Source organism: Microbispora sp. H10830 (assembly GCF_014161375.1).
GTDB classification, from domain to species: domain Bacteria; phylum Actinomycetota; class Actinomycetes; order Streptosporangiales; family Streptosporangiaceae; genus Microbispora; species Microbispora catharanthi.
Window position 1 is genome coordinate 905983 of sequence record NZ_JABBWX010000001.1, and the last position, 113310, is coordinate 1019292.

Annotated in this window: 101 protein-coding genes (2 of these 101 cut by a window edge); 45 read left to right on the top strand and 56 right to left on the bottom strand. The window is 71.9% G+C overall.

The genetic code is table 11. The features are described 5' to 3' along the window. Positions 1-867: the 3' portion of a LysR family transcriptional regulator gene (locus HHX35_RS04220; protein WP_182897631.1), read on the top strand. The gene continues 33 nt to the left of window position 1, outside the view; the window shows 867 of its 900 coding nt (coding positions 34-900); the start codon falls outside the window, past its left edge; the stop codon is at positions 865-867. A gap of 3 nt (positions 868-870) precedes the next feature. On the opposite strand, the gene HHX35_RS04225 is transcribed toward HHX35_RS04220, so the two are convergent. Then, the gene (locus tag HHX35_RS04225; RefSeq protein ID WP_142558388.1) at positions 871-1893 is read right to left on the bottom strand and encodes a hypothetical protein; all 1023 of its coding nucleotides are present in this window, start codon (positions 1891-1893) and stop codon (positions 871-873) included. Positions 1894-1974: 81 nt separating this feature from the next. Next, a complete protein-coding gene (locus tag HHX35_RS04230; RefSeq protein ID WP_182897632.1) occupies positions 1975-2928 on the bottom strand; it encodes a DMT family transporter in 954 nt (317 codons plus the stop codon). On the opposite strand from HHX35_RS04230, the gene HHX35_RS04235 reads away from it, so the two are divergent. The 6 genes from HHX35_RS04235 to HHX35_RS04260 all read left to right on the top strand — a co-directional run bounded on the left by HHX35_RS04235 (position 2927) and on the right by HHX35_RS04260 (position 7874). Then, the gene (locus tag HHX35_RS04235; protein WP_182897633.1) at positions 2927-4342 is read left to right on the top strand and encodes a PLP-dependent aminotransferase family protein; all 1416 of its coding nucleotides are present in this window, start codon (positions 2927-2929) and stop codon (positions 4340-4342) included. The genes HHX35_RS04230 and HHX35_RS04235 overlap by 2 nt on opposite strands. 64 nt (positions 4343-4406) lie before the next feature. After that, positions 4407-5195 (top strand): hypothetical protein, encoded by a 789-nt coding sequence (locus tag HHX35_RS04240; RefSeq protein ID WP_182897634.1) that lies wholly within the window; start codon positions 4407-4409, stop codon positions 5193-5195. A gap of 206 nt (positions 5196-5401) precedes the next feature. Then, a complete protein-coding gene (locus HHX35_RS04245) occupies positions 5402-5947 on the top strand; it encodes a CGNR zinc finger domain-containing protein (protein WP_182897635.1) in 546 nt (181 codons plus the stop codon). A 38-nt stretch (positions 5948-5985) separates the two neighbouring features. Beyond that, positions 5986-6588 carry a GNAT family N-acetyltransferase gene (locus HHX35_RS04250; RefSeq protein WP_030510708.1) on the top strand — a complete coding sequence of 201 codons (603 nt, stop codon included), beginning with the start codon at positions 5986-5988 and terminating at the stop codon, positions 6586-6588. 142 nt (positions 6589-6730) lie between these two features. Next, complete coding sequence (locus tag HHX35_RS04255; RefSeq protein WP_182897636.1) at positions 6731-7603, top strand: 1,4-dihydroxy-2-naphthoate polyprenyltransferase; 873 nt, start codon at positions 6731-6733, stop codon at positions 7601-7603. A gap of 76 nt (positions 7604-7679) precedes the next feature. After that, positions 7680-7874, top strand: coding sequence for a hypothetical protein (locus HHX35_RS04260; RefSeq protein WP_182897637.1), 195 nt, complete (start codon positions 7680-7682; stop codon positions 7872-7874). Here the strand turns inward: HHX35_RS04260 and HHX35_RS04265 are convergent. The 16 genes from HHX35_RS04265 to rimP form a co-directional block, all read right to left on the bottom strand. Next, entirely contained in the window at positions 7855-9069 is a 1215-nt protein-coding gene (locus tag HHX35_RS04265; protein WP_259404701.1) for an FAD-dependent monooxygenase, read from the bottom strand. The genes HHX35_RS04260 and HHX35_RS04265 overlap by 20 nt on opposite strands. 35 nt (positions 9070-9104) lie before the next feature. Next, positions 9105-12005, bottom strand: coding sequence for a BTAD domain-containing putative transcriptional regulator (locus tag HHX35_RS44480; protein WP_182897638.1), 2901 nt, complete (start codon positions 12003-12005; stop codon positions 9105-9107). A gap of 48 nt (positions 12006-12053) precedes the next feature. Then, positions 12054-12833, bottom strand: a complete 780-nt coding sequence (locus HHX35_RS04275) for an SDR family NAD(P)-dependent oxidoreductase (protein WP_182897639.1) — start codon at positions 12831-12833, stop codon at positions 12054-12056. Positions 12834-13029: 196 nt separating this feature from the next. After that, complete coding sequence (dapB, locus tag HHX35_RS04280) at positions 13030-13767, bottom strand: 4-hydroxy-tetrahydrodipicolinate reductase (protein ID WP_182897640.1); 738 nt, start codon at positions 13765-13767, stop codon at positions 13030-13032. A 165-nt stretch (positions 13768-13932) separates the two neighbouring features. Continuing rightward, the gene (locus tag HHX35_RS04285) at positions 13933-15243 is read right to left on the bottom strand and encodes a pitrilysin family protein (RefSeq protein WP_182897641.1); all 1311 of its coding nucleotides are present in this window, start codon (positions 15241-15243) and stop codon (positions 13933-13935) included. Further along, positions 15240-17561: a polyribonucleotide nucleotidyltransferase gene (locus HHX35_RS04290; RefSeq protein WP_182897642.1), complete on the bottom strand. Its 2322-nt coding sequence runs from the start codon at positions 17559-17561 to the stop codon at positions 15240-15242. Before HHX35_RS04290 ends, HHX35_RS04285 begins: the two co-directional genes overlap by 4 nt. Before the next feature lie 281 nt (positions 17562-17842). After that, positions 17843-18112, bottom strand: coding sequence for a 30S ribosomal protein S15 (gene rpsO, locus HHX35_RS04295; protein ID WP_139576065.1), 270 nt, complete (start codon positions 18110-18112; stop codon positions 17843-17845). Between the two features lie 191 nt (positions 18113-18303). Continuing rightward, positions 18304-19248, bottom strand: a complete 945-nt coding sequence (locus tag HHX35_RS04300; RefSeq protein WP_182897643.1) for a bifunctional riboflavin kinase/FAD synthetase — start codon at positions 19246-19248, stop codon at positions 18304-18306. Positions 19249-19370: 122 nt separating this feature from the next. Beyond that, positions 19371-20270 carry a tRNA pseudouridine(55) synthase TruB gene (gene truB, locus HHX35_RS04305; RefSeq protein WP_182897644.1) on the bottom strand — a complete coding sequence of 300 codons (900 nt, stop codon included), beginning with the start codon at positions 20268-20270 and terminating at the stop codon, positions 19371-19373. Continuing rightward, positions 20267-21283 carry a bifunctional oligoribonuclease/PAP phosphatase NrnA gene (locus tag HHX35_RS04310; RefSeq protein WP_182897645.1) on the bottom strand — a complete coding sequence of 339 codons (1017 nt, stop codon included), beginning with the start codon at positions 21281-21283 and terminating at the stop codon, positions 20267-20269. The genes truB and HHX35_RS04310 overlap by 4 nt, the downstream gene beginning before the upstream one ends. Next, positions 21280-21768 carry a 30S ribosome-binding factor RbfA gene (gene rbfA, locus HHX35_RS04315; protein WP_182897646.1) on the bottom strand — a complete coding sequence of 163 codons (489 nt, stop codon included), beginning with the start codon at positions 21766-21768 and terminating at the stop codon, positions 21280-21282. The genes HHX35_RS04310 and rbfA overlap by 4 nt, the downstream gene beginning before the upstream one ends. A 47-nt stretch (positions 21769-21815) precedes the next feature. Next, positions 21816-22115: a DUF503 domain-containing protein gene (locus tag HHX35_RS04320; protein ID WP_139576060.1), complete on the bottom strand. Its 300-nt coding sequence runs from the start codon at positions 22113-22115 to the stop codon at positions 21816-21818. Between the two features lie 68 nt (positions 22116-22183). After that, the gene (infB, locus tag HHX35_RS04325; protein WP_182897647.1) at positions 22184-25267 is read right to left on the bottom strand and encodes a translation initiation factor IF-2; all 3084 of its coding nucleotides are present in this window, start codon (positions 25265-25267) and stop codon (positions 22184-22186) included. Between the two features lie 187 nt (positions 25268-25454). Then, entirely contained in the window at positions 25455-25757 is a 303-nt protein-coding gene (locus HHX35_RS04330) for a YlxR family protein (RefSeq protein WP_182897648.1), read from the bottom strand. Continuing rightward, entirely contained in the window at positions 25741-26730 is a 990-nt protein-coding gene (gene nusA, locus HHX35_RS04335) for a transcription termination factor NusA (protein ID WP_220504923.1), read from the bottom strand. Before nusA ends, HHX35_RS04330 begins: the two co-directional genes overlap by 17 nt. Positions 26731-26752: 22 nt before the next feature. Continuing rightward, positions 26753-27280: a ribosome maturation factor RimP gene (gene rimP / locus HHX35_RS04340; RefSeq protein WP_182897650.1), complete on the bottom strand. Its 528-nt coding sequence runs from the start codon at positions 27278-27280 to the stop codon at positions 26753-26755. A 174-nt stretch (positions 27281-27454) separates the two neighbouring features. Between rimP and HHX35_RS04345 the strand changes: the two genes are divergently transcribed. Together HHX35_RS04345 and HHX35_RS04350 are read left to right on the top strand one after the other, a co-directional pair. Next, the gene (locus HHX35_RS04345) at positions 27455-27979 is read left to right on the top strand and encodes a hypothetical protein (protein ID WP_182897651.1); all 525 of its coding nucleotides are present in this window, start codon (positions 27455-27457) and stop codon (positions 27977-27979) included. Then, positions 27972-28559, top strand: coding sequence for a ferritin-like domain-containing protein (locus tag HHX35_RS04350; protein ID WP_182897652.1), 588 nt, complete (start codon positions 27972-27974; stop codon positions 28557-28559). Before HHX35_RS04345 ends, HHX35_RS04350 begins: the two co-directional genes overlap by 8 nt. A 114-nt stretch (positions 28560-28673) precedes the next feature. Here HHX35_RS04350 and HHX35_RS04355 read toward each other — a convergent pair whose 3' ends face one another. Together HHX35_RS04355 and HHX35_RS04360 are read right to left on the bottom strand one after the other, a co-directional pair. Continuing rightward, complete coding sequence (locus HHX35_RS04355; RefSeq protein ID WP_182897653.1) at positions 28674-30416, bottom strand: proline--tRNA ligase; 1743 nt, start codon at positions 30414-30416, stop codon at positions 28674-28676. Positions 30417-30604: 188 nt separating this feature from the next. After that, positions 30605-31135 (bottom strand): hypothetical protein, encoded by a 531-nt coding sequence (locus HHX35_RS04360; protein WP_182897654.1) that lies wholly within the window; start codon positions 31133-31135, stop codon positions 30605-30607. Positions 31136-31359: 224 nt separating this feature from the next. Between HHX35_RS04360 and HHX35_RS04365 the strand changes: the two genes are divergently transcribed. Next, entirely contained in the window at positions 31360-32682 is a 1323-nt protein-coding gene (locus HHX35_RS04365) for an FAD-dependent oxidoreductase (protein WP_182897655.1), read from the top strand. A 12-nt stretch (positions 32683-32694) separates the two neighbouring features. On the opposite strand, the gene HHX35_RS04370 is transcribed toward HHX35_RS04365, so the two are convergent. Next, positions 32695-33339 (bottom strand): NYN domain-containing protein, encoded by a 645-nt coding sequence (locus tag HHX35_RS04370; RefSeq protein WP_182897656.1) that lies wholly within the window; start codon positions 33337-33339, stop codon positions 32695-32697. 198 nt (positions 33340-33537) lie between these two features. Here HHX35_RS04370 and HHX35_RS04375 point away from each other — a divergent pair, with 198 nt between their 5' ends. Together HHX35_RS04375 and HHX35_RS44485 are read left to right on the top strand one after the other, a co-directional pair. Beyond that, positions 33538-34728, top strand: coding sequence for a DUF6986 family protein (locus HHX35_RS04375; RefSeq protein ID WP_182897657.1), 1191 nt, complete (start codon positions 33538-33540; stop codon positions 34726-34728). Between the two features lie 99 nt (positions 34729-34827). Beyond that, positions 34828-36417: an FAD-dependent oxidoreductase gene (locus HHX35_RS44485; protein ID WP_182897658.1), complete on the top strand. Its 1590-nt coding sequence runs from the start codon at positions 34828-34830 to the stop codon at positions 36415-36417. Between the two features lie 23 nt (positions 36418-36440). Here HHX35_RS44485 and HHX35_RS04385 read toward each other — a convergent pair whose 3' ends face one another. The 3 genes from HHX35_RS04385 to HHX35_RS04395 all read right to left on the bottom strand — a co-directional run bounded on the left by HHX35_RS04385 (position 36441) and on the right by HHX35_RS04395 (position 38795). Beyond that, positions 36441-37121, bottom strand: a complete 681-nt coding sequence (locus HHX35_RS04385; protein ID WP_182897659.1) for a copper homeostasis protein CutC — start codon at positions 37119-37121, stop codon at positions 36441-36443. Between the two features lie 51 nt (positions 37122-37172). Continuing rightward, complete coding sequence (locus HHX35_RS04390) at positions 37173-37826, bottom strand: GNAT family N-acetyltransferase (protein ID WP_182897660.1); 654 nt, start codon at positions 37824-37826, stop codon at positions 37173-37175. A gap of 216 nt (positions 37827-38042) precedes the next feature. After that, positions 38043-38795: a GntR family transcriptional regulator gene (locus HHX35_RS04395; protein WP_139576048.1), complete on the bottom strand. Its 753-nt coding sequence runs from the start codon at positions 38793-38795 to the stop codon at positions 38043-38045. A gap of 532 nt (positions 38796-39327) precedes the next feature. Between HHX35_RS04395 and HHX35_RS04400 the strand changes: the two genes are divergently transcribed. The 3 genes from HHX35_RS04400 to HHX35_RS04410 are packed head-to-tail and all read left to right on the top strand — an operon-like array spanning position 39328 to position 41174. Beyond that, entirely contained in the window at positions 39328-39861 is a 534-nt protein-coding gene (locus HHX35_RS04400; protein WP_182897661.1) for a flavin reductase family protein, read from the top strand. Between the two features lie 40 nt (positions 39862-39901). Further along, positions 39902-40657, top strand: a complete 756-nt coding sequence (locus tag HHX35_RS04405) for an SDR family oxidoreductase (RefSeq protein WP_182897662.1) — start codon at positions 39902-39904, stop codon at positions 40655-40657. Between the two features lie 10 nt (positions 40658-40667). After that, entirely contained in the window at positions 40668-41174 is a 507-nt protein-coding gene (locus HHX35_RS04410) for a TIGR00725 family protein (RefSeq protein ID WP_310738887.1), read from the top strand. Positions 41175-41197: 23 nt separating this feature from the next. Here HHX35_RS04410 and HHX35_RS04415 read toward each other — a convergent pair whose 3' ends face one another. The 3 genes from HHX35_RS04415 to HHX35_RS04425 form a co-directional block, all read right to left on the bottom strand. After that, positions 41198-42022, bottom strand: coding sequence for a RimK family alpha-L-glutamate ligase (locus HHX35_RS04415; protein WP_182897663.1), 825 nt, complete (start codon positions 42020-42022; stop codon positions 41198-41200). A gap of 46 nt (positions 42023-42068) precedes the next feature. Further along, positions 42069-43553 (bottom strand): glycoside hydrolase family 3 protein, encoded by a 1485-nt coding sequence (locus HHX35_RS04420; protein ID WP_182897664.1) that lies wholly within the window; start codon positions 43551-43553, stop codon positions 42069-42071. A 98-nt stretch (positions 43554-43651) separates the two neighbouring features. Then, a complete protein-coding gene (locus tag HHX35_RS04425; protein WP_182897665.1) occupies positions 43652-45028 on the bottom strand; it encodes an alkaline phosphatase in 1377 nt (458 codons plus the stop codon). Between the two features lie 86 nt (positions 45029-45114). Here HHX35_RS04425 and HHX35_RS04430 point away from each other — a divergent pair, with 86 nt between their 5' ends. Together HHX35_RS04430 and HHX35_RS04435 are read left to right on the top strand one after the other, a co-directional pair. Continuing rightward, complete coding sequence (locus tag HHX35_RS04430; protein ID WP_182897666.1) at positions 45115-45795, top strand: TetR/AcrR family transcriptional regulator; 681 nt, start codon at positions 45115-45117, stop codon at positions 45793-45795. After that, the gene (locus HHX35_RS04435) at positions 45792-46472 is read left to right on the top strand and encodes a DNA alkylation repair protein (protein ID WP_139576040.1); all 681 of its coding nucleotides are present in this window, start codon (positions 45792-45794) and stop codon (positions 46470-46472) included. Before HHX35_RS04430 ends, HHX35_RS04435 begins: the two co-directional genes overlap by 4 nt. A 14-nt stretch (positions 46473-46486) precedes the next feature. Here HHX35_RS04435 and HHX35_RS04440 read toward each other — a convergent pair whose 3' ends face one another. From HHX35_RS04440 to HHX35_RS04450, 3 genes are read right to left on the bottom strand one after another with little or no spacing between them, the layout of a single operon-like run. After that, positions 46487-47884 carry an aldehyde dehydrogenase family protein gene (locus HHX35_RS04440; protein WP_139576039.1) on the bottom strand — a complete coding sequence of 466 codons (1398 nt, stop codon included), beginning with the start codon at positions 47882-47884 and terminating at the stop codon, positions 46487-46489. Between the two features lie 10 nt (positions 47885-47894). Next, positions 47895-49286, bottom strand: coding sequence for an FAD-binding oxidoreductase (locus HHX35_RS04445; RefSeq protein ID WP_182897667.1), 1392 nt, complete (start codon positions 49284-49286; stop codon positions 47895-47897). Then, entirely contained in the window at positions 49283-50569 is a 1287-nt protein-coding gene (locus HHX35_RS04450; RefSeq protein WP_182897668.1) for a glycosyltransferase, read from the bottom strand. The genes HHX35_RS04445 and HHX35_RS04450 overlap by 4 nt, the downstream gene beginning before the upstream one ends. 117 nt (positions 50570-50686) lie before the next feature. On the opposite strand from HHX35_RS04450, the gene HHX35_RS04455 reads away from it, so the two are divergent. After that, complete coding sequence (locus tag HHX35_RS04455; RefSeq protein WP_182897669.1) at positions 50687-51304, top strand: TetR/AcrR family transcriptional regulator; 618 nt, start codon at positions 50687-50689, stop codon at positions 51302-51304. Here HHX35_RS04455 and HHX35_RS04460 read toward each other — a convergent pair. Genes HHX35_RS04460 through HHX35_RS04475 form a run of 4 tightly spaced genes read right to left on the bottom strand, consistent with a single transcriptional unit; the run spans position 51282 to position 55069 of the window. After that, a complete protein-coding gene (locus HHX35_RS04460; RefSeq protein ID WP_182897670.1) occupies positions 51282-52346 on the bottom strand; it encodes an ABC transporter ATP-binding protein in 1065 nt (354 codons plus the stop codon). The two genes, HHX35_RS04455 and HHX35_RS04460, sit on opposite strands and share 23 nt — an antisense overlap. Further along, entirely contained in the window at positions 52343-53116 is a 774-nt protein-coding gene (locus tag HHX35_RS04465) for an ABC transporter permease (protein ID WP_182897671.1), read from the bottom strand. Before HHX35_RS04465 ends, HHX35_RS04460 begins: the two co-directional genes overlap by 4 nt. After that, positions 53109-53975, bottom strand: a complete 867-nt coding sequence (locus HHX35_RS04470) for an ABC transporter permease (protein ID WP_259404702.1) — start codon at positions 53973-53975, stop codon at positions 53109-53111. Before HHX35_RS04470 ends, HHX35_RS04465 begins: the two co-directional genes overlap by 8 nt. Further along, the gene (locus HHX35_RS04475) at positions 53972-55069 is read right to left on the bottom strand and encodes a spermidine/putrescine ABC transporter substrate-binding protein (protein ID WP_182897672.1); all 1098 of its coding nucleotides are present in this window, start codon (positions 55067-55069) and stop codon (positions 53972-53974) included. The genes HHX35_RS04470 and HHX35_RS04475 overlap by 4 nt, the downstream gene beginning before the upstream one ends. A 124-nt stretch (positions 55070-55193) precedes the next feature. Between HHX35_RS04475 and HHX35_RS04480 the strand changes: the two genes are divergently transcribed. After that, the gene (locus HHX35_RS04480) at positions 55194-56282 is read left to right on the top strand and encodes an aminoglycoside phosphotransferase (protein ID WP_182897673.1); all 1089 of its coding nucleotides are present in this window, start codon (positions 55194-55196) and stop codon (positions 56280-56282) included. Between the two features lie 22 nt (positions 56283-56304). Further along, positions 56305-57246 (top strand): SIS domain-containing protein, encoded by a 942-nt coding sequence (locus tag HHX35_RS04485; RefSeq protein ID WP_182897674.1) that lies wholly within the window; start codon positions 56305-56307, stop codon positions 57244-57246. Between the two features lie 11 nt (positions 57247-57257). Here HHX35_RS04485 and HHX35_RS04490 read toward each other — a convergent pair whose 3' ends face one another. Together HHX35_RS04490 and HHX35_RS04495 are read right to left on the bottom strand one after the other, a co-directional pair. Beyond that, a complete protein-coding gene (locus HHX35_RS04490; RefSeq protein ID WP_182897675.1) occupies positions 57258-57914 on the bottom strand; it encodes a ThuA domain-containing protein in 657 nt (218 codons plus the stop codon). A gap of 37 nt (positions 57915-57951) precedes the next feature. Continuing rightward, positions 57952-58458, bottom strand: coding sequence for a MarR family winged helix-turn-helix transcriptional regulator (locus HHX35_RS04495; RefSeq protein WP_182897676.1), 507 nt, complete (start codon positions 58456-58458; stop codon positions 57952-57954). Positions 58459-58534: 76 nt separating this feature from the next. Between HHX35_RS04495 and HHX35_RS04500 the strand changes: the two genes are divergently transcribed. From HHX35_RS04500 to HHX35_RS42475, 3 genes are all read left to right on the top strand, one after another. Beyond that, positions 58535-59818: an amidohydrolase family protein gene (locus tag HHX35_RS04500; protein ID WP_220504924.1), complete on the top strand. Its 1284-nt coding sequence runs from the start codon at positions 58535-58537 to the stop codon at positions 59816-59818. Between the two features lie 285 nt (positions 59819-60103). Continuing rightward, a complete protein-coding gene (locus HHX35_RS04505; protein WP_182897678.1) occupies positions 60104-62308 on the top strand; it encodes a serine/threonine-protein kinase in 2205 nt (734 codons plus the stop codon). Positions 62309-62553: 245 nt separating this feature from the next. Then, positions 62554-63888 (top strand): cellulose-binding domain-containing protein, encoded by a 1335-nt coding sequence (locus tag HHX35_RS42475; protein ID WP_310738889.1) that lies wholly within the window; start codon positions 62554-62556, stop codon positions 63886-63888. 19 nt (positions 63889-63907) lie between these two features. Here the strand turns inward: HHX35_RS42475 and HHX35_RS04515 are convergent, their stop codons facing one another. Further along, positions 63908-66157, bottom strand: coding sequence for an MMPL family transporter (locus HHX35_RS04515; RefSeq protein WP_182897679.1), 2250 nt, complete (start codon positions 66155-66157; stop codon positions 63908-63910). A gap of 107 nt (positions 66158-66264) precedes the next feature. Between HHX35_RS04515 and HHX35_RS04520 the strand changes: the two genes are divergently transcribed. From HHX35_RS04520 to HHX35_RS04545, 6 genes are all read left to right on the top strand, one after another. Beyond that, positions 66265-66804: a TetR/AcrR family transcriptional regulator gene (locus HHX35_RS04520; RefSeq protein WP_182897680.1), complete on the top strand. Its 540-nt coding sequence runs from the start codon at positions 66265-66267 to the stop codon at positions 66802-66804. A gap of 118 nt (positions 66805-66922) precedes the next feature. Further along, positions 66923-69529, top strand: coding sequence for an AAA family ATPase (locus HHX35_RS44490; RefSeq protein WP_182897681.1), 2607 nt, complete (start codon positions 66923-66925; stop codon positions 69527-69529). A 389-nt stretch (positions 69530-69918) separates the two neighbouring features. Continuing rightward, positions 69919-72084 (top strand): HNH endonuclease signature motif containing protein, encoded by a 2166-nt coding sequence (locus HHX35_RS04530; protein WP_182897682.1) that lies wholly within the window; start codon positions 69919-69921, stop codon positions 72082-72084. A gap of 273 nt (positions 72085-72357) precedes the next feature. Beyond that, positions 72358-73680: an alkyl sulfatase dimerization domain-containing protein gene (locus HHX35_RS04535; protein ID WP_182897683.1), complete on the top strand. Its 1323-nt coding sequence runs from the start codon at positions 72358-72360 to the stop codon at positions 73678-73680. 81 nt (positions 73681-73761) lie between these two features. Next, a complete protein-coding gene (locus HHX35_RS04540) occupies positions 73762-74598 on the top strand; it encodes a HipA family kinase (RefSeq protein ID WP_182897684.1) in 837 nt (278 codons plus the stop codon). After that, positions 74595-74996, top strand: coding sequence for a DUF3037 domain-containing protein (locus tag HHX35_RS04545; RefSeq protein ID WP_182897685.1), 402 nt, complete (start codon positions 74595-74597; stop codon positions 74994-74996). Before HHX35_RS04540 ends, HHX35_RS04545 begins: the two co-directional genes overlap by 4 nt. Positions 74997-75067: 71 nt before the next feature. Here the strand turns inward: HHX35_RS04545 and HHX35_RS04550 are convergent, their stop codons facing one another. From HHX35_RS04550 to ispG, 3 genes are all read right to left on the bottom strand, one after another. Continuing rightward, positions 75068-75910, bottom strand: coding sequence for a GNAT family N-acetyltransferase (locus tag HHX35_RS04550; RefSeq protein WP_182897803.1), 843 nt, complete (start codon positions 75908-75910; stop codon positions 75068-75070). 56 nt (positions 75911-75966) lie between these two features. Further along, positions 75967-77643 carry an alpha/beta hydrolase gene (locus HHX35_RS04555; RefSeq protein ID WP_182897686.1) on the bottom strand — a complete coding sequence of 559 codons (1677 nt, stop codon included), beginning with the start codon at positions 77641-77643 and terminating at the stop codon, positions 75967-75969. Positions 77644-77767: 124 nt separating this feature from the next. After that, a complete protein-coding gene (gene ispG / locus HHX35_RS04560; RefSeq protein WP_182897687.1) occupies positions 77768-78934 on the bottom strand; it encodes a flavodoxin-dependent (E)-4-hydroxy-3-methylbut-2-enyl-diphosphate synthase in 1167 nt (388 codons plus the stop codon). 336 nt (positions 78935-79270) lie between these two features. On the opposite strand from ispG, the gene HHX35_RS04565 reads away from it, so the two are divergent. Further along, the gene (locus HHX35_RS04565; RefSeq protein WP_310738890.1) at positions 79271-80404 is read left to right on the top strand and encodes a lytic polysaccharide monooxygenase; all 1134 of its coding nucleotides are present in this window, start codon (positions 79271-79273) and stop codon (positions 80402-80404) included. 63 nt (positions 80405-80467) lie between these two features. Here HHX35_RS04565 and dxr read toward each other — a convergent pair whose 3' ends face one another. After that, entirely contained in the window at positions 80468-81655 is a 1188-nt protein-coding gene (gene dxr, locus HHX35_RS04570; RefSeq protein WP_182897688.1) for a 1-deoxy-D-xylulose-5-phosphate reductoisomerase, read from the bottom strand. 253 nt (positions 81656-81908) lie between these two features. Here dxr and HHX35_RS04575 point away from each other — a divergent pair, with 253 nt between their 5' ends. Together HHX35_RS04575 and HHX35_RS04580 are read left to right on the top strand one after the other, a co-directional pair. Continuing rightward, positions 81909-82994, top strand: a complete 1086-nt coding sequence (locus HHX35_RS04575) for a serine protease (RefSeq protein WP_182897689.1) — start codon at positions 81909-81911, stop codon at positions 82992-82994. Between the two features lie 51 nt (positions 82995-83045). Then, positions 83046-84131 carry a serine protease gene (locus HHX35_RS04580; protein ID WP_182897690.1) on the top strand — a complete coding sequence of 362 codons (1086 nt, stop codon included), beginning with the start codon at positions 83046-83048 and terminating at the stop codon, positions 84129-84131. Positions 84132-84168: 37 nt separating this feature from the next. Here the strand turns inward: HHX35_RS04580 and ppk2 are convergent, their stop codons facing one another. Together ppk2 and HHX35_RS04590 are read right to left on the bottom strand one after the other, a co-directional pair. Then, positions 84169-85107 carry a polyphosphate kinase 2 gene (gene ppk2 / locus HHX35_RS04585; protein ID WP_182897691.1) on the bottom strand — a complete coding sequence of 313 codons (939 nt, stop codon included), beginning with the start codon at positions 85105-85107 and terminating at the stop codon, positions 84169-84171. Positions 85108-85200: 93 nt separating this feature from the next. Further along, positions 85201-86166, bottom strand: coding sequence for an aldo/keto reductase (locus HHX35_RS04590; RefSeq protein ID WP_182897692.1), 966 nt, complete (start codon positions 86164-86166; stop codon positions 85201-85203). 93 nt (positions 86167-86259) lie between these two features. Between HHX35_RS04590 and HHX35_RS04595 the strand changes: the two genes are divergently transcribed. After that, complete coding sequence (locus tag HHX35_RS04595) at positions 86260-86826, top strand: TetR/AcrR family transcriptional regulator (RefSeq protein WP_182897693.1); 567 nt, start codon at positions 86260-86262, stop codon at positions 86824-86826. Positions 86827-86862: 36 nt separating this feature from the next. On the opposite strand, the gene HHX35_RS04600 is transcribed toward HHX35_RS04595, so the two are convergent. Further along, positions 86863-87954, bottom strand: a complete 1092-nt coding sequence (locus tag HHX35_RS04600; protein WP_182897694.1) for an ATP-binding protein — start codon at positions 87952-87954, stop codon at positions 86863-86865. Further along, positions 87951-88604: a response regulator transcription factor gene (locus tag HHX35_RS04605; protein WP_182897695.1), complete on the bottom strand. Its 654-nt coding sequence runs from the start codon at positions 88602-88604 to the stop codon at positions 87951-87953. The genes HHX35_RS04600 and HHX35_RS04605 overlap by 4 nt, the downstream gene beginning before the upstream one ends. An 87-nt stretch (positions 88605-88691) precedes the next feature. On the opposite strand from HHX35_RS04605, the gene HHX35_RS04610 reads away from it, so the two are divergent. Further along, positions 88692-90071, top strand: a complete 1380-nt coding sequence (locus HHX35_RS04610; protein ID WP_182897696.1) for a S41 family peptidase — start codon at positions 88692-88694, stop codon at positions 90069-90071. Positions 90072-90139: 68 nt separating this feature from the next. Here HHX35_RS04610 and HHX35_RS04615 read toward each other — a convergent pair whose 3' ends face one another. Beyond that, the gene (locus HHX35_RS04615) at positions 90140-91585 is read right to left on the bottom strand and encodes an aldehyde dehydrogenase family protein (RefSeq protein ID WP_182897697.1); all 1446 of its coding nucleotides are present in this window, start codon (positions 91583-91585) and stop codon (positions 90140-90142) included. Positions 91586-91803: 218 nt separating this feature from the next. Here HHX35_RS04615 and HHX35_RS04620 point away from each other — a divergent pair, with 218 nt between their 5' ends. Next, the gene (locus tag HHX35_RS04620) at positions 91804-92433 is read left to right on the top strand and encodes a TetR/AcrR family transcriptional regulator (protein ID WP_139576008.1); all 630 of its coding nucleotides are present in this window, start codon (positions 91804-91806) and stop codon (positions 92431-92433) included. A 6-nt stretch (positions 92434-92439) separates the two neighbouring features. Here HHX35_RS04620 and HHX35_RS04625 read toward each other — a convergent pair whose 3' ends face one another. Further along, the gene (locus HHX35_RS04625; RefSeq protein WP_182897698.1) at positions 92440-94116 is read right to left on the bottom strand and encodes a PucR family transcriptional regulator; all 1677 of its coding nucleotides are present in this window, start codon (positions 94114-94116) and stop codon (positions 92440-92442) included. Between the two features lie 108 nt (positions 94117-94224). Between HHX35_RS04625 and gabT the strand changes: the two genes are divergently transcribed. The 3 genes from gabT to HHX35_RS04640 all read left to right on the top strand — a co-directional run bounded on the left by gabT (position 94225) and on the right by HHX35_RS04640 (position 97229). Next, on the top strand, positions 94225-95574 hold the full coding sequence (gene gabT / locus HHX35_RS04630; RefSeq protein WP_182897699.1) for a 4-aminobutyrate--2-oxoglutarate transaminase: 1350 nt from the start codon (positions 94225-94227) through the stop codon (positions 95572-95574). A 170-nt stretch (positions 95575-95744) separates the two neighbouring features. Next, positions 95745-95993: a hypothetical protein gene (locus HHX35_RS04635; RefSeq protein WP_139576006.1), complete on the top strand. Its 249-nt coding sequence runs from the start codon at positions 95745-95747 to the stop codon at positions 95991-95993. 141 nt (positions 95994-96134) lie between these two features. Continuing rightward, entirely contained in the window at positions 96135-97229 is a 1095-nt protein-coding gene (locus HHX35_RS04640; protein ID WP_182897700.1) for a hypothetical protein, read from the top strand. A 5-nt stretch (positions 97230-97234) separates the two neighbouring features. Here the strand turns inward: HHX35_RS04640 and HHX35_RS04645 are convergent, their stop codons facing one another. Then, complete coding sequence (locus HHX35_RS04645) at positions 97235-97825, bottom strand: TetR/AcrR family transcriptional regulator (protein WP_182897701.1); 591 nt, start codon at positions 97823-97825, stop codon at positions 97235-97237. A gap of 89 nt (positions 97826-97914) precedes the next feature. Between HHX35_RS04645 and HHX35_RS04650 the strand changes: the two genes are divergently transcribed. Then, entirely contained in the window at positions 97915-98526 is a 612-nt protein-coding gene (locus HHX35_RS04650) for a hypothetical protein (RefSeq protein ID WP_220504926.1), read from the top strand. 66 nt (positions 98527-98592) lie between these two features. On the opposite strand, the gene HHX35_RS04655 is transcribed toward HHX35_RS04650, so the two are convergent. The 4 genes from HHX35_RS04655 to HHX35_RS04670 all read right to left on the bottom strand — a co-directional run bounded on the left by HHX35_RS04655 (position 98593) and on the right by HHX35_RS04670 (position 104178). Continuing rightward, complete coding sequence (locus HHX35_RS04655; protein ID WP_182897702.1) at positions 98593-99792, bottom strand: extracellular solute-binding protein; 1200 nt, start codon at positions 99790-99792, stop codon at positions 98593-98595. 71 nt (positions 99793-99863) lie between these two features. Then, positions 99864-101357, bottom strand: a complete 1494-nt coding sequence (locus HHX35_RS04660; protein WP_182897703.1) for a CoA-acylating methylmalonate-semialdehyde dehydrogenase — start codon at positions 101355-101357, stop codon at positions 99864-99866. Next, the gene (locus HHX35_RS04665) at positions 101344-102639 is read right to left on the bottom strand and encodes an aspartate aminotransferase family protein (protein WP_182897704.1); all 1296 of its coding nucleotides are present in this window, start codon (positions 102637-102639) and stop codon (positions 101344-101346) included. The genes HHX35_RS04660 and HHX35_RS04665 overlap by 14 nt, the downstream gene beginning before the upstream one ends. Positions 102640-102708: 69 nt before the next feature. Next, a complete protein-coding gene (locus tag HHX35_RS04670; RefSeq protein ID WP_182897705.1) occupies positions 102709-104178 on the bottom strand; it encodes an MFS transporter in 1470 nt (489 codons plus the stop codon). 83 nt (positions 104179-104261) lie between these two features. Between HHX35_RS04670 and HHX35_RS04675 the strand changes: the two genes are divergently transcribed. From HHX35_RS04675 to HHX35_RS04690, 4 genes are all read left to right on the top strand, one after another. Then, complete coding sequence (locus HHX35_RS04675) at positions 104262-104972, top strand: TetR/AcrR family transcriptional regulator C-terminal domain-containing protein (RefSeq protein WP_182897706.1); 711 nt, start codon at positions 104262-104264, stop codon at positions 104970-104972. A gap of 74 nt (positions 104973-105046) precedes the next feature. Next, positions 105047-106657: a PucR family transcriptional regulator ligand-binding domain-containing protein gene (locus tag HHX35_RS04680; protein WP_139575997.1), complete on the top strand. Its 1611-nt coding sequence runs from the start codon at positions 105047-105049 to the stop codon at positions 106655-106657. A gap of 406 nt (positions 106658-107063) precedes the next feature. Continuing rightward, positions 107064-107267: a hypothetical protein gene (locus HHX35_RS04685; RefSeq protein ID WP_142566284.1), complete on the top strand. Its 204-nt coding sequence runs from the start codon at positions 107064-107066 to the stop codon at positions 107265-107267. 133 nt (positions 107268-107400) lie between these two features. Beyond that, the gene (locus HHX35_RS04690) at positions 107401-108870 is read left to right on the top strand and encodes a phosphodiester glycosidase family protein (protein ID WP_182897707.1); all 1470 of its coding nucleotides are present in this window, start codon (positions 107401-107403) and stop codon (positions 108868-108870) included. Positions 108871-108888: 18 nt separating this feature from the next. Here the strand turns inward: HHX35_RS04690 and HHX35_RS04695 are convergent, their stop codons facing one another. Next, positions 108889-109779, bottom strand: a complete 891-nt coding sequence (locus tag HHX35_RS04695) for a phenylalanine 4-monooxygenase (protein ID WP_182897708.1) — start codon at positions 109777-109779, stop codon at positions 108889-108891. 131 nt (positions 109780-109910) lie between these two features. Here HHX35_RS04695 and HHX35_RS04700 point away from each other — a divergent pair, with 131 nt between their 5' ends. Continuing rightward, positions 109911-110384 carry an Lrp/AsnC family transcriptional regulator gene (locus HHX35_RS04700; RefSeq protein ID WP_182897709.1) on the top strand — a complete coding sequence of 158 codons (474 nt, stop codon included), beginning with the start codon at positions 109911-109913 and terminating at the stop codon, positions 110382-110384. A gap of 39 nt (positions 110385-110423) precedes the next feature. Here the strand turns inward: HHX35_RS04700 and HHX35_RS04705 are convergent, their stop codons facing one another. The 3 genes from HHX35_RS04705 to HHX35_RS04715 form a co-directional block, all read right to left on the bottom strand. Next, a complete protein-coding gene (locus HHX35_RS04705) occupies positions 110424-111074 on the bottom strand; it encodes an SUMF1/EgtB/PvdO family nonheme iron enzyme (protein WP_182897805.1) in 651 nt (216 codons plus the stop codon). 99 nt (positions 111075-111173) lie between these two features. After that, on the bottom strand, positions 111174-112280 hold the full coding sequence (locus HHX35_RS04710) for a HAMP domain-containing sensor histidine kinase (RefSeq protein ID WP_310738891.1): 1107 nt from the start codon (positions 112278-112280) through the stop codon (positions 111174-111176). Positions 112281-112290: 10 nt separating this feature from the next. Beyond that, entirely contained in the window at positions 112291-112986 is a 696-nt protein-coding gene (locus tag HHX35_RS04715; protein ID WP_182897711.1) for a response regulator transcription factor, read from the bottom strand. 299 nt (positions 112987-113285) lie between these two features. Between HHX35_RS04715 and HHX35_RS04720 the strand changes: the two genes are divergently transcribed. Then, positions 113286-113310 carry the beginning of an ABC transporter ATP-binding protein gene (locus tag HHX35_RS04720; protein ID WP_182897712.1) on the top strand. The gene runs 680 nt beyond the window's last position, so the window shows 25 of its 705 coding nt (coding positions 1-25); the start codon lies at positions 113286-113288; its stop codon lies beyond the right edge, outside the window.

Here is a 113310-nt window from a genome sequence, read left to right on the forward strand (position 1 = left end):
GAGCTCGCCTACCGTGGCACGATCGCGGCCGTGGCCGAGGCGCTGACGTTCACCCCCTCGGCCGTCTCCCAGCAGCTCGCCGCGCTGGAACGCGAGGCGGGGGTCGCACTGCTGGAGCGCACCGGCCGCCGGGTCGTGCTCACCCCCGCCGGCGTGGCGCTGGTGCGGCACGCGGAGGCCGTCCTCGAACGGCTGGAGCAGGCCGCGGCGGAACTCGCCGCGGCCAGGACCGACCCGTCCGGAACCAACCTGGCCGGGACCGTGCGGATCGGCGCCTTTCCCACGGCGACCCGCGCCATCCTCCCCTCGGCCCTGGCGGCGCTCGCCCGCAGCCACCCGGGCCTGGATCCGATGGTGGACGAGGTCGACCCGGCCGAGGTCGCGCCGCGCCTGCGCGCCGGTGAGCTCGATGTCGCCCTGGTCCACGAGTACGACTTCGTCCCGGCCGAGCCCGACCTCGCCCTGGACGCCGTCCCCCTCCTCGACGAACCCATGTACCTGGCCACCGTGCACACCGTGAGCGGGGAGGGGGACGCGGCCACGCTCCTCACCTGCCGGGACGCGCCGTGGATCGCCTCCACCCCCGGCACGCTCTGCCACGCGATGACCGTGCGCGCCTGCCAGGCGGCCGGTTTCTCCCCTCGCGTACGCCACCACATCGACGACTTCGCGACGGTCCTGGCGATGGTCGCCGTCGGGCAGGGCGTGGCGCTCGTGCCGGAGCTGGGCACCGCCGACCCGCCAGAAGGCGTCACGCTGACCGCGCTGTCGATGCGCCGCCGCACCCGTGTCGCCTTCCGCCGGGGCGCCGGCGGTCACCCCGCCGTCGTCGCGCTGATCGCGGCGCTGCGTTCCGCCGTCCGATAGGGGTCAGAACACCGGGATGATGTCCTCCGGGTCGATGACGTCGACATCCACACCGTCGATGTCGAGTTCCGGGATCGCGGGGAACTCGATCCCCCACCGCTCGACGATCGCGCGTACACGGGCCATCGCCAGCCGCCAGTTGTCGGCCTGCTCCTCGTACGACAGCACGCCGAGGCCGCCCTCCCGCGCGTGGTCCATCAGCACGCGGTGGTTGTGCAGGAAGTACGGCGGCAGCTCCCAGAAGCCCTCGGGCGGCTCCCACAGGATCATCGACAGGAACACGAACCCGGCGCGCAGCTGCCGCGTGATCAGGCCGCGTACGTCGTCGGTGAGCCCGGGCCACTCGTTCTCCAGGATCGTCATGCAGATCTGGAGGTGCCGGGACTCGTCCCGGCCGATCTTGTGGAACATGTCCGAGAACAGGGGGTGCTCGGTGCCGGAGGCCATCCCCCGGAACAGCGTCGAGGCCGCCATCTCTCCCATCATGAAGCTCGTGAACAGCACGGCGAGCGAGTACTTGCCCACGGCCGCGTTGTAGCCGTTCCAGTAGCGCCCGCCGTTGTGGTAGAGCCAGCCGATGTTGTTGTGCGCCGCCCGTTCCAGGTCGGTGGAGGGCTGCCAGTCGAGCGGGCCGCCGGGCCACAGCCGCGCGATCGTGCGCTGGCAGCACTCCTCGTGGTTCATCTCGTCACGGGTGATCGAGAAGAAGCACTTGCGTACGGGATCCTCCTCGTGCTTCTCGAACGCCTGGATGGTGGCGCGGGCGAAGACGGCCGGGCCTGAGGCGTCGAAGTTGGCCAGCACGGAGAACCAGTACATGATCCCCAGCCGCTGCTCGGCCGTGAACTCGCCGGGGTCGAGCAGGTTCCACGGCAGGTCGGCGGGGTTCCAGACCATCCGCTTGGACTTCTCGTAGATCGCCGCGAGCTTCTCGGTCTCCACCCGCCACTCCATCGGGTAGATGTTGGGCTGCGGGATCTCGGGCGCCGGCCAGAAACCACCCTCAGGAACCACGACGTCCGACATCGCCTCACCATCCCGCGTGCGTGTGACCCGCCTCACCTTGTAACACTCTCAGCCTCATCCTGCGCCGTGCCGTCACACCAATCAAGTGCCCACACCGCGCCGCCCGCGGCTGGCTTGCGTGACCGCCACGCACACGAGCACGGCCAGGGCCGCCGCGATCGTCGCGACGCCGATCTCCTCGTGCAGCAGCAGCCAGGCCCACACCAGCGTGATCAGCGGCTGGGCGAGCTGGATCTGCCCGGCACGGGCGATCCCGCCCATCGCGAGCCCGGCATACCACGGGATGAACCCGAGGAACATCGACACCAGCCCGACGTACGCGAACCCGGCCAGAGACTCGGCCGAGGGCCCCATGGGCGTGGTGATCGCCAGCACCGCCGTCACGGGCACGGTGAGCGGGGCCGCGAGCACCAGGGCGTACGAGATGACGCGCCAGCCGGGGGTCTCCCGCGCGAGGCGCCCGCCCTCGGTGTAGCCGACGGCGGCCGACAGCAGGGCGAGCACGAGCAGCACGTCGGCCCCGGCGAAGCGGCCGGTCCCCCGGGTCAGCGTGAACACGGTGATCGACAGCGCGCCGGCCGCGCAGGCCACCCAGAACAGGGGTTTCGGCCGCTCCCCCGCCCTCAGCACGGCGAACGCGGCTGTGGCGGCCGGGAGCAGGCCGATGACGACGGCGGAGTGGGCCGTGCTCGCCCCGCCGTCCAGGGCCAGACCGCTGAACAGCGGGAAGCCGAGGACCACGCCCAGCGCGATCAGCACGTACGACCGCAGGTGGGCGCGGGGCGGCAGGAGCGGCGCCCCGGCGGCCTTCAGGCAGATCACCGCGGCGAGCGCCGCGAGCGCGGCGCGCCCGATCGCGACGAGGTACGGATCGAACCCCCGCATCGCGAAAACGGTCGCGGGAAACGACCCCGAGAACGACAGGACGCCCGCGCCCGCCAGGAGGCTGCCCCGCCATGCCAGACGGCGAGGGGCATTCGCGGCGGGGGCGTCCGCTATCGAAAGGAGGTCAATAGCGCTATCGTCAGCTTTCATGCACGACGATAGCAGTATCGTCCGTCTCGCCGCGATACTCCGGGAGGAGACGGAACGGTCGCGGCCGGGCGAACGGCTGCCGTCCAGCAGGGAGATCATGCGCCGCCACGGCGTGGGCCCGGTGACGGTCTCGCGGGCGATCGCGCAGCTCGCGGCGGAGGGCCGGGTCGTCACCCGTCCCGGCGCGGGCGTGTTCGTGGCCCCGGCCCGGCGGCCGGTCGCGGAGGCGCCCGACCTGTCGTGGCAGACCGTGGCCCTGGGCGACCGGGTGGTGGACGACTCGGCGACGGCGAGCCTGCTGGCCCAGCCCCCCGACGGCGTCGTGCCGCTCACGGGCGGCTATCTCAACCCCGAGCTGCGCCCGGTCAAGGCGCTGGCCGCGGCGGCCGCGAGAGCCGTACGCCGGCCGGAGGCGTGGAGCATGCCGCCGCTGAACGGCCTGCCGGAGCTGCGCCGGTGGTTCGCCACGGAGGTCGGCGGCGCGGTGACGCAGAACGACGTGCTCGTGGTGAGCGGCGGGCAGTCGGCGCTCACTCTCGCGTTCCGCGCGCTGGCGGCTCCCGGCTCGCCGATCCTCGTCGAGACCCCCACCTACCCGGGCGCGCTCGCGGCGGCCAAGGCGGCCGGGCTGCGTGCGAGCGCGGTGCCGCTCGACAAGGACGGCGTGCGGCCCGATCTCCTGGCGGAGGCGTTCGCGATGACGGGGGCGCGGGTCTTCTACTGCCAGCCGACGCTGCACAACCCCACCGGGGCGACGCTGACCCGCGAGCGCAGGGAGCAGGTGCTCGCCGTAGCCCGGGCGGCGGGGGCGTTCGTGATCGAGGACGACTACGCGCGATATCTGGCCACAGGACCGGTCCCTCCGCCCATGGTGACCATGGACGCCCACGGCACGGTGGTCCACATCCTGTCGCTGAGCAAGATCACATCGCCCAGTCTGCGGGTGGCGGGCCTGACCGCGCGGGGCCCGGCCGCGCACCGGCTGCGGGCCTGCCAGGTGGTGGAGTCGTTCTTCGTCGCCCGGCCCCTGCAGGAGACGGCCGTGGAGTTCGTGGGCTCCACCGCCTGGCGGCGCCACCTCGGCACCGTCCGGCAGGAGATCGGCGTGCGGCAGGCCACGTTGCTGGCCGGGCTCGCCCGCCACGCGCCGGCCGCCGAGGTGCACCTGGCGCCTCCCGGTGGCCTGCACGTCTGGGTACGGCTGCCGCCCGGCACCGACGAGGCGGAGGTGGTCGAGGCGGCGCAGGCACGGGGCGTGCTGGTGAGCCCGGGGCGCATCTACTACCCCGCCGAGCCCCCGGGACCGCGGCTGCGGCTGACCCACACGGCCGCGACCGGCCTGCCCGAGCTGGAAGAGGGCATCCGCCGCCTCGCCCCGATCCTGTCCCGGGAGCCACATCAGTCCCACTGGTGAACCTTCGCCCCGGCTGAGTCGTCTTTTCTCTGTCGCCCTTCAACCCCCTCACAGAGGAGACACCGTGCGCGTCCGCTCTCTGTTGATCGCGTTATGCGCCGTGCTCGCGTCAGCCGGCCTGCTCGTCTTACCGTTCGCCGCCGAGGCCGCCCCCACCGGGACTTCCTCCGCCTCGGCGGGCTGCTACCACCAGGTCGGGGACCACTGGGAATGCGTCACGCCCGGCGCCTTCTGCCCGGCGGCGGCGCACGGCAGGAACGGAACCTCGGAGGACGGCGACTCCTACCGGTGTGTGCAGGACGGCTCCTACTGGCGGTGGAAGCCGGCCGGCTCCTCCGGCGGCGCGGCACAGGAGCCGACGGCCAAGCCGACCCCGAAGCCGACCCCGAAACCCACGCCGACCGCGAAGCCGGCGGGGTCGAAGTGCTCCCAGAAGTACCTGCCGCTGCCGGACCCGAAGTGCCAGCCGGGGACGCGTGACCCCGCCGTCACCCAGGAGACGATCAAGTCCACGATCTGCACCCCCGGCTACAGCAGAAAGGTCGCGCCTCCGGCGAGCTACGCCGCCGCGCTGCGCGTCACGCAGATCGCCCAGTACGGCTACGCGGACAGGAAGCCGTCGCACTACAAGGAGGACCACCTCATCCCGCTGTCCCTGGGCGGGTCGCCCAAGAGCGCGAAGAACCTGTGGCCCCAGCCGGTTCTGGCGGGCAAGGGCAAGACCCCGGCCGACAAGGACGCGGTCGAGCTCACCCTGTGGAGGGCCGTGTGCCACGGCGAGGTGCCGCTCGCCAAGGCGCAGCAGGCTATCGCCAAGAACTGGCGGACCGCGGTGCGGCGGCTCGGACTCTAGATCCCTGGGTCATCGGCGCCCCCTCCCGCCGGCGCTCCTCCGACAGGCGCTCGCGGCGCTCCTTGTTTCGCGATGCCAGATAGGCCAGGTAGCCGACACGCATGGAATCCTCCCAGGAATAGACCAACACCAGTGAAACGCTTGCGATGGTGTTGGTATTTCGCGACCTCCGACTGTCGTACAGTGGTCACGAGGGGTGATCGATCATGACGGGCCCGGCGGAGCTGCTCCGCGACTTCGTGAACACCTACGACGTCGAGGGAGACGCCGACGAGCTGGCCTCGCCGGCCGAACTGTCCGTCTGGCTGCGCGAACGCGGGCTGATCGGCGACGACGACCGCGCCGCCGACGAGGACCTCGCGGTGGCGACCCAGCTGCGCGAAGGACTGCGGGCCGCGCTGCGCGGCAACCACGACGGAGGTCCGTACGAGGTTCCGGAGGGGCTGGACGCGGCGCTGGCGGGACTGCCGGCCCGCGTGACGCTCTCGGCGGGGACGCCGGCGCTCGAGCCCGTGAGGTCCGGAGTGGCGGGCGGGCTCACGCGGCTCGCGGCGCTGATCCCGGCCGCCCACGCCGACGGCACCTGGCCACGCCTGAAGGTCTGCGCCGAGAGCACCTGTCAATGGGCGTTCATCGACTCCTCGAAAAACCGGTCTCGCTCCTGGTGCTCCATGCGCGTCTGCGGAAACCGCACAAAAACCCGGGCATATCGGGCACGACGCCAGGCGGAAGGTACGCCGAGGCCCTCCTGACCAGTACGGTGTTACAGGCTAAGAAAGGAGCCCGCCGAATGGGTGTTAGAGCTGCCCGCCTCGAGGACGTCGACGCGGTGACCAGCACCCAGATCCGGGCGTGGAAGGCGGTTTATCGCGACTTCCTGCCACCGATCCCGTTGGAGCAGATGACCGGGCCGGCGGCGGAGAAGATGTGGCGCCGCCAGTGGGAGGAGGCGATCCTCTCGCCGCCCACGCCCCGTCACCGTCTGCTCGTCGCCGTCGAGCGGGTGGTGCCCGACACCGACGCGTTCACCGCGCTCGGCCCCGGCGGCATCCTGGCGACCGCGGCGCAGCGTGCCTCCGACCGGGTCGTGGGGCTGGCGTCGCACGGACCCGCCGAGGACCCCGATCTGCACCCGGCCACCACGGCCGAGTTGATGACGTTGCTCGTCGATCCCAACCACATCAGGCGCGGACACGGCAGCAGGCTGCTCAACGCCACCGTCGACCACCTGCGCGAGGACGGCTACAACACGGTTGTCACCTGGGTCTTCGCCGACAACCACCCGATGATCGGCTTCCTTGAGTCGGCCGGCTGGGGCGAGGACGAGGCCGAGCGCGTTCTCGACATGGGCCGCCCGATCAGGATGATCCGCCTCACCACCGACATCAGCTGAGTGACCTCCCTTTCCGCCCGTCCGTACGGCTTCCGCCCCCGGCGGCGTCGCCTCCGCCAACCCCGCTGTCACGACTTGACAGGGGATTGGCCAAACTAGGTACGCCTTCACCGGCTACGCACAGGTAGGAAAAGGGAGTCACGTGGCCACCCCAGCTCAATGGTTAGCGGGCGCACGCCCCCGTACGCTGCCCGCCGCCGTCGTCCCGGTCGCCGTCGGCACCGGCGCCGCCGTCGCGGAGGACGGCGCGATCTGGTGGCGAGCCCTGCTCGCGCTGTTCGTCGCGCTGGCGCTGCAGATCGGGGTCAACTACGCCAACGACTACAGCGACGGCGTGAAAGGCACCGACAAGGACCGCGTGGGGCCCCTGCGGCTGGTCGGCTCGGGCGTCGCGGCCCCGAAGCAGGTGCTCGCCGCCGCCCTCGGCTGCTTCCTCGCCGCCGCGGTCGCCGGGCTCGTCCTGGTGGTCGCCACCCGCGCGTGGTGGCTGCTCCTCGTCGGCCTCGCCTCCATCCTGGCGGCCTGGTTCTACACGGGAGGCTCCCGCCCGTACGGCTACCGCGCGCTCGGGGAGATCTCGGTCTTCGTGTTCTTCGGCGTCGTGGCCGTCGCCGGGACGACGTACGTCCAGGTGGAGCGGCTGACCTGGCTCTCGCTGGCCGCGGCCGTACCCGTGGGGCTGCTCGCCTGCGCGCTCCTCATGGTCAACAACCTCCGCGACATCGTGACCGACGGCCCCTCCGGCAAGCGCACGCTGGCCGTGGTGCTCGGTGACAGCCGCACGCGTCTGGCCTACTCGGCGACCCTGGTGCTGCCCTTCGTGTTCGCGCTCGCCCTGGTGCCGGTGCGGCCCTTCGCCGCGCTGACCGTCCTGGCGCTCCCCCTCGTGGTGGCCCCGATCAGGACGGTCCGCTCGGGGGCGACCGGTCCCGCGCTCATCGCGACGCTCCAGCAGACCGGCCGCCTGCAACTGGTCTTCGGCGCCCTGTTCACCCTTGGCCTGGCCCTGTTCTGACCGCCCCCGCATCTGGCTGGGAATCCGCCCGCGCGACCGCCGGACGCGCAGGGCTTCCTTCTCCGCGGCCGGGGCGATGACAGCCGGGGCGAGGAGCCGCGGCCTGCGGCACGAGTGGGCCGGTGCCGCGCTGTTCCACGTGGCCCGCCGCCGTCTCGTTCCCGGATACGACCGGCCCGCGTACGACCTGCGCTCCTGGCATCCGGCCTTCACCCTGGACGATCTGCTCGGCATGTTCGCCGAGGCAGACGTCACCGTCGAGCTGCGCTGACTTCGGCGTAGTCGCGGAGGGTGATGTTCTCGGCGGTCTTGCGGGCGATCTTGGCGGGCATGTTCCTTCCCGGCAGGTAGGGCATGATCTTGTAGTAGCGGTTGAGGGCCGAGGCCAGGAATCGGCTGCCGGGGACCATGAGCTTGGCCACGCCGTCGCCCATCTTCTGGCAGCCCTCCGCGTACTCGCGCATCTCCCGCTCGTAGGCGGCGAACGCGACGCGGTGGTCGCCGTGCGCGGCGGCCAGTTCGCCCGCCAGGACGTACGCGCCGACCAGGGCGAGGCCGGACCCCATCCCGGACAGGGAGGACGGGCAGTAGGCGGCGTCGCCTACCAGAGCGACCCGCCCTCGGGTCCAGGAGTCCATGCGGACCTGGCCGACCGAGTCGAAGTAGAAGTCCGGCGCGACGCGCATCTCCCGAAGCAGCCGATCGCTCTGCCAGCCGTTGCCGGCGAACTGGTCGGCGAGGACGGCCTGCTGCCGGGCCACGTCGCGGCGGTCCAGGTCCAGGATCGGCGAGCCGAAGTAGAAGACGGCCTTGGCCTCGGTGTTGCGGCGCGCGCTGTACATCGCCACCAGCTTGTTGGCGGTGCGGTAGACGTGGCCGGTGTGGTCGAGACCGAGGTGGTTGGCGGTGGTGAAGATCGCGCAGTAGAGCCCCAGGTGCCTGACATAGTCCTCCTCGGGTCCGAAGGCCAGGCGGCGGGTGATGGAATGCAGGCCGTCGGCGCCGACGACCAGGTCGAACCGGCGCGGCGCGCCACGTTCGAAGGTGACCGTCACCCCGTGGGCGTCCTCGGTGAGCGAGGTGATCGAGTCGCCGAAGACATACTCGGTGTGCTCCTTGGTGGCGTCGTAGAGGATGCGGGCCAGGTCGCCGCGGAGGATCTCGACGTCTCCGGCGAACAGGTCGGCGGGCATCTTGGCCAGCGGCTTGCCGGCGCTGTTGACGTACGACATGGAGCCCATGCCGGTGCGGGCGCGTTCGATGTCGTCCAGGATGCCCATCCGGCGCAGGATCGACAGGTGCGCCTCACCCCGGAAGTCGACGGCGTAGCCGCCGTCGCGCAGCGCGGGGGCACGCTCCACGATGGTGGGGGTGAAGCCGTGGCGGTGGAGCCAGTAGGCGAGGGCGGGGCCGGCGACGGAGGCACCGGAGATCAGCACGCTGCGGTTCGTCATTGCGTTGTCCATGGCAGAGAGCCTGCCGGTGAGGGCTCACCGGAGGCTCACCGCCGGCTCACCGCCTCTGCGAGGGCATCGGAAAGGGCACCGGGAAGTCCCAGCTGGCGCAGCGCGTCCGGGGCCGCGACGCCGCCGGCCGCCACGGCCTCGGCGGCCTCCCGGTAGCGTGTCCCGGCCGTCGGGTGGTCGCCGCGCGCTTCGGCGACGCGGCCGAGCCCGGCGAGCGCGCGCACCCGGTTGCCGAGGCTTCTGATCCAGTGTGGGTCGATCCGCTCCAGAGCCTCGGCGTACCGCCGCTCCGCCTCGTCCAGGGCGCCCTCCCCCAGGGCGATGTCGCCGAGTCCCCGCAGGGCCGCGCCCAGACAGGTGGTGCTGCCCGCGTCGCGGGCCAGATCGGCGGCTCTTGCGTAGTCGGCGCGGGCCCCCTCCGCGTCGCCGGCGGCGACGAGGTAGTCGCCCCGGTTGACCAGCAGGTCGGCGGAGTCCTCCAGGGCGCCGAGCCGGCCGGTCAGGGTGAGGGCCTCGTCGGTCAGCGCGATCGCGCGCGCGTGGTCGCCACGCCCGCCCGCCAGCCCGGCGAGCATGTCCAGAGTCAGTGCGGCGCCCCATCGGTCGCCGAGAACGCGGAACTCCTCGGCGGCCGCGCCGAAGTCACGCTCCGCCGGTGCGACGTCCCTCGCGCCCAGGGCGCCGAAGCCCGACACGAATCGGGCGACCGCCCGCACCCACGGCTCGGGGCTGTCGTGCTGGGCCGACAGGAGGGTGAACGCGGCCTGCGCGTCGCTTTCGCCGACGTTCCGCATCATCCACGGCAGCAGGGCCGCCGGGTAACGGCCCGGCCGGTCGCCCGACCACGCGGCGGCCAGGGCCCTGTCCGCCGCCGCGCGGTGGCGGAGCCATGTCGCGCGGTCGAACGCGCCCAGCAGCACGCACGTCGCGTACTCCTCGCCGAGGCCGTCCGGAGGCGTGTCACCGAGCGCGCCGAGCAGCCCGATCGCGTACGGCGCGACCGCGGCGGACGCGCCCCGGATCCACAGGTAGGCCGAGGCCGCGGCGAGCAGTTCCAGCGCCGTCGCGATCTCCCGGGCCTCGACCGCCCAGCGCACCGCCGCCAGCAGGTTCTCGTGCTCGGCGACGAGGAGCGGCAGCCATTCCAGTTGCTCCGCCCGCCGCAGGTGCGGATCGGCGGTCCGCACCAGCTCCAGGACGTGCCGGGCGTGGGCGCGCAGCGCCGTCTCGCGGTCGCCCGCCTCGTCGAGCCGCTCGGTGCCGTAGGCGCGGATCGTCTCCAGCATCCGGTAACGGCCGCGGGAGACCTCCAGGAGCGACTTGTCGGCGAGCGACTCCAGCGTCTCGGCGTCCGTTCCGCACACCTGCCGCGCCGACTCCGCCGTCGCGCCTCCCGCGAAGACGGTGAACCGCCGGGCGGCTCGCCGCTCGGGTTCGGTCAGCATGTCCCAGCTCCACGCGACCACCGAACGCAGCGTCCGGTGCCGTCCGTCGGCCGGGCGGCTGCCGCGGGACGCGATCGCGAGCCGGTCGTTCAGCCGCCCCTCGAGTTCGCCGAGGTCCAGCGAGCGCAGCCGCGCAGCCGCGAGTTCGACGGCCAGCGGCAGGTCGTCCAGAGCCGCGCAGACTCGCCGTACGCGCCGGGGGTCGGCGGCGAACCCCCGTCGCACGGCGCGGGCCCGGTCGGTGAACAGCCGCACCGCCGCCTCGCCGTCGAGCGGACGCACCTGGTAGAGGTGCTCGCCGATGACTCCCAGCGGTTCACGGCTGGTGGCCAGGACCCGCAGCCGGGGGCAGGCCGCCAGCAGCCGCGCCGCCAGCGCGGCCGCCTCCTCGACCACGTGCTCGCAGTTGTCCAGCACGAGCAGGAGCACCCGGTGGGACAGCGCCGCGATCAGGCGGTCGACCGGCGTCCGCGGGCCGTCCCCCACCTGCAGCCCGCTCTCGCGCAGGCCGAGCGCGCCGAGCACCGCCCGCGCCGGCCCGGCCCCGTCGCCCGGCGTGGCCAGAGCGGCCAGCTCCACGAAGCACACCTCGTCGGCCGCCACCCCGGCCACCTCGGCCGACAGCCGGGTCTTGCCCACGCCGCCGGGGCCGAGCAGCGTCACCAGCCGGGCCACCCGAAGCAGGCCGGCGACCTCGGCCACCTCCTCGTCGCGGCCGACGAAGGAGGTCAGCGGGGCGGGCGGCGCGGCCGGCGACGGCGAAGGATCGACGCTCAGCAACTCGCGGTGTAGCGCGACCAGCTCGGGCGAAGGATCCGCGCCCAGCTCCTCTGCCAGGTGGCGCCTGGTCTCCTCGAACACGACCAGCGCCTCGGCCTGCCCGCCCTCGGCGGACAGCGCGCGCATCAGCAATCCGGCCAGCCGTTCCCTGAGCGGGTGGCGGCCGACCAGCTCGCGCAGCTCCGCGATGGCGGCGCGATGCTCGCCGAGCCGCAGCTCGCCCTCGATCCGGTCTTCCAAGGCCGCCAGCCGCAGCTCCTCCAGCCGCATCGCGGCGGCCTGCGCCGTCTCGCTCTCGGTGAGCTCGGCCAGCGCGGGGCCGCGCCACAGGTCCAGCGCCTCGCGCAGCAGCGTCACCGCCCGTTCCGCCTCGCCGTCGCGCAACGCCGTCCGGCCCTGCCCGGCCAGCCGCTCGAACCGGCAGGCGTCCACGTCGTCGTCCGCGGCCACGACGCGGTATCCCGCGCCGCTCCGCTCGATCGCGGCCGCCGGCCCCAGCGCGGTGCGCAGCCGGGACACCTGCGACTGCAGCGCGTGCGCCGACAGCACGCCGTCGGGATCGATCTCCTCGATCAGCCGGTCGGACGGCACCACCTGACCGGGGCGGATCAGCAGCAGCGCCAGCAGCGCGCGCCGCGCCGGTCCGCCCAGGGGGACCTCGGTCCCGTCGTCGCGCCACACCCGAGTCTCGCCGAGGATTCCGAACCGCATGCCCGTGATTATCCCGCGATATCCCCCGAGGGAAGATCACAGTGGAGATCACGCGGGGACGATGGGCCCCAGGTAGGTCCCGCCCGACACGTCGACGGTCTGCCCGGTCACCCACCGGCCGCGTGGTCCCGCCAGGAACCCGACCACGTCCGCGACGTCCTCCGGCTCACCGAGCCGCCCCAGCGCGACCATCGCCTCCAGCCCCGCCACCACCTCGGGCATCGAGGTGTAGCCGATGGTCATATCGGTCCAGACCGCGCCGGGCGCGACCGTGTTCACGGTGATGCCGCGCCTGCCCAGCTCGTTGGCCAGCGTCGGGGCCATCGACTCCAGCGCCGCCTTGCTGATGGTGTAACCGATCTGAATGGTGACCGCGAACCGGCTGGCCGTCGAGCCCATGTTGATGATCCGGCCGCCGTCGTTCAGCAGCGGCAGCGCCCGCTGAATCACGAAGAACGGGGTGCTCACATTGATCGCCAGCAGCCTGCCGAACTCCTCCTCGGTGACCTGCGCGATAGGGCTGGTGGAAGCGATGCCCGCGTTGTTGACCAGGATGTCCAGGCCGTTCACGCCGTGTTCCGCCAGCCCGGCGGTCAGCCCTTCGAACAGCCTGTCCACCGCGCCGTCCTCACCGAACCGGGCCTGTACGGCGAACGCCCGGCCACCCGCGTCCAGGATCCGCGCCACGGTCTCCTTGGCCGCGCCCTCGTTGCCGCCGTAGTGGACGCAGACCAGAGCCCCCTCGTCGGCCAGCCGCAACGCGACCGCGCGCCCGATCCCCCGCGATCCACCCGTCACCAGCGCCGTCTTGCCGCTCAGCTCGCCCATCGTCGTGTTCCCTCTCTGAGGCCGGTCCCCGGTGGATCCGGCGATGGCTCAACACTGACGAGGACCGCTCACCGTTCCCTCACCGCCGGCTCACCGGGCCGCCGTCGACCGGCGCCGAGCCGGTCGTCCGCGGAACGACGAGAGGCCGCCCGGCCCTGTCCGGAACGACGTCCAGGCCGGGCGGCGGGCGCGACCACTACAGGTCGAGAAGGCGCTCCAGGCCCACGGTGAGGCCGTCGAGCCCCTGCACGCGGCGTACGCCCAGCAGGACGCCCGGCGTGAACGACGCCCGGTTCATCGTGTCGTGCCGGATCGTGAGGGTCTCCCCCTCGCCGCCCAGGATGACCTCCTGGTGGGCGATCAGCCCGGCGAGCCGTACGGCGTGCACGTGGACGCCGTCGACGTCCGCGCCCCTGGCGCCGTCGAGCGCGGTGGTGGTCGCGTCGGGAGAGGGGCCGAGACCCGCCTCGTGCCGCGCCCGCGCCACCAGTTCCGCCGTACGGCGAGCGGTGCCTGAGGGGGCGTCGGCCTTGTGCGGGTGGTGCAGTTCGACGATCTCGACCGACTCGAAGTGCTTGGCCGCCTGCGCGGCGAAGTGCATCATCAGCACGGCCGCGATGCCGAAGTTGGGGGCGATGAGCGAGTTCGTGCCGGGGTTGGCGGCCAGCCAGCCCCGCACGGTCTCCAGCCGTCCGGCGTCGAAACCGGTCGTGCCCACGACCGTGTGGATGCCGTGGGAGACGCACCACTCGAGGTTGCCCATGACGATGTCGGGGTGGGTGAAGTCCACCACCACCTCGGCCCCGGTCAGCGCGTCGAGCGGATCGCCCTTGTCGACCTCCGCCACGAGCTCCAGGTCATCGGCCGCCGCGACGGCCTTGCACACTTCCACACCCACGCGCCCGCGGGCGCCCAGAACACCGACCTTAATCACGCGCCCAAGGCTATACGTGACGGTGGGAGGCGGGACGGCGAGGAGCGGACCGACGCGCCCGAGTCCCGTGCGGCGGGAGGCGCCGCCTCAGGCGGGAGCCGTAGGGGAGGAACGACGAGGCCGCGCCGGTGCGGAAGAGCACCGGCGCGGCCTCCAACGGCACGGTCAGGCGATGGCGGAGCCGAAGTCCTTGTCGGTGTAGGGACCGATCACCGCGAGTGTCAGCGGCCGGTTGAGGATGTCCTCCGCGACCGCGGCGATCTCCTCGGGGGTGACCGCCTCGATCCGCCCGAGCACCTCGTCGACCGTCATGAGCCGCTCGTACACGAGCTCGCTCTTGCCGATCCTGGACATGCGCGAGCCGGTGTCCTCCAGACCGAGCACCAGTCCGCCGCGCATCTGGCCCTTGCCGCGGGCGATCTCCTCGGCGCTGATCCCCTCGGCCACGACCCTGGCCACCTCGTCACGGCAGATCTTCAGCACGTCGTCCACCTTCGAGGGCAGGCAGCCCACGTAGATGCCGAACTGGCCGGTGTCGGCGTACTGCGAGGTGTAGCTGTAGGCGCTGTAGGCGAGGCCGCGCTTCTCCCGGATCTCCTGGAACAGGCGCGACGACATGCCGCCGCCGAGCGCGGCGTTCAGGACGCCGAGGGCGAAGCGCCGGTCGTCGTTGCGGTGGAAGGCGGTCATGCCGAGGACCAGGTTGGCCTGCTCGGTGGGCCGGTCGAGCACCCGGACACCGGTCCTGGCGTCCACGCCGGGGCCACCGATGCGCGGGGACGCGGGCGCGGCGGAGCCGCCCAGGGCCCCCGCCCGCTCGTACGCCGCCGCGACCAGTGCGACCACCTGCTCATGGTCGATGTTGCCCGCAACGGACACGACCGTGCGGGGCGGGACGTAGAACCGCTGGTAGTACTCGCGGATGCGGTCACGGGTGAGCGCGTTGATCGACTCCTCGTTGCCGAGGATCGGGCGGCCGATCGGCGTGTCGCCGTACAGCTCGGCGGAGAACTGCTCGTGCACCACGTCGGAGGGGTCGTCGTCGTGCATGGCGATCTCCTCCAGGATCACGCCGCGCTCCGACTCCACGTCCTCCTCGGTGATCAGCGAGGAGGTCACCACGTCGGCGAGCACGTCGATCGCCAGCGGCAGGTCCTCGTCGAGCACCCGGGCGTAGTAGCAGGTGTACTCTTTGGCGGTGAACGCGTTGATCTCACCGCCGATGCCCTCGACGGACGCCGAGATCTCCATGGCGTCGCGCGTGGGCGTGCCCTTGAAGAGCAGGTGCTCCAGGAAGTGGGTGGCCCCCATGTGCTCGGGGGCCTCGTCGCGCGATCCGATGCCCACCCAGAGGCCGACCGCCACACTGCGCACGGTCGGCATCGTCTCGGTCACGACCCGCAGGCCGCCGGGGAGGACGGTGCGGCGGATGACCCCCGCACCGTCCTTGCCCGGGAACAGTGTCTCGGTCGTCACGAGTTGCGCTCGTCCCGACCGCCACGGGTGCGGCTGCGGCTGCGCCGCGGCGTTCGCGGCTGCTCCTCATCCGCCGACGCGGCGGCGGCCTCCGCCGGAGCGGGCGCGTCCTCGCCGTTCTCGTCCCCGGCGGCCTTCTCGGCGGCCTCCTTCTCGACCACCTCGACCGGGACCAGCGAGAGCTTGCCACGCGAGTCGATCTCGGCGATCTCCACCTGGATCTTCTCGCCGACGTTCATGACGTCCTCGACGTTCTCGATCCGGCGGCCGCCGTGCAGCTTGCGGATCTGCGAGACGTGCAGCAGGCCGTCCTTGCCCGGCAGCAGCGAGACGAACGCGCCGAAGGCGGCGATCTTGACGACCGTGCCCAGGTAACGCTCGCCGACCTCCGGCATGTGCGGGTTCGCGATGCCGTTGATCAGCGTACGGGCGGCCTCGGCGGACGGGCCGTCGGTGGCGCCGATGTAGATCGTGCCGTCGTCCTCGATGGTGATCTCGGCGCCCGTGTCGTCCTGGATCTGGTTGATCATCTTGCCCTTCGGGCCGATGACCTCGCCGATCTTGTCTACCGGGACCTTGATCGTGATGATGCGCGGCGCGGTCGGGTTCATCTCCGCCGGGGAGTCGATCGCCTCCTGCATCACGTCGAGGATCGCCAGCCGGGCGCCCCTCGCCTGCTTCAGCGCGGCGGCCAGCACGCTGGCCGGGATGCCGTCCAGCTTGGTGTCCAGCTGCAGCGCGGTGATGACGTCCTTGGTGCCGGCGACCTTGAAGTCCATGTCGCCCATGGCGTCCTCGGCGCCGAGGATGTCGGTCAGCGTGACGTAGGTGTCACCCTCGCCGATGAGGCCCATCGCGATGCCGGCGACCATCTCCTTGAGCGGGACGCCCGCGTCGAGCAGGGCCATCGTGGAGGCGCAGACCGACCCCATGGAGGTCGAGCCGTTCGATCCGAGCGCCTCCGACACCTGACGGATGGCGTACGGGAACTCCTCGCGCGACGGCAGCACGGGGATCAGCGCCCGCTCGGCCAGCGCGCCGTGGCCGATCTCGCGGCGCTTCGGCGAACCGACGCGGCCCGTCTCGCCCGTGGAGTACGGCGGGAAGTTGTAGTTGTGCATGTAGCGCTTGGTCCGCTCGGGATTGAGCGTGTCGATCATCTGCTCCATGCGCAGCATGTTCAGCGTCGTGATGCCGAGGATCTGCGTCTCGCCCCGCTCGAACAGGGCCGACCCGTGCACCCGCGGCACCACGTGGACCTCGGCGTTGAGCTGCCGGATGTCCTTCGGCCCACGGCCGTCGATGCGGACGCCCTCGCTGATGACGCGCTCGCGCATCAGCTTCTTGGTGAGCGACCGGAACGCGGCGCCGATCTCCTTCTCACGGCCCTCGAAGTCGGGCAGCAGCTTCTCCGCCGCCAGCATCTTGACCCGCTCGATCTCCAGCTCGCGCTCCTGCTTGCCCGCGATCGTCAGCGCCGAGGCGAGCTCGCTCTTCACGGCGGCGGTCACGGCCTCCAGGGCGTCGTCCTGGTAGTCGAGGAAGATCGGATACTCGGCGGTCGGCTTGGCGGCGACCTCGGCCAGCTTCGACTGGGCCTCGCAGAGCACCTTGATGAACGGCTTGGCGGCCTCCAGGCCCTGGGCCACGGCCTCCTCGGTCGGGGCGACCGCGCCATCGGCGACCAGCTTGAGCGTGTCGCGGGTCGACTCGGCCTCGACCATCATGATCGCGACGTCGCCGTCCGCCAGGACGCGCCCGGCGACGACCATGTCGAACGTGGCGCGCTCCAGGTCGGTGTGCGTCGGGAACGCCACCCACTGGCCGTCGATCAGCGCGACACGCACGCCGCCGATCGGGCCGGAGAACGGCAGCCCGGCGAGCTGCGTGGACATGCTCGCGGCGTTGATCGCGATCACGTCGTACAGGTGCTCGGGGTGCAGGGCCATGACCGTCGCGACGATCTGGATCTCGTTGCGCAGGCCCTTCACGAACGACGGGCGCAGCGGCCGGTCGATGAGGCGGCAGGTGAGGATCGCGTCCTCGGACGGCCTGCCCTCCCGGCGGAAGAACGAGCCGGGAATGCGGCCGGCCGCGTACATCCGCTCCTCGACGTCGACCGTCAGCGGGAAGAAGTCCAGGTTCTCCTTGGGATGCTTGGACGCGGTGGTCGCGGACAGGATCATCGTCTCGTCGTCCAGGTACGCGACGGCGCTGCCCGCCGCCTGCCGGGCCAGCCGCCCGGTCTCGAACCTGATCGTGCGCGTGCCGAAGGGACCGTTGTCGATAACGGCCTCTGTGCTGTGGACACCCTCCACGGGGGACCTCCTCTTGGGTCGGTCTCCCGCGTCCTGCGTCGCCGGGCTCCCCGTTCAGGTGCAGTGCCGGTCTTCGATCGAAGCGCCCGGTCCGTCCGCACGGCTGTCGCCGTGCCGACCGGGGGCCACTACCGAGGACCGGCCCTCTCACGCCGCGGGATCGCGCTGCGGCTTGCTTGCGGACGCGGGGCACTTGGTCTCGGCTATTCGGTTGTTGTGCTCAGGCCATTGTGGCCGGTTATGGAAAAGGAGCGGCGAAGAATCGCCGCTCCTTCCTCACCTTATCGGCGAAGGCCCAGCCGCTCAATGAGGGAGCGGTAGCGGGTGATGTCCTTGGCCTGCAGGTACTTCAGCAGCCGGCGACGGCGGCCCACCAGCAGGAGCAGACCACGACGGCTGTGGTGGTCGTGCTTGTGCGTCTTCAGGTGCTCGGTGAGGTCGCTGATCCGCTTGCTCAGAAGCGCGATCTGGACCTCCGGCGACCCGGTGTCACCCTCGGTGGTGCCGTACTCGCTGATGATGGACTTGGTGGTAGCGGCGTCAAGCGACACTGCTTCTCCGTTCTGGTGAAATGGCACGCGCAACGGTTCCCATCCCGCGAACGACCGTGCGTGCCTACAGTCGCCGTGACAGGACAGCCGGGTGGCATACACCACCTGAGCATGGCTGACATACAACCCTACCAGCTCGTCGGACACATCCAGTCACGACGCGCCACGCAGCAGGTTCAGGAGCGGCAGGTTCAGGAGGCGAACTCGCGGGCCCTGGCGACGTCGTCGTGCATCTGCTCGATCAGCGCCTCGATCGAGTCGAACCTGAGCGTGTCGCGCAGCCGCTCGCCGAAGTCCACGGCCACGTGCGCGCCGTACAGGTCCAGGTCGTCGCGGTCCAGCGCGTACGCCTCGACCGTGCGCTCCACCCCGTCGAACGTGGGGTTGGTCCCGATCGAGATCGCGGCCGGCCAGCGCTCCCCCTCGTACGGCGAGGGGCTCTGGGTGCACTGCAGCCATCCCGCGTAGACGCCCTCGGCGGGGATGGCGGTGTACTGCGGCGACTCCACGTTGGCGGTGGGGAAGCCGAGCGCCCGGCCGCGCTGGTGGCCCCGGACCACCACGCCCTCGACCCGGTGCGGGCGGCCCAGCAGGACGGCCGCGCCCGCGACGTCACCCACGGCCAGCCGCTCCCGGATCACCGTGGAGGAGATGGCGTCGCCGTCGCTGACCAGGGGCACGCCCTCGGCCTGGAAGTCGTACTTCTCCCCCAGCGTCCGCAGCGTCTCCAGGTCGCCCGACGCCTTGTGGCCGAAGCGGAAGTTCTCCCCCACCACGACCCCCGCCGCGTGCAGCCGGTCGACCAGAGCCGTCTGGACGAACTCGTCCGGCGACATCCGGGAGAACTCCAGCGTGAACGGCAGCACGCACACCGCGTCCACGCCCAGCGCGAAGAGCAACTCGGCCCGGCGGTCGGTGGTGGTGAGCCGCGGCGGATGACTGCCGGGCCGTACGACCTCGTCGGGGTGCGGGTCGAAGGTGACCGCCACGGCGGGCAGCTCCAGATCGCGGGCCATGTCCACCGCGCGGGCCACCATCCGCTGGTGACCGAGATGCACACCGTCGAACACGCCGATCGTGACGACGGACCTGCCCCAGTCCTGCGGGACCTCGTCCAGCCCGTGCCAGCTCTGCACCTCGACCTCGCTTCGTGTCTGATTGCCTCGCCTTCGGCAAGGCGGCTGAGTTGCCCCGCATCGGAAGCGCAGTAGACAAGACTGCCATGCCCCGCGGGGTGCCGGGGAACCAGCCCCCGGCGTCAGGAGGCGAAGACCACCAGAGGCCTGGCCGTCCCGCCGCGCTCCTCGGCGAGCGCGAGCAGCGCGCCGTCGGGCCCGAAGACGCCGATCGGGCCCGCCCCGAGGCCCGCCGCGCGCAGCCTCCCGCCGTGCGCGACCAGCCGCGCCTCGTCCTCGCCCACGTCCCTGCGGGGGAAGGCCGCCGCCACCGCGTCGGCCATGGGCATGATCACGCACTCGCGGGCGAGGTCCTCGATCGTGCGCGCCGCCTCGATGCCGTACGGCCCGACCCGGGTGCGGCGCAGCCGGGTGAGATGGCCGCCGACGCCGAGCGACGCACCGAGGTCGCGGGCCAGCGCCCGGATGTAGGTGCCACTGGAGCAGGTGATCACGGCGTCCAGGTCCACCGTCTCCGGGGTCCGCCGGATCTCCCCGACCTCGAACGCGTGGATCGTGACCGGCCGGGCGGCCAGCGCCACCTCCTCGCCGGCGCGGGCCCGCTTGTAGGCCCGCTGCCCGTCGACCTTGATGGCGCTCACCTGCGGCGGCACCTGCATGATCTCGCCGGTGAGCGCGGCGACGCCCTTGCGCACCTGCTCGTCGGTGACATGCCCGGCGGGAGCGGCGGCGACCACCTCGCCCTCGGCGTCGTCGGTGTTCGTCGTCACGCCGAGGCGGATCGTCGCCTCGTAGACCTTCTCGGTCAGCGCGAGGTGCCCGAGAAGGCGGGTCGCCTTCTCCACCCCGATCACCAGCACGCCGGTGGCCATCGGGTCGAGCGTGCCCGCGTGGCCGACCTTGCGGGTCCCCGCGATGCTGCGCATCTTGCCCACGACGTCGTGCGACGTCCAGTCGGCGGGCTTGTCCACGATGATCAGCCCGCTCGGCGGCGGGGTCCTTCTGGCTTTGGCCGTGCTCACGACCGGCTCCCTTCCGGAGCGAGGAGGAGACGCAGGGCGGCCATCGTGTCCGCCACGGACAGCGCCGAGGAGAACCCGGCGGCACGCGGGTGACCGCCGCCGCCGAGCGCGGCGCAGGCCCGGGCCACGTCCACCGCGCCCTTCGACCGGGTCGAGACGTTCCAGCCGCCCTCGTCGTCCTCCTTGAGCACGATCGCGACCTCCGCCTCGTCGACCCGGCGCACGACGTCGATCATGCCTTCCACCTCGTCGTACGGCAGGTCCTCCGCGGCGCGGTCGGCGCGGGTCACGTAGGTCCACACCAGCCCCAGGCCGCCTACGGCGTCCGGCTCCAGGGCGGCCCGTCCGAGCGCCGTGCCGAGCACCCGCAGGTACGCGAACGGCGAGCGGTCCCACAGGTCCCTGGCGATCTCCTCCGGGCGCAGCCCCGTGGCCAGCAACCGGCCGGCCATGGCGTGCGCGGCCGGGCTGGTGATGGAGTGCCGGAAGGAGCCGGTGTCGGTCACCAGCCCCGCGTACAGGCAGGTGGCGACCTCCCGGTCGATCGTGAGGCCGAGCCGGTTGATGAGCTCCTCGACGACCATCGTGGTCGAGGCCGCCCCGGGATCCACGAGGTGGACCGTCCCGAAGCGGGTGTTCGACACGTGATGGTCGATCACGAGGAGTTCGCCGGCCTTGCCCGCGTGGGGCGCGAGCAGGCCCAGCCGCTCCATCGTGGAGGCGTCGAAGGTGATCATCAGGTCGGGCTCGGCGGGATAGGCCGAGGGCTCCACCAGCAGGTGCTGCCCGGGCACGAACCGCAGCAGCCGGGGCACGGCGAACACGCGGTCACCGAAGGACGCGACGACCTTCTTGCCCGTACGCGCAAGCGCCAGCCCGAGGCCCAGCATCGAGCCGAGGGCGTCCGCGTCTGGAGACACGTGGCAGGCGAGCGCCGGCGTGTCGGCCGCACGGATCAGTTCGGTCGCGCGCCGCCAGTCCGCCTCGCCGACGGCGCTTTCGTTCGTGGTCACCGGGCGGGGCGCCCCGCCTGGCCGGTGGGCTCGTCCTCGCCCGCCTCCTCGGCCGCCTCGGCGTCGAGGTCCTCCTCGAAGCGGTAGGGGTCGGAGTCCCCGGCGAACTGCGCGCCCTCCGCCTGGCGGGCGATCTCCGCGTCCTTGGCCTTCGCCAGCTCGAACAGGTCGTTCATGTGACGGGCGCTGTCCGGGAGCGGGTCGTGCACGAACGTGAGGCCGGGGGTGTGCCGCAGGCCGGTCTGCCGGCCGACCTCCGACCGGATGATGCCCTTCGCGCTCTCCAGGGCGGCGGCCGTGTCGGCGCGCTCCGCCTCGGAGCCGAAAACCGTGTAGTAGACGGTCGCGTCGCTCAGGTCCGGGGTGACCCTCGCGTCCGTCACCGTCACGAACCCCAGCCGCGGATCCTTGATCCGCCGCTCCAGCATCTCCGCGACCACCTGCTGGATGCGATCGGCCAGCTTCCTGGCACGCGCTGCGTCCATGCTCACGCTCCCTCGTATCTGTACGGCTGACGCGCGGGCCCCGGCGTCTATTCCTCGTGGTCGTTGAAGAGCCGCCGCCGCGCGGACAGCAACTCGATCTCGGGGTGGTAGGCGACCAGGCGTTCGCAGGCGTCCAGCACCTCGTCGCAGTTGGCCGCGGACGCCGATATCACGGCGACGCCGATCTCGGCGCGCCGGTGCAGGTCGAGGTGGCCCGCCTCGGCGACGGCGACGGCGGGGTACTTCCGCTGGATCTCGGCGATGATCGGCCGGACCACCGAGCGCTTCTGCTTCAGCGAACGGACGTCGCCCAGCAGGATGTCAAGAGTAAGAGCACCGATGAACATGCGTTGTCACCACGTCACGGACGACCGGCCGCCGCCCCCGCGCGTGGCGGGGGCGGCGGGACGGCGCGTCAGACGCGCGGCTTCTCCTGCATCTCGAACGTCTCGATGACGTCCTCGAGCTTGATGTCGCTGTAGCCGATACCGATACCGCACTCGAAGCCCTCGCGGACCTCGGTCGCGTCGTCCTTGAAGCGACGCAGCGACGAGACGGTGAGGTTGTCGGCCACCACGACGCCGTCGCGGATGAGCCGGGCCTTGCTGTTGCGGGTGATCACGCCCGAGCGGACGATCGAACCGGCGACGTTGCCGATCCGCGGGACCTTGAAGACCTCGCGGATCTCGGCGGTGCCGGTCCTGACCTCCTCGAACTCCGGCTTGAGCATGCCCTTGAGGGCCGCCTCGATCTCCTCGATCGCCTGGTAGATGACCGAGTAGTACCGGATGTCCACGCCCTCGCGCTCGGCCAGGTCGCGCGCCCGCACCTCGGGACGCACGTTGAAGCCGATGATGACGGCGTTGTCGTCGCCCATCGCCAGGTTGACGTCGTGCTCGGTGATGGCGCCGACCGCGCGGTGGAGCACCCGCAGGCGCACCTCCTCGCCGACGTCGATCTTGAGCAGCGCGTCCTCCAGGGCCTCGACGGAACCGGAGACGTCACCCTTGATGATGAGCTTGAGCTCGTCGACCTGGCCCTTCTCGAGGTCCTTGAACAGCTCCTCGAGGGTGCGCCGGCGGCCGGACTTGGCCATGTCGGCGATCCGCTGCCTGGCCGCCCGCTGCTGGGCGATCTGGCGGGCCATGCGGTCGTCGGTGACGACGATGAAGTTGTCGCCGGCGCGCGGGACGGCCGTCAGACCGAGGACCAGGACCGGACGCGACGGGTCGGCCTCGTCGACCGTCTCGCCGTTGTCGTCCAGCATGGCGCGGACGCGGCCGAACGCCTCACCACAGACGATCGAGTCGCCCACCCGCAGCGTGCCGCGCTGCACGAGCACGGTCGCCACCGGGCCGCGGCCCTTGTCGAGGTGCGCCTCGATCGCGAGGCCCTGGGCGTCCATCTCCGGGTTGGCCCGCAGGTCGAGCTCGGCGTCCGCGGTCAGCAGGATGGCCTCGAGCAGGTTGTCGATGCCGACGCCCTGCTTGGCGGAGATGTCCACGAACAGGGTGGAGCCACCGAACTCCTCGGCCACCAGGCCGTACTCGGTGAGCTGGGCCCGCACCTTGGTCGGGTCCGCGCCCTCCTTGTCGATCTTGTTGACCGCCACCACGACCGGGACGTTCGCCGCCTGGGCGTGGTTCAGCGCCTCGATGGTCTGCGGCTTCACACCGTCGTCGGCCGCGACCACCAGCACCGCGATGTCGGTGGCCTGCGCACCACGGGCACGCATGGCGGTGAACGCCTCGTGACCCGGGGTGTCGATGAAGGTGATCTTCCGCTGCTCGCCCTCGTGCGTCGTCGCCACCTGGTAGGCGCCGATGTGCTGGGTGATGCCGCCGGCCTCGCGGGCCACCACGTTGGTGTGGCGGATCGCGTCGAGCAGCTTCGTCTTACCGTGGTCGACGTGACCCATGACGGTCACGACCGGCGGGCGCGGCGCGAGGTCGCCCTCGTCGCCCTCGTCCTCACCGAACTCGATCTTGAAGGACTCGAGGAGCTCGCGGTCCTCCTCCTCCGGGCTGACGACCTGGACGTTGTAGTCCAGCTCGGCGCCGAGAAGCTGCAGCGTCTCCTCGTTGACCGACTGAGTCGCCGTCACCATCTCGCCGAGGTGCAGCATGATCTGCACGAGCGAGGCGGGGTTGGCGCCGATCCGGTCGGCGAAGTCCGACAGGGAGGCGCCACGCGGGAGGCGGATGATCTGGCCGCCGCCACGCGGAACCTGCACGCCGCCGATCGCCGGGGCCTGCATGTTGTCGAACTCCTGGCGCCTCTGGCGCTTGGACTTGCGGCCACGGGTCGGACGGCCTCCCGGACGCCCGAAGGCGCCCGCCGTGCCGCCACCGCGGCCACGGCCGCCGCCACCGCCCGGACGGCCGGCGAAACCGCCGCCGCCACCGCCAGGACCGCCGCCGGGACCACCGGGACGACCGGCACCCGTGGCACCGGGACGCGGACCGCCGAAGCCCCCACCGGGACGACCGCCGCCGCCGCCCGGACGGCCACCGCCGCCGGGACCACCGGGACGACCGCCGCCACCGCCGGGACGAGGGCCACCGCCGCCCGGCGCGGCCGGACGACCCTGCGGCATCATCATCGGGTTCGGACGCGGACCACCGGGACGCGGACCACCTGCGCCGGGGCCCGGACGCGGACCGCCCATGCCCGGCCCGGGACGCGGACCCGCGGGTCCGGGACGCGGGCCGCCGGCGCCCGGAGCGCCGGAACGCGCGCCCGGCGGACGCGGCATGGCGCCGTCGCGCGCGCCGTCACGACGCGGCTCGCGGGGGGCGCCGTCGCCACGCTCGGGACGGTCCCCGCGGTCGGGACGACCGCCGTCACGGCCGCCGGGCCGCGCGGGGCGCTGACCCATGCCGCTTGCGGTCGAGGAGAACGGGTTGTTGCCCGGACGCGGGCCGCGCGGACCCGGCTTGGGCCCGCCGGGGCGCGGAGCGCCACCGGTGGGCGCGCCGGGACCGGCGGGTGCGCCACCCGGGCGCGGGGCCGGGGCCGGCCTGGGGCCCGGCTTGGGCGCACCGGCGCCGGGGCCACCCGACCTCGGGCCGGCGGCCGCGGGACGCGGGGCCTCCGGGCGAGGCGTCTGCGGACGGGCGGCCTCGGGGCGCGCCGCGTCCGGCTGTGACACCGGCGGGTGAGGCATCGGAACCGGACGCGGAGCGGGCCGCGGACCGGGCTTCGGGCCCGGCTTGGCCACCGCGCCGGTGGACTGGGAAACGGGCGCCTGTGGGGCGCCCCCGTTGGCCTGGCTCTCTGCCGGCCTCGGCGCAGGCTTCGGCTGCGCCGGACGGGCGGGCCTACCCCCGCCCTTGGAGGCGTCACCCTTGAACGCCTCGGTCAGTTTGCGGACGACCGGCGCCTCTATCGTCGAGGACGCCGACCTCACGAACTCGCCCATTTCGGTGAGCTTGGCCATGACGACCTTGCTCTCGACCCCGAACTCCTTGGCGAGCTCGTATACCCGGACCTTCGCCACTGCACTCCCTAACTCGGCCCGGGAGGCTCGCAGTGCCGCCGGACCGTCGCTACCTGAACGTACTCATCGCCGCGTGCTCATCAGGCGCTCATAGCAATCTGACTCCGCCCATCAACTCGGCGTCCTACATGACAATTTCGTTGTGCCCTGGCTCCCGGAGCCGATACCGAGGGCCAGCGGTAACCATTCACCCGGACCGCCCCGGAGTCAACCCCTCCAAGTGAGCCCGCAAGAGCGACGTGTCAAGCGATCCCTGCGCGCGGAACGCGCGTGGGAACGCCCGACGACGCTCGGCGAGCTCCAGACAGCGCGGGGACGGGTGCAACGAGGCACCGCGTCCCGGGAGCCGTCCTCGCGTGTCGGGGACGATCACGCCCTCGACCACGACCAAGCGGAGCAACTCGGACTTTACCGTGCGAACCCGGCAGCCCACACACGTTCTCAGCGGGGCTGCCTGGCAACCATATTCCAGCTTACCTTGCCGACGCATCAGCGGGATCAGCAGGTGCCTGCTCGGTGTCCGGCCGGATGTCGATCCGCCAGCCCGTCAGACGGTTGGCGAGGCGGGCGTTCTGGCCCTCCTTGCCGATCGCCAGGGACAACTGGTAGTCGGGCACGATCACCCGCGCGGTGCGGCTGTCGGCGTCGACCACCTCGACACGGGAAACACGCGCGGGCGACAGGGCATTCCCGACGAACTCGGCCGGATCCTCCGACCAGTCGATGATGTCGATCTTCTCGCCGTGCAACTCCGTCATGACGTTGCGCACGCGCGAGCCCATCGGGCCGATGCAGGCGCCCTTCGCGTTGACGCCGGGCTTGCGCGACCTCACCGCGATCTTGGTGCGATGGCCGGCCTCGCGGGCGATGGCCGCGATCTCCACCGTGCCGTCGGCGATCTCCGGCACCTCCAGCGCGAAGAGCTTCTTCACGAGGTTGGGATGCGTGCGCGAGAGGGTGACCGACGGCCCCTTGGGCCCCTTCTTCACCTGCACCACGTAGCAGCGGATGCGCTCGCCGTGCGCGTACTCCTCGCCCGGGACCTGCTCGTTGTGCGGCAGGATCGCCTCGATCTTGCCGAGGTCGACCAGCACCACCCGCGGGTCCTTGCCCTGCTGGATGACGCCCGCGACCAGCTCGCCCTCGCGGCTGGCGAACTCGCCGAAGTTGACCTCGTCCTCGGCGTCGCGCAACTGCTGAAGGATCACCTGCTTGGCCGTGGTGGCGGCGATCCGGCTGAAGTTGGACGGGGTGTCGTCGTACTCCCGCACGACCTCGCCGTCCTCGTCCAGCTCGGCGGCCCAGATGATCACGTGGCCCGTGTGGCGGTCCAGCTCGGCCCGCGCCTTCTGCGCCGCGCCCTCCGTGCGGAAGTACGCGATCAGCAATGCGTCCTCGATCGCCTTGACGACCAGGTCGAAGGAGATGTCCTTCTCCCGCTCCAGGCTGCGCAGGACGCTCATGTCAATGTCCACAAGGCTCCCCCTAGCCCTCGTCGTCGGCGTCGTCGATGTCTTCGTCGACATCGAGGTCCTCATCAAGTTCGTCGTCGAGCCCGGCGTCGCGCCGGTTGAACTCGACCTGCACCCGGCCGCGCACCAGCTCGCCGTACGCGATGCGGCGCGCGCCGTCCAGCTCCACGCCGGTCTCGTCGGCCTCGGTCACACGGCCCTCCGCGGAGGTGCCGTCACGCAGCTCCGCCTTCACCAGCCGCCCGCGCGCCCGGCGCCAGTGGCGCGGCTCGGTGAGCGGCCTGTCGACTCCGGGAGAGGTGACCTCGAGGACGTACGGGCTGCCGCCGAGGACGTCCACCTCGTCCAGCCGCTTGGAGACGGACTGGCTCACGTCGGCCACGTCGTCCAGGCTCACGCCGCCGTCCCTGTCCACCACGACGCGCACCAGCCGCCGGCGACCCGCCGGTGTGACCGTGACGTCCTCCAGGTCGAATCCCTCGGCGGCGACCACCGGGCCGAGCAGCTCAACCAGGCGGCCGCGTCGAGCGTCGATGCCCATGCCGACCTCCCAATGACCGTGTGGCTGTGACCGTGTGCCTAGCCCGATGTGCCAACAGCCTATCGACACCGGGAGGTGGAAACAGCGCCACACCCGAGCGGCGGTCCGACACGAGCACGATCATCACGGTCACGGGCGATGACCAGTGGGCGGCGCGCCGTACGATGCTGTGTCGTGAGACACAGCGGCGGGCCCCAGGTGACGAGACGCGCGCTGCTGGGCTCCGCCGCCGCGGCCGGTCTGGCCGCGTCCGGTTGTTCCTCGGCCCCGCGCAAACCTGCCGCGCCTGCCCCTCCGGATCCGCAGACCGTGCTGCTCACCTCGTTGATCACGGGCAAGGAGCAACTGGTGTCGCTCTACGGGCGCGCGGTCGCCGCCCTGCCCGCCCGGGCCGCCGCGCTGGAGCCGTTCCGCCAGCGTCACGCGGCTCATCTGCAGGCCCTGCGCGCGCTCCTGCCCGCCGGGAGCGGCGCGGGAACGTTCCCCGCGAGCCCCGCGCCGCCGGCGTCGCCCTCCGCGTCCCCGTCGGAGCGCCCGTCCGCGGTCTCCGTCGGAGCGCTCAGGGACGCCGAGCGGCGCGCGGCGTCGGCGCGACCGGCGCAGATGGCCACGGCCTCCCCCGCGCTCGCCCAGCTCCTGGCGAGCATCGGCGCGTGCGAGGCCGTCCACGTCGTCGCCCTGGGGAGGGTGCGTGACTGAGACCTCGGCCGAGCCCGCCCGAGCGCCGGCCGGGGCACCGGTCGGCGACGCGCTCGGCCGGGCCCTGTCCGCCGAGCACGCCGCCGTGTACGCGTACGGGGTGATCGGCGGGAAGACGAGCGGCGCGCTGCTCAGGCGCGCCACAGCGGGGTTCGACGCCCACCGGGCACGGCGCGACCAGCTCCGCACGCTCATCACCCAGCGGGGCGGCACGCCCGCCGAGCCCGGCCCCACCTACCGCCTGCCCTTCGAGGTGCGCGGACCGGCCGACGCGGTGCGCCTGGCCGTGCTGGTGGAGCAGCGGGTGACCACCGCCTACCTGGAACTCGCCGCCGACCGCGACCCGGCGCTGCGGCGGATCGCCGCGCTGGCCGCGCAGGAGTGCGCGACCCGGGCGTACGGCTGGCAGCCGAAGATCGGCCCCTTCCCGGGTATGGACCGAGGCGGCGCCGACTTCGACGTCGCCGTCCCCACTCCGGGGGCCGAGTCCCCGTCGGCGGCCTCCTCGGAACCGGCGGGGTCCGCCGGCGCACCCGGCCAGGAAACCCAGCCGGAACCGTCCGCGCCGGACGGCCAGTAGGCGGCGCGGGCCACGACCCACGGCCATGAGCGGCTCCTGCGGAAGGAGCGGCTCCCGCGAAAGGCGGCGCCGCCGCCCCCGTGGGGGACGGCGGCGCCCTTGTGTACGCGGCGATCAGGCCCGGCAGGCGGCCAGCACCCGCTCGACGGCCTCGTCCAGCGGGATCTCCTCCTTGGTCCCGGTGACCCGGTCGCGCAGCTCGACCACGCCGTTGGCCAGGCCCCGGCCGACGATCAGCACGGTGGGCAGGCCGAGCAGCTCGGAGTCCTTGAACTTGACGCCGGGCGACACACCGGGACGGTCGTCCACGAGCACCCGCAGCCCCCGTGCCTCGAGGGTCTCGGCGAGCGTGCTGGCGACCTCGATCTGGTTCTCCTTGCCGGTGCCGACGATGTGCACGTCGGCGGGCGCCACCTCCCTGGGCCACACCAGGCCCAGCTCGTCGTGGCGCTGCTCGGCGAGCACGGCCACCGCCCGGGACACGCCGACGCCGTACGAGCCCATGGTGATGCGGATGGGCTTGCCGTCGGGCCCGAGTGCGTCGAGCTGGGCGGCGTCGGCGTACTTGCGGCCGAGCTGGAAGATGTGGCCGATCTCGATGCCCCGGTCGATCGACAGCGGGTGCGCGCAGCGGGGGCAGGAGTCGCCCGCCCGCACCTCGGCGGCCTCGATCGTGCCGTCGGGCTGGAAGTCGCGGCCCACGACCACGTGCGCGGCGTGCTTGCCCGGCTCGTTGGCGCCCGTCACCCAGGCCGAGCCGTCCACCACGCGCGGGTCGACCAGGTAGGTGATCCCCAGGTCCCTGAGCACCTGAGGGCCGATGTAGCCGCGCACCAGGCCGGGGTGGCGGGCGAAGTCCTCGGCCTCGAAGATCTCCGGCACGCCGGGCGAGAGCGCCGCCTCCAGGCGCTTGAAGTCGACCTCGCGGTCGCCGGGCACGCCGATGATCACCGTCTTGATCTCGTCGGAGCCCGGCGTGCGGACCTTGACGACGAGGTTCTTCAGCGTGTCGGCGGCGGTGATGCCGAGGCCGTGGTGCTCGTTGACGTACGAGACGAGCGACTCGATCGTCGGGGTGTCGGGCGTGTCGAGCACCTGCATGGGCGGCTGCGTGGCGGTGACGGCGGGCGGCGCGGGCGTGACGACGGCCTCGGCGTTGGCCGCGTAGCCGCAGTTGTGGCAGGCCACGAAGGTGTCCTCACCGGTCGGGCAGGGGGCGAGGAACTCCTCGGAGGCCGACCCGCCCATCGCTCCCGACATCGCGAAGCAGATCCGGTAGTCGATGCCGAGACGCTCGAAGATGCGGATGTACGCCTCGCGGTGCATCTCGTAGGACCGCTTCAGGCCGTCGTCGTCGAGGTCGAAGGAGTAGGAGTCCTTCATGACGAACTCGCGGCCCCGCAGGATGCCCGCCCGGGGCCGGGCCTCGTCGCGGTATTTGGTCTGGATCTGGTAGAGGGTGACGGGATAGTCCTTGTAGGAGGAGTACTCCCCCTTCACCATGTCGGTGAACATCTCCTCGTGGGTCGGCCCGAGGAGATAGTCGGCGCCCTTGCGGTCCTTCAGCCGGAACAGCGTGTCGCCGTACTCGGTCCAGCGGCCCGTGGGCTCGTAGAAGTCCCGGGGCAGCAGCGCGGGGAACAGCACCTCCTGCGCGCCCATCCGGTCCATCTCCTCGCGCACGACCCGCGCGACGTTCTCCAGCACGATCTTGCCGAGCGGCAGCCAGGAGTAGATGCCCGGCGCGACGCGGCGGATGTAGCCGGCGCGGACGAGCAGCTTGTGGCTCGGCACTTCCGCGTCCGCCGGATCCTCACGCAGGGTGCGCAGGAACAGGGTCGACATACGCAGCAGCACGGCTACTCCTTGCTCGTGAGAGGTCTCGTCCGCGGCGCCTCCTCGGGAAGCGAGATGCGGATCTCCTCGCGGACCCTCGGAGACGACCGGAGGGACGAGACGAAGACGATGTGCTCCCAAGGCTATCGACTCCGGGGGCCCCACCGCCTCACGTAAACGACGGGCGAGCCGATATCGGCCCGCCGATGTCAGCCGCCGAGCAGTTCCTCCCAGTGCTGACGGGACCGCCCGCCCGTGCCCACTGGGCCTGCCGGGCCGTCCAGCGCCGCCGACAGCCGCCACAGGCCGGGCCTGGTCCGCAGCCGCTCCATGCCGAACGGATCGATGGCCCGCAGCACGAAGGTGACGCCCATCACGTTCAGCATCGCGGTCGACGTGGTCGCCGGGCCCGCGGGCGCCGCCCGCACGGCGTCCGGGCCCGGCTCTCCGATCCGTTCCAGGAGCAGCGCCGCCACCTCGGCGGCGTACGGGCCGTCGCGCCACTCGATGTGCCAGGAGCGGTCGGTGCCCCGCCACCACGTGAGGTCGCGGCACGCTTCCAACGTCTCCGCCTCGCCGGACAGGGCTGCCATGACCCGCCCCAGCGCCTCATACCTGAGCCCGTCCGGCCCCGAGCCGTGCGGCGACGGCGCGTCGCCGTCGTCTTGACCGTTCTGCGGGCCGTACGCCGTGGCCGGTGAGGCCCCGGGCTCGTCCCGCCCCCCGCGGAGTCCCCTCATGTCAGGGAGGGTGCCACCGCCCGGCCTTCTCGTCCGCGGGTTTCCCCGTCTTTTAGCCCCACTGCCCACGGGCATCACTTTGATCGTGGCCGCCTGGTCGCCGCAACCCCGCGAACCATCACAACACGGATGACAATCCGGTCCACGGCACGGCGTTCCACTGGCAGCGGGACCGGCGGTGATAAAGAATCACTGATAGGGAGCGTCCGCCGCTGCTGGAGGCCATGGTGACACTGCGCGTCGCGATCGTCGGGTCGGGCCCGGCCGGCATCTACACGGCCGAGGCACTGGTCAAACAGTCGCACGACCCCGTCGAGGTGGACGTCCTCGAACGCCTGCCGACGCCGTACGGGCTCGTCCGCTACGGCGTGGCCCCCGACCACACGTCGATCAAGTCGATCGCCGGCTACCTGCGAAGGGTGCTGGAGACTCCCGGGGTGCGCTTCCTGGGCGGCGTCGAGCTGGGCGCGGACCTCTCGGTGGACGACCTGCTGTCCTGCTACGACGCCGTCGTCTACTGCACAGGGGCGATGGTCGACAGGCACCTCGGCGTCCCGGGCGAGGACCTGCCGGGCAGCGTCGCGGCGACCGACTTCGTCAACTGGTACTGCGGCCATCCCGACGTACCGCCGGACGCCTTCTCCCTCGACGCGGAGGAGGTCGTCGTCATCGGCGTCGGCAACGTCGCCGTGGACGTGGTGCGGATCATGGCCAAGACGGCCGACGAGCTGCGCGGCACCGACGTGCCCGAGGAGGTGCTCGACCGGCTGGCCGCCTCCAAGGTGAAGCGCATCCACATGGTCGGCAGGCGCGGCCCCGAGCACGCGAAGTTCACCCTGAAGGAGCTGCGCGAGCTCGGCGAGCTGCTGAACGCCGACGTCCTCACCTTCCCCGACGAGATCGCGGTCGCCGACCTGACCACCCTGTCGAGGCAGGTCAGGGGCAATGTGGACGTGCTGCGGTCGTGGTCGGAGCGCAAGACGGCCGACCGGCCCCGCCGCCTGGAGGTGCGCTTCTGGCTGCGTCCCGTGGAGATCCTCGGCGTGTCCCGGGTCGAGGGCGTACGGCTGGAGCGGACCCGGCTGGAGAACGGGCGGGTCGTCGGGACCGGCGACTTCGAGACGATCCCGGCGGACATGGTGATGCGCTCGGTGGGCTACCAGAGCGTGGCGCTGCCCGGGGTGCCGTTCGACCCGGGGTCGATGACGGTGCCGAACGTCGCCGGCAAGGCGGCGGACCGGCAGTACGTCGCGGGCTGGCTCAAGCGGGGGCCGACGGGCGTGATCGGGACCAACAAGTCCGACGCCGCCGAGACCGTGCGCACGCTGCTCGCCGAAGCGGTGCCGGGAACCGCGACCGCCCGGCTGGACGACCTGCTCGCCGCGCGCGGGCTGAGCCCGGTGACGTACGAGGACTGGCTCGCGATCGAGGCCGCGGAGGCCTCGCTGGCCGGCAGTCTGAGCAGGGGCGAGCGGGTGAAGCTGGTGGGCAGGGACGCGATGCTGGGCGCGTGCGGCCGGCTCGTCCGGCCGGGGGGCGCGTCCTGACGGCTGTGCCGGTCAGGACCAGTGGACCGGCCGGTGGTAGCGCGCGCCGTCGCGGCGGGGCACGAAGCCGGGCAGCTGCGACTGCCGGATGAGCGCCTCTCCGAGGGGAAACCAGGCGTCGCTCGCGAGGCGCAGGCCGTCCGAGCGCCTGCCGGGCGGGAAGACGGTGACGACCCGGGTCTTGCCGCCGCGCCGGGCGTCCACCTCGCGCACCGCCTCGATGGCCGCGCACAGGTCGGAGTCCGCCGACAGCAGCAGCACCGTGTCGACCAGGTCGAGCGCGACGTCGCCGACCATGGCGGCGGCCAGGGCGACGTCGGACTGCTTCTCCTCGTAGGTTCGCCAGGAGACGCCGCAGGCCCGGCAGGAGGCTCGCTGCTCCTGGAAGCGTCCGAGCACCACCTCGCCCCCCAGGCTCTCCAGGACCGCGAGGTAGGTCTTCTGCCGCAGCAACGCGGCCGGCTCGCCGCGCACGTGCGCGCTGAAGTAGCGGACGGCCGTCAGCGTCTGCCCGGGCCTGAGCAGCCGGCGCGCCAGTGCGTGGAGATCGAGCCAGAGATAGCGGCGTCCTCGCAGGGAGCGCAGTCCGTAGTAAAGGTTGAACCCGTCCACGTAGACCCCGACACGCACGACTTGGGGAACGGGCTTGTCGCGCACCGCCATCATCTCCTAACATGGAGTCACCGCGCCCGGGGTTACGTCCTCGGGCTCTACGGCCCCCGACAGGGGGCCGTTTCTTTTTCGCACACCTGTTCGATCGGCTGTTCGAGGAAAAGGATAGCCAACGCTGCGTCGTCATGCAGCGACGTTGCGTGATTGCCCTCATCGTGGCGGGACTCTGCGAGGATCGTCCCCATGGAGACGACGCTGACCGGCGTGGACGGGGTGCTCGACGGGCTGCTCGACGGCTTCACCGGCACCCATCGCGAGCAGCTCGCCCGGTTTCCCGTGCGGGAACCCGCCTGGCAGCCGGTGCACACCGTGTACGTGCCCGCGGACCGGGTCACGGCGGAGATCGTCCAGCAGTGGCGGCACGCCGCGACCGACCTCCTCCACCGGCTCCTGTTCACCCCCGCCGAGCTGGCCGCGCTGTTCGGGCTCGACCCCGAGCTGGCCCCGCCCGTGCACGACCGGGTACGCCGGAAGCTGCACGCCGAGCCGATCGAGGACCTGCGCGTCGACTTCGAGGACGGATACGGCGGGCGCTCCCCCGAGGAGGAGGACCGGCACACCGAGTCGGCGGCGGCGGCCGTGGCCGCGATGCACGAGGCGGGCACGCTGCCCCGTAGGTGGGGGCTGCGGGTGAAGTCGTTCGCCGACGGCGACCCCCTGCGCTCGGTGCGCACCCTCGACGGGTTCCTCACCGGGGTCGTGCGGCGGGCCGGCAGGCTTCCGGACGGGTTCACGGTGACCTTCCCCAAGGTCCTGATGGAGGACTACCTGCGCCAGTTCGCCGGCTGCCTGGAGGCGCTGGAGCGCGCGTTGCGCCTGCCCTCAGGCGCGCTGCGCTTCGAGATGCAGGTGGAGGCCCCGCAGACCGTGCTCATGCTCCAGCGGTCGGCCGACCTGGTGCCCTCGCTGGGGGGGCGGCTGGCGGCGGCCCACTTCGGAGTGTTCGACTACACGGCCGCGCTCGGGCTGCCGCCGGGCGAGCAGCGGCTCGACCACCCGGCCTGCGACCACGCGCGGCACGTCATGCAGACGGCGCTGTCGGGGACGGGGGTGGAGCTGTCGGACGGCTCACTGGCCGCGGCCCCGGCCTCGGACGCGGCGGCCGACGTGCACGCCCTGCTGCGCAGGCACTCGGCACTGGTGTCGCACTCGCTGGCGCACGGCTTCTACCAGGGCTGGGACATGCACCCCTCGCACCTCGTCAGCCGCTTCACGACCGTGTACGCCTTCCACCTCGCCTGCTACGAGAAGTACGCCGACCGGGTGCGCGCCTGGCAGGAACGGCGCGAGGCCGCGGGGGGCGTGCTGGACGAGCCTGCGACGATCAGGACTCTGGTCGCCGCCCTGGCCCGGGCCGACCGCGCCCTCTGCTGAGGTTTGCCGCATCGGCAAGGTTCCTTGCCGCTCTCGCCGCCTGTGCCGCACTGTTCGACAGCAGACATCTGAAGCAGACGTCGACGCAGGAGGCACGGGGTGGACGAGAAGAAGAAGTACGACGTGGTCGTGGTGGGCGGCGGCCCCGCGGGGCTCGGCGGCGCCCTGGCGCTGGCGCGGGCCCGGCGGTCGGTGCTGGTGGTGGACGCGGGAGAGCCGCGCAACGCGCCGGCCGCGCACATGCACAACTACCTCGGCCGGGACGGCACGCCGCCCGCCGAGTTGCGGGCGGCCGGGCGCGAAGAAGTGATCGGGTACGGCGGCGAGGTCGTCGCCGGGCGGGCCGAGGCCGCGACGCGGGAGGGCGACGACTTCCTCGTGACGCTGGACGACGGCCGTGCCGTCCGGGCCCGCCGCCTGCTGGTGGCGACCGGGGCCGTGGACGAGTTGCCCGACGTGCCGGGCCTGTCCGAGCGCTGGGGCCGCGACGTGCTGCACTGCCCGTACTGCCACGGGTGGGAGGTCCGCGACCGGCGCATCGGCGTGCTGGCCACCGGGCCGCTCGCCGTCGAGCAGGCCCTTCTGTGGCGGCAGTGGAGCGAGGACGTGGTGTTCCTGGCCCACCACTGCCCCGCGCCGTCCGAGGAGGACGCCGAGCGGCTCGCCGCGCGCCGCATCCCCGTCGCCGACGGCCCGGTCGCGGGGATCGAGGTGACCGGCGACGCGCTCACCGGGGTTCGGCTGGCCTCCGGCGAGGTCGTCGCGCTCGACGCGCTCGTCGTCGGCGCGCCGCTCACCGCCCGGTCCGGGGTGCTGGAATCGCTCGGGCTCAAGCCGGTCGAGGTGGAGCTCGGCGGTCACGTGGCGGGCACCCGGATCGCCGCGGAGCCGACCGGGGCGACCGCCGTGCCCGGTGTCTGGGTGGCGGGGAACGTGACGGACGTGCGCGCCGTGGTGATCGCGTCCGCCGCGGCGGGCCTGGCCGCCGGCGCGGCGATCAACATGGATCTCATCGCCGAGGAGACCCGGGAGGCCGTCGACGCCTACCGGAACGAGGTGCGCACGCTGTTCGAGGAGGCGACCTGGGAGGAGCGCTACCGCGCCCGGCCGGCGGTCTGGAGCGGCCGCCCGAACCCGCAGCTTGTGGCCGAGGCCGCGCAGCTGCCCCCGGGCCGGGCCCTCGACGTCGGCAGCGGCGAGGGCGCCGACGCCGTCTGGCTCGCCTCGCGGGGCTGGCGGGTGACGGGGGCCGACATCTCCGCCACGGCGCTGGAGCGGGCCGCCGCCCACGCCGCCGAGGCGGGCGCGGACGTCGCGGACCGCACCGAGTGGGTGCGCGCGGACCTGCGTGACCACGCCCTTCCCGAGGGCGCGTACGACCTGGTGTCGGCGCAGTACATGCACCTGCCGCGCGAGGCCAGGCGGACGCTGTTCGCCCGGCTGGCCGCCGCGGTGGCTCCCGGCGGCACCCTGCTGATCGTCGGGCACCACCCGTCGGACCTGCTGACCAAGGTCCGGCGGATGCACTTCCCGCAGATGATGTTCACCGCCGAGGAGGTCGCGGCGTCGCTCGATCCGGCCGAGTGGGAGGTCACGGCGGCCGAGGCCCGGCCGCGCACGGCGGTGGACCCGGAGGGCGGCGAGGTCACCATCCGCGACGCCGTCCTGGTCGCCCGCCGCCGCGCCTGAGCTGTTCGGTCACAACCGCGCGGTCACAGCCGGTCGACGACGCGGCGCCAGCGCCGGACGCGGTCCGGGTCGACCGGCTCGCGCCACGAGCCCCGCACGGCGCTGCCCACGTGGAAGGCGCGGACGCCGTAGTCGAGCAGCACCGGCACGTGCTCCTCGCGCAGCCCGCCGCCGGCGAGCACGAGCGAGGCGTCCCCCGCCTCGGCCCGCGCGCGTAACACGCCGAGGCCGCTGCCGACGCCCTCGGGCGAACCGGACGTGAGGACGGTCGCCAGGTTCGGCAGCAGCCGTACGGCGCGCCAGGCGGCCCGCACGTCGGCGGCGTGGTCCACGGCGCGGTGGAAGGTCCAGGGCAGCGGCGAGACCGCGTGGATCAGCGCGTCCGTCGCCTCCCTGTCGACCGACCCGTCCTCGGTCAGGAAGCCGAAGACGAAGCCCGCCGCGCCGGCCTCCGCGAGTTCCTTGACGTGGCCGCGCAGCCGGTCGAGCTCCTCCGGGGTCACGGTGAACCCGGCGTTGCAGCGGAGCATGACCATCTGCGGCAGCCCGCACTCGCGCGAGATCGCCGCGACGAGGTCCGCCGAGGGGGTGAGCCCGTCCGAGTCCATGTCGGACACGATCTCCAGGCGATCCGCTCCGCCCTCCTCGGCGGCCACGGCGTCACGCAGGTCGAGCGCGATCACTTCAAGGAGGGATCCCGTCATGAAGTGAACAGTATCCGGTCCCTTTGCGGCGCCTCACGGCATCCGCCCTGTTCAGCACTCGATCAACTCATTGTGCGCAGTGATGTCAAGAACCCTCCAGGATTGCGCCGCATGTCCCGAGCGCTGGGCCGGCACCGCCGGCGTGCGGCGATAGGACGACGCGGCCGGGATCGCGGCGCCGGCGTCCCGCTCGAACAGCGCGCCGGAGGCGCGGTGCGGCAGGTCGACGGTGCGGACGTGCCGGAAACCCGCCTTCCGGTAGTACGACTGCAGGCGGGCGTTGTCCTTGGCGCAGTCCAGCCGCAGGTACGGCCGGTCGTGAGCGGCGGCCCGCAGGGCGGCCCAGTCGAGCAGCGTGTCCCCCAGGCCCCGGCCCGAGTAGGTCCTGCTCACGGCGAGCTTGTGGACGTAGAGCGCGTCCCCGGGGCGGTCGGCGGAGGTCCAGAACTCCGGATCGGCATGGCCGTCCACGGCGATCGTGGCGGCCGGCACCTGGGAGCCGGCTTCCAGGAGGTACATGACGCCCGCGCCGATCAGCGGTTCGATGCGCTCGGCGGGAAAGCCCCCGGCGGGCCACTGCCGTACGCCGAGACCGTTCAGCCACCCGGCGGTGCGCGCCAGCAGGGCGAGGACCCCCTGCAGATCGGCCGGGGTGGCGCGACGCAGCGTGAGTTCCGTAACAAGATCCAGGGTGTTCGCGGGCATGCCTGATTCCTTTCGTGCCGACGGCGGCGATTTGATCACTGAGAGTGACGGCATGATGCCGTGCAGCGTCCGTCCGGAGACGGCGGACCCGGCTAGGGCGCGCGGGTGCGGCGCGGTCCCCTGCCGGGGTCAGGATGGGAATCGCGGGAGCGGCCCTCCGGAGGAGGGCCCGGCGGCCGGGGACGCCCGCTCAGGCCAGGGGGCGTCCGGGCCTCGTCAATGACGTTCCAGCTCGTATCGGATCAGATGCTTGTCGGCGGGCAGCACGGACACGGCGACGCGGACGGGCGTGTCGTCGGCGTCGTAGCCGACCCGGGTGTGGACGACGACCGGAGTGCCGGGCTCCAGCTGAAGCCGCGACGACTCGTCAGAGGTCGGCATGCGGGCCGACAGGTCGTCGATCACGCGGACCTGGAGATGGCCCAGCTCCTCAAGCACCCGGTTGGCCCCGCGCGTGATGTCGCCGGGCCGGGCGATCTCGGAGCCCCCCACGATCTCCAGGGGGAAGTACGAGTCCAGCGTGTTGTACGGCTGGCCGTCCACGAAGCGCAGCCGGCGGCGCACGACGGCCAGCGCGCCGTCGGCGAGGGCGAGGCGGGTGGTCACGTCCTCGGGCGGCTCGACGATCGAGACCTCGATCCTCTGGTCCGCCGTACGGCCCTCGGAGCGGACCGCGTGGACGAAGGTGTCGAACCGCCGCCCCTCCTGGTCGTACGGGAGGAACTCGTCCTGGGGGCGCATGAGGAGGGGACGGCGCTCGCGTACGAACGTTCCACGCCGGCGCATCCGCAGGATGAGACCCTCGTTCTCCAGCTCGCCCAGGGCCAGCCGTACGGTGTTGCGGCTGACGCCGTGCGCCTCCATGAGGTCGGCCTCGGTCGGGATCTGGTCGCCCGGCGCGAGTTCGCCCGCGTAGATGGCCCTGCGTACCTCGGCGGCCACCTGCTGGTAGAGCGACGATCGTGCCATCTTTCCTCAATCCACCCTTTTGTTCCAACAAATCTAGAGGATCTCGGTCTACCGGGAAACAACCCCTTGACCAGAGCCCACCCAGCCGCGCATTATCCAAACGTTGGTACAAATCCATCCAATGGAGGTGGGCCCGTGAGGGCGGTCGGTGCGGGAACGCCGAAGTCGCCCTGGCGCGAGCCCAGACCTGCCAGAGCCCAGACCTATCAGAGCGACGGGAACGACATGTCAGAGCTGTCGGTATCCACCGACATGACCGCCTTGTGCGGGAACGGCGTGACATGCCCGAGCACGCGGTACCACCGCACCCCGGAGCGGCCGGTCGAGGACGGCCGCTCCCCATGGACTCCGTGCGATTGAACGAGATCTCGACCCCAACCCTCGCCGGGGTCGAGGTCTCGCGCCGGGGCGGAGCGCGTCCTGGCGGGTCCCCCACGCCCGCCAGGACGCGCCACCGTTAACCGCACAGGGAATGCATCGACTCCGGCCCTCCTTGACTTCATGGGGAGGCGATCGAGGAGGCACGCGCGCGATGAGCATTCCTGTGGCCCGGAGGGTCGGCCATGACGGCGCCAGGAGGATTCCGGCCGTCAATCCCCAGCATTTCAGGAACGTTCTCGGCAGGTACGCAACCGGCGTCGTGGCCGTCACCGCGATCGACCCGGAGACCGGGGAGCCGTGCGGCCTGGCCGTCAACTCCTTCACGTCCGTGAGCCTCGATCCGCCGCTGGTGTCGTTCTGCGTCTCGCGGACCAGCACGAGCTGGCCGCGTCTCAAGGCCGCGACGACCCTGTGCGTCAACGTGCTCGCCGACCACCAGCGGCAGGTGTGCGATCGGCTCGCCGCGAAGGGCGGGGACAAGTTCGGCGGCCTTCCGTGGGCCCTGTCCCCCGGCGGCGCGCCCGTGCTGGACGGCGCGCTCGCCTGGATCGACTGCACGGTGGACACGGAGCATCCGGCCGGCGACCACGTGATCGTCGTCGCCCGGGTGACGGGGCTCGACCGGCACGACGACGGCGGCCCGCTGGTGTTCTTCCGCGGAGCCTACGGGAGCTTCCAGGCGTGACGTGCCTGACGCGGAACCGACCGGTCGGTATGCTGCCCGCATGACTCTGTTCTCGGTGGAAGGCAAGACGGTCGTCGTCACGGGCGGGTCCCGGGGCATCGGGAAGATGATCGCGCGGGGGTTCCTCGACGCGGGCGCCACCGTCTACATCTCCTCACGGAAGAAGGACGAGCTGGAGGCCACGGCCGCCGAGCTGGGCTGCCACGCCGTACAGGCGGACCTGTCCACCCCCGACGGCGTCGAGGCGCTGGCGCAGGCGGTGTCGGAGCGGGAGAGCCGGCTCGACGTGCTCGTCAACAACGCGGGGGCGAGCTGGGGCGCGCCGCTGGAGGAGTATCCGGAGCACGCCTTCGACAAGCTCTGGGACATCAACGTCAAGGGCGTCTTCTTCCTCACCCGCCGCCTCCTGCCGCTGCTGCGCACCGCCGCGTCGCCCGACGACCCGGCACGCGTGATCAACATCGGGTCGATCGACGGGCTCCGGGTGCCGTTCATGGAGAACTACGCGTACTCGGCGGCCAAGGCGGGCGTCCACATGCTGACCCGGCATCTGGCCCGTCAGCTCGCCCGGGAGTCGATCACGGTGAACGCGATCGCGCCAGGGCCGTTCGAGTCGAAGATGATGGCCTTCGCGCTCGACGACCCCCAGATGCGCGGCGCGATCGAGAGCAACGTCCCGCTCGGCCGCATCGGCAGGCCCGACGACATGGCGGGCGCGGCGATCTTCCTGGCCTCACGCGCCGGGTCCTACCTGACCGGCGCCGTGATCCCGGTGGACGGTGGGATCTCCGCGTAGCCTGGCCCCCGTGCGGCAGGTCTCCATGTGGCAGATCGCGGTGTGCGGGCCGGGCGAGTGCGCCCCGCAGGACGCCCGGGCGGCCCGCGACGTGGGCCGCCTGCTGGCCGAGCGCGGCGCGGTCGTGCTGTGCGGCGGGTACGGCGGGGTGATGGCCGCCGCGGCGGCGGGCGCGCGGGAGGCCGGAGGCGTCGTGGTCGGCGTCCTGTCGGGCCGGGACCGCGCCGGGGCGAGCCCGGACCTCACCGTGGCCCTTCCCACCGGCCTGGGTGAGGCCCGCAACGCGCTGATCGTGCGGGCCGCCGACGCGGTCGTCGTCGTGGGCGGCTCCTGGGGCACGCTCTCGGAGCTGGCGCTCGCCCAGCGGGGCGGCACGCCCGTGATCACCCTCGGGGGCTGGCGGGTCCTCGACGCCGAGGGCCGCCCCGTGCCCGGTCCGGTGGCCGCCGCCGGCCCGGCCGAGGCCGTGCGGCTGGCGCTCGCCGCCGCCGAGCGGGCCCGCCCGCTCAGCCCCTAGACGATCTCAGCCCCTAGACGATCTCAGCCCTTGAGCATCTCGGCGAGGGTCTCGGCGAACAGGTCAGGCGCGGCCAGTTCCTCCCGGAGGAACAGGTAGGGCTCGGTGAGCTCCAGCTCGATCAGGACCGGCTCGCCGTCCGGCATCCGCACCAGGTCCACCCGGGCGTACAGCAGGTTCGCCGGCACGGCGGCCAGGACCCGCTCGGCGAGGACGAACTGGTCGTCGTCCGGGTCGCGCAGCGTGGCGCGATTCTCCGCGGTCTCCGCCACTTCGGTGAGCATCGGGTGCCGCCGTACGGCGTGGCTGAACCGGCCGCCGAAGTACAGCAGCGACAGCTCCCCCTCCTGCTCGACGGACGAGATGTACGGCTGCACCATGACCGTGCGGCCCGCGGCGAGCAGCGTCGCCGCGTGGCGCGCGGCGGCGTCCCGGTCCGTGGTGCGCATGGTGTCGCGGGCCCCCGCGGAGACGGCGGGCTTGACCACGTACTCATCCCATTCGGGCAGGTCCGTCCCGGGTTCGGCCCAGTGCGTGGGGACGGTGGGCACACCGAGCGTGCGCAGGTAGGTCTTGTCGGTGTTCCACTCGATCACCGGCGCCGGGTTGAACAGCCGCGTCACCGACTCCACCCGGTGAGCCCACGCGACGAACTCGTCACGGCGGTCGATGTAGTCCCAGGCGGAGCGGACGACCGCCGCGTCGAACTCCGACCAGTCGACGCGGGGGTCGCGCCAGTTCACCGGCGAGCCCTCGATGCCGGCCCCGAGCCAGGCGGCGAGGGCGATCTCCCGCTCGTCGTCGTGCTCGGCGGCCGGATGGTCCGTGGTGACGTAGGCGACCTTCATGACGCTCCCATCCGCATGTCAGCAGTGACCAATGCTATGGGCAATGTCAGACGAGGCCGGCCAGCACCTCCGCCGCCGCCTGGCCGCAGACTCGCGCGGCGCCGTGCGTGGCGATGTGCGCCGCCCCCAGGTCCGTACGGCCCGGCAGCCCCATCTCGACCACGACGCCGTCCGGCCGGGCGGCCAGCAGACGCTCCAGCAGGTCGGTCTGCCAGGGGTGCCGGTGGGCGTCCCGCACCACGATGACGAGCGGCCGGTCGGCGGCCTGGCTCAGCACCGTGCCGGCGACGCCGTTGTGGACGTCCTGCCGTCGCAGCCGGGCGACCGTGGTGCCGGGCAGCAGCTTGCCCAGCGGCTCCCCCGCGCCCCACGGCATGTCCTTGTCGATCGCGAGGTTGGTCTCCGGCGCCAGCTCCACCACGTGCGGGGCGGCGGCCAGCGGCAGCACGCCGGCCCCGTGCCGGGTCACCCGTACGGCCCGGCGGGCGGCGACCAGCCCGGTCTCGTCCTGGCGGTCGTCCATGGGCGGGGCCTGCGCCTGCCAGGCGGTCAGGGCGCGCACCCGCGCGGCGGCGTCCGCGAGCCGTTCCTCCGACAGGCTGCCCTCGGTCACCGCGTCCGCGACGGCGTCGCGGATGTGCTCGTGGGTCGCCTCGTCGGCGTTCTCCCCGCCCACGCAGACCGCGTCGGCCCCCGCCGCCACGGCCATCGCGCTCGCGCCGCCCAGGCCGTACCGGCCCGAGACGGCGGCCATCTCGATGCCGTCGGTGACGATCAGGCCGTCGAAGCCCAGCTCCTCCCGCAGCAGGCCGGTGAGGACGCGGGGGCTGAGCGTCGCCGGCAGCTCCTCGTCATACGCCGTGACCAGCAGGTGCCCGGTCATGATCGAGCGGACGCCCTCGTCGATGGCCACCCGGAACGGCTCCAGTTCGACCTCGGCCAGCTCCTCCCGGGAGACCGTCACACGCGGGACGCCATGGTGGGAGTCGACCGACGTGTCGCCGTGCCCGGGGAAGTGCTTGGCGCAGGCCGCCACGCCGGTGGACTGCAGGCCGCGGATCCACGCGGCCGTGTGCCGCGCGACGAGCAGCGGATCGGCGCCGAACGACCGCAGACCGATGACCGGATTGTCCGGGTTGGAGTTGACGTCGGCGGCCGGGGCGAAGTCGATGTTCACCCCCGCCGCCCGCAGGTCCCGTCCGATGTCGCGGGCCACCCGCTCGGTCAGGCCCACGTCGTCCACGACGCCCAGGGCGTAGTTGCCCGGTCGTGAGCTGCCTGTGCGGGCCTCAAGCCTCGTCACCTCCCCGGCCTCCTCGTCGATGCCGATCAGGATCTCGGGATTCTCCGCGCGCAGGGCCGAGGTGAGGGCGGCGAGCTGGGCCGGGGTGTCGACGTTCCGGGAGAACAGCACCACACCGGCGAGCCCGCCGGCGAGCCGCCGCCGCACCCAGTCGGGGGCGGTGGTCCCGGTGAAGCCGGGCAACAGGACCGTGTCGGCCAGACGGAGCAGGTCAGGGCTTCGCTTCATGCTGCGCCCGCAGGGCATCGCTCAGGCATGCCCCGCAATCTAATAGGAAAGTTTCCTATTTGCTAGGGGGCAGGCCTGGGTTGTCGCCCGTTTCCCGATCACACGTCGGTGCGGTGGAGCTTGTTCTCCTTCACCTCGAAGCCGGCGATCGTCGTCAGCGGTGCGCCGGGACGGTCCACGAAGGCCACGGCCCGGTAGTCCGCGCGGAAGTTCTCCATGTCCGCCACGCAGGACACGTAGCCGTGGCGGCTGTCGAAGAACGCGATGTGCGGGTTCAGGTCGAGGATCGCGCTCGCGTCGGTGACGCCCGGCATGCTCGTCACCGACGGCCCTACGAACTCGACCCCGAGGGCGCGGGAGGCCGGGTCCGCCCAGTCGGCGCGCACGTCGCAGGCGTACGCGCTGTGCACGTCGCCGCTCAGCACGACCAGCCCGTCGGGGGCGGCGGCGAGCACGCGGGCGCGCGAGTCGGGGTAGCCGTCCCAGGCGTCGGCGCTGACGGGTTCGAGCGGGAACTTCCGCTGGGAGAAGAACACCGCCTGCGCGAGCACCTTCCATCGGGCCGTCGATCCGTGCAGCCGGTCCTTCAGCCACGTCTCCTGCTCGGCGCCGAGCATGTCGCGCCCCTCGCGATACTGCCGCGTGTCGGCGAGCAGGAAGTCGGCCACCCGGCCGTACGGCCGCCGGCGGTAGTTCTGCAGGCCGGAGCCGGACGGATGGACGCGCAGCGGCTGGTGCTCGTAGTACGCCTTGAACGCGGCGGCCCTGCGCTTGAGGAAGGCGGCGGGGCTGCCGCCGTCACCGGGCAGCGCGCCCGCCCAGTTGTCGCGGACCTCGTGGTCGTCGGGGATCGCGACCCACGGCGCGGCGGCGTGGGCGGCCTGCAGGTCCGGGTCCATCTTGTAGCGGGCGTAGCGGTCGCGGTAGGCGCCCAGCGTCGTGCACTCGGCCGTCGACTCGAGCGGGCGCACCCAGCGGCCCGGCTTGGGGTTCTTCGGCTTGCCGTACTCGTAGATGTAGTCGCCGAGGTGGAGGACCAGGTCGGGCCGCTCGGCGGCGAGGTGGCGCAGCGCCGTGAAGTAGCCGTGCTCGTAGCGCTGGCAGGAGACGAAACAGAACCGGACGGGGGCGGTCGAGTCCGGGCCGGGCGCCGTCCTGGTGCGGCCCACCTGGCTGACGTGGCCCTCGATGGAGAAGCGGTAGAAGTAGTCGGCCCCGGGCCGCAGCCCGGTCACCCGTACGTGCACGCTGTGCGCCCAGTCCGGCTGCGCGGGCGCGGTGCCCGACTGGATCACCTTCGTGAACGCCTCGTCCTCGGCGAGCTCCCACCGTACGGTCATCGCCCGGTTGGGCATGCCGCCGGGCTGTGTCGGATGCAGCGGCTCGGGGGCCAGACGGGTCCACAGGATCACGCCGTCGGATAACGGCTCTCCTGACGCCACCCCCAAGGTGAACGGATAGCCCAATTTCGCCATGGGTTCGATCCTGCCCTACTGATCCCGCCCATGCGGGAAGGTCGGGCGAGGCGAGAATGTGAACAAGCTCTTGCTCGACGGCCATAATGGGAGCCGTGAACCAGCGTAAGGACTCCGGCGGCACGGCCGCGCCGGTCAAGGCGAAGCGAGGGGCGACCGGTTCGGCGTCCGAACGGCGCGACCACCTCGTCAAGCTCGCCGCCGAGTTGTTCGCGCGCAAGGGCTTCCAGGCCACCACCGTGCGGGAGATCGCGTTGGAGGCCGGCATCCTGTCCGGCAGCCTCTACCACCACTTCGACTCCAAGGAGACGATCGTCGACGAGGTGCTGCGCACCTTCCTCGAGGATCTGATCAACCGCTACCGCGCGGCGCTGGGCACGCACACCGACCCGCGCTCGGTCCTGGCCGAGATGGTCCGCATCGGCTTCGGCACGCTGGAGGACCACCGGGCGGCCATCACGGTCATGCAGAACGACTGGAACTACCTGCGCTCGCTGCCCGGCGACCGGTTCGACTACCTGGTGCGGGCCGAGGACGAGGTCGAGCGCATGTGGGTGGAGCAGATCACGAGCGGCCAGGCCGCCGGCCAGTTCCGCCCCGACGTCGATCCCAAGCTCACCTACCGCATGATCCGCGACACGATCTGGGTGACCGTGCGCTGGTTCCGCCCCGGCGGCAGGCTCGACACCGACGCCCTGGCCGACCACTTCGTCAAGCTGCTGTTCGACGGCCTGGCGACCGGCGAGCGGGCGAGCCAGCCGTCATGACGCTACTCAAGGCCGTACGGCTCGCGCTGACCGAGCTGGCCGACCCCGCGCGCGCCGAGGGCATGCGGTCGTACATGAAGTCGGAGATGCCCTTCCTCGGGGTGACGGCCGTGCCGCGGCGGGCCGCGCTGCGCAAGGTCTTCGCCGAGCACCGGCTGGACAGCGCCCCCGAGTGGCGCAGGGCGGTGCTGGCGCTGTGGCGCGAGGCGGAATACCGCGAGGAGCGCTACGCCGCCATCGAGCTGTCCGCGCACCGCTTCTACCGGTCCTGGCAGACGCTCTACACGATCCCCATGTACGAGGAGATGATCGTCACCGGGGCGTGGTGGGACCTGGTGGACGACATCGCCGTGCACCGGATCGGCACGTTGCTGCGGCTGTATCCCGAGAGCATGCGCCGCCTGGTGCTCGAGTGGGCGCACGACCCCGACCTGTGGAAGCGGCGCACCGCCATCCTGAGCCAGAACTCCTTCAAGGACCGGACCGACGTCCACCTGCTCTACGCCTGCATCGAGCCGAGCCTGTCGGACACCGACTTCTTCGCCCGCAAGGCGATCGGCTGGGCACTGCGGGAGTACGCGAAGACCAACCCGCAGGAGGTGCTCCGCTACGTGAAGCACCAGGGCATCAGCGGGCTGAGCCGCCGCGAGGCGCTGCGCAACGTCCCCGACGCGTAGAGCAGGCGGGCCGCTCAGGCGGGGCGGAACGAGTCGCGCGCCTGCGGGGCCGCGTGCTTGATCATGAGGTGCCGGGTGACCGAATACTCCAGCACGGCCTCCTGGCTCATGTCCTTGCCGAACCCGCTGCCCTTCACGCCTCCGTGCGGCGCCTCCGAGGCGATCGGCAGGTGGTCGTTCACCCATGTCACGCCCACGTCCAGCCGGTGGGAGACGCGCAGGGCGCGGGCCACGTCCGTGGACCACACCGACGAGGCCAGCCCGTACGGCGTGGCGTTGGCGAGCCGCACCGCCTCGTCCTCGCCGTCGAACGGCATCGCCACCAGCACCGGGCCGAAGACCTCGCTCCGCACGATCTCGCTCGCCGGGTCGGCGTCGGCGATCAGCGTCGGCGCGTAGTGGAAGCCGGGGCCGTCGATCGGCGCGCCCCCGTGGACGACGCGGCCGGACGCCCTGGTCACGAAGCCGTGGACCCGCTCACGGTGCTCGGCGCTGATCAGCGGGCCGATGTCGGCGTCCGGCGCCCAGGGGTCGCCGGGCCGGACGCGGGCGACGGCCTCCCGCAGCGCCTCGACCGCCTCGGCGTACCGCGATCTCTCGACGTACACCCTGGTCGCGGCCGTGCAGTCCTGACCGGTGTTGTAGGTGGCGCCCATGACCACCCCGGCCGCCATGTCCTCCAGCGAGGCGTCGGCGAACACGAGCGCGGGGGCCTTGCCGCCCAGCTCCAGATGGACCCGCTTGAGGCCGTCCACCGCGCCGCGCATGACCTCGCGGCCGGTGGCGGTGGACCCGGTGACGCTGACCATGTCCACGCCGGGGTCGGTCACCAGGGCCCGCCCCACGTCCGCGCCGCCGGTCACCACCCGCACGAGGCCCTCCGGGGCCCCTGCCTCGGCGAACAGCTCGGCGAGCCGCAGCGTGGTGCGGGGCGTCCGGGGAGCCGGCTTGATCACGACGGCGTTCCCCGCGGCGACGGCCGGGCCGATCTTCCAGACCGCCATGATGAGGGGGAAGTTCCACGGCGCGATCGCCCCCACGACCCCGATCGGCCGCCTGATCAGCACGGACGTGTATCCGGCGCTGAACACGCCGGCGCCCGTGCCGTCCAGGGACCTGGCCCCGCCGGCGAAGAACCGGAGGTTGTCGGCGGCGAACGGCAGCTCGCCGTCCCGGAACACGGCGGCGGGCTTGCCGGTCTCCTCCACCTCCAGCCGGGTCAGCTCCGCGGCGTCCCGCTCGACGAGGTCCGCCAGGCGCAGCAGCACCAGCGCCCGCTCCCCCGGCGTCGTCTCGCGCCACTGCTCGAAGGCCTCCCTGGCCAGGCGTACGGCCCGCGCCACCCCGTCGAGCGGGGTGTCGGGCACGTCCTCGACGGCCCGGCCGTCGGCGGGATTGATCAATGTCGTCATGAGGTCGTCCTCAGCTGTCGAAGCCGATGCCGAAACGGTCGAGTGACCGCAGCCAGGGCCCCCTGCGGCCCTCGTTCTCGTCGGCGCGGGCGAGTTCGCGGCGGGTGAGCTGCACCACCGGCCAGCGCAGCGGCTCAGGCGGGAACGGCACCGGGTGTCGGCGGGCCATGCGCAGCCGCGTCCGCGCGGTGGACCGCCGGGCCAGCAGGTCGAGGCCGGTCAGCGCGCCGAACCTGGACGCGCCGACGCCGAGGCCGGTGTATCCGAGGGCGTAGGCCAGCCGCCCGCCCATCGCCGTGCCGAAGAACGGGGTGAACCGGCTGGTCGAGTCGATCACCCCGCCCCACCTGTGCGTGAAGCGCAGGCCACGCAGCTGCGGGAACGTCGCGAAGAAGTGCCCCGCGAGCCGCTCGTGCGTGGCGTCCCGCTGCTCGGAGCCGCCGCCGCCGAAATTGTAGATCGCGTCGTACCCGCCCCAGAGGATGCGATCGTCCCGGGTGAGCCGGTAGTAGTGGAACCGGTTGCCCGCGTCGGTCAGGCCCTGGCCCTCCGGCCATCGGAGCGACGCCCGCTGCTCGGGCGACAGCGGCTCGGTGACGAGCACGTAGTCCCAGATCGGCAGCACGAACAGGCCCAGCCTGCGCAGGGGCGAGGGGAAGGCGTTGGTGGCCAGCAGCACCTGCCCGGCGCTCACCGCGCCGCGGTTTCCCGTCCGGGCCTCCACGCCGGTCCGCGTCCGGGTCAGCGCGGTGACCTCGGTGCCCTCGTGGATGCGCACCCCGAGCCGCGCCGCGACGCGGGCCAGGCCCCACGCGAGCGCGGCGGGGTCGAGGACGCCGCCGGTGCCGCGCAGGCGCAGCCCCGCGAGATAGGTGGGCGATTCGACGTCCGCGCGCATGTCGTCGCGGCCGAGGAACACCGCGTCCTCGCCGTGCTCGCGGTGCAGCTTCTCGGCCCGCCTCAGCTCCTCCACCTGATGAGGCGCCACCGCGACCGTGGTCTTGCCGACCAGACGGAGGTCGGCGTCGATGCCGTGGTCGTCGACGAAGCGGGCGATGGCCGCGAGGTTCGCCCGCCCGAGCGCGAGCAGGGCCGCGTTCTCCGACGGCCACAACCTCGCTCCCTGCCCCAGCCCGTGGGTCAGGGAGTCGGAGACGAACCCGCCGTTGCGGCCGCTCGCGCCGTGCGCGATCGAGCGCGCCTCCAGGAGGACGACGTCGCAGGCGGGGTTCTCCTCCTTGGCCAGCACGGCGGCCCACAGGCCGGTGAAGCCGCCGCCGACCACCAGCAGGTCCGCCGTGGTGCGGCCGTGCAGGGGCTCGTACGGGCCGGGAGCCCCGGGCCGGTCGGTCCAGAAGACCCGTGGAGCGGCGTCCTCGATCAGCCGGCTGCCCTTGATCATTTGGTGGCGATGTTCTCGATGACGTCCGCGGCCACGCGCAGGCCGTCACGGCGGCGGATCTCCTCGCCGACCGCCGCGAGCCGGTCGCGCAGGTCCTGGTCGCCGAGGAGCCTCTCGATGGCCCCGGTCAGCTCCTCGTCGGCGAATCCGTAGGTGTCCAGGCGGACGCCGTACCCGGTCTCGTGCACGCGCTGGGCGTTGTCGTACTGGTCCCAGAACAGCGGCATGACGATCATGGGCTTGCCGAAGTGGAACGCCTCGGTCGTCGTGTTGTTGCCGCCGTGCGTGATCACCAGGTCGACCAGCGGGATGATCTTCGTCTGCGGCACGAACTCCGCGCCCCACATGTTGGTGGCCAGCTCGATCTCCTCGTGCAGCGGGCCCTTGGAGACGATGTACCGATGCGGCGTGCGGGCCAGCACGGAGATCACGCGGCGCATCAGCTCGACGTCGGCCGAGCCGAGCGAACCCAGCGAGAAGTAGATCAGCGCGCCCTCGCCGGGGATGTCCGGCAACGTGAACTCCTCGTCGGTCTCCCGAACGGACGAGTCGACACGGGTCCAGGAGTCCCCCAGGGGACGCTCCGCCGTGTAGTCCGCGATCTCGGGATACACGTACAGGTTCGCGTCGCCCTCGTGGATGAACTCCAGGTCCTGCAGGGCCGGGGCGCCCTGCTCGACCACCCACGCGTTGAACGCCTCCCACAGCTCACGATGGGTCCGGTCGTACTCCGCCCGGAACTCCGCCCAGCCGGTGCCGTCGGCCGGCAGTCCGGAGAACGGCGGGGCCACGCCCGGGCCCTTCACCTCCAGCGGGTTGCACGAGACGATCCGTACGAACGGGACGCCCGCCGTCACCAGGGCGGGGAAGGCCACCACGTTGTCCTCGACGATCACGTCCGGCCGGACCCGCTCGATGATGGCCTTGAGCTGCGGCTCGCAGTACTTGGCACCGTCGACGAGCGCCTCCCAGATCGGCTTGGCGACCGTCTCCAGCTGCTCCAGGGTGCTCTTGCGGTACTCCGGCGCGGTGTCGCGGATGAAGTCCTTCCAGAACTGGCCCGCGTCCTGCTCCGTCGCGTCCTCTTCCGGCGCCGGGGGCGCCAGGTCGACCAGGTCCTCCTCGAAGCCGAGCGCCTCCAGCTTGCCCTTCCACGACGCCTCGGCGGCGAACACCACCCGGTGGCCACGGCGGCGCAGGACGTCGCCGATCCCGACGCAGTTGTTCGTCGGTCCGTAGGCGCTCTCCGGCATGAACAGGATCGTCAAGGGCGTGGCCGTCATTCGGGGCTCCTCTGAAGCTAGTTGAATCGAGATTCAAATACGAGGGGGATACACCCGTCAAGAGCTGGGGGAGTATCGTGTGCGCGATATGAAGCGAGGTGCAATGGAAGGGGTGGGATGACGCAGCGCAAGAGCAAGGCGGACCGGCGGCTCGACCTCATCGACGCGGCCCACCGGGCGATGATCCAGCACGGCGCCGAGGGGGTCCACCTCAACCAGATCGCCGAGGAGGCGGGACTCACCTCCGGCGCGGTGCTCTACCACTACCCCGACCTGCGCGAGCTGCTGATCGAGGCCCAGCACGCCGGCATGGAGCGCTTCTACGAGCGGCGCGTGAAGAAGATCAGCGGCATCTCCGATCCTGCGGACAAGCTCATCGTCACGATCCGCTCGGGCCTGCCCGACGGCCCGGACGACGCGGGGGTGCGGCTGCTGTGCGAGCTCGGCGGCGCCGCCGGCCGCAACCGCGTCTACGCGACGCTGCTGACCACGCTGTTCGACCGGCAGGTGTCGATGTACCAGACGATCCTGGAGACGGGCGCCGCCCACGGCGTCTTCACGCTGGCGCAGGGCTCCGAGACCATCGCCCGCAACCTCGTCGCTCTCGAGGACGCGTACGGCTACCGCATCATCGCCCGGCACCACTCGATCGACCCGGACAAGGCCGTCGAGCTGATCCTCGACTACGCCCGCCTGGCCACGGGCAACCCGCTCAGGCCCGCCGATCGCCGCTGACCCCGTCGACGAGGGCGGCGTCGGCGGCGTCCCAGGAGACGGCGACCTCGGCGCCGGCCTCCACCCTCGCCCGCCCCTGCGTGGCCGCCAGCACCGCGCGGTCGTGACCGGGCACGCTCAGCGCCACGTGGGAGACGCCGCCGTAGAAGCTGACGTCGACGACCCGGCCGCGCAGCACCCCTTCGCCGGCCGCGACCGGGCCGAGACGGATCCGTTCCGGCCGCACCGCGAGCATCGCCGTCCCGCTCTCCTCGCTCCCCGCGGGCGCGGGAAGCACGCCCAGCCCGTCGACCTCCAGGCCCTTGCCCGTGACCCTGCCGGTGAAGAGGTTGTTGGCCCCGATGAAGCCGGCCACGAAGGGCGTGCGCGGCCGTTCGTAGAGGTCCACAGGGGCGTCCACCTGCTCGACCCGGCCGCCGTTCATCACCGCGATGCGGTCGGCGAGCGACATGGCCTCCTCCTGGTCGTGGGTGACCACGACGAAGGTGATGCCGACCTCGTGCTGCAGCCGCTTGAGTTCGAGCTGCATCTCCGAGCGGACCTTCTTGTCCAGGGCGCTCAGCGGCTCGTCGAGCAGCAGCAGCCGGGGACGCTTGACGATGGCCCTGGCCAGGGCGACGCGCTGGCGTTGCCCGCCCGACAGCTCGTGCGGCCTGCGGCGGGCCTGCACGGTCAGGCCGACGGTCTCCAGCACGGCGCCGACCCGTTCCCGGATCTCCGCGCGGGGCAGCCGCTCCCGTTCCAGGCCGTACGCCACGTTCTTCTCCACGCTCATGTGGGGGAACAGGGCGTACGACTGGAACATGAGGTTGACCGGGCGACGGTGCGCGGGGATCGCGAGCAGGTCGGCGCCGTCGAGGCGCACCGAGCCGGCGTCCGGCTGCTCGAACCCGGCGAGGATCCGCAGCAGGGTGGTCTTGCCGCAGCCGGACGGCCCCAGCAGGGCGAAGAACTCGCCCTGCCGGATGTCGAGGCCGACCGAGTCGAGCGCGGTCACCTCGCCGAACCGGCGGCTGACGCCGTCGATGGATATGAGAGTCATCGCAGGGCCTCGGTCAGTCTGGTCAGGCGCTGCGCGACGATCACGACGGTGAAGCTCACCGCGAGCAGCAGCGTCGCCAGCGCGTTGATCTCGGGGGTCACGCCGAACCGCACCATGGAGTAGATGACGATCGGCAGCGTCGGCTCGGACGGAGCCGCGGTGAAGAAGGCGATCACGAACTCGTCCAGGGAGAGCGTGAAGGCGAGCAGCGCGCCCGCGAGGATGCCCGGGGCGAGCGTGGGCAGGGTGACCTTGACGAACGTGGTCAGCGGGGTCGCGCCGAGGTCCCGGGACGCCTCCTCCAGCGACGTGTCCATGCCGCCGAGCCGGGCCCGGACGACGGCCGCGACGAACGCCATGCCGAAGACGGTGTGCGCGATCAGCACGGAGTGCAGCCCGAGCGTCAGCTTGATCGCGGAGTAGAACGCCAGCAGCCCGATCGCGATGACGAGGTCGGGCAGGATCGCGGGCAGCGTCGAGAGCGCGTCGAGCAGCCGCGAGCGCGTGTGGCGGGCCAGCCCGACCGCGAGCAGCGTGCCGAGCACCGTGGACAGCGCCGTCGAGCCGAGAGCGACGATCAGCGTGTTCAGCAGCCCGGTGCGGATCGAGGCGTTGCCCGCCAGCCTGCCGTACCAGTCGAGCGAGAAGCCGCCCCACGAGTAGGGCGACTTGTTCCGGTTGAACGACATCACGACGAGCACGACGATCGGCGCGTACAGAAACAGATAGGTCAGCCAGAAGGGCAGCCGGAGCCAGCCGTGTCTACGCACCGCGTCCCGCCCTCCGCGCGGCCCATGCCTGGGCGAACAGCAGCACCACGAGCACGGCGATCACGGCAAGCGCCAGCACCGACCCGAACGGCCAGTCGCGGGCCTTGAGGAACTGGTCGCGGATGAGGTTGCCGACCATGATCCGGCGTCCGCCGCCGAGCAGTTCCGGGATGACGAAGTTGCCCAGGCTCGGCACGAACACGAACACGCATCCGGTCAGCACGCCGGGCAGCGACAGGGGGAGCGTCACCGACCAGAACGTCCTGGCCGGCCGTGCGCCCAGGTTCGCCGAGGCCTCCCGCAGTTGCGGGTCCAGCCGCTCCACGGCCGAATACAGCGGGAGGATCATCAGCGGGAGGTAGGCGTAGAGCAGCCCGGCGACGATGGCGCCGTCCGTGTAGAGCAGTTCCACCGGCCCCAGGCCGAGCGCCTTCAGCCCGGAGTTCACCGGCCCCTCGGAGTTGAGCAGCACGATCCAGGCGTACGTACGGATGAGGAAGTTCGTCCAGAACGGCAGCACGACCGCCACCAGGGCGACGACCTTCCACCGGGCGGGCAGCCTCGCGATCATGTACGCCGTCGGATACCCGAGCAGCAGGGCGAGCAGCGTCGTGATCGCCGCGAGCTTCACCGACCCGATCACCACGTCGAGGTAGAGCGGGTCGGCGAGGCGGGTGAAGTTCTCCCCCGTCGGCTCGTAGACCACTCCCCCGAACCGGCCCCGCCTGAACACGGTGTAGCTCAGCACCAGCGCCAGCGGGACCAGCAGGAAGACGGTCAGGTAGCCGAACCCGGGCCCCATCGTGGCGAGGCGGCCGGCCGCCTTGCCGACGACGCGGGCGGGCTGTCGGGCCGTCATTGCGCCGCCGAGACCTCGGTGGACAGGCGCGTGTACGCGGTGGAGGCCTCGCCCAGGTCGATCAGGCTCTCACCCTTGAGCAGTTCGGACGGCGGCTCCGCCAGCGCCGGATAGCTCTTGAGCAGTGCCGGGTCGACCTTGTCCATGGCCGCCTTGTTGGGGATCCGGTAAAGGATGTTCGCGGGCACCCAGCCGTGGACCTCGGGGTCGAGGATGTAGTTGACGAAGGCGTGCGCCGCCTCCTTGTTCGTGGAGCTCTTGAGGATCACCATCGTGTCCGCCCAGAGGTCGCTGCCCTCCTTCGGCACCGCGAACTCGACGTTCTTCTCCGACGTCGGGCACCAGCCGTCCCATGCCTCGACCATCACGGCCTCGCCCGACTTGAGCCGGTCGCCGAACGTGGTGTCGTCGTAGGCCAGCAGGTCGGGCTTGACCTTCAGCAGCAGTTCCTTGGCCTTGTCGAGCGTGGCCTGGTCGGTGGTGTTGACCGAGGCTCCGAGCAGCTTGAGCGCCGGCAGCGCCAGCCACCGCTCGGTGGTCATCATGGTGATCTTCTTCTTCAGCTCGGGGGCCGGGCTGAGCAGGTCGTTCCAGCTCGTCGGCGGCGTCTTCACCAGGTCGCTGCGATAACACAACCCGGTGGTTCCCCAGGTGTACGGGACGGAGAAGACGTTGCCCTTGTCGTAGGCGAGCTGGGACGCCTCGGGGTAGAGGTTCTTCAGGTTCGGAACCAGCTCACGGTGGATGGGCTCCAGCAGGCCCTGCGCGTTGAGCGCCTGCGCGTACTGACCGGACACGAACGCCACGTCGATGCCGCTGTCGCCTCCGGCGGTCAGCTTGGCCACGATCGTCTCGTTCGTGTCGTGGATGGCGACCTTGGTGTCGAAACCGAGCGTGGCCTTCACCCGCTGCGGAAGGTCCTTCGGGCTGTAACCGTCCCAGATCGAGATCGTCAGGCTCTGCTTGGACAGATCCGCCTTGGCGTCGAGGGTCGCGGGCGCACCCGCGGAGTCGGTCGCCGCGCCTCCACCACAGGCGGTCAGGGCGGACGCCAGAAAGGCAGAGGCCACGACGAGGGGCACGCGGCGCGTCATGGGGGGCTCCCTTGCGTGAGGATGGCGGCCAGTGTTGCAGGACGGATCAACATAGACAAGACTTTTCCCGTTACGTCTACCTGCTCCTTTCGTTTCCGCGTTGAATCCACATTCAGGAGGCCGAGTGGAAGGCTCCCATTGGCCTCGGGTGACCGAGGGCCCGGACGGCGTCCTCACGCTGGAGACGGCGCAAGGGATCACCGAGCGCGTGCTGCGCGACCTGACGCGGGAAGCCGCTCCGCCGCCCTTCTCGGTGCGTGCGCTGCGGCCGCTGCCGCCGGTGCCCCCCGGAGAACGGGCCATCACGGTGGACCAGACCAACCACTCGGTCGTCGCCGGCGAGACCGTGGTCGTCAAGTGGTTCCCCCGGCCGTCGCGGGCCCCGCACCCCGCGCCCGGGCTGCTCGCCCATCTGGCCGGCTTCGGCCGTACGGCAACGCCGTACGCGGCGGTCTACTGGGAGGACGCGCTGGTCGCCCTGGTGACGGCGTACCTGCCCGAGGCGCGGGACGGCTGGGAGTGGTGCGTCGACGAGGCCGAGGCCGGCCGCACCGGCTTCGCCGCCGAGGTCGGCGCCCTCGCCGCCGAACTGCACCTCGCGATGGCCACCCCGTCCGCGGTCTTCCCCGGCCCCGTACGGCTGTCGCCGCCCGGCGAAGGGGCGTGGCGGGCCCGCGCCGAGGAGGCGCTGCGTGAGGCCCTGGCGCTGACGGACGGCGCGGACGGCGCGTGGCTGGCGGGGCGGGCCGAGGCCCTGCGCCGCGAACTGGAGCCCCTCGCCCGCACCCCCGCCACACCGCTGATCCGCGTCCACGGCGACCTGCACGTGGGACAGATCCTGCGCTGGCGGGACGGCTACGCGGTGGTCGACTTCGACGGCAACCCGACGGTGGCGGACGCCGACCCCTACCAGCCCGCGGCCCGCGACCTCGCGCAGCTCACCACCAGCGTGGACCACGCGGGGCAGGTCGCGGTCAGACGCAGGTCCGCCGACCCGGACGCGACGGCCGCCTGGGCCGCCGCGGCGCGCCGGGACCTGACGGCGGCCTACGCCCGGACGCTCGCGCGGGCCGGCCGCGCCGACCTGCTCGACCGATCGCTGCTGCGGCCGTTCGAGGTCGAGCAGGAGTGCCGCGAACTGATCTACGCCGCCCGCCACCTGCCGCGCTGGCGGTACGCGCCGATGGGCGTGCTGCGGGCCTGGTACGCCTGACCACGAAACGAAGGAGACGGACGTGGACGCGGGGCTCTTCCTTGCCGACCTGGAGGCGAAGCCGGAGGCGCTGGAGGCGCTGGCCGGCCTCCTGGACGGCGGCGATCCGTTCGAGGGGCTGACGCGGCGGTTCGATCGCGTCGTGTTCCTCGGCATGGGAAGCTCGCGCTACGCGGCGGGGGTGGCGGCGCAGCGGCTGCGGGCGGCCGGGGTGGACGCCGTCGCGGAGTACGCCTCCGCCGCGCTGGGCACCCCGCCCGGCCCGCGCACCGCCGCCGTCGTCGTGTCGGCGACGGGCGGCAGCCGGGAGACGCTCGACGCCCTGGCCCGTCACCGGGGCAGGTCGTTCGTCGTGGCGCTGACCAACCGGCCCGGCTCCCCCGTGACCGAGGGCGCCGACCTGGTCGTGCCGATGCTCGCGGGCGAGGAGCGGGGCGGCGTCGCCTGCCGGACCTTCCAGCACACGCTCGCCCTCCTGCTCACGCTCGCCGATGGCCCCGATGCCGTGGCGGGCCTCGTACGGCGGGCCGCGGCGGCCACCGCCGACCTGCTGGAGCGGCGGCGTGAGTGGCTGGCGGACGCCGTGAGGCTGCTCGACGGGCCGCACGGCGTCTACACGATCGCGCCGGCCGAACGGCTGTCGTCGGCCGAGCAGTCGGCGCTGATGTTCCGCGAGGGACCGCGCATCCAGGCGGACGCGTGCGAGACGGGCGACTGGGCGCACGTGGACGTCTATCTCACCAAGACCCGCGACTACCGAGCCGTGCTGTTCCCCGGGTCACGCTACGACGAGCAGGCGATGGAGTGGATTCGCCTGCGCGGGTCGCGGGTGCTGGCCGTCGGCGGGGAGGTCGAGGGGCAGGCGGCGGCGGTGCGCTACCGCCACGACGACGACCCGGACGTCGCCCTGCTCACCGAGACGCTGGTGCCCGAACTCGTCGCCGCGACGCTCTGGGGGCGGTAAGTCTCCGGAGGTCAGCTCCCGAGGAGCCACCGCGCCGCCCGTTGCAGCAGGGTGCGGCGCACCGGGTTCTCGTACGACCGGGTGTCGTGGCCGAGCGCGTCGTACACGACCCTGCCGCCCGCCACGGTTCTCGCCCACAGCAGGGGCTGGTCTGCGGAGTACGCCAGCGGCTCCACGTCCGGGAGGACGTCGAGGTCGGTGTAGACCTCGTCGGTCACCTCGAAGCCGGTCAGGCCGTCGACGATCGGATGACCGGCGCCGAGCCGGACCTTCGCCCGGCCGATCGGCGGGTGGTACGACGTGCCCCACCTCCAGGCGCCGCCCAGGATCTCGGCCCACTCGGGCCAGTCGTCGAAGCAGAGCGAGGCGGTGTGCACGGCCAGCAGCCCGCCACCCCTCGCGAGGTGATCGAGCACCGTCCGCCTGACGGAGTCCGGCGTCTCGAAACGCCAGCGGTCCCGCTCCTCCGCGAAGTCGTCGCCGTCGATCCTCCATCGGAAGGCGTTGACCGTGATCAGGTCGACCGGCGCGGGCGCGGCCAGGGCTCCGGCGACGTCCTCGGTGATCTCCGACTCGATGCCGATCTCGGCGAGCACGCCCGCGAGGGCGGCTGAGGTGGCCGGGAAGTCGTGGGCCACCCCCCCGGACAGGATGAGATTGCGCGGCATGAGAGCACCTTAGGCCCCGCCCGGAGCGTCGTGGTGGTCAGGGCTGGGTGCGGTCGCCCAGTGCGAGCAGGACGTCCCTGAGCAGGTCGGCCAGGGCGCGCACGGCCGGTTCAGGCACGTCCGCCAGCAGTTCCCTGTGCGCCTCGGTCGTGGCCAGCGACAGCTCCTCGGCCCTCTCGACGCCGAGCGGCGTGAGCCGGACCCACGAGCTGCGCCCGTCCGCCGGATCGGGCTCCCGCTCGACCAGCCCCGCGGCGACCAGCCGCTGCAGGATGTTGCTCGTCCCCCCGGTGGTGAGCATGAGGTGGGAGGCGAGCCTGCTCGGCTTGAGCCGGTACGGCCGACCGGCCCTGCGGAGGGTCGCGAGCACGTCGAACTCCGCGTACGTCAGGCCGTAGCGGCCGAGCACCGCCTGTGTGACCTCCTCGATGCGGGCCTTGAGCCGGCTGACGCGCTTGACGATCTCCAGTTGGACGGTGGCCGCCTCCGGCAGTTCGGCCCGCCATCCCTCGATCATCTCGTCGACCCGGTCCCGCTGTCGCATGAGGTTGAGCCTAGTCCCTCACCCTGATAGCTTTTCTGAAAGCTTTGCTGAAAGCATTCCGAAAAGAGGTTCGCCCGTGAGAACGATCATCGTCAACGGCATCGTCGTCGACACCGAGCCGCGTCCCCACGTCGTGCCGGACGCGGCCGTCGTCATCGAGGACGGCGTCATCGTGTCGGTCGGCCCGCGGCCGGACGACCCGGTGGAAGGCACCGAGATCATCGACGCCGCCGGCGGCATCGTGCTGCCCGGCTTCGTGGACACCCATCGCCACGTCTGGCAGAGCGTGCTGCGGGGCATCGCGGCCGACGCGACGCTCGGCGCGTACCTCGGCCTGGTCCTCGGCACCCTCACCCCGGCGTTCCGGGCGGAGGACGTATACGCCGCCAACCTCTGGGGCGCGATCGAGGCGCTCAACGCCGGCGTCACCACCGTGTACGACTGGTCGCACATCCAGCTCACCCCCGGCCACACCGACGCGGCCGTGGAGGCGTTGCGCGAGTCCGGCGTACGGGCGGTCTTCGGGTACGCCCATCGGGGAACGGGCGACGCCGACCGTGCCGAGGACGAGGTGCGGCGGGTCCGCTCGGTGCTCCTGCCGTCCGACGACGGCCTGGTCACCCCCGCCTTCGCCGCCTGGGGCCCGGTCTACGGCTCGGTCGAGGCGGCACGGGCCGACTGGGCGCTCGCCCGCGACCTCGGCCTGCGCCTCAGCCTGCACGCCACCGGCGAGGGCCCGGTCGAGCGACTGCACGACGCCGGCCTGCTCGGCCCGGACGTGCTGTTCGTGCACTGCAACGGCATCCCGGACGAGTCGCTGAAGCTGGTCGCCGGCAGCGGCGGCACGGCCTCGGTGGCGCCGGCGGTGGAGTCGCAGATGGGGCACGGCCACCCCGAGACCGGCAGGCTGCGGTCGTCCGGGATCACGATGGGACTCGGCGTGGACACGGTCACCGACGTCCCCGGCGACATGTTCTCCGTGATGCGTGCGGCGTTCGCGGCCGGACGCGCCGGACAGGCGGCGCCGGAGCTCACCGCGTCCGACGTGCTCGGCATGGCGACGCTCGAGGGCGCGGCCGCGCTCGGGATGGACCGCAGGATCGGCTCGCTGCGCCCCGGCAAGCAGGCCGACATCGTGATCCTGGACGCCGGAGCCCCCGGCCTCGCGCCCGTGCACGACCCGGTCGCCGCGGTCGTCACGGCGGCCGACACCGCCGCCGTGGACACCGTGCTGGTCGGCGGGCGAATCGTCAAGCGCGGGGGCCGCCTGGTGGGAGTGGACGTGGACCGCGCCCGCGACCTCGCCGTACGCGCGGCCCGGCACGTGACCGCGCAGGCCAGGACTACATCCGCAAGGTGACTTTTTTGCTCCGGTGACAACCGCCCTTTCGGGTGAGACCTTGAGTCAGGGCCAGGGAGTGTCTGGCAAATGCTGCCCATCGCGAGCGGGGATCCAGGTGGATGCATCGCAAGGCGGAGGAGGAGGTCGGAGCGGAGCCTCCGGCCGATCTTCCCGGGCCCCGCGGAAAGTCCGAGCTTGCGAGGAGTTTTCGTGGGTGGGGCGACAACGCAGCGAGGCGCCGCCTGGGCCACGCGCAGCAGGGCTTGATTTGTCAGAGACGACCTAATCCGAGGGGGCGGCGTCATGAACGCCTGGTCGGTACCGGGCTACCGGGAGGTGCGCGAACTCGGCGCGGGCGGCGCCGGGCGGGTCGTGCTGGCGACCTACGTGACCACCGGCGCCTACGTCGCGATCAAGTACCTGCGCGAGGAACTGCGGCGGGACCGGCGCTTCCTCGCCGGGTTCCGGCACGAAGCCCGGGTCATGGTGGAGCTGAACGATCCGAACATCGTGCGCCTGTACGAGTACGTCGAGGCGCGCGACGGCGCGGCGATCGTCATGGAACTCGTCGACGGGGTCTCGCTGCGCAGGATCCTCGCCGAGCACGGCTCGACCAGCCCGGAGGCGGCGCTGGTCGTGCTGAAGGGCTCGCTGGCGGGCCTGTCGGCCGCGCACGCCGCGGGCATCGTCCACCGGGACTACAAACCGGAGAACGTGCTGATCCAGGCCGACGGCAACAGCAAGCTGTCGGACTTCGGCATCGCGACACCGAGCGGCTCGCCGGAGACCACCGCGGGCACGCCGCCCTACATGGCCCCCGAGCAGTGGTATGGCGGGCCCGCCGGCCCGGCCGCCGACGTCTATGCCGCCACCTGCGTCTTCTACGAGTGCCTCACCGGGCGCCGGCCGTACCGGGCCGGCGATCTGACGGCGCTGCGCATGCTGCACCGCAGCGCTCCCATCCCCGCGGCGGACGTGCCGGGCTCGGTGCGGGGCCTCGTCACGCGCGGCATGGCCAAGAACCCGGCGGACCGGCCGCCCACGGCACGGGCGTTCATCGCCGACCTGGAGACCGCCGCGACCGCCGCGTACGGGTCCGACTGGGAGCAGCGGGGCCGCCGGCACCTGGCCGAACTCGCGACCCTGCTGGCGCTGACGTTTCCCCTGGCCGCTCCGGCGGAGCCGGTCGAGGCGTCCACGTCCCTCGCCCAGACCGTGCTGTCCGAGCGGCTCTCGCGCTTCGCGCCCCGGTTCGCCATCGGCGCCGCCGTGCTGTCGGCCGCCGTGATCGCGGCGGTGGTCGCGGCCAACCGGCAGACGCCGGTCGCGCAGGACACCCTGCTCACACCGCCACCGCACAGCGCCCCGGCGGCGCTTCCCCCGGCCCCGGACTCGGCCGAGACGGTCCCGCCGGCCGCGCCCGACGAGACAGCGCCCGACGACACAGCGCCCGGCGAGTCCGCACCCGGTGAGACGGCGCCGGACGAGACCTCGGAGGCCGCTTCAGGACCCGCCGATGCGGGGCCGGACGAGAACGCCGGGACGACGCCGCCCGAACTGTCCGGCACGCCGGTGTCGTCCGTGTCCACCGGACCGGCCGTGCCGCCGGGACCTTCCGGGCCGCAGGGGAGCGCCACCCCCTCCCACATGGGGGCGACCGCGTCGCCGGCACCGGCGCGGGTGACCGATCTCGGCATCGCGGCGTTCGACGGTCAGGCGGTCACGGTCGACGTACGGGCGAGCACCGCGGCCCGGGTCCTGCTCACCGCGCGTTTCGCCTCCGGGCCGTCGCCGGACGCGCTCGCCGCCGCGCCGTCGCAGATGGTCGGGCTGCGGGGCGCGACGTCCTATCACATCGGCCTGCAGCAGCCCTTCCCCTCCCCGGCCTGCGGAACCACCGTCTACAGGCGGGTCGAGGTGTCCACGGTCCCCGCCGCACAGGGAGGAACCCGTACGCGCACGCGGAAACTGGCCGGGCCGCCCTGCCCGGCCCCCGCGGTCGAGGGCGTGGCGATCGATGATTGGGACGGCAGGACGGCGGCCGTGACGGTGCGGACCTCGGGCAAGGGCCCGGTCAGGGTCTCCAGCATCTTCACGCGCGACGGCCGCGTGGCGGCGTCCGACACCCGCACGCTCTCCGGCCGCACGTCCTACTCGTTCACGGTGGCCGCCGGCCTCGGCACCGTGGAGTGCGGGAAGAGGGCCGTGTTCGGGGTGCGCGTCACGACCGAGCCGGCCGATCCCGGCGGGCCACGCCAGGCCGAGGCGCGGGTCACCGGTCCCCGGTGCCCGAAGCCGCAGGAGTCGCCCTCGGAGCCTGCGAAGGAGAGTCCGGGTCCGGCGAAGGATCCCTCCCCTGCGGCGAGCCCCGAGCCGCCCGAGTCCCGCAGCCCAGAACCACGCGACCCCCAGACGAAGAGCCCAGAACCACGCGACCCCGAGCCGAAGAGTCCCGAACCGAAGAGTCCCGATCCGCAGGACAGCCCGCCCCCTCCAGTGATCTCCTGACCCTGCGACGACGAGCAGGGGATTGAAATATTCACCGTCGTCCTGACGGCCGGCCTTTCACACGCTTCCCCGAAGCGCCTGCTCAACAGGGGATTCACGTCGCGAGGGGAACAGCGAGAGTATCAAGTTCCTTGACTCGCCCTTTCGTGTCGGGGTTGACTCGCGACTCCAGGAGCCCACCACCCGTCGACATCGGCGTCCTGAAGTTGTTAGCGCTAACACCCGTTGTCTCGGAGGGAAAGCCCGTGCGACTTGACAGCTCTTTCCGCCGGCGGTCGCGGCTGTCCGCTGCCGCCGCCGTGCTGCTGACGGCCGGCGTCACGGTGACCGCGGCCCATGTCGCGTCGGCGGCCACGGCCGGATGCGAGGTCAGCTACACGGTGACCAGCGAGTGGCCCGGCGGCTTCGGCGCAAGCGTCAGCGTTCGCAACCTCGGCGACGCGATCAACGGCTGGAGGCTGACCTGGTCGTTCCCCGCCGGGCAGGCCGTCACCCAGCTGTGGAACGGCTCCTTCACCCAGTCGGGCTCTCAGGTCACGGTCACCAACGCCTCCTACAACGGCGGCATCCCCACCGGCGGCAGCGCCGGCTTCGGGTTCAACGGGAGCTGGAACGGCTCCAACCCCGTGCCGTCCGGCTTCGCCCTGAACGGCGTCACCTGCACCGGCGGCGTCACCTCACCGTCCCCCACCCCGACGCCCACTCCCTCGCCGTCTCCCTCCCCAACGCCCACGCCCTCGCCGAGCCCCAGTTCCTCCCCAAGTGCCAGTGCCTCCCCGAGTGCCAGCCCCACGCCGCCGAGCCGTCCTGCCATCGACAACAACTTCCCGGTCACGCGGGAGGGCGCGTACGGCACCAACCGCTACACCGTGTTCCGGCCGTCGAACCCCTCTGCCGTCGGTCGTGCCATGCCCGTGCTGGTCTTCGGCAACGGGGCCTGCGCGCACACCAACGGGAGCGAGGTGATCCAGGCACTGACGTTCATCGCGGCCCGCGGGTTCGTCGTGGTGGACACCGCGTCGGTCGACGGCTCGTCGAACGGCGTGCAGAGCGGGTCCCCGATTCCGTCGCTGCTGACCGACGGGATCAGCTGGGCCGAGCGGGAGAACGCCCGCAGCGGCTCACCGCTCTACCAGCGCCTCGACCTGTCCAGGGTCGCCGCCGCCGGCCACTCCTGCGGAGGGCTGGAGGCGCTGGTCGCCGCCCAGGACCGGCGGGTCAAGAGCGTCGTCTCGCTGGACAGCGGGTTCTTCGCCGACGGTTCGTTCGGATACCCCCGCTCGGAGCTCTCCAAGCTGCACACCCCGGTGATGTTCATGGACGGCGGGCCCTCCGACATCGCCTACGACAACACCCGGGCCAACTACGACCTGGCCCAGGTGCCGGCCGTGCTCGCCGAGCAATCGCAGGCCGGTCACGTCGGGTTCATCACCGGCGCCCAGATGAGCGAAGGCATGACCGCGGTGGTCCAGTTCCTGGACATGACGCTCAACGGCAACGCCACGGCGCGGTCGTACATCCTGGGGCCCTCGGGCCTGGCGACCCGGCCTTCCTGGGCGGTCCGCAGCAAGAACTTCTGATCCCTCACGCGAATCGACGTCAGGCGCGGGCGTGCCCGCCCGCGCCCACCAGTTCGGGCTCCGCCTCGGCGGGCGCGCCGTCCTCCTCGTGGCCCTCGATCGACAGGTTCGGCAGGATCCTGTCGAGCCAGCGCGGGATCCACCAGTTGAGCCGGTCGAGCAGCACCATCGTGGCGGGCACGAGGAAGCCCCTGATCAGGGTCGCGTCGACGGCGATGGCCACGGCCAGCCCGACGCCGAACACCTTGACCAGAGGGTCGGGGTAGGCGATGAACGCGGTGAACACCGCCACCATGATCAGGGCGGCCGAGGTGATGACGCGGCCGGTGGACCCCAGTCCCTCGGCCACCGCGCTCCGGTTGTCCCCGCTGCGCGAGTAGGCCTGCCGCACGGAGGTCAGCAGGAAGACCTCGTAGTCCATCGACAGGCCGAACAGCACGGCGAACAGGATGAGCGGCACGTACGTGTCGATGGGCACCGGGAAGAACAGCGTGGCGAGGTAGGACCCGTCGGCCGAGGGCGGGGGGTCCATGCCGACCAGGCGGCTGCCCAGGCCGTGGGAGAACACCACAGCGAGGGCGCCGAAGGCCGCGCCGAGCGAGACGAGGTTCATCACCGCCGCCTTGATCGCGACCAGGGGCGCGCGGAAGGCCAGCAGCAGGAGCAGAGCGCTGAGCAGCACGACGATGCCGACGACCAGCGGCGTCCTGCCCATGATGCGGTCGCCCGCGTCCGCCAGCCCGGCCACCTCGCCGCCGACGTGGACGTGCGCCCCGGGCACCTCGATGGCCCGCACCCGCTTCACCACGTCGAGGGCCCGCGGGTCGCTCGGCGCGTAGTCGGGGACGGCCTGGATGAGCACCGAGCGGCCGTCCTCGTTGACCTTCGGCGGGGCGACGAAGGCGACGCCCTCGGTGTGCTCGACCCGCTGCCGCAGCACCTGCACGACCGGGTCGGGCGGCGTCGAGTCGGCGATCTTCTGGTCCAGTTCGGCCACGACGACGAGCCCGCCGTTGGCCCCCGGGCCGAAGCCCGCCTCGATCAGCTCGTACGCCCGGCGGGCGGAGGTGCCCTTGTCGCCGTACCCGTTGTCGAGCGGACCGAGCTTGATCGTGGCTGCCGGGGCGGCCAGCGCCGCCAGCACGACCACGGTGACGGCGAGCACCCGCCAGGGACGGCGCGCCACCCAGACGCCCAGCTTGGCCCAGCCCGTGGCCGGGCCGTCGCGGCGGGTGGTGCGCCCGGCCAGCGGCAGCCGCAGCGCGTTGATCCGGTGCCCGAGGAGGCCGAGCAGCGCCGGCACCAGCGTGATCGAGGTGAGCACGGCGCACACGACCGAGACGCCGGTGATCCAGCCGAGCGTGCGCAGCAGCGGGAAGCCGGTGAGCATCAGCGCGCTCAGCGCGATCACGACCGTGCCGCCGGCGAACAGCACGGCCCCGCCCGACGAGGCCGCCGTGCGCCGGACCGCCTCCTGCACCGGCACGCCGCCGGCCAGCAGCGTCCGGTGCCTCGACAGCAGGAACAACGCGTAGTCGATGCCGACGCCGAGGCCGATCATCGTGGCCAGGATCGACGCCGTCGAGGGCACGTCCACGACGTGCCCGAGCAACGCGATGAGGCCGAGCCCCACGCCGATGCTGATGAGCGCGGTGAAGATCGGCACGAGCGCGGCGACCAGCGTCCCGAAGGCGAACAGCAGCACCAGCAGCGCGAAGACGACGCCGGCGATCTCGCTGGCACCGGTCTTGATCTGCTTGTCCGCGGGTGTGGAGCTGTCGGAGGGGACGACCTCGATGCCCGCCCGCACCGCCGGCGCGGCGACGGCGACGAGCTGCTCGGAGGTCTGGGCGAGCTTGGTGGTGTCCTGCCCCTTCAGCCGTACGGTGATCATCCCGATCCGCAGGCTGGACGACATGCCGCCCATCCGGTACGGCGTCTCCACCTCGGCGACGTGCGGCGTACGCCGCAGCGCGTCCAACGACCGCTCGACGGCCTGTTTGCGGGACTTGTCGATCAGCGTGCCGTTCGCGGTGTAGAGAACGAGCTGCACCGTCCCGCCGGGGTCATACCCCGGTCCGAAGCCCTCGCGCATGAGCTCGTGCGCCCGTTGCGCGTCGGTGCCGGGGATCGACACGTTGTTGTTCACCGGCCGGCCCCACACCAGGGTGCCCGCCGTCAACAGGCCCGCCGCCAGCACCCACAGGGTCAGCACGATCCAGCCGTGGCGTGCGCACCATCCACCGAGCCGCCCCAGTAGTCCGCTCATCGCCGTCCGTCCCGGGTAGCATGTCCTCACGGCCGTCCTGTACGGCCGTACAAAACGAGGGTAAAAGGATTTGATCGGCGGCGAGCGTCGCGCCGGAAAATGAGACGATGACCACACTCGACCAGGGCAACGCGACCCGGTCCCGCATCCTGGCCGCGGCCCGCGACCTGTTCGCCGAGCGGGGATACGCCGCCGTGTCGCTCGCCGACATCGCGGCGGCGGTCGGCCTGACCAAGACGGCGGTCGCCTACCACTTCCACCCCAAGGACCGGCTGGCGGCCGAGATCATCGCTCCGGCCGCCGACGACCTGCTCACGCTGCTCGGCAGCGAGTTCTCCGGCCACCGGGAGTTCCTGCGCGCGTTCACCGCCTTCGCCGTACGGCACCGCGCGGTGATCCGGCTGCTCACCGAGGACATCGGCGGCGCCGACAGCGCCCCTCCCGGATCTCCGGGCGAGGCGATCAGGGAGTTCGGCCGTGAACTGTTCATCCGCCTGGCCGGGCCCGACCCCTCCCCCGGCACGCGCGTACGCGCCTGGGCCGCCCTCGGCGCGGTGCAGTCCGGTGTGGTGAAGACCGTGGACGTGCCCGCCGAGGTGGTCGAGGAGACGCTGACCGCCGCCGCCGTGGCCGTGTTCGAATCTTGATATACCAACCCCCTTGCGATCACTCTCGGAGCGCGTCACATTTCGTGTGAACGTTCAACATTTCCGCCGCGTCCTACGTGACACCAGCGGACGGACGCGAAGGGAGTGACGGCCAGCCGTGGACGTACCGGCCGTCGGGGAGGGCCGCGCGGGCGCGCTCGGCCAGGTGGTCTCGGCTCTGTCGAAGACGCCGCGGACCGTCCTCGTCCTCGGCGAGCCCGGCATCGGGAAGACCCATCTGCTCGGCGAGGCCGCGGCGCGGCTGAAGGGCTTCCGTGTGCTGCGCGGTCAGGCCCGCGAACTGGACGGCGGGCGCGCCTACGCCCCACTCGTCGAGGCGCTCGGGGCAGTGGGCGGCGAGGCGGCCGACGTCCTGTCCGGCCTGCTCGACGCGATAGACCAGGCCGCGCTCGGACACCCCGCCGCGGCGCCCGGCGCGATGGCCGCCCGGCTGCTGGAGTCGCTGCCCGGCCCCACCCTCCTCGCCATCGACGACCTGCACCTGGCCGACGCCGACACCCTGAGCGTGCTGCGGGCCCTGCCACGCCGCCACGACGCCGTCGCGATCCTCGGCACCGCCCGCCACCCTCCCCCGCTCGACGTGGACCTGTCGATCCGGCTCCAGCCGCTGACGATGACCGAGGTCGCCGAGCTGGTCACCACGCTGCTCGGCCGTACGCCGAGCGACACCGTCCTGCGGCGGATCCACGTCGCGAGCCGGGGCAACCCGTGGTTCGCGCAGGAGGCCGTGCTGGCCCTGGTGCAGGGCGGCGCCGTGCGCTCGGCGGATCCGGGGGCGCGGCGCGGCGCGATCCTCAGCCGGCTGTTCCAGCGCGACCGGGGCGGACGCGACCTCGCCCGCGTGCTGGCCGCGCTGTCGCGGACGAGGGAGGCCGCCGATCTCCCCGCGCTCGCCGAACTGGCCGGGCTCGACCCCGATCAGGCCGAGCGCGCCTTCGACGCACTGGTCAGGGACGGCGTCGTCACCAGGAACGGCGAGGGCTACGCGCTGGCGCACCCGCTGGTGGCGGAGGCGCTCTACGACGACCTCGGCGCCTCCGGCCGGCGCGAGGTGCACCGCCGCATCGCCGACATGCTCGATGGCGAGGGGCTGACCGGGACCAGGCGGGTCCTGGAGTGGGCCACCCACATGGCCGAGGCGGGGCCGCCCGCCGAGGCCCTGCCCGCGGTGCTGCGCGCGGCCGAGCTGACCCGCTGGACCGCACCGCTGTCGGCCGCGCACTGGTACGGCAAGGCCGCGGAGCTGTCCCCCGAGCCCGGCGAACTGCTGGCCAGGCAGGCTCTCGCCTATTGGAAGGGGTCACGTCCCGCGCTGGCGCTGAACTCGGCACAGCGGGCGCTCGCCGCACTGCCCTCCGGCCGCCGCCGCACCCGCGCCGCCTACACCGCGGTCGGCGCGGCCCACGCGATGGGCTGGTATGAAGTGGCCCTCGACGTGGCCCGCCGCCAGATCCCGAAGGCCGACGACGCCTCGGCGCTGCTGGCCCAGCAGGCGCTGGTCAGCGCGGAGATGGGCCTCCACAGCAGGGAGGCCGCCCGGCGGGCCTGGGAGGGCCTGTCCGACTGCCCGCCGCAGGACCGCGCGATCACGGTCGGCTATCTGGCCATCCACGCGCTCGTGCGGGGCGACTGGGCCGAGACGCAGCGGGCGGTCGACGACCTGCTCACCTTCGCCGCCGCGCTGCCGCCGGGCGCCCGGCTCGCGTCGCTGGAGTCGGCGGCGCACGTGCTGGCGATCGCCGGGCTGCGCTCCCGCGCCGTCGAGGTGCTCGACCAGGCCGAGCAGATCCACCGCGGCCTCGGCTGGCACGACATCGCCGGACAGCACGTACGGACCATGGCCGTGATCCGGCGGATGGGCGGCGAGTGGGCACGGGCACTGGAGGAGATCGCGGTCGCGGGCCGGGCACTGGCCGAGGCGGGCCTTCTGGAGAACCTCGCCCTGCTGCGCAACATGGAGCTCGACATCCTGCTCGACCAGGGCAGGCTGGACGCGGCCGCCCGGGTACTCGCCGAGCCCCCGCCCGGCTCCGCGCTGCAGCAGGGCATGCGATGCGTGCTCCGCGCGCGCCTGGCGCTCGGGCGGGGCGACATCGCCGCCGCCCGGCGCGAACTCGACAGCGCCCTCGCGTACGAGGTGCCCGAGGTGGTGCACCGAGCCCTGGCGGTCAAGGTGCTGGTGACGGGAGCGGCGGGCGACGACGTCGGCTGCCGGGCGGCGGCCTCCCGGCTGGACGAACGGTCGGTGAACGGCACCCCCCGGGCCCGGCTCGCCGCCGACCTGGCGGTGGGCTGGGCGTTCCGGGATCGCGCACGGACGGGCGCGGCGCTGGAACAGGCCCGCGCCGACGGCCTGCCGTTCGAGGAGGCCCGGGCCCGGCTGGTCCTGGGCGCGCTCGGTGACACGACGCAACTCCCCCGCGCGCACGCGATCTTCACCCGGCTCGGCGCGGCGCCCTGGGCGGCGCTGTCCGAACGCCGCCTGCGGGAGGCCGGGATGGTCCCCGAACCGGCGGGCCGCCTCACGCCCGGAGAGCGCCGCGTCATCGAACTGGTCGCCGACGGGCTGAGCAACCCTCAGATCGCGGAGGAACTGCACTACAGCCGCAAGACCGTGGAGGTCTATCTCACCCGTGTCTACGCGAAGACCGGCCTGCGGTCGCGCGTCGAACTCGCTCTGGCCGTCGAACGCGGTGAGCTGTGACGCCGGATCGGTTGTGACTCCACGTTTGTGGTGGTGAGAGCTTGGATCGATAGTGTGTTCGAGATAGGGTAAGGGCAGCCGTTACAGGTGAGCAGCCGTTACAGATGAGCAGCCGTTACAGATGAGCAGCCGTTACAGATGAGCCTAGTGGGCGGGCCCTCGGTGGCCGTACGCCGTGTGTTGAGCCGAGTCTGCGTGAAGGAAGTCCCGGTCCGGGCGGCCGGGAACCGTTCAGTCGCCTTCGTCTCCGCTCCCGGGGGTCACGCGCCGTGTCCGCGCCACAATCGCCGTCCGCTCTCACGCGGCCGTCCTCACATAGTGGGGACGGGACGCCGTCGGCGATTCCTCAAGGGCTGGCGGCGATGCCGCCCGGGGCCGAACTCGCCCAGATGCTGGCCGACATCGATGTGGAGCGAGTGTCGGGGTTCGACACCGTCGAGGTGCTCAAGGCCGCCTACCGCCAGTCCTGCCACGACCGGGCGCGGTTCCTGCACACGCTGCTGGAGGTCGGGCTGCGCGAGCAGTTCACCGGCGACAGCGTGGTCCGCCTGGAAGTGCCCGACGAGTTCGCTCCCGATGAGGCCCGGGCGGCGCTGGTATGGTCCCGCCGCCGGGCGGACTCGGCGTTCGATCTGGCGTGGAACCTGCACCGCCGCCTTCCTGCTCTCGGCGAGGCCATGCTGGCGGGAGAGCTGGACGAGCCACGGGCGTCGGCCTTCATCCGCTGGACGAGCGGTTTGACCGACACCCAGGCCGGCTGGGTCTGCGAGCGCCTGATCAGCCGCGCCCCGGCCTGGACGGTGGGAGAGCTGATCGAGCACATCCAGCGTCTCGTGCTGGCCATCGACCCCGATTGGGCGGAGAAGCGCTACAGGGAGGCGGTGCGCAGGCGCCGCATGGTCGGCATGCGCAACGACGACGGCACCGCGACGGTTTCGGGTCTGGATCTGCCTCTTGATCGGGCGGTGGCCGGCTGCGAGCGCATCGACGAGCTGGCCCGCGCCTGCAAACGCGCGGGAGACCACCGTCCCGTCGACCACATCCGTGCCGACCTCTTCCTGGGCAGCCTGGACGGCAGCTTCGAGGGCCTGTCCGACACCGAGATCGTCTTTCACGTCCGCACCCACCCTTTCGTGGATGCCGCCCCCTCCGACGCCTCAGCCGGCTCCCCTGACATCCGCCCCACAGACCAGGCCACCGAGCCCGATGACGCGGCCGCCACCGAGTCCGCCACCGAGTCCGATGACGCGGCCGCCGACGGGGCCGACGCCGAGACCCCTGACGAGCCCCGCGGCGCGCGGTGCTCTGGGACCCGCAGTCGGACACGCCCTGAAGCCACCTGTGAGACCGGCGGCTCGACCGGCGCCGGAATCCACGGCGAGGCGCGCGATGGAGATCCCACACAGGATCGCGCCGAGAGCCACGCCGACGACCACGTCGGCGCCCCTGTCGCCAAGGCCGACGACACAAGCGACGACGAGACCACTGACCACGACGAGAGCGCCCCCGCTGCGCAGGCATCGTCAACACAGGCAAGGTCGGCACAGGCAATGTCAGCGTGGGCCTCGTCGATGCGGGCGTGGTCGGTGCCGGAGATACGCGTGAAGCTCACCACCCTGCTCGGCCTCGACGAGCACCCGGCCCAGCTGCCCGGCTGGGGCATGGTCCACGCCGTTCAGGCCCGCCGGATCGTCGCCTCCATGCTCCCCGGGCAATGGCGCTTCGCCGTCTGTGCCGACAACGGGCATCTGCTAGTGACGGGCATCACGGGCCGGCGCCCCTGCCCGCCCGCGCAACGGCCCGCACGCGATGCGCGACGCGGCGGCATCGTCGAGCTCCAAGTCACCGTCACCCAGCTTCGCGAACTGGCCGCCGCAGCCGCCGCCACCGGTGTCTGGGCCCCCCTGATCGCCGACCTGGCCCGCCATGCCCAGCTCGCCGAGCCCAGGCAGCCGGAAGCCGGCCGCCCCGGCGCTCATCCACCCGACGCGACCGGGTCCGCCGAGTCCGCCGAGTCCGCCGGTCGGCGGCATGCCGGTGCGGCCTTACGCCGATACGTCCAGATTCGGGGCCGGGTCTGCTCCTGGCCGGGCTGCCGCATGCCTGCCAGTCGGACCGACCAGGACCACATCCATGCCTGGGCCGACGACGGCGCCACCACTGCCGACAACCTGCACCTGGCCTGCCGCCACGATCACCGCGCCAGGCACTTGGGCGGCTGGCGGGTCACCTGGGCGGGACCCCATCTGATCGTCTGGACCAGCCCGCTCGGACACGTCTACCCCAGCCCGCTGCCGAAGATCATCCAACCTGCCCCCGAACCCCGGCCCCGCAACTGGCCCGCCGCTCCGCCCGGACGCCTGCCCGCCGACCCTGCCGGAGCACCGAACACGATCATGGCTCCATACGGCCCTCTGGCAAATCCCAGCGGCGGACGTCATGGCACGACCAGCGGTGAGGCGGACGGCGAAGGCATCCACGCGACCAGAGAGCAGGTCGACGACCAAGCCGGAGGAGCTTCCTTCAAGCACGATCGCGAGACGCCGCCGCTTTAGACGCCACTTGTCCTTGGCACCGCTCATCAGGACAGCGGTGTCGCCGATTCTGCTCGTGACCCGCGCGGCACTGCCCGAACGGCACTGCCCAGACGGCACTGCCTCCGCGCGGGTGCGAGGCGCGGGCGCGAGGGGCAAGGCGCGGGCGCGAAGGTGAGGCGCCCACGGCAGCGAGGGGCGAGGCACGGGTGTGAGGGCAAGGCACGGGGTCAGCGCGGACATTAGGGATCTCCCTACTGTGCACGGTCCGCCCGGAGGATCAGGCTCTTGACCATGGAATCACCGATCCTTTCGTACGCCGACGAGGTCTGGCGTGGTTCGGTGCGCCCCGAGGACGTGCCCTACGCGGAGCTGCGCCGCGACGGAGTGCAGGAGATCGCCTACGGCGTGGCGATGTGGCCGGCGTGCGGCAACGTGTACGTCGTCCGCGGCGAGGACGGGCTGGGTCTCTTCGACACGGGCGACGCCCGTGAGGCCGAGCAGTCGTACCGCGCGATCAGGAAGTGGTCGGCCGAACCGCTCAAATACGCGATCTTCTCCCGCAGCCGGGCCGACCGGCTGGCCGGGATGGAGGAGTTCGACGCCGAGCCGGGCCCCCGCCCGCTGGTGGTGGCGCAGGAGGGGCTGGCCCACAGGCTCGCCCAGCGGGGCAGGACGGCCGGTTACAACGCGGTTGTAGACCTGCGTGAGCAGGGCTTTCCCCGGATGGTCTGGCCACCGCCGCAGCGGCTCCCCGATCTGACCTACCGCGACCGGCTGTCCCTGTCACTGGGAGACGTCACCTTCCAGCTCTCCCACTCCCGCGGCGACACCGACGACGCCACCTGGGCGTTCCTGCCCGAGCGGGGCGTGCTGCTGACCGGAGACCTGTTCGCCTGGACGGTCCCCGGGGCAGGCGACCCACAGCGGATTCAGCGCTATCCGGACGACTGGGCGGTGGCGCTGCGGGCCATGGCCGCACTCGACGCCGACCTGCTGCTGCCCGGGCGGGGGCTGCCGATCCGCGGGCCCGAACGGGTCCGCCGGGCGCTCACCGACACGGCCGACTATCTCGACAGCCTGGTGGAGCAGACGCTCGACCTGATGAACGCCGGCGCCCGCCTGGACGAGATCCTGCACTCGGTCAAGCCGCCGCCCGCGCTCGCCGGGCGGCCCTACCTGCGCGAGCGCCACGACGAGCCCGAGTTCATCGTGCGCAACATCTGGCGGCTGCACGGCGGCTGGCACGACGGCAACCCCGCCAACCTCAAACCCGCACCGGACGCCGTGTTCGCTCGCGCGGTCGCCGAGCTGTCGGCGGGCGCGGCGTCGGTCGCGGGCCGGGCCGTCGCCGCGGCGGCCGACGGCGACCTGCGCCTGGCCTGCCAGCTCGCCGAGCTCGCCGCGCAGGCCGAGCCGGAGAACCGGAGGGTGCACGAGATAAGGGCTCTCGTGTACGCGCTGCGGGTCCAGCAGGAGCGCGGCTCGATCGCACGCGGCGTGTACGCCTGGGCCGCCGCCGAGTCACGCAGCAAGATCACCGGCATGGATCTGCTCGACGTCTACCACGACGTCGCCGAGGGCCGGATGTGGTGGCTGCCGAGCAAGGCCAACTGAGTCGGCCGAACTGGGTCGGCCGGGCGGCCGGCGGGCGCGTGGAGGGGAGCGCCCGCCGGTCCTGCCGGTAGCCTTCCTCTCGTGCTCGAACAGATCACGGCGACCCGGTACGTCGCGCCCCTGCGCGAGGGCGGGTCGCTGCCCGGAGTCGTCGAAGCCGACGACCTCGGCACGTACGTCGTGAAGTTCCGCGGTGCCGGGCAGGGCCGGCGGGTGCTCGTCGCCGAGATCGTCTGCGCCGAACTCGCCAGGCGGCTCGGCTTCGCCACGCCGGAGCTCAAGGTCATCGACCTCGATCCGCAGCTCGGCGTCCGCGAGCCCGACGAGGAGATCCAGGACCTGCTCACGGCGAGCGCCGGGCACAACCTCGCGATCGACTTCCTGCCCGGAGCGCTCGGTTTCGACCCGCTCGCCTGGGAGCCCGACGCGGAGTTCGCCTCCCGGGTGCTGTGGTTCGACGCGTTCGTCCACAACGTCGACCGGAGCTGGCGCAACCCCAACCTGCTCGTCTGGCACGGTGGCGTGTGGCTGATCGACCACGGCGCTGCCCTGTGGTTCCACCACAACTGGCCGACGGCCGACCCCCGCCGCCGGTTCGACGGCCGCGACCACGTGCTCGCGCCGTTCGCGACGAAGCTGGAGCAGGCCGACGCGGACCTGGCCGGGCTCGTCACCCGCCCGCTGCTCGACGAGGTGACCGCGCTGGTGCCGGACGAGTGGCTGGAGGACGAGCCCGGCTTCGCGGACGCGCAGGCCGTGCGGCGGGCCTACACCGAGCACCTGCTCGCCCGGGTCGCCGGGCCCCGCGACTGGCTGCCCGGCCCCGCCATCGGCACCGCCGCTCCCGCGCCCCGCCACGGCGAGCGGAACGCGACGATCGGCGGTTTCTGGCGTGCGGCGCGAGAGGGCGGCCGATGAGCGACCTGGACGTCTACGAGTACGCGGTGATCCGCGTGGTGCCCAGCGTGGAGCGGGGCGAACTGGTCAACGCGGGGGTCATCCTCTACTGCCAGCCGCGCGGCTACCTGTGCGCGAGGGTGGAGCTGGACGAGGCCCGGCTGCTGGCGCTGGGCGCGCCGGTGGACCTGCCCGGCGTACGGCTGGCCCTGGCCGCCTACGAGCGGGCGTGTGGCGAGGAGGCGGGCCCCCTGTGCGGGGAGCCGCTGGGCGCACGGTTCCGCTGGCTCACCGCGCCGCGCAGCACGATCGTGCAGACCGGGCCGGTGCACGCCGGGCTGACCCGCGACCCGGCGGCCGAGCTGGACCACCTGCTGACCCGGCTGGTGCGACCGGCGCAGGCCGGCCTCAGCGCCTAGAACAGCACCCGGCTAGAACAGCACGCGCTTGAACGACATGCTCAGAACAGCGCCGGTCAGAACAGCGCCGGTCAGAACAGCACGGACATGAACGTGTCGACCTCCTGGAAGCCCACCTTGCGGTAGACGGCCCTGGCCGGGAGGTTGAAGTCGTTCACGTAGAGGGTGACGACCGGGGCGAAGTACTTCAGCGCCTGCTCGACCACGGCGGCCATGCCGGCCGCGGCGTGGCCGCGCCCGCGCAGCTCGGGGTGGACCCACACGCCCTGGATCTGGCACGCCTGCGGCGTCACCGCGCCGATCTCGGCCTTGAAGACCACCTGGCCGTTGTCGATACGCGCGTAGGACCGCCCGATGCGGATGAGCTCGGCGACCCTGGACCGGTAGAGAGCTCCGCCGTCGCCGTTGTCCGGGGAGACGCCCACCTCTTCGGTGAACATCGCCACGCAGGCGGGCAGCAGGATGCCGAACTCCTCGGGACGGACTCTCCGTACGAGCGGGTCCGGCTCGACGGCGGGCGCGGAACTGGTGGCCATGACCGGCTGCGCCCACCGGATCGCCCGGGCGCCGCCCCAGTGCGGCTCCAGCCGCTCCCAGAGCTGTTCCACGGCGTCGGCCGGGCCGACGATGGACGAGCAGCGACGACCCTGCTTGCGCGCCCGGTCGGCGAAGGCGTGCACGGCCTCGCGGGTGGCGTTCACGGGCACCAGGTTGGCGCCCGCGTAGCACAGGGACACCAGCCCTCCGCGCGGGCCGTAACCCCACATCTGACCGCCGAGCCGTGAAGGGCTGAGGCCGACGGCCCTGACCCGGGCCGCTACGAACACATTGGCGACCGGATCGGTGTCGAGGAGCGCCAGCACCTCGTCACGATCGCTGTCGTCGAGCACGCGCGACGCCGATGTTCGCAGCATCACGGGCCCAGCCTACGCGAACGGTTCGCGTTTGGGAGGTATCGGCCCGGCCGGGCTCACCGTACGGCGGAGGCGTGGGACGCCGTTCCCGGCGCACCCGCCGCGACCTTCATCAGCGCGGCGCGCGGCTCCGGCTCTCCCGGACAGGTCGCGTCGGCACCCCGCTTGCCTCTGCGCTGCGGCAACAGCGCCGCATCGCGCAGGTAGGCCGCCAGTTGCCGGTCCACGCAGGCGTTCCCGGCGAGCGACACGCCGTGGTTGCCGCCGCCCGAGGTGAGCAGGCGCGCGGTCGGGAACAGGCGGCGCATGCGCAGCGCCCCCTCGTACGGCGTGGCGGCGTCGCGCTCGGCCTGGATCAGCAGGACCGGCGGCAGGTGCGACGTGCCCACCTTGACCGGTGTGCCGCCCTTCTCGGGCCAGAAGGCACACGGCGCGTTGTAGACGGCGTTGGGCCAGGCCATGAACGGCGCCTCGGTGTGCGCCCGGCGCGTGTCGGCCCGCCAGCGGTCCCAGGATCGGGGCCAGGCCGCGTCGCGGCACTCCACACCCAGGTAGACCGCGTAGGAGTTCTCCTCCTCCGCGTCGATCTCGGCCTCCAGGTGGAACAGTTTCACCAGGACCGAGGGGTCGCCGTTGCGGACGTAGGACGAGAAGGCGGCGCCCAGGTAGGGCCAGAGCCGGTCGCTGTAGGCGCCGTTGGAATAGACGTCGTCCAGTTCGCTCGGGCCCACGACCCCGCCCGCGGGCCTGTCGTGCAGGCGGGAGCGCATGGAGTACCACGCGAAGGACACCGCCGCCTGCGTCGCGCCCAGCTTGTAGACGTCGTCGTGTTCGGCCACCCAGGCGAGGAAGTCGCGGTGCCGCCGGTCGAAGCTGTGGTCCTGGGCGATGTTGGCCTCGTACCAGACGCCGTCGGGGTCCACCACGCTGTCGAGCACGAGGCGGCGCACCCGCTGCGGGAACAGGGTGGCGTAGACCGCCCCCAGGTAGGTGCCGTAGGAGTAGCCGAGGTAGCTGATCTTCTCTTCGCCGAGCGCCGCGCGCACGGCGTCCATGTCCCGCGCGGAGTTCTCCGTGGTCAGGTAGGGCAGGAACCAGGCCCAGCGGTTGCCGCAGCCCTCGGCGTACTGCCTGGCCCGGCCGGCCAGCACCTGCTCCTCGGCGTCGTTCCTCGGCACGTTGTCCGGCCGGGGCGGCGCGTAGAAGCGGGCCGGGTCCACGCAGGAGATGGCGGGCTGGCTGGGCGCCACCCCACGCGGGGCGAAACCGATGATGTCGAACCGTGCCGCGACGTCCTTGGGCAGCCGTGCCGCGACGTACCTGGCCAGGCTGAGCCCCTCGCCGCCCGGTCCGCCGGGGTTCACCAGCAGCGCACCGAGATGGTTGCCGTCACGTGAGGCGGTGCCCTTGATCCGGTTGAGCGCCAGCGTGATCTGCTGGCCGTACGGCTCGCGGTAGTCGAGCGGGACGCGCAGCTCGGCGCACTCCTGCACCGGCTCCCGCCGGGCGCTCCGGCGAGCCGGCCGGATCGGCCGGATCGGCCGGGCAGAGCCGAGGCCGAGCAGGCCGCCGGAGGCCGACTTGGTCTCCGGCGGGCACTGCTTCCATTCGAGCGGACGCTGCGGCGGCCCCCAGTGCCCCGACCGGTCCGACCCGGCGGCCACCCCTTCCGGACCGACCAGCCCGGCGACCAGCGTCGCCACGCCCGCGATCACACCAACGACCCGCTTCACCGGCATTGCTCCTCTGCTTCCGAACAGCAGAGGACAGCTTCGCGATGTGATCGGCCATGTACGGTCCGTACTACCCGATCATTGCCATTGTGTAGTCAGAGCATTGCGAACTGTAATGCCGGGGTCAGCGGACGACGACCTCCGGACCGGCGGCCTCGTCCTCGTCGAAGTCCACGTCGACGCCCATCTCCTCGGCGAGGCGCAGAGCCTCCTCGATGAGGGTCTCGACGATCTGCGACTCGGGGACGGTCTTGATGACCTCGCCCTTCACGAAGATCTGGCCCTTGCCGTTGCCGGAGGCGACGCCGAGGTCGGCCTCCCTGGCCTCGCCGGGGCCGTTGACCACGCAGCCCATCACGGCCACGCGCAGCGGCACCTTGAGCCCGGTCAGCCCGGCCTGCACCTGCTCGGCGAGGGTGTACACGTCCACCTGGGCACGGCCGCAGGACGGGCAGGAGACGATCTCCAGGCCGCGCTCGCGCAGGCCCAGCGACTCGAGGATCTGCGTGCCGACCTTGACCTCCTCGACCGGAGGCGCCGACAGCGACACCCGGATCGTGTCGCCGATCCCCTCGGCCAGCAGCGCGCCGAACGCCACCGCGGACTTGATCGTGCCCTGGAAGGCCGGCCCCGCCTCGGTCACGCCGAGGTGCAGCGGATAGTCGCAGCGCTCGGCGAGCAGGCGGTAGGCCTGGATCATGACGACCGGGTCGTTGTGCTTGACCGAGATCTTGATGTCGCGGAAACCGTGCTCCTCGAACAGGGAGCACTCCCACAGCGCCGACTCGACCAGGGCCTCCGGGGTGGCCTTGCCGTACTTCTGCAGCAGGCGCGGGTCGAGCGAGCCGGCGTTGACGCCGATCCTGATCGGCACGCCGGCGTCGGAGGCGGCGCGGGCGATCTCGCCGACCTTGTCGTCGAACTTCTTGATGTTCCCGGGGTTCACCCGGACGGCCGCGCACCCCGCCTCGATCGCCGCGAAGACGTATTTGGGCTGGAAATGGATGTCGGCGATGACCGGGATCTTGGACTTCCTCGCGATGGCCGGCAGCGCGTCGGCGTCGTCCTGGGAGGGGACCGCGACGCGGACGATCTGGCAGCCGGCGGCGGTGAGCTCGGCGATCTGCTGCAGGGTGGAGTTGACGTCGGCGGTCAGCGTGGTGGTCATGGACTGCACCGAGACCGGCGCGTCCCCGCCGACGGGGACCGAGCCGACCATGATCTGGCGTGACACCCGCCGGTTGGCGATCGGCTGGGTCCGTACGGCGGGAATCCCGAGATCAACAGACATTTCTGCACCTTGTTGTAATAGGCGACGCCCGATGGGGGGCCCTCCCAGTCTAAGGAGTGCCGCGACGCCGGACGGCCCGAAACCTTTTCACGAGGAATGAAGGTTTCATGACCCGTGGCCGAAGGAAGAGCCGCCACCTGCGAGGACGGGCACGGTGGCCCTGGCACGGGTGGGCAGGCGGCGGAGGCCGACCTAGAGTCCGAATCGCGAGAGCGCTCTACGCACCACCTGGTTGGCAAGTCAACGGCTGTCCCCCCGGGCCGACGTGCTCGCGCCGTCGGCGGTGCCGTGCTGCACCACGAGTGCGGCAGCCATGACCACGCGAAAGGGTAGCCCGTGGGTAGACCACGAAGAAAACTGTCGAAAGCGACGATCGGCCTGATCGTCGCCGCGCTGTCCGCCCTCGTCTCCGCCGTCGTGCTCGCCTCCCCGGCGTCCGCGCACGGCGCCCCGATGGTGCCCGGCAGCCGTACCTACCTGTGCTGGAAGGACGGCACGACCTCGAGCGGAGCCATCCAGCCGAAGAACCCCGCCTGCGCGGCCGCGGTCGCCAAGGGCGGGACCAACGCGCTGTACAACTGGTTCGCCGTCCTCCGCTCGGACGGCGCGGGCCGGATGTCCGGCTTCATCCCGGACGGGCAGCTGTGCAGCGGCGGCGCGATCGTCTACGACTTCAGCGGTTTCGACCTCGCCCGCGACGACTGGCCGGTCACCCACCTGACGTCCGGGGCGACCATCGAGTTCAAGTACAACAAGTGGGCCGCGCACCCCGGCACGTTCCGGTCGTACATCACCAAGGACTCCTGGAGCCCCACCCGGCCGCTGGCCTGGAGCGACCTGGAGTCGACGCCGTTCGACAGCGTCACCAACCCGCCGAGCGTCGGCTCGGTGGGCACCGAGGACGGCCACTACTACTGGAACGCCCACCTGCCGTCGGGTAAGAGCGGCCGCCACATCATCTACACCGTGTGGCAGCGCTCGGACAGCAACGAGACGTTCTACAGCTGCTCCGACGTCGTCTTCGACGGCGGCAACGGCGAGGTGACCGGCGTCGGCACGGGCCCGAGCACCAGCCCGAGCCCCACTCCGCCCGTCTCCCCGTCCCCCGGAACCTCCCCCAACACCTCGCCGAGCCCGAGGGTCAGCCCTTCGGCGAGCCCGACCGCGGGCCCCGGCGGCTGCTCGGCCACCTACAAGGTCGTCAGCTCGTGGGGCGGCGGCTTCCAGGGTGAGGTGACGGTGAAGGCCGGCTCCTCGTCCATCGGCGGCTGGACCGCCACATGGACCCAGCCGAGCGGCGTCACGATCACGCAGGTCTGGAACGGCACGCTCAGCCAGTCCGGCAGCGACGTCAGCGTGAAGAACGTGAGCTACAACGGCAGCCTGGGCGCCGGCGCCTCGACCACGTTCGGCTTCCTGGCCAACGGATCGAGCGGCAGCACCCCGACGCTCACCTGCTCGGCGGCCTGACCCCGCCGGCCTGACCTCGCCGACCTGTGGCGCGGCCCGCCTGACCCGGGTCGCGCCACGGGCTCAGCTCGTCAGTTCGGCCGCCCGCGCCCTCGCCCACGCGTCCGCCGCGAGGACCTCCTCCACGGACGCCGCCGGGCCGGGGGCGTGGGCGGCCACCACGCGTTCCACCGTGTCCACGATGCCGAGGAACGGCAGGGCGCCCTTCAGGAACGCCTCCACGCACACCTCGTTCGCCGCGTTGTAGACCGCAGGCGCCGTGCCGCCCAGGGCGCCCACGTGACGGGCCAGCGCGACCGACGGGAACGCCTCGTCGTCGAGCGGCTCGAAGGTCCAGGTGTGGGCGGTGGTCCAGTCGACCGCCCGGGCCGCTCCGGGCACCCGGTCGGGGTAGGCCAGCGCGAGCGAGATCGGCAGCCGCATGTCGGGCGGGCTCGCCTGGGCGATCGTCGAGCCGTCGGCGAACTCCACCATCGAGTGGATGATCGACTGCGGGTGGACCACCACCTCGATCCGGTCGAACCCGATGTCGAACAGCAGATGGGCCTCGATCACCTCCAGGCCCTTGTTGACGAGCGTCGCCGAGTTCACCGTGATGACCGGGCCCATGCTCCAGGTCGGGTGGTTCAGCGCCATCTCCGGGGTCACGTCCGTCAGCTCGGCCCGCTTCCTGCCCCGGAACGGGCCGCCGCTCGCCGTCACCACCAGCCGCCGTACGGCCGCCGGGTCGGCCCCGCCCGGCCCGGCCGCCCACAGACACTGGGCGAGCGCGGAGTGCTCGGAGTCCACGGGGATCATCTGCCCCGGCCGGGCCAGGCGCTTGACCAGCGGGCCGCCCACGATCAGCGACTCCTTGTTGGCCAGCGCGAGCACCCGGCCCGCCTCCAGCGCGGCGAGCGTGGAGGTCAGCCCCAGGGCCCCGGTGATGCCGTTGAGCACGATGTCGCAGGGCGACGCCGCGACCTCCGCCACCCCCTCCGGGCCCGCCAGCACCCTCGCCCGCGCGCCCGCCGCCGACAGCGCCTCGCGCAGCGCCGGCAGGGCCGCCGGGTCGGCGACCGCCACCGCTTCGGCCCCGAAGTCGGCCGCCTGCCTCGCCAGCAGGTCGACCCGGCCGCCGCCCGCGGCGAGCGCGGTCACGCGGAACCGTCCGGCGGCGTTGGCGACGACGTCGAGAGCCTGGGTGCCGATGGAGCCGGTCGAACCCAGCACGACGACAGATCGGGGCTGCGGCAGGGATTGGGAGCTCATCCCCTCATTGTCTCCGAGACGGCCCGCGGGCCCGCAACGGCACGCGCCCGTACGCGGAACGGCCGGAGCTGAAGCGGACGGTGCTGCATCTCGCTGCGCATAAAGATGCAGGGGAGAAACAAGCACATATATGCCCGAATCTGCCCATAACCGTATCGGCAGATTACGAGAAATCCGGTTGAAGGCGTCGCTACTTTCCCGCGTCAGGACATCCCGACACGCCTCAGGCATCCCGACACGGAGGTAGCTAGGCATGCACCCCAGGGCACGACGTCTCACCGTTCTCGCGGTCCCCACGCTCGCCGCGGCGGGGGTGATGCTCCCCGCCGCACACGGCGCCGCGGCGACCGTGACGGGAACCGTCACGCGGTCGGCCGCCGCCGGCCCCCGGCCCGCCGTGCACGAGGCGGCCGACACGGCGACGGAGCAGCGCACGGTCAGGAAGTTCTGGACCGTCGCGCGGATGGAGGCCGCGGAGCCGCTGGACGCCCCCGGCGCCGGCGACCGGCGATTCGCGGCGGCCGGCTCCACGACCGGTTCGGCCCGCTCAGCGCCCGCCGACGCCTCCGTGGCGCGGCCCGCGACCGTCGCCCCCACCCTGACCGCCGCGACCCTGACCGCGGCTCGTGTCTCCTCGCGGACCTCCGGCTCGTCCTGGACGGCGGGCGGGACGGTGGCGAAGACCACGGGGAGGGTGTTCTTCACGGTCACGGCCGGATCGGACGCCGGGCGGAACGCCTCCTGCTCGGGCACCGCGGTCACCAGCGCCAACAAGAGCGTGGTCATCACCGCGGGCCACTGCGTGAAGCTGAACGGCGCCTTCCACGCCAACTGGGTCTTCGTCCCGGGCTACGACCAGGGCAACAGGCCCGACGGCACCTGGCCGGCGACCACCCTGCTCACCACCGCGCAGTGGAACTCCGGTGAGAACATGAACTACGACGTCGCCGCCGCCGTCGTCGCGCCGCAGGGCGGCAAGAGCCTCACCGACGTCGTCGGCGGCCAGGGCGTCGCGTTCAACCAGCCGCGCGGGCGCCAGACGTACGCCTTCGGCTACCCCGCGGGCGGGCCGTACGACGGGTCGAGGCTGGTCTACTGCAGCGGACGGACGTTCGACGACTACCTCAGCTCGCAGGACCAGGGGCTGAGCTGCGGCATGACCGGCGGCGCCAGCGGCGGCCCGTGGTTCCTCAACTTCAGCGAGAGCACCGGCGGCGGCCTGCTCAACTCGGTGAACAGCTTCAAGTACAACTTCGCGTCCTACTGGATGTTCGGCCCCTACTTCGGCCCGGAGGCCGAGGCGGTCTACAACACGGCCCAGAACGCGGCCCTCACCTGATTCACCGAAAGTAACCACAAGAGCACTCGCGGTGGTCCACACTCGGGAGCCATGACTCCGAGCCTCCCCTTGCTTGCCGTCACCGCCCTCGTCACCGGACTCCTGGGAGCCCCCGACCGGGAGGTCTCCCCGGTGGGAGACGTCGTGGAGCACGTGGCCGGGCACGCCTCCGGGACCTACTGGACGCCGCAGCGGATGGCGCGGGCGGTCCCGATCGGGCTGCTGGGAGGCCTGCGAAGGATCACGGCCGCCCGGCCCGGCGCCCCATCGGCGCTGCCGCCGGCCGCTCCCCCGGGGTCGGTGCTGCCGTCCGTCGCCAGGGCCGCCCTGCCTCCGGCCGCCGGAGCGATCCTCGCCCCCGGCCAGGCGGCAAGCCGGTCCAGCGCAACGACCAGGACGACCCGCGCAAGCAGGACGGCCAGGACACGGCAGGCGGCGGCGATGCCCCCGGCGACGACGAGCGGCACGCGCTGGGCGGCGGGAGGTTCGGTGACGAGGACCACCGGCAGGGTCTTCCTCACGCTGAACGGGGTGGACTTCTCCTGCTCCGCCAGCGCCGTGCGCAGCGCGAACAGGGATCTGGTCGCCACCGCGGGGCACTGCGTCAAGGACGGCGCCGGGGACTGGGCGGAGAACTGGACCTTCGTCCCCGGATACGACGAAGGGCGGCAGCCGTACGGTGCCTTCCCCGCACGGCGGATGTTCGTCGCCGGGCCCTGGTCGCGATCCGGGAACGACGACTACGACGTGGGCATGGTCGCCGTGGACGACCTGGACGGGCAGCACCTGACCGACCTGGTGGGCGGACAGCCCATCGCCTTCGACCTGCCCCGGAGCCGCCGGACCTACGGTTTCGGGTTCCCCGCGGACCCTCCCTACGACGGCGAGCGGCTGCTGTACTGCGCGGGCGTCCCCCACGGCGACCCGCAGGGACAGACCCGCGACCAGGGCCTGCGCTGCGACCTCACAGCGGGGGCCAGCGGCGGGCCCTGGCTCAGCGGCTTCGACCCGGCCTCCGGCCGGGGCACGCTGACGTCCGTCAGCAGCTTCAAGTACAGCAACGACCACCGCACGATGTACGGCCCCTACTTCGGCTCCGCCGTACGCGACCTGTTCCGCACCGCCGAGCGGGCGTGACGAACGAGAAGAAGACGCCGGAAGGTCGGCTGAGGGCTCAGAACGGCGACAACGGCTCGGCGTTGTCCTCGTCCACGATGTCGGCGGCGGACCGGACGATCAGGGGGTCGGGCTCGCCCACGACCGAGGCGTCCTTGTCGTCGTAGTCGTACAGGGACAGGACGTAGCGCATCGCCTCCAGCCTGCCGCGCTTCTTGTCGTTGCTCTTGATGATCGTCCAGGGGGCGTCCTCGGTGTCGGTGTTGAGGAACATGTCCTCCTTGGCCCGGGTGTACTCGTCCCACAGGTCCAGCGAGGCGATGTCCATCGGCGACAGCTTCCACTGCCGCACGGGGTCCACCTGACGGATGACGAATCGGGTGCGCTGCTCGGCCCGCGACACCGAGAACCACAGCTTGACCAGGCGGATGCCGTCGCGCACGAGCATCCGCTCGAACAGCGGCGCCTGGTACATGAACTCCCTGTACTCCTCCGGAGTGCAGAAGCCCATGACCCGCTCGACTCCGGCGCGGTTGTACCAGGACCGGTCGAACAGCACGATCTCCCCCGCGGCCGGAAGGTGTTCGACGTACCGCTGGAAGTACCACTGGCCGCGCTCGCGCTCGCTGGGCTTCTCCAGCGCCACCACGGTCGCGCCGCGGGGGTTGAGGTGCTCCATGAAGCGCTTGATGGTGCCGCCCTTGCCGGCCGCGTCCCGTCCTTCGAACAGGAGGACCAGGCGGCCGCCGGTGTCCTTCAGCCAGTACTGCAGCTTCAGCAGCTCGATCTGCAGCAGCCGCTTGTGCCGGTCGTAGTCCTGCCGGGAGATGCGGTGGTCGTACGGGTAGTGCTCGCGCCAAGTGTCCACCGGGCCGCCGTCGGCGCGCACGAGGACGGGATCGTCGTCATCGTCGTCCAGCACCTTCAGCCCCGGCGTACGGCGCAGCAGCTCGACGCCGTCGGGATGCTCCCCTAACTGCGGTGATACTTCCGGCATCTCAGGCGTCCCGTTCACTCGGCCAGCATGTCCGCGGACGTCCCGCTGCCCCGCGCCGGGTGTCGTACACCCGATCACCGCTGTTCGCGTCCCTCAACCGGAGATCTCGTCGAGACGGGCGGCGACATCGGGCGGCAGGGTGAGGCCGAGCCCGGCGAGGTTGCCGCGCAACTGGTCGAGCGTGCGGGGGCCGACGATGACCGAGGTCACCTCCGGCCTGCTTCCCACCCAGGCCAGCGCCACGGCCGCCGGGGCGACGCCGAGCTCCGCGGCGGCGTCGGCGACGTGCCCGGCGATCGCGAGGTTGGGCTCGTTCAGAAAGCCCTCGGCCCAGGTGCGGGCCCCGGGGATGGGCGACGCCATGAGCCGGCCCAGCCGGGTGTCGGCCCCCGGGGTCTCGCCCCTGCGGTAGCGGCCGGTGAGCACGCCGCCGCCGAGGGGCGACCAGACGAGCGTGCCGAGCCCGTGCCGCCGGCAGACGGGCAGGATCTCCGCCTCGATGCCCCTGGCCACCAGCGAGTACTCCGGCTGGAGGCTGACGAACGGCGTCCCGCCCACCCGCTGCGCGGCCCACTGGGCCTCCACGATCTGGGCCGCGGTGAAGTTCGAGCAGCCGACGTACCGCACCTTGCCCGACCGTACGAATCCGTCCAGAGTCGCCATGGTCTCCTCGATCGGAGTCGAGTCGTCCCAATGGTGGCACTGGTAGAGGTCGATGTAGTCGGTCCCGAGCCGGCGCAGGCTGCCCTCCAGCGCCCTGGTGAGGTGGGCCCGGGACAGCCCGCGATCGTTGGGACCGGGCCCCTGTGGCAGGAACGCCTTGGTGGCGAGCACCACCGCGTCCCGCCTGCCCCGCACGGCCCGCCCGACGATCCGCTCCGCCTCGCCTCCGTTGTAGGCGTCGGCGGTGTCGACGACGTTCCCGCCCGCCTCCAGGAAGGCGTCCACGATGCGGGCGGCCTCCGTCTCGTCGCAGCTCCCGGGGGCGCCGAAGTTCATCGTGCCGAGGCACGCCGTGGAGACCCGCAGTCCCGAACGGCCGAGCGTGGCGTACTCCATCACGTGTCCTCCCGTAGGATCAGGAACATCTGTTCCGGTTGGCTGGGACGATACGGAACGCGTGTTCCGGCTGTCAACGCGACGAGGAGGACGATGACCGGCGAAGTCAGGCCCCGGCGTGCCGACGCGCAGCGCAACCGGGAGCGCATCCTGGAGGCGGCCGAGGCCGTGCTGGCCCGCGAAGGGACGTCCGCGTCGGTGCGCGCGGTCGCCGGGGAGGCAGGGGTGGGGCTCGGCACGATCTACCGGCACTTCCCCACCCAGGAGGCGCTCTACCACGCGGTGATCGTCGACCGTACGCGACGGCTCCTGGCGGAGGCGGACAGGCCGTCGCCGGATCCGGGCACGGCCTTCTTCACGTTCCTCGAGCGGATCGTGGTGCACGCGGCCCAGAAGAAGACCGCCGCCGACCTGCTCGCCGGGGCCGGCGTCGACCCCAAGGCCGGGACGGCCGAGGTCAGCCGCGACATGCGGCAGGCGATCGGGCGGCTGCTCACGGCCGCGCAGGAGGCGGACGCGGTGCGGCCCGACCTCCGGATGCCCGAACTGCTGGCCCTGCTGTGCGGGGTGTGCCTGGCGGCCGAACGCGACCAGTGGAGCGACGGACTGCGCCGTCGTACGCTCGACGTCCTGTTCGACGGCCTGCGCCCCCGCCGCTGACCACGCCCCTTGTCACGGAACGACCTATGGGACGGCTTATGGGACGACCGCCGGGAACGTCACGGCGACCTCGAGGCCGCCACCGGGATTCGGGCGCGCCCCCACGGCGGCCCCGTGCGCCGTCGCGATCGAGGCGACGATCGACAGCCCGAGCCCCGCGCCCTGCCCTCGCGTCGTGTGCAGGCGCCGGAAGGGCGCGAAGAGGTCGCCGAAGCGTTCGGCCGGCACCTCGGGGCCGGTGTTGCGGACCGTCAGCACGCCCCCGGCGAGCGTCACCTCGACGGCGCCGCCGGGGTGGTTGTAGCGCACGGCGTTGTCGACGAGGTTGGTGACGAGCCGGTTGAGCAGGACCGGGTCGCCGTGGACGGTGAACGGTTCGATCCGGGCCGTGACGGCCACCTCGCCGCGGTCCCCCTCCGCCAGGACCAGCCGTACGACCTCGTCCAGGGCCACCCGGCTCCGCCTCTCCAGGCCGTGCTCGGCCTGGGAGAGGACCAGCAGGGCGTCGATGAGGCTCTCGATGCGGTGGTTGTGGAGCAGGAGCTTGTCGCGGATCTCCCCGACGTCCTCGGGCAGGCCGATCTCGATCGCCGCCCGCTGCACGGCCAGCGGGGTCCGCAGCTCGTGGGACGCGTTCGCGATGAAGCGGCGCTGCCCCTCGACGGAACGCTCCAGCCGGTCGAGCATGGCGTCGAACGTGTCCGCCAGCTCCTTCAGCTCGTCCCGCGGCCCGCCGAGGGCGATCCGCTCGTGCAGGGTGGACAGGGACAGCCGCTGCGCGGTGGCGGTGATCCGGTGGAGAGGCCGCAGGATCCGCCCCGCGATCACCCATCCCACGGCCACCGACACCAGGGTCAGGACCCCGATCGCCAGCGCGCTCACGTCCCACTGATAGTGGATCACGTCCCGCGCCAGCTCCGACAGCGGCGGGAACCGCTCCACCTCCGCTCCGGGGAGCGGGGCGGCCGGGGCCGCCGGGGCCTCTCCCATGGGAGACGGGGAAAAGCGCTCGATCCGCGAGTGCAGCGCCACGCGCAACAGCGTGTTGACGATGACCAGCAGCACGACGGAGGTGAGCAGGAAGAGCCCCGAGTAGATCAGCGTGAGCCGTACGCGGACCGTCGTCACAGCAGATATCCGGCGCCGGGGACGGTCTGGATGCACGGCGGGTCGCCCAGTTTCGCGCGCAGGCGGCTGACCACGACCCGCACCACGGTCGTGAAGGGGTCGGCGTTCTCGTCCCACGCCTCCTCCAGGAGCCGCTCGGCGCTCACCACCGCGCCCTCCGCCCGCATCAGCACCTCCAGGACGGCGAACTCCTTGAGCGACAGGTGCAGGTGCCGGCCGTCCCTGGACGCCTGGAGCCGATGCGTGTCGAGCACGATCCCGTGCCGGCTCAGCACCGGAGGCACCTGGTCCCGGCTGCGCCGTCCCAGCGCCCGCACCCGCGCGACCAGTTCGGTGAAGTCGAAGGGTTTGGGCAGGTAGTCGTCGGCTCCCATGCCGAGGCCTGCGACCCGCTCCGGCACCGACGACGCCGCCGTCATCATCAGGATCCGCGTACGGCTCCCGCGCGCCACCAGCTCGCGGCACACGAGGTCGCCGTGCAGCCCGGGCAGGTCGCGGTCCAGCACGAGGACGTCGTAGTCGCTGACCGCCAGCCGCTCGGCCGCGGCGGCGCCGTCGTACACGACGTCGACCGCCATGGCCTGGCGGCGCAGTCCCATCGCGACGAGGTCGGCCAGGTCGCGCTCGTCTTCGGCCACGAGAACCCGCATGCCCCGTTCGTACCGCAGGTGCGGTAACAGCGGCGTTAACGGTGTCGTTCACGGCCGTGCAACCCGTCGGCGGCCACGCTGACGGGCATGATCAGAACTGTCTGCGCCGCCGTCCTGCTGACGGCCGGCACCCTGTCCGCTTCTCTCCCGGCCCCTGCCGCGCAGGCCGCCACCGTGCTGGCCGCCACCGTGCAGGCCACCACCGTGCAGGCCACCACGGACGGCGCGTGCGCCCGGATAACCGCGCCGCCGCCCGAGTCCGCGCCGCCGACGTCGGTGAACACGCTCCGGCAGGCGTACGAGTGCGTGCTGGACAACTACTACAGCGGGCCCGTGCTGGATTCGAAAGTCCTGCTGCGGGACGCCCTCGCGGCGTACACCCAGGAGCTGATGCGTCGCGGGGCCGACAAGGCCGGCCTCCGCCTGCCCGCGCTGACGGGGAACCGCGACGCCGACTGGGCCGCGTTCGCCGACGTGATCGGCACCGGCGACCCGGCGGCGCTGCACGCCGCGATCACCGGCATGGTCGCGGGGCTCCACGACAACCACGCCCGGGTGGAGAAGATCACTCCCCCGTCGGAGGACGGACCGGTGGGGACGGGCATCGCCGGCCTGTCGGCCGCGCAGGGCGGGCGGTTGGACCCGGCCGCCCGGCCGCCCCTGTTCATCACCCGCGTCCTGCCCGGCAGCCCGGCGGACAAGGCCGGCATCCGGCCCGGCGACATCCTCGAGAAGGTCGACGGGGTACCGGCGTTCATCGGGGACAAGGTGAACCAGAGCCTCATCGACACGTTCGCCTCCAGCACCGTACGGCTCACGCTGAAGCGGCCCACGACGGGACGCGTCCGGACCGTGAAGCTCACGGAGGGTCCCCTCGAAGAGCAGGAGCGGGCGGTGACGTCGAAGACGCTCCCCGGCGGCGTCACCTACGTCCAGGTGCCCGGGTTCTTCCAGGGCGCGGCCGACCAGGTCATCGCCAAGCTGAAGGACACGACGAAGGCCGCGGTCATCGACCTGCGCGGCAACGGCGGCGGGTCGCCGCGCGAGGTGACGCGGCTGCTCGGCGCGTTCGCGCACGGCAAGGTCACGAGCTACTTCTGCCCGCTGCAGGGTGACTGCGCGGCCAACCGCACCGACGACTCCGTCCCGCTGCTCGGGCTGCGCCTGGTCGTGCTCACCGACCGCGCGTGCGCCTCGGCCTGCGAGGACTTCAGCGGGGCCGTGAAGGACAACGGCCTGGGCAACCTCGTCGGGACCCGCACCGCGGGGGCCGTCTCCGGCCCGGCCGAGGCGTACCTGCTCGACGACAACAGTGTGCTGCTGCTGCCCAAGGTCCGGCACCTCGGGCCGGCCCGGGAGATCATCGACACCGTCGGCGTCCCCGTCGACCACTACGCCCCCATGACGGCCCTCGACCTGGCCACGGGCCGCGACCCCGGCCTCGCCAAGGCGCTGAGTCTCCTCTGAAGTCGCCTCCCCCACGACGAGGGGGCCCGGGAGACGGTGGTCCCCCGGGCCCCCTCGGACGCGTGGTTCTACAGCGTGAGGCCGGTGAGCACCATGACCTTCTCGTAGGTGAGGTCCTCCATGGCCGAACGCAGCCCCTCGCGGCCCACGCCCGACTCCTTGACCCCGCCGTACGGCATCTGGTCGGCCCGGTAGGACGGCACGTCGCCGATGATGACGCCGCCGACCTCGAGCTCGCGGTTGGCCCGGAAGGCGACGTCCAGGCTGCGGGTGAAGACCCCGGCCTGCAGGCCGTACCGGGAGTCGTTGACCGCGGCGAACGCCTCGTCGACCGAGGCGACCCGCTGCACGATCATGACGGGCCCGAAGACCTCCTCGCGGGCCACCTTGGCGTCGGCGGGCACGTCGGCCAGCACGGTGGGGGCGACGGTCGCGCCGTCCCTGGTGCCGCCCGCCAGCAGGCGCGCCCCGGCCGAGACGGCCTCGTTGACCCAGCTCTCGACGCGGACCGCGGCGTCCTCGCTGACGAGGGGGCCGACCTGTGTCTTGTCGTCCGCGGGGTCGCCCGTCACGAGCGAGCCGACGGCGGCGACGAGCTTGTCGGTGAACGCGTCGGCGACCGCGTCCTCCACGATCACCCGCTGCACCGCGATGCAGCTCTGGCCCGCCTGGTAATTGGAGAACAGCGCCACGCGGCTCGCCGCCCACTCGAGGTCGGCGTCGGCCAGCACGACCGCGGCGGCGTTGCCGCCGAGTTCCAGCGTGACGTGCTTGCGCGGCACGCTGTCCATGATCGAATAGCCGACCGGGCCTGAGCCGGTGAAGGAGATGACCGGCAGCCGCGGGTCCTCCACGAGGGACGACGCGCGGTCGTTGGGCACCGGCAGCACGGAGAACATGCCCTCCGGCAGGTCGGTCTCGGCCAGGATCTCGCCGAGGACGAGCGCCGACAGCGGGGTCGCGGGCGCGGGCTTGATCACGATGGGCGCGCCCACGGCGATGGCGGGAGCGACCTTGTGGGCCACCAGGTTGAGCGGGAAGTTGAACGGCGTGATCGCCAGCACCGGGCCGTACGGCACGCGCGAGACGTAGGCGAGCCGGCCCTGCGCGGCGGGCTCGGTGTCGAGCCGCTGCACCTCGCCGCTGAAGCGGCGGGCCTCCTCTGCGCCGAAGCGGAACGTCGAGATCGCGCGGCCCACCTCGCCGCGCGCCCAGAAGATCGGCTTGCCGTTCTCCTCGCTGATCAGGCGGGCGATCTCCTCGGCGCGCTCGGTCAGCCGCCGGGCCACGTGGGCCAGTGCCTCGGCGCGGACGTGGATGGGCAGCGCGGCGGCCTGCTTGCGCACGGCGTCCGCGGCGGCCACGGCCTGCTCGACCTGCTCGGGGGTCGGCACCGAGTGGACGCCGACGACCCGGCCGTCGTGAGAATTGGTCACGGCCTGCTCGGCGTCTCCCGTCGCGGGGCGCCCGGCGAGCCAGAAGGGGCGGGGTTCGGAAGTGCGGCCTACGTCCATGTCTTCACGCTATGCCAGCTGGTGGGAGCCGGTCGCTACTCCGGACGGGCCAATCACCGTCCCCTGTCGCGCCATCATGGACAACTTCTCACATGTCACAGATGCGCGGCAATTTCATGATGTTTTCTGTTTCACTGCGGTTTGAAAGCCGAGCGGCATGGTTAAGTCATCATCCGGGTCTGTCGCGGGACCCCCAATATGAGAAGGGCTCGTCGCTGATGGGTACGCCGGCGCCGCTCGGTCTTCAGGGTGCCTACGCACGCGGCCATCGCAGCAACTACGACGAGTTACGCACCCGTCTCCTCGACGTCGCCAACGACCTGCTCGCCAAGGCCGGGCCGGAGAGCCTCACCGTGCGCAGGATCGCCGCCGAGGCCGGCTGCTCTACCCAGGTCATCTACACGATGTTCGGCAGCAAGGAGGGCCTGGCCGAGGCGCTCTACCTGGAGGGCTTCGAGCGGTTTCGGCGCAGGCTGGAGGCCGTGCCGCAGCGCAACGACCCGCTGGAGCATCTGAGCCTGCTCGGTCCCGCCTACCGGGAGGCGGCGCTGGCCGAGCCCGGCTACTACAGTCTCATGTTCGAGCGGGCCATCCCCGGGTTCGTGCCGAGCGAGCGCGCGCGCACCCTCGCGAGGGCCGCGCTCAACATCGTCGACCGGGTGATCGCCGACTGCATCTCCGCCGGTCACCTCGTGCCCACCCAGCCGAGGAAGATCGCCGACGCGCTGTGGGCCGCGGCTCAGGGCGCGCTCAGCCTGGAACGTGCCGGGCATCTGCCCGACGGCAAGACCTACGAGATCGTCACCGACGCCGCCGTCCGCGCTTTCCTCGCGCGCCCCTCGGCCTGACCGGCGTCACAGGCACAGCGCGATCCACAGCTCGGCCCGCACCGCGGGATCGTCCAGATCACGCCCGAGCAGCTCGCTCACCCGCTTCATCCGGTATCGCAGCGTGTGCCGGTGCACGCCCAGGCGCTGCGCCGCGGCGTCCCAATGGCCGTTGCTGGCCAGGTAGGCGCGCAGCGACTCGACCAGGTCGGCGCGCGAGCCGTACTCGCGGAGCGGCGCGAGGATCGCCGCCGCGAACGACGCGGCGGCGGCGGGATCGAGCAGCGACAGCAGCCCGCGCCCGGCGAGTTCGCTGAAGCGCGCCACCGGTGAGGCCGAGACGAGCGCCCGACGCGCCTGGTCGAGGGCCCGGTCGAGGGCGGTGGCGAGGGCCCGGTCGGGGGCGCGATCGGAGGCACGATCGGAGGCACGGCCGGGAGCGCCATCGAAGACACGGTCGAGCCCGGTGGCGAGATCCGGGCGGGACGCGCTTCGGGCCGCCGATCCGGCCGCAGAGGGTTCCACACGGCTGTCCATACGGCTGTCCACGCGGCCCTCGGAACGGGCGATCTCCACACCGGGCGCGCTGACACCCACCCGGCCGTGCTGTGCGGCCAGCGCGGCGACCTCGTCGGCATGCGCGTCCGGGGCCAGCACGACGAGCAGCCCTTCGCAGGGCGCGGTGAACGTGCCCGTCAGGGCCTCGGTCAGCGCCTCCGGATCGGAGGTGTCGCAGGCGAGGACCGTGACCGGCTCCCCCGGCAGCCGCATGCCCAGGGCCGCCAGCGTCTCCGCGGCCGCCCGCACCTCACCGGCCAGCAGCAGCCGGAGCACCGCCGACCGCACCTGCGCCGCCGCGGACCGCTGCTCCCTGCCCTGTTCCAGCGCCAGCGTCAGCAGGGACCCGGCCGCGTTGACGACCGTGTGCGCGATGGGCGAGAACGGCCGCGGCGATCCCACCGCGAAGAATCCCCTCCGGCCCAGCGGCTGGACCACGACGTGCTCGTCCGGGGTGGACAGGGCGAGGCTCGCCAGGGACGGCGCGCTCCGCAGCCGGGCGATCTCGGGCTCCAGCGACCGGGCCGTCTCCCGCGCCCAGTCCCCCGCCGCGCCGCGCCTGTCACCCGGACCGGCATGCCTGTCGGCAGTGCGGCGGCCGGTCGCGTCGGCGGCGTGCCGTACGGCGCCCGCGGGGTCGAGCAGCAGCGCCCAGCCGCCGATCTCCCGGGCCAGCCGGTCCACCACGGCCACCGGCCCCTCCCGCTGGAGGGCGGCGCGGGTGAGCCTGCCCTGCGCGGCGAAGGCGCGGCTGATCTCCTCGTACTGCTCCCCCGCGAGCAGGTCGCTGACGGCCTTGCCGATCGCGATGAAGGGCGTGGCCCTCGGCACCTCGACCAGCGGCAGCCCGGCGGCCTCGGCCGCCTCGGCGAAGGCGGGCGGCACCGCGTCGTGGCTCAGCCCCACCCCGAATCCCAGCCCGGTGACTCCCCGGGTCACGAGCCGGGAGACGTACGGCACGGCGTCGCCGGCGGACAGGCGCATGCCGGTCGTGAGCACCAGTTCGCCGCCCTCGAGGAACGGCGTGGGGTCCTCAAGCTCGCTCACCGCGACCCAGCGGACGGAGCGGTCGAGGCCGTTCCGCCCGGCGAGCACCTCCAGGTGGAGCGGTACGATCGCGGTGATCCGGCGCAGCGTGGGTGCCACTGCTCTTCCCCCCGAACACCCGGCTTGTCCTCACCGGCCAAAAGTACGCCTACATTGTGACATAGCGGCATATCGGCTGGTGGAGGCGGCGGCCGTACCGTCGGAGATATGAGCACTGCCACCACGCACGGCGGCCCGCAGCTCCCGCAGGAGCGCCGCCTCGTCACCGAGATCCCCGGCCCGCGGTCGCGCGAACTGTTCGCGCGCAAGCAGTCCGCCGTGCCTCCGGGCATCGGCACCACGCTGCCCGTCTTCGTGACCCACGCGGGCGGCGGTGTGATCGTCGACGCGGACGGCAACTCTCTGATCGACTTCGGCTCCGGCATCGCCGTGACCAACGTCGGCAACGCCGCCCCCCGGGTCGTCGAGCGCGTGCAGAAGCAGGTCGCCGACTTCACCCACACCTGTTTCATGGTCGCCCCGTACGAGTCGTACGTCTCGGTGTGCGAGAAGCTCAACGAGCTCACGCCCGGCGACCACGAGAAGCGCACGTTCCTGGTCAACAGCGGCGCGGAGGCCGTCGAGAACGCGGTCAAGGTCGCCCGCCACGCCACCGGACGGCAGGCGGTCGTCGTCTTCGACCACGGCTACCACGGCCGCACGCTGCTCACGATGACGCTGACGGCCAAGAGCATGCCGTACAAGCACGGGTTCGGGCCGTTCGCGCCCGAGGTGTACCGGGTGCCGCTCGCCTACCCCTTCCGCTGGCCGACCGGCCCGGACAACTGCGCCGAGGAGGCCGCGGCCCAGGCGATCGACATGATCAACAAGCAGATCGGCGCGGAGAACGTCGCGGCGGTGCTCATCGAGCCGATCGCGGGCGAGGGCGGCTTCATCGAGCCGGCCCGCGGCTTCCTGCCGAAGATCGTCGAGTTCTGCCGCGCCAACGGCATCGTCTTCATCGCCGACGAGGTGCAGACGGGCTTCGCCCGCACCGGCCACATGTTCGCCTGCGAGGACGAGGGCATCGTCCCGGACATCATCACCACCGCCAAGGGCATCGCCGGCGGCCTTCCGCTGGCGGCCGTGACCGGCAGGGCCGACCTGCTCGACCACGTCCACAGCGGCGGTCTCGGCGGCACGTACGGCGGCAACCCGCTCGCCTGCGAGGCGGCCCTGGGCGTGCTGGAGACCATCGAGCAGGACAAGCTCGTCGAGCGCGCCCGGCACATCGGCGAGGTCATGCTGCCCCGCCTGCGCGCCATCCAGGAGCACAACCCGATCGTCGGGGACGTGCGCGGGCGCGGCGCGATGATCGCCGTCGAGCTCGTGGTCCCGGGGACCAAGGAGCCCTACCCGGCCGCCGAGATCGCGCGCAGGTGCCACGAGCAGGGCCTGCTCGTGCTCACCGCGGGAACGTACGGCAACGTGCTGCGCTTCCTGCCGCCGCTGGTGATCCCGGACCACCTGCTCGAAGAGGGCCTCTCCATTCTGGAAAAGACGCTCAACGTGGACTAGACAGTTTGAACAACACCAAAAGGGGCACCCGGTCTGTTCCAAGGTGTCCCTTTTGTTGTTGTACGGCTTGCGTTATGCCTCGATTTAACCATCGCTTGGCCCGACTCGCGCCGATCACGAAGGGTAACCGCGTTATAACGGTTCCGATAGGCGATCGAGGGGGGACTTTGATGGGCTGGAACCCGAACGGCGCCGAGCGGCTCATGCTGACGTTCGACCCTGCCGGCCTCACCACCACGCAGCGCGACGGCGACGCCTGCGTCGTCTGCCACAAGAAGTGGCCCCGCCCCCGGGTCAAGGTCGGCATGCTGCCCGACAACGCCCCCGTCCACGCCTGCGACGACTGCGCCGAGGCCCTGCTGCCCGCCCCGGAGGGCAAGGTGCCGCTGCCCCGCCGCTCCCGGGCGGCCATGTCCTGACCACCCGTTTCACCCCGGCTCAGCTCGGCCGGCCCGTGGTCGGCCCGCGGCGTGCCCCATCCACGGCGTCTGCCCCAGTGCCGGGTTGCTCCTATTTTCGGGCCTTCCCTATCGAGATCATTGCGCCCAATAATGCGCAATGTGGACAAAATGCGCGGCGCGCCGCCGCTGACTCTGGCCGCGCCGGCCGCAGGATCGGCCGCGATCCACTTCGGCGTGATCCCCGGCCACTTCGCCGCGTCTCCCGGACACGGCGCGCTGTTCGCCGTCGCGGGATGCCTGCAACTGGCCTGGGCGGCCGCCCTGCTCCTCCGTCCCACGCAGGCGGTGGTGCTGACCGGCGGGTTCGTCAACCTCGCCCTGGTCGTGATCTGGCTGGTCGGCAGGACGGCCGGGCTTCCTCTCGGCCCCGACGCGTGGACCCCCGACCCCGGAGGCGCCCCCGAGGCGCTCGCGGCTCTCCTGGAGACGCTGCTCGCGGCGGCCGCGCCGGCCCTCGTCGCGTACGCGTCGGTCACGGACGACGACGGCGCCCGCTCCCGCCGGCCGATCGGCCTTCTCACCGGCCGGGGCCCATCAGCGGGAGGTGTGGGCGCGGCCGTGGTCGCCTGCCTGGTCGCCGCCGCGGTCGGCGTCAGCTTCACCTCCTGGGGCACCACGGCCTTCGACGAGATCCTGGTCGCGCGCCCCGCCACGAGCTCACCGGGACCGCTCGCGGGACATCACCACCACGGGGCACCGCAGCCGCCGGCCACGGCGGCGGCCGGGGGGCCCCTCACCCAGGGCGCGGGCGTGGTGGCGGCCGACGCCGCGTCGAGCGCGGCGCAGGCCCTGGCGGCGGCGGTACGGCGGGAGACCGCCGGTCGTCTGCCGACGGCGGCGGACGCGGAGCGGGCGGGCTACCGGGTCTGGACCGACAACGACGGCGTCCAGCAGCTCGCCAACCCCGCGCTGCTGCAGGACGGTCTGGTCCTCGACCCGGCACAGCCGGAGGTGCTGGTCTACCACGAGGGGAAGACCCTGCTGGGCGCGGTGTTCGTCATGCCGCCGGGCGCCCGGGGACCGGCGATAGGCCCGCTCACGCCGTGGCACTCCCACACCTGCCCCCTCTGCGACCCGCCCGGGGAGACCGACATGCTGCACGTGTGGCTGGTCGACTATCCGGGCGGGGGGTTCGCCGACATCTCCGGACCGGCCCTCCAGGCCGCGGTCGCGAAGCTTCCCCCGGCCTCGTGACGTCCTCAGGTCGCCAGATCCTCCAGATGGGCGGCCAGCACGGCGCTCACGCGGTCCGGCGGCATCGAATCCGGCCGGGCCAGGACGTGGATGGTCAGACCGTCGATGAGGGCGTGTAGCCGCGCCGCCTCGAACGCGGCGTCCCGATGGCCGGCGAGCTCCCCCTCCTCGGCGAGCGCGCGGACGGCCAGAGTCGCCGCCTCCCCCACGCCGTCGTCCGCGCGGCGCAACCAGCCGGTGGCGGCCGGGTCGCCCTGGCTGAGCGCGGCCAGCTGCAGCCAGACCTCGGCCTCCGCGCGCCGCTCCGCGTCCATGGGCAGCAGCTCCTCCAGCAGGCGGCGTACGGCGACGCGGACGGGGCCGCGGAAGTCGGTGGTCTCGATACGCGCGCGGACCCGCGTGATGACGTGCTCCATCGCGAAGGCGAGCAACTCCGCCTGGGTCGAGAAGTAGTGCCGCAGCGCGCTCGGTGACCAGCCGGCCTCCGCCGCGATGCTGCGGACGGTGGCGGCGCCCACGCCGTCCCGGCGGACGACCCGCCACAACGCCTCGGCGATCTCCTCCCGCCGCACCCGGTGGTCCACGATCTTCGGCACAGCGCTCCTCCAACCACGCACCCGCTCGATTTTTATAGCACGATGTGTGAAAAAGGGTTTGTAGCACTCCGTGCGAAAAAGGAGTCGCGATGCTGTTCGGACTGATCGTCGCCTGCGAGGTCGCGTTCTGGGTGCTGCTGGGCGCGGGGCTCGCCGTCCGATACCTCCTACGCAGGCGACGGCTCGGCGGCCTGCTGCTGCTCGCCGTCCCATTGGTGGACCTTGTCCTCCTCGTCGCGAGCGTGGCCGACCTCCGCGACGGCGGGCGGGCGGAGTTCACGCACGGACTGGCCGCGGCCTACCTGGGGTTCACCGTCGCCTTCGGGCACGACATGGTGCGGTGGGCCGACGTCAGGTTCGCCCACCGCTACGCCGGGGGGCCGCCACCCGACCGGCGCAAGCGTTACGGCAGGGAGCGTGCCCGATACGAATGGCGCGCCTGGGGCAAGGGCATGATCGGCTGGGCCGTCGCCTGCGGCCTGCTGCTGGCCGGCGTCGTGGTCATCGGCGACCTCGGACGCGGGGCGGCGCTCCTGGAGTGGGCCGGTCGCCTGACGTTCGCCCTGGTGGTCTGGCTGGTGTTCTGGCCGCTCGCCTGCACCGTCTTCCCCACGCGTGCGCCGCTGGACAGCCGCCCACCCCTGGATGCCCGCGAGTCCCACCACGACCGGGCACCGCAGAGCACCGGCGAACAGAACTGAGCGGCGCCCCGTTCGCGGCCCGAATGAGGAGACACGGATCAGGAGACACGGATCAGGAAACGCGGATCAGGACACGATCCGCGACCAGCGCTCCACCCACTTGTCGTACTCCTCGGGACGCACCGCGAAGTAGACGCCCTGGAACGCCCGGGAGGTGCCGGCGCGGTAGTCCGCGCAGATCCGGCGGGCCGCGCCGGTGCACCCCTCGGGGTTGGCGGGCGCGAGGCCCATCCAGGCCGACACCTTGCGCTGCACGTCCGCCGACATCGTGAAGTCGAGCCACTTGTACGCGCACGAGGGATGCGGGGCCTGGGCCGACACCATCCACGCGTCGGCCCATCCCGTCACCGGCCGGTCCGTCAGCGCCCTGACCGGCTTGTGCCCCCGCCTGAGCACGTCCAGGTGGTACGGCGTGGCCTGCGCGAGCCGTACGGACCCGGTCGCGAAACCCTGGACGACCTCGACGGGATCGCGCCAGAAGACGCGGCGGCCGTCCTCGTCGGAGGTGAACAGCTTGGCGGCGGCGTCGAGCTGGGCGTCGGTGAGGTCGAACGGATCCTTGATGTCCTCGCCGACGTCCGTGCCCTGGGCCTTGAGCACCAGCGCGGCGTCGGCCAGCGACAGCGGACGGTCCCGGAGCATCACGGGACCCTTGTCCGTGAAGAGCGACTCCGGGCCGTCAGGACTGACCTGGCCGGCGTCGTACAGGATCTCGTTGGTGGCCCACACGTACGGCACGCCGTACACCCGCTCGCCCCGGGTGACCGACGGCAGCGTGCGCAGCCGCTTGGGGATCTTGTCGTAGCCGTCCAGGAGAGCGGTGTTGAGCGGGGCGGCCTTGCCGTCGTCCATCAGCCTGCCGCCCACCTCGGGCGTCGCGGAGATCACGTCGAACGACGACGGCGGGAAGTCGCCCGGCTTCTCCTCCTGGCGCGGGTCGTAGTAGCGCAGGCTGACCTTGCAGCCCGTCTCCTTCTCGAACGTGCCGACCCACTTGACCTTGGGATCGACGCCGCCCCACTCGGCGTACCCGTCGATCGCGACCACGCTGACCGTTCCCTCGCCCGGCCCGACAGACGCGACCGGGGTGGGCGTGGGACCGCCGGACGACGGGCTGGGGCCTGCGCCGCCGGAGGCCGTCGTCGCCGCGGCCGCCGAGGTGCCCGGCGTGGCCACCTCCGTCGCGGGCCCGGGCCCGCCGGCGCAGGCGGCGGCGAGCAGTCCCACGGCCGCGACCGTCGCGGCCAGGTGTGTACGGCGCACCACGACCCCCATGAGAAAGACGGACGCCCCGAGCCTACTGGGCCCCACCGGCCCGGGGCGTCGCCTTCGCCGCGTCAGGCGTTGGTCGGGAAGCCCAGGTTCACGCCGCCGTGGGAGGGATCGAGCCACCGCGAGGTGACGACCTTGCCCCTGGTGTAGAAGTGGACCCCCTCGGTGCCGTGCACGTGGGTGTCGCCGAACAGCGAGGCCTTCCAGCCGCCGAAGCTGTAGTAGGCCATCGGCACCGGGATCGGCACGTTGACGCCGATCATGCCGACCTCGACCTCGTTCTGGAAGCGCCGGGCCGCGCCGCCGTCGTTGGTGAAGATCGCCGTGCCGTTGCCGTACTCGCCGGTGTTGATCAGCTCCAGGCCCTCCTCGTACGAGCGGACGCGCACGATCGACAGCACCGGGCCGAAGATCTCCTCGCGGTGGACGCGGGAGTTCGGCGGCACGTGGTCGAGGACGGTCGGGCCGAGCCAGAAGCCGTTCCCCCGGTCCCCGCGCACCGGGGTCTCCCGGCCGTCGACCACGAGCTTGGCCCCCTCCTCGACGCCGAGGTCGAGGTAGGACGCCACCTTGTCGCGGTGGGCGGCGGTGACGAGCGGGCCCATCTGCGACTCGGGGTCGTTCCCGGGGCCGATCTGGAGGTCGCGCACCCGCGACACGATCTTCTCGACCAGCTCGTCGCCGATCGGGTCGACCGCGAGCACCACGGAGATCGCCATGCACCGCTCCCCCGCCGAGCCGAAGCCCGCCGAGACGGCCGAGTCGGCGACGAGGTCGAGGTCGGCGTCGGGCAGCACGAGCATGTGGTTCTTGGCCCCGCCGAGCGCCTGCACCCGCTTGCCGTGGGCCGTGCCGGTCTCGTACACGTACCGCGCGATGGGCGTGGAGCCGACGAACGACACGGCCCGCACGGCCGGGTGCTCGAGCAGCCGGTCCACCGCCGCCTTGTCGCCCTGGACCACGTTGAACACGCCGTCCGGCAGGCCGGCCCGCTGCCACAGCTCCGCGATCAGCAGGGACGCGGAGGGGTCGCGCTCGGAGGGCTTGAGCACGAACGTGTTCCCGCAGGCGATCGCCACCGGGAACATCCACATCGGGACCATCGCCGGGAAGTTGAACGGGGTGATGCCCGCCACCACGCCGAGCGGCTGGCGGATCGAGTAGGAGTCGACCCGGGTCGAGACGTTCTCCGAGTAGCCGCCCTTCAGCAGGTGGGGGATGCCGCAGGCGAACTCCACGACCTCCAGGCCGCGGGCCACCTCGCCAAGCGCGTCGGAGTGCACCTTGCCGTGCTCGGCCGTGATCAGGGCGGCCACGTCGTCGCGGTGCGCGTCGAGCAGCTCGCGGAACCGGAACAGGACCTGGGTGCGCTTGGTGAGCGAGGCGTCGCGCCAGGCGGGGAAGGCCAGCGCGGCCGCCTCCACCGCCGCGTCGACCTCCTCGACCGAGGCCAGCGACACCTGCCCGCTCACCTCGCCGGTCGCCGGGTCGAACAGGTCGGCCGTACGGCCGCCCTCGCCCGTCCGGGCGCCGCCGATCCAGTGGTTAACGCGCTTCATCGTTGACGGCCTCCAGAGCGGTGACGAGGATGCCCAGGCCCTCGCGGGCCTCGTCCTCGGTGAGTGTGAGCGGCGGAGCCATGCGCAGGGTGCTGCCGTACAGTCCGCCCTTGCCGGCGAGCAGGCCGAGCCTCTTGGTCTCCTCCATGAAGCGGGCGGCCAGCGCGGGGGCGGGCGCGCCGGTGGCGGGGTCGACCAGTTCGATCGCGAACATCAGGCCCTTGCCCCGCACGTCGCCCACGACGGGCAGCCGCTCGGCGGCCTCGCGCAGCCCGGAGACGATGATCTCGCCGGTGCGCGCCGCGTTGGCCTGCAGGTCGCGGTCGAGCACGTAGTCGAGCGTCGCGTTGGCCGCCGCCATCGAGATCGGGTTGCCGCCGAAGGTGGACAGCCCCACGGCGTGCGGCCCGTCCATGAGGTCGCCGCGCGCCACGATGCCGCCGACCGCGAAGCCGTTGCCGAGCCCCTTGGCGAAGGTCATCATGTCGGGCGTCACGCCGTGGTTCTGGATCCCGAAGAACGCCGAGCCCGTACGGCCCCAGCCGGTCTGCACCTCGTCGGAGATGAACAGGATGCCCTCCTCGTCGAGGACCTCCTTGTACGCGGCGAACAGCCCGTCGGGGGCCATGGTGAAGCCGCCCACGCCCTGGATCGGCTCGGCGATCAGCGCGGCGACGTCCTTGGTGACGGCCGTGGCGAGCACGTGGCGCAGGTCGTCCACACAGGCCGCGATGTAGTCGGCGTCCGACATTCCGCGGAACTGCGCGAGGTGGCGGTCGGCGCCGTGCAGGAAGTGCACGTTGAGCGGCGACAGCGAGTTGTTCTTCCACGATCGGTTGGAGGTCACGCTGACCGCGCCGAACGACCGGCCGTGGTAGCTCTGCCGCATGGCGAGCACCTGGTCGGACCCGCGGGCGTAGGTGGCCAGCAGCAGGGCCGTCTCGTTGGCCTCCGTGCCGGAGTTGGTGAAGAACACCTTGGCGTCCGGAATGCCCGACAGGCGGGCGATCTTCTCGGCCAGCTCGACCTGGCTGCGGATGAGGTACAGCGTCGAGGTGTGGACGACGCCGGTGGCGAGCTGGCGCTCGACGGCCTCCCGCACCTCGGGCACGTCATACCCGATCATGTTGGTCAGGATCCCGGCGAAGAAGTCCAGGTAGCTCTTCCCGTTCGCGTCGACGACGCGGTTCCCCTTGCCGCCGACGATTTCGATGGGCTCGTTGTAGTAGAGGGCCATCCAGTTCGGCATGACCGCGCGATGGCGTGCGAGAAGGTCCGACATGCTCCGAGTATCCCGGCTGGCGGGCGACCGCCTCACCCGTCAGCCTGTCTGGGATACCTCGAAATCGGCTTACACAGTGCTGGGTTCCGCGGACTCCTGCGCGGGAGCCGTCCCGGCGGCCTTCCGGCGCAGGACCAGCAGCGCGACCAGGGCCGCCGCGAGCGAGCAGGCCGCGCCCACCCACGAACCGACGGACATCGCCGACACGAAGGCGTCGCGCCCGGCTGCGGCCAGGGCGGGGTCGCCCAGGCTCACCGCGACGCCGATCGACTCGCGCGCCGCCGGCGGCGCCGACTCGGGCATGGCCGCGGTGTACGCCCCGGCGAGCACGCTGCCGAGAACGGCCACGCTCAGCGCCATGCCGACCTGCTGCACGGTGTCGTTCAGCGCGGAGCCGACCCCCGCGCGCTCGGGCGGCACCGCGCCCATCAGCGTCGCGTACGCCGCGGGGCCGGCCAGGCCGCCGCCCACGCCCATGACCATCAGGCCGGCGATCAGCGTGCCGTACCCGCCGGTGAGCGTGGACAGCAGGACGAACCCGGCGGCCATGACGACCAGGCCGGAGACGATGAGCACCCGGTTGCTCACCTTCTTGCCCAGCGACGCGCCCAGGCCGTTGAACACCATCGCCGCCGCCACGTAGGGCAGCAGGGCGAACCCGGCCTTCAGCGGGTCGTAGCCCAGGACGAACTGCAGATACTGCGTGATGGCCAGCATGAGCGCACCCGCGCCGAACGACAGCAGCACGATCGAGAAGCACGCCCCGCTGAACGAGCGGTTTCGGAACAGGCCGAGCGGCAGCATCGAGTGGGGGGTGCGGCGCTCCCACAACACGAACGCCAGCAGGGCGGCCGCCGAGACCGCCACCGCGAGGGGGTTGAAGTGCCCGCCGGGCGCCGAGATGACGGCCCAGACCAGCCCGCCCATCCCGGCCGTGGACAGGATCACCCCGAGCGGGTCGGCCCGCCGCGTCTCGCCGTACGTCTCCGGCATGAGCGCGAAGGCCGCGACGATCGCCAGCACCGCGATCGGCACGTTGATCAGGAAGACCGAACCCCAGTAGTAGTGCTGGAGCAGGAACCCTCCGACCGTCGGACCGGCGATGACGCCGACCATGGCGACCGAGCTCCACGCCGCGATGGCCTTGCGCCGCTCGCTCTCGTCGAACACGGTGATCAGGATCGACAGGGTCGACGGCATCACGCAGGAGCCGCCGACGCCCATCAGCGCGCGGGCCGCGATGAGCTGCCACGGCTCGGTGGCGAGTGTGGCCGCCAGCGAGGCCCCGCCGAAGAACGCCAGGCCGATCACGAGCATCCGCCGCCTGCCGTACCGGTCGGACAGGCTGCCCGCGGTGAGCAGCAGGCCCGCGAAGACCAGGACGTACGCGTCGATGACCCATTGGACGTCGGACGGCGTGGCGCCGAGGTCGCGCATGAGCGACGGGATCGCCAGGTTGAGGACGGTGTTGTCCACGACCAGGGTCAGCAGGCTCAGACAGAGGACGCCGAGGATCCACCAGCGTCGGGGATGGGACATGAAGGTCACCTCGAACAGTGTGCGAGTAGTATCGGACACTGTACGACTCAATCGAACACTGTGCGAGCGAATATTGTGAGGCCGTGTCAGCGAAGCCGTTCTCCTCGGTCTGGACCCGCGAGCCCAAGGGAGGGCGCGAGCAGGGCCTCAGCCGCGATCAGATCGTCCGGGCGGCCGTGGAGCTGCTCGACGCAGAGGGCCTCGACGCGCTCAGCATGCGCAAGCTCGGCGCCCGGCTCGGCGCGGGCGCGACCAGCCTCTACTGGCACGTCGCCAACAAGGACGAGCTGATCGAGCTCGTGATGGACGAGGTCTACTCGGGCGTCGTGATGCCCGAGGCGGCCGACTGGCGGGAGGCGGCCAGCGTCTTCGCCTACGCCATGCGCCAGGCGGTCTTCGACCATCCGTGGAGCGCGAGCCTCATCGGCGTGGTCCCCGCACTCGGGCCGAACGCGCTCACCGCGTCCGACCGGCTGATGGGCGCCTTCGTCCGCGCGGGTTTCGAGGGCATCGACGTTGACTACGCCATGACGGCCGTCGTGTCGTACACGCTGGGCGCCACGATCCCCGAGGTCGCCTTTCTCAGCTCGCTCAAGGCGACGGGTAAGAGCATGACGGAGCTGCAGGCCGCGGTGGACCCGATCGTGATGAAGCTGGCCTCCGACCGGCCCAACCTGCTGGAGCGCTATCGGTCCTACGCGGACCAGGACTACGACCCGCTCGTGGCCCGGCGGCTCGCCTTCGAATTCGGGCTGATGGCCCTCCTCGACGGTCTCGGCACGCGCCTGCGCTGAGTGTCCGTTTCGGGCCCGCACACTGTCAGCTTCTGGGGGGTCATCCTTACATAATGATCAGGTAGCCTCTGAGCATGCTCCCCACGGTCGCCGACGTGCTCGCGCTGGACACCGTCCGGCGTGGCAGCCCCCGGGTGGTGGCGGGCGGCGACCGGCTCGACACCCGGGTCCGGTGGGTCCATGTGGGCGAGGTCCACGACATCGCCCATCTGTTGCGCGGCGGCGAGCTGGTCCTCACGACCGGGGTGGCGCTGCCGAGCGAGCCCGACAAACTGGCCGACTACATCTGCGAGCTGGCCGCCGTCGGAGCCTCGGGCCTGATCGTGGAGCTCGGCCGCCGGTTCGTCCGCGAGCTGCCGAGAGCGGTGGTCAAGGCCGCGGAGGAGCACGGGCTGCCCCTGATCACACTGGCCCGCGAGACGCCCTTCGTGCAGATCACCGAGTCGGTCCACGCGCGGATCATCGACATCCAGCTCCAGGAGCTGCGGGCCTCCGAGCAGCTGCACGAGGTCTTCACCGAGCTGTCGGTCGAGGGCGCGTCCCCGGCCGAGGTGCTCAACCAGGTCACCCGCTTCTCCGGCCGCCCGGTGCTGCTGGAGAACCTGGCCCACCAGGTCCTGGCGTGCGACGCGGCCGGGGGCGACACCGGGAGCGTGCTGGCCAACTGGGAGACCAGGTCGCGCGCGGTCATGCCCTCCGAGCGGACCGCCTACGACGCCGCCGCCGGGTGGCTGGTGACCATGGTCGGCGCCCGCGGCCAGGACTGGGGACGGCTCATCCTGCTGTGCGACGCGCCGCCCAGCCCCCGCGACATCGTGCTCGCCGAACGCGCGGCGACCACGCTCGCGCTGAGCCGCCTGCTGGAGCGGCACCAGGAGTCCCTGGAGCGGCAGGCACACGGGACCATACTGACCGGCATCCTCACCCACGCGTACGCCGACCCCGACGAGGCCGCCGCCCGCGCCCGCGCCGTCGGCGTCCCGCTCACCGGCCGCAGGCTCGTCAGCGCCGTCATCCGGCTGACCGCGTCCGTGGGCACCGCGCTGGGCGAGCAGGCCAGGCTGGGCGAGCTCGCCGAGGCAGGCGCCGCCGCCTGCCGGGAGGCCAAGCTGCCCGCCCTGGTCGGGGCGCTGGACCAAAGTCGCGTCGGAGTGCTGCTGCCGCTGCCGCCCCGCATGGCCGCCGAGACCGCGCTCGGCGCGCTGGCCGAGCGCCTGCGGGCGAACTTCGCCACGCCGTTCGTGCTGGCGGCCGGCTCGGTCGTAGAGTCGATCAAGGACGTACGGCGCAGCTTCCTTGAGGCCGAGCAGGTGGCGGAGGTCGCGGTGCGCCAGCCCGACGGGCGGCCGTTCTACCGCCTGCCCGACCTGCGGCTGCGCGGCCTGCTCCACCTGCTGCGCGACGACGCCCGGCTGCAGACCTTCGCCGAGCGCGAGCTGGGGGCCCTGCTGGCCTACGACGCCCAGCGGCACGGCGACCTGACCAGGATCCTGCGCATCTACCTCGACGCGGGACGCAACAAGGCGGTGGCCGCACAGAAGGCCCATCTGTCCCGCCCCGCGTTCTACGACCGCCTGCGTCGGCTGGAGCGGGTCCTCGACACCGACCTCGACGACGTCGAGTCGTGCCTGTCCCTGCATGTCGCACTGCTGGCCCTGGAGACCTTCCGCCGCGAGACCACCTGATCGAGAAGGGGCCGTCGTTGAGAGCACGGGATTTCGGCATCGTCGTCGGCACCGGAACGCCCGGCGAGCACAACGCGATCACCGACGTCGCGGGAGTGAGGGTCGGGCACACCACGCTGATCAGCGGGAGCGGCTGACGGTCAACGGCGTCAACGTGGGCAGGAGTCTCCCGGTCTCGGCGCTGCCCGATGAGGAGGCCGGGTCGATCATCGGGATCGTCGCGGCCGAGACGATGACCGGAGCAGACGATTTGACCGTTACAGGGCTCGATGGGCGGCTCCTTGCGGAGATGCTGACACCCGGAAAGTAGGTATGTCGTCCCGGGTGTAAGTCCTATCGCACCTGACTACTCTTCGTATACTCGCGCTCACTGGGTGAATCGTGCTTACCTCGAAACGTGCCCACGATGAGCGAACCCCAAATCAGCCCGACGGTCGTGGTACGGGCCCTGTCCGCACGTTTCCCCAAATGGACCATCTGGTGGGGCCAGGCCACCACGCACTACTGGGGCATGTCCCGGCGGCGCGACGGACTGCTCGTCCACATCGAGGCCCGATCCGCCCAGGAGTTCGTCCAGCGGGCCCGGGAGATCGACGCCGGCACTCCCTGACATTTATGCGCTTATGCCCTAAACGCCCGATTTGGCGTTGGGGAATTTCATGCTCTTTGGCGCGTTTCAGTCGTCTCCGTACGCGATTGTCGCCACGATGGTCCCGCAAGGATCACCAATGGGGAGTAATCGCATGAGACGCCGCCTTGTCGCCGGGGCCGCCGTACTGGCCCTGGCGACGACCATCCCTTCGGCACCCGCCGCCGCCGAGCCCGTCGCCGGACTGCCGACGACGAACTTCCCTCTCGGCGAGCCCGGGATCCCGAAGTCGGCGGCCAAGAGCCTGGCCCCCGGAGTCAGCTACTTCACCCTTCGCCACGGCACACCGCAGGACGGGTACACGGTCAGCGTCGTCGTCAAGGGCAAGGACTTCATGTCCGAGGCCAACGCGCAGGCCCAGGCGACGGCCGTGCAGATGGCCGGTCTCGAGCCCGTCATCGTGAAGTTCACCCGGCCCGCCGTCGCGGACCATCCCGCCGGCGACTACTTCATGGTGCGGGTGGGCAGCTGGCCGCTCGACCGGAAGGCCGAGGCCGCCGAGGTCGTCAAGCAGCTCAAGGACGCCGGGGTGAGCGCGAAGGTCGACTTCCAGGGCGACGACGGCTTCGTCACCACCGGCCCCTGGAGCGTGCGGGTCATCGTCGTCGACCCGCGTACGTTCCGCGGCTCCTACCAGACCTCCCTGGGCACGAGCGTCGCCAAGCGGGAGAAGGTCTCGGCCATGGCCTCCGCCGCCAAGGCGCTCGCCGCGGTGAACGGCGGCTTCTTCGACATCCACACGCTGCCCGCCTTCCGCGGCGACCCCACGGGCATCTCCGTCGTCGGCGGCAAGCTGCTCAGCGAGGCCGTCGCCGGCCGTGTGGGCCTGGTCCTGCGGGGCCGTACGGCCCGCGTCACCGAGTTGTCGTCCTCGGTCGTCGCCCGTGCGGCCGACGGGACCACGGCCGAGGTGACCGGCCTCAACCGGGTGCCGAAGCCGGACGAGCTGGTCATGTACACCGAGGAACTCGGGCGGGACACTCCGCAGGACGACGGGACCGAGGTGGTCCTCGACGCCTCCGGCAGGGTCACCGCCGTCCGCGGATCCGGCGGTCCCGTGACGCCCGGCACCCGCGTGCTGCACGGGGTCGGAGCCGCCGCCGACTGGCTGTCGCAGCACGCGGGCGAGGGCACGACCGTCACGGTCACGACCCGGGTCACCGACCTGCGGACGAACAAGGCCGTCCCGCTGACCCCGGAGACCAACATCATCGGGGGCGCGATCGGCCTGGTCAGGAACGGCAGTACCTCCATCACCGCGGCGCGGGACGGCATGGCCAACACCAATATGATCCTGCGGCGCCACCCGCGCACGCTCGCCGGCGTCACCCGCAACGGCAAGCTCGTCATCGCGGTCGTCGACGGCCGCGCGCCGGGCAGCACGATCGGCGCGTCGTTCTTCGAGGCGGCCGAGCTCATGCGCTGGCTCGGCGCGCGCGACGCGATCAACCTGGACGGCGGCGGGTCGACCACCATGGTCATCGGCAAGAAGGTGGTCAACCGTCCGTCCGACGGCGTTGAGCGGGGAGTCGGCGACGCCCTGTTGATCGTCGGCGCGCGCTGAGCCTGCCCACGCGCCGGCTCACGCCGAAGACGTCGCGAGCAGACCGGCGATCGTGTCGTCGTCGCAGGTGTCCCAGAACGTCCCGACGGTGTCTTCGAGGTGGTCGAACGAGGCCGCCTCGAAGAGCACTTCCTGGTACTTCGTGATGTCGTAGTGAGTGGTCCCCATCGCGGCGAGGTCGAGCGGGCGGATGTCCATCCCGCGGAACTCCTCGATCTCGCCGTACGAGCTGAGGATCCCCGCGCCGTACGCCCTGACTTCGCCGTCCTCCCGCATGACGCCGAACTCCAGGGTGAACCAGAACACCTTGGACACGAACTCCAGCGCCTCGTCGGTCTCCACCCGGCGTGCCGCCCGGCCCGCGGCCCGGTAAAGCGCGGCGAAGCGGGGCGAAGCCAGGGTGTTCGCGTGCCCGATCACCTCGTGGACGACGTCCGGCTCGGGGGTGTAGAGGGGCACGGAATGATGCCGGATGTACTGGGTGGAGTGGAATAAGCCGTCCGCCAGGACGCCGTAGAACTCACGGAGCGGGACCAGCCCGGCCGCCGGCAGGTAGCGGAATCCGGTCAGCGGCTCCAGAAGGTCGCCGACCTCCTGAAGTTGCGGGATGCGGTCCCCGGGCAGGCCGAGCCGCTTGGTCGCGTCGAGGAACTCGCGCACCGCGTACTTCTGATGCTTGACCGCCAGTTCCTTGGTGACGAGCGCCCACACGTGGTGCTCATCGTCGGTGTACTCGGCCGTCGGAATGGGATCACCGGGGGTGTGACCGAGCGCCAGCGCCGCGATCGCGTTGCGCCGCTGTCGGTAGACGGCGTCCGCGAAACCGGGGTGGCTCGTGGCCAACTCGACGACGACGGATCCGTCATCCTTCGTCGCCACCGGAGCGAAGTACTGCGCTTCTTCAAACATACTCCCATATGACAGCAAGTAAGCGTTTAGCTGGCAAGAGTGACCAGTCAGAGTGTGCGAAACGCTCAAATCAGCGCTTTAGTGGTGGGTATCACTGGTCGATTCGCTCAGTCGAGGCGTACCCTCGGCGCATGCTCGACGCGCTCGACAGCCGCCTGCTGACCACCATGCGGGCCAACCCCCGGATCGGGCTCACCGAACTGGCCCGCCTGCTCGGCGTGGCCCGCGGCACCGTGCAGGCGCGGCTCGACAAGCTCACCGCGCGCGGCGTCATCAGCGACTTCGGTCCGACGATCACGACGGAGCAGATCGGCTACCCCATCCTCGCCTTCGCGTCCCTGCAGATCGCGCAGGGCCGGCTGACCGAGGCCGTGCGGTGGCTGGCCGACGTCCCGGAGATCCTCGAGGTGTACGGCACCAGCGGCCAGGCCGACCTGCTGTGCCGCGTGGCCGCCCGCAGCACCCCGCACCTCCAGGAGGTCATCGCCCGGATCCTCGCCTCGCCCGCCATTCAGCGGACCGACACGACGATCGCCCTGTCGACCCAGATTCCCTTCCGCATCGAACCCTTGCTGCAGGCCGCGGTCACACCGCCCACACCGTGACGACCGCACTGAAGCGGACCCGGCTCAGACGGACCGGACTCAGACAGATCGGGCGAGGCGGAAGCCGAGGTCGTCGATGCGGAACGTCGGGTGGCTCTTGCGGCGGCACGACGCCCGGCATCCCCTGGGCAGGTCATGCGCGCCTCCCCCGCGGAACACTCGGTAGGGGCCGTACACCGTGGCGTCGTAGACGTCCCAGCACCATTCCCAGACGTTCCCGAGCATGTCGTACAGGCCCCACGCGTTCGGCGCCCTGGTCCCCACGTCGTGCACGCGCCCGCCCGAGTTCTCCCGATACCAGGCGATCTCGTCGAGCTCCCCGTACCGCTCGCCGGTCGTTCCGGCCCGGCAGGCGTACTCCCACTCCGCCTCGGACGGCAGCCGATACCCGTCGGCATCCCAGTCGCAGATCACGTCCTGTGCGTTGACGTCTCCTCCGATCGAGTAGCAAGGAGTCAGCCCGGCCGCCTCCGAGAGGAGATTGCAGAACCGGACGGCGTCGTTCCAGGAGACCTCGGTCACCGGCGTCAACGGTCCCGCCGAGTTCGACGGGGTCTCACCGGTGACGGCTCGGTACAGCTCAGCGGTCACGGGATACGGCGCCAGCAGGAAATCCTCGACCTCGGCCACCCAGTTCCTCTGCGTCCCCTCATCCCGAAGGAGGATCCTCCCTGCGGAGATCGGGACCATTTGCTCAGCGGTCACCTCGGGCAGCGACGATCCACAGCTCACCTCAGGCTCCTATCCTCCGCTATTGATCACTGTCAATCCGTGCACCGGGCTGGGACGTCACCGCCCAGGCCGGAAGGTCCGGTCCTCCTCGCCGCCGGCTCGCGCCCTCCATGGGATGGGCAGTTGAACGACGGCGCGGAGTCCGCCCCCAGAGCGCGGGACGATAGTGAGGGATCCGTCGTGTACTCGGGTGATTCTCTTGACGATCGCCAGCCCGAGGCCGACACCGGCGTGGTCGTTGCGTATTCTTCCGGTGCCGCGCTGAAACGGTTCGGTGAGTGTCGAGACCAACTGGTGGGACAGCTTCTCGCCGCTGTTCTCGACAGTGAGCACCACGGTCTCGGGGCGAACGCTGGTCTCGACCCACACGCTGCCCTGTTCGGGCAGATTGTGCACGATCGCGTTGTGCACCAGGTTCGTCGTCATCTGCAGCAGGAGCGCCGGCGACCCGAGAGCCGGGGTGATGTCACCGGAAGTCTCGATGGTGACACCGCGTTTCTCCGCGAGCGGGAGCAGTGTTTCGATGGCCTCTTCCACGAGTAGGGACAGGTCGACAGGTTCTCGAGTGAAGGGCCTCTGGTCAGCGCGGCTGAGCACGAGCAGCGCCTCGGTGAGCTCGATCGCTCGAGCGTTGACAGCGTGAAGGCGGTCGACGAGCTCGCCATGGTCATGTGTCGGATCCTCGCGTGCCACGTCCAGAAGTGACTGCGAGATCGCCAGCGGGGTGCGCAGTTCGTGCGAGGCGTTGGCTGCGAATCTTCGCTGTTCCGCGACATGCGCCTCGAGCCGTGCGAGCATCGTGTCGAAGGCGTCGGCGAGTTCGCGGAACTCGTCTTTACGGCCTTCCAACTGGATCCGGTGAGAAAGTGACCCGCTCGAGGCCATGCGTGTGGCGTCCGTGATGCGGGCCAGCGGGGCGAGCATGCGGCCGGCGAGAATCCGCCCTCCCACGAGACCGAACATCAGCAGGAAGACCAGCACCGTGCCCATGGCCGGCAGGAAGCTGCGCTGGAAAATAGAGCGGTTGGGAACGAACCCCATGGTGGTCCTGATCACATCGTCGGGCATGACACGCAGGAACAGCCACACCGCCGCGATCAGCATGGCGCCGGCAAGCATGAGGAACGCGGCGTAGCTGAGGGTGAGTTTGAGGCGGATGCTCAAACCACGCCCCCTATCCACCGTCCCCTCCCGCACGTCCGGCGCCAGGCCCTACGTCGATGCGGTAGCCGGCGCCGGGTACCGTGGCGATGAGCCATGGTTCGCCGAGTCGTTTCCGCAGGGCGGAGACAGTGATGCGGACGGCGTTGGTGAAGGGGTCGGCGTTCTCGTCCCACGCTCGCTCCAAGAGCTCTTCGGCGCTGACGACACCGCCTTCGGCGGCGACCAGGACTTCGAGCACGGCGAACTGTTTCCGGGTGAGCGCGACGTAGCAGCCGTCGCGGAAGACCTCGCGGCGGAACGGGTCCAGACGCAGGCCTGCGATCTCTCGCACGGGTGGTCTGTTGTGGGCGCGCCTGCGGTCGAGTGCTCTGAGACGGAGCACGAGTTCTTTGAGTGCGAAGGGCTTCGTGAGGTAGTCGTCGGCGCCGAGTCCGAACCCGGAGGCCTTGTCGTCGAGCCGGTCGGCAGCGGTGAGCATCAGGATGGGCATGCCGCTGCCGGAGGCGACGATGCGCTTGGCGATCTCGTCACCAGAGGGGCCGGGGACATCTCGGTCGAGGACCGCGATGTCGTAGGCGTTGACGCTCAGCAGTTCCAGCGCGGTGTGGCCGTCACCGGCGATGTCGGCGGCGATCGCTTCCAGGCGTAGGCCATCGCGGATGGCCTCTGCCAGGTAGGGCTCGTCCTCGACGATCAACACTCGCACACCCTCGAGGCTACGAGCCGGAGCATATCGTCGGCATATCGAAAACCGCATACGTGCAGACAACACCAGACTGCCTTGACTACGGGCATGACCTACAGCGAACCAGCACGAACAGCAGCCCGCCGTGCCCGACGGAAAACCTCGCTGCCGTCGTGGTCGTCACCGCGGTACGCCGACCCCACTCAGGGCCCGGGGACGCAGCAGTGACCGACTCTCGGCATGACCCAGCCCAGACCCGTCGGCCTCCGGCAATCGATCCCCGAACCACCTCAGCCCGGTCAGCCGAAACCAGCTACGCCATGACGACCGCCACCCGGCAGGCCA

Excerpts from the sequence above, each read along its gene's own strand:
- HHX35_RS04545 (WP_182897685.1), top strand. The coding sequence starts at position 74,595 with ATGAGCGACCTGGACGTCTACGAGTACGCGGTGATCCGCGTGGTGCCC.
- HHX35_RS04605 (WP_182897695.1), bottom strand. The coding sequence starts at position 88,604 with ATGCGGGTTCTCGTGGCCGAAGACGAGCGCGACCTGGCCGACCTCGTC.
- rimP (WP_182897650.1), bottom strand. The coding sequence starts at position 27,280 with ATGGGCATCGACGCTCGACGCGGCCGCCTGGTTGAGCTGCTCGGCCCG.
- HHX35_RS04685 (WP_142566284.1), top strand. The coding sequence starts at position 107,064 with ATGAGCGAACCCCAAATCAGCCCGACGGTCGTGGTACGGGCCCTGTCC.
- HHX35_RS04245 (WP_182897635.1), top strand. The coding sequence starts at position 5,402 with ATGACGGGCCCGGCGGAGCTGCTCCGCGACTTCGTGAACACCTACGAC.
- HHX35_RS04385 (WP_182897659.1), bottom strand. The coding sequence starts at position 37,121 with ATGACGGGATCCCTCCTTGAAGTGATCGCGCTCGACCTGCGTGACGCC.
- HHX35_RS04225 (WP_142558388.1), bottom strand. The coding sequence starts at position 1,893 with ATGTCGGACGTCGTGGTTCCTGAGGGTGGTTTCTGGCCGGCGCCCGAG.
- HHX35_RS04235 (WP_182897633.1), top strand. The coding sequence starts at position 2,927 with ATGCACGACGATAGCAGTATCGTCCGTCTCGCCGCGATACTCCGGGAG.
- HHX35_RS04590 (WP_182897692.1), bottom strand. The coding sequence starts at position 86,166 with ATGGAGTACGCCACGCTCGGCCGTTCGGGACTGCGGGTCTCCACGGCG.
- HHX35_RS04470 (WP_259404702.1), bottom strand. The coding sequence starts at position 53,975 with ATGACGGCCCGACAGCCCGCCCGCGTCGTCGGCAAGGCGGCCGGCCGC.
- HHX35_RS04520 (WP_182897680.1), top strand. The coding sequence starts at position 66,265 with ATGACCACACTCGACCAGGGCAACGCGACCCGGTCCCGCATCCTGGCC.
- HHX35_RS04405 (WP_182897662.1), top strand. The coding sequence starts at position 39,902 with ATGACTCTGTTCTCGGTGGAAGGCAAGACGGTCGTCGTCACGGGCGGG.
- HHX35_RS04515 (WP_182897679.1), bottom strand. The coding sequence starts at position 66,157 with ATGAGCGGACTACTGGGGCGGCTCGGTGGATGGTGCGCACGCCACGGC.
- HHX35_RS04670 (WP_182897705.1), bottom strand. The coding sequence starts at position 104,178 with ATGTCCCATCCCCGACGCTGGTGGATCCTCGGCGTCCTCTGTCTGAGC.
- HHX35_RS04390 (WP_182897660.1), bottom strand. The coding sequence starts at position 37,826 with ATGCCCGCGAACACCCTGGATCTTGTTACGGAACTCACGCTGCGTCGC.
- dxr (WP_182897688.1), bottom strand. The coding sequence starts at position 81,655 with ATGAGCTCCCAATCCCTGCCGCAGCCCCGATCTGTCGTCGTGCTGGGT.
- HHX35_RS04230 (WP_182897632.1), bottom strand. The coding sequence starts at position 2,928 with ATGAAAGCTGACGATAGCGCTATTGACCTCCTTTCGATAGCGGACGCC.
- HHX35_RS04650 (WP_220504926.1), top strand. The coding sequence starts at position 97,915 with ATGCTGTTCGGACTGATCGTCGCCTGCGAGGTCGCGTTCTGGGTGCTG.
- HHX35_RS04440 (WP_139576039.1), bottom strand. The coding sequence starts at position 47,884 with ATGACGACATTGATCAATCCCGCCGACGGCCGGGCCGTCGAGGACGTG.
- HHX35_RS04460 (WP_182897670.1), bottom strand. The coding sequence starts at position 52,346 with ATGACTCTCATATCCATCGACGGCGTCAGCCGCCGGTTCGGCGAGGTG.
- HHX35_RS04415 (WP_182897663.1), bottom strand. The coding sequence starts at position 42,022 with ATGAAGGTCGCCTACGTCACCACGGACCATCCGGCCGCCGAGCACGAC.
- HHX35_RS04265 (WP_259404701.1), bottom strand. The coding sequence starts at position 9,069 with ATGGACAACGCAATGACGAACCGCAGCGTGCTGATCTCCGGTGCCTCC.
- HHX35_RS04330 (WP_182897648.1), bottom strand. The coding sequence starts at position 25,757 with ATGCGTCGGCAAGGTAAGCTGGAATATGGTTGCCAGGCAGCCCCGCTG.
- HHX35_RS04580 (WP_182897690.1), top strand. The coding sequence starts at position 83,046 with ATGACTCCGAGCCTCCCCTTGCTTGCCGTCACCGCCCTCGTCACCGGA.
- ispG (WP_182897687.1), bottom strand. The coding sequence starts at position 78,934 with ATGTCTGTTGATCTCGGGATTCCCGCCGTACGGACCCAGCCGATCGCC.
- ppk2 (WP_182897691.1), bottom strand. The coding sequence starts at position 85,107 with ATGCCGGAAGTATCACCGCAGTTAGGGGAGCATCCCGACGGCGTCGAG.
- HHX35_RS04705 (WP_182897805.1), bottom strand. The coding sequence starts at position 111,074 with ATGGTCCCGATCTCCGCAGGGAGGATCCTCCTTCGGGATGAGGGGACG.
- HHX35_RS04530 (WP_182897682.1), top strand. The coding sequence starts at position 69,919 with ATGCTGGCCGACATCGATGTGGAGCGAGTGTCGGGGTTCGACACCGTC.
- HHX35_RS04430 (WP_182897666.1), top strand. The coding sequence starts at position 45,115 with ATGGGAGCCGTGAACCAGCGTAAGGACTCCGGCGGCACGGCCGCGCCG.
- gabT (WP_182897699.1), top strand. The coding sequence starts at position 94,225 with ATGAGCACTGCCACCACGCACGGCGGCCCGCAGCTCCCGCAGGAGCGC.
- HHX35_RS04260 (WP_182897637.1), top strand. The coding sequence starts at position 7,680 with ATGACAGCCGGGGCGAGGAGCCGCGGCCTGCGGCACGAGTGGGCCGGT.
- HHX35_RS04690 (WP_182897707.1), top strand. The coding sequence starts at position 107,401 with ATGAGACGCCGCCTTGTCGCCGGGGCCGCCGTACTGGCCCTGGCGACG.
- HHX35_RS04665 (WP_182897704.1), bottom strand. The coding sequence starts at position 102,639 with ATGTCGGACCTTCTCGCACGCCATCGCGCGGTCATGCCGAACTGGATG.
- HHX35_RS04400 (WP_182897661.1), top strand. The coding sequence starts at position 39,328 with ATGAGCATTCCTGTGGCCCGGAGGGTCGGCCATGACGGCGCCAGGAGG.
- HHX35_RS04425 (WP_182897665.1), bottom strand. The coding sequence starts at position 45,028 with ATGGCGAAATTGGGCTATCCGTTCACCTTGGGGGTGGCGTCAGGAGAG.
- HHX35_RS04700 (WP_182897709.1), top strand. The coding sequence starts at position 109,911 with ATGCTCGACGCGCTCGACAGCCGCCTGCTGACCACCATGCGGGCCAAC.
- HHX35_RS04275 (WP_182897639.1), bottom strand. The coding sequence starts at position 12,833 with ATGGGCGAGCTGAGCGGCAAGACGGCGCTGGTGACGGGTGGATCGCGG.
- HHX35_RS04450 (WP_182897668.1), bottom strand. The coding sequence starts at position 50,569 with ATGACGGCCACGCCCTTGACGATCCTGTTCATGCCGGAGAGCGCCTAC.
- HHX35_RS04445 (WP_182897667.1), bottom strand. The coding sequence starts at position 49,286 with ATGATCAAGGGCAGCCGGCTGATCGAGGACGCCGCTCCACGGGTCTTC.
- HHX35_RS04635 (WP_139576006.1), top strand. The coding sequence starts at position 95,745 with ATGGGCTGGAACCCGAACGGCGCCGAGCGGCTCATGCTGACGTTCGAC.
- HHX35_RS04535 (WP_182897683.1), top strand. The coding sequence starts at position 72,358 with ATGGAATCACCGATCCTTTCGTACGCCGACGAGGTCTGGCGTGGTTCG.
- HHX35_RS04680 (WP_139575997.1), top strand. The coding sequence starts at position 105,047 with ATGCTCCCCACGGTCGCCGACGTGCTCGCGCTGGACACCGTCCGGCGT.
- rbfA (WP_182897646.1), bottom strand. The coding sequence starts at position 21,768 with ATGGACGCAGCGCGTGCCAGGAAGCTGGCCGATCGCATCCAGCAGGTG.
- HHX35_RS04360 (WP_182897654.1), bottom strand. The coding sequence starts at position 31,135 with ATGAGGGGACTCCGCGGGGGGCGGGACGAGCCCGGGGCCTCACCGGCC.
- nusA (WP_220504923.1), bottom strand. The coding sequence starts at position 26,730 with ATGAGCGTCCTGCGCAGCCTGGAGCGGGAGAAGGACATCTCCTTCGAC.
- HHX35_RS04695 (WP_182897708.1), bottom strand. The coding sequence starts at position 109,779 with ATGTTTGAAGAAGCGCAGTACTTCGCTCCGGTGGCGACGAAGGATGAC.
- HHX35_RS44480 (WP_182897638.1), bottom strand. The coding sequence starts at position 12,005 with ATGCGGTTCGGAATCCTCGGCGAGACTCGGGTGTGGCGCGACGACGGG.
- HHX35_RS04595 (WP_182897693.1), top strand. The coding sequence starts at position 86,260 with ATGACCGGCGAAGTCAGGCCCCGGCGTGCCGACGCGCAGCGCAACCGG.
- HHX35_RS04615 (WP_182897697.1), bottom strand. The coding sequence starts at position 91,585 with ATGGACGTAGGCCGCACTTCCGAACCCCGCCCCTTCTGGCTCGCCGGG.
- HHX35_RS04660 (WP_182897703.1), bottom strand. The coding sequence starts at position 101,357 with ATGAAGCGCGTTAACCACTGGATCGGCGGCGCCCGGACGGGCGAGGGC.
- HHX35_RS04250 (WP_030510708.1), top strand. The coding sequence starts at position 5,986 with ATGGGTGTTAGAGCTGCCCGCCTCGAGGACGTCGACGCGGTGACCAGC.
- HHX35_RS04365 (WP_182897655.1), top strand. The coding sequence starts at position 31,360 with ATGGTGACACTGCGCGTCGCGATCGTCGGGTCGGGCCCGGCCGGCATC.
- HHX35_RS04455 (WP_182897669.1), top strand. The coding sequence starts at position 50,687 with ATGACGCAGCGCAAGAGCAAGGCGGACCGGCGGCTCGACCTCATCGAC.
- HHX35_RS04435 (WP_139576040.1), top strand. The coding sequence starts at position 45,792 with ATGACGCTACTCAAGGCCGTACGGCTCGCGCTGACCGAGCTGGCCGAC.
- HHX35_RS04320 (WP_139576060.1), bottom strand. The coding sequence starts at position 22,115 with ATGTTCATCGGTGCTCTTACTCTTGACATCCTGCTGGGCGACGTCCGT.
- HHX35_RS04490 (WP_182897675.1), bottom strand. The coding sequence starts at position 57,914 with ATGCCGCGCAATCTCATCCTGTCCGGGGGGGTGGCCCACGACTTCCCG.
- HHX35_RS04475 (WP_182897672.1), bottom strand. The coding sequence starts at position 55,069 with ATGACGCGCCGCGTGCCCCTCGTCGTGGCCTCTGCCTTTCTGGCGTCC.
- HHX35_RS04395 (WP_139576048.1), bottom strand. The coding sequence starts at position 38,795 with ATGGCACGATCGTCGCTCTACCAGCAGGTGGCCGCCGAGGTACGCAGG.
- HHX35_RS04505 (WP_182897678.1), top strand. The coding sequence starts at position 60,104 with ATGAACGCCTGGTCGGTACCGGGCTACCGGGAGGTGCGCGAACTCGGC.
- HHX35_RS04610 (WP_182897696.1), top strand. The coding sequence starts at position 88,692 with ATGATCAGAACTGTCTGCGCCGCCGTCCTGCTGACGGCCGGCACCCTG.
- HHX35_RS04550 (WP_182897803.1), bottom strand. The coding sequence starts at position 75,910 with ATGCTGCGAACATCGGCGTCGCGCGTGCTCGACGACAGCGATCGTGAC.
- HHX35_RS04620 (WP_139576008.1), top strand. The coding sequence starts at position 91,804 with ATGGGTACGCCGGCGCCGCTCGGTCTTCAGGGTGCCTACGCACGCGGC.
- HHX35_RS04575 (WP_182897689.1), top strand. The coding sequence starts at position 81,909 with ATGCACCCCAGGGCACGACGTCTCACCGTTCTCGCGGTCCCCACGCTC.
- HHX35_RS04375 (WP_182897657.1), top strand. The coding sequence starts at position 33,538 with ATGGAGACGACGCTGACCGGCGTGGACGGGGTGCTCGACGGGCTGCTC.
- HHX35_RS04420 (WP_182897664.1), bottom strand. The coding sequence starts at position 43,553 with ATGAAGCGAAGCCCTGACCTGCTCCGTCTGGCCGACACGGTCCTGTTG.
- HHX35_RS04495 (WP_182897676.1), bottom strand. The coding sequence starts at position 58,458 with ATGCGACAGCGGGACCGGGTCGACGAGATGATCGAGGGATGGCGGGCC.